The 115,343-nt window shown below is 49.9% G+C and carries 103 protein-coding genes (2 of these 103 cut by a window edge); 53 read left to right on the forward strand and 50 right to left on the reverse strand.

What is annotated here, in order from left to right; genetic code table 11:
• Nucleotides 1-401, reverse strand: the 5' portion of a protein-coding gene (locus U9S71_RS03750; protein ID WP_326325367.1) for an AraC family transcriptional regulator. It extends 466 nt beyond the left edge of the window; 401 of the gene's 867 nt are visible here — the first part of the coding sequence; its start codon is at nt 399-401; its stop codon lies off the left edge, out of view.
• Between the two features lie 104 nt (nt 402-505).
• On the opposite strand from U9S71_RS03750, the gene U9S71_RS03755 reads away from it, so the two are divergent.
• The 4 genes from U9S71_RS03755 (at nt 506) to U9S71_RS03770 (ending at nt 4,284) form a co-directional block, all read left to right on the forward strand.
• Nucleotides 506-847: an L-rhamnose mutarotase gene (locus tag U9S71_RS03755; RefSeq protein ID WP_326325369.1), complete on the forward strand. Its 342-nt coding sequence runs from the start codon at nt 506-508 to the stop codon at nt 845-847.
• A 2-nt stretch (nt 848-849) separates the two neighbouring features.
• Complete coding sequence (locus U9S71_RS03760; RefSeq protein ID WP_326325371.1) at nt 850-2,511, forward strand: UxaA family hydrolase; 1,662 nt, start codon at nt 850-852, stop codon at nt 2,509-2,511.
• A 64-nt stretch (nt 2,512-2,575) separates the two neighbouring features.
• Nucleotides 2,576-3,343 carry an SDR family NAD(P)-dependent oxidoreductase gene (locus tag U9S71_RS03765; protein ID WP_326325372.1) on the forward strand — a complete coding sequence of 256 codons (768 nt, stop codon included), beginning with the start codon at nt 2,576-2,578 and terminating at the stop codon, nt 3,341-3,343.
• Between the two features lie 86 nt (nt 3,344-3,429).
• Nucleotides 3,430-4,284 carry a fumarylacetoacetate hydrolase family protein gene (locus U9S71_RS03770; protein WP_326325373.1) on the forward strand — a complete coding sequence of 285 codons (855 nt, stop codon included), beginning with the start codon at nt 3,430-3,432 and terminating at the stop codon, nt 4,282-4,284.
• 43 nt (nt 4,285-4,327) lie between these two features.
• On the opposite strand, the gene U9S71_RS03775 is transcribed toward U9S71_RS03770, so the two are convergent.
• Complete coding sequence (locus tag U9S71_RS03775; RefSeq protein ID WP_326325375.1) at nt 4,328-5,281, reverse strand: acetyl-CoA carboxylase carboxyltransferase subunit alpha; 954 nt, start codon at nt 5,279-5,281, stop codon at nt 4,328-4,330.
• A gap of 136 nt (nt 5,282-5,417) precedes the next feature.
• Here U9S71_RS03775 and U9S71_RS03780 point away from each other — a divergent pair, with 136 nt between their 5' ends.
• Entirely contained in the window at nt 5,418-7,625 is a 2,208-nt protein-coding gene (locus tag U9S71_RS03780) for a glucoamylase family protein (RefSeq protein ID WP_326325377.1), read from the forward strand.
• Nucleotides 7,626-7,650: 25 nt separating this feature from the next.
• Complete coding sequence (locus U9S71_RS03785) at nt 7,651-8,175, forward strand: OmpA family protein (RefSeq protein WP_326325378.1); 525 nt, start codon at nt 7,651-7,653, stop codon at nt 8,173-8,175.
• Between the two features lie 21 nt (nt 8,176-8,196).
• On the opposite strand, the gene murI is transcribed toward U9S71_RS03785, so the two are convergent.
• Both murI and U9S71_RS03795 read right to left on the reverse strand, forming a co-directional pair.
• A complete protein-coding gene (murI, locus tag U9S71_RS03790) occupies nt 8,197-9,012 on the reverse strand; it encodes a glutamate racemase (protein ID WP_326325380.1) in 816 nt (271 codons plus the stop codon).
• A gap of 91 nt (nt 9,013-9,103) precedes the next feature.
• Entirely contained in the window at nt 9,104-10,522 is a 1,419-nt protein-coding gene (locus U9S71_RS03795; protein ID WP_326325381.1) for a glycoside hydrolase family 125 protein, read from the reverse strand.
• A gap of 157 nt (nt 10,523-10,679) precedes the next feature.
• On the opposite strand from U9S71_RS03795, the gene U9S71_RS03800 reads away from it, so the two are divergent.
• Both U9S71_RS03800 and aroQ read left to right on the forward strand, forming a co-directional pair.
• On the forward strand, nt 10,680-12,323 hold the full coding sequence (locus U9S71_RS03800) for a gliding motility protein RemB (RefSeq protein ID WP_326325383.1): 1,644 nt from the start codon (nt 10,680-10,682) through the stop codon (nt 12,321-12,323).
• Nucleotides 12,324-12,369: 46 nt separating this feature from the next.
• A complete protein-coding gene (gene aroQ, locus U9S71_RS03805; protein ID WP_326325385.1) occupies nt 12,370-12,792 on the forward strand; it encodes a type II 3-dehydroquinate dehydratase in 423 nt (140 codons plus the stop codon).
• On the opposite strand, the gene U9S71_RS03810 is transcribed toward aroQ, so the two are convergent.
• The 10 genes from U9S71_RS03810 to U9S71_RS03855 form a co-directional block, all read right to left on the reverse strand.
• Nucleotides 12,731-13,948, reverse strand: a complete 1,218-nt coding sequence (locus U9S71_RS03810; protein WP_326325387.1) for a multidrug effflux MFS transporter — start codon at nt 13,946-13,948, stop codon at nt 12,731-12,733. The genes aroQ and U9S71_RS03810 overlap by 62 nt on opposite strands.
• Before the next feature lie 53 nt (nt 13,949-14,001).
• Nucleotides 14,002-14,841: a prolipoprotein diacylglyceryl transferase gene (lgt, locus tag U9S71_RS03815; protein WP_326325388.1), complete on the reverse strand. Its 840-nt coding sequence runs from the start codon at nt 14,839-14,841 to the stop codon at nt 14,002-14,004.
• Between the two features lie 88 nt (nt 14,842-14,929).
• The gene (gene rimK / locus U9S71_RS03820; RefSeq protein WP_326325389.1) at nt 14,930-15,856 is read right to left on the reverse strand and encodes a 30S ribosomal protein S6--L-glutamate ligase; all 927 of its coding nucleotides are present in this window, start codon (nt 15,854-15,856) and stop codon (nt 14,930-14,932) included.
• Nucleotides 15,857-15,918: 62 nt separating this feature from the next.
• Nucleotides 15,919-16,362 (reverse strand): ATP-dependent zinc protease family protein, encoded by a 444-nt coding sequence (locus tag U9S71_RS03825; protein ID WP_326325390.1) that lies wholly within the window; start codon nt 16,360-16,362, stop codon nt 15,919-15,921.
• Nucleotides 16,362-17,540, reverse strand: coding sequence for an AIR synthase related protein (locus U9S71_RS03830; protein WP_326325391.1), 1,179 nt, complete (start codon nt 17,538-17,540; stop codon nt 16,362-16,364). The genes U9S71_RS03825 and U9S71_RS03830 overlap by 1 nt, the downstream gene beginning before the upstream one ends.
• Nucleotides 17,541-17,544: 4 nt before the next feature.
• A complete protein-coding gene (locus U9S71_RS03835; RefSeq protein ID WP_326325393.1) occupies nt 17,545-18,090 on the reverse strand; it encodes an OmpA family protein in 546 nt (181 codons plus the stop codon).
• A gap of 123 nt (nt 18,091-18,213) precedes the next feature.
• The gene (locus U9S71_RS03840) at nt 18,214-18,753 is read right to left on the reverse strand and encodes a hypothetical protein (protein ID WP_326325395.1); all 540 of its coding nucleotides are present in this window, start codon (nt 18,751-18,753) and stop codon (nt 18,214-18,216) included.
• A 17-nt stretch (nt 18,754-18,770) separates the two neighbouring features.
• The gene (locus U9S71_RS03845) at nt 18,771-19,751 is read right to left on the reverse strand and encodes a GlxA family transcriptional regulator (protein ID WP_326325396.1); all 981 of its coding nucleotides are present in this window, start codon (nt 19,749-19,751) and stop codon (nt 18,771-18,773) included.
• A 150-nt stretch (nt 19,752-19,901) separates the two neighbouring features.
• Nucleotides 19,902-20,318, reverse strand: a complete 417-nt coding sequence (locus U9S71_RS03850) for a putative toxin-antitoxin system toxin component, PIN family (RefSeq protein ID WP_326325397.1) — start codon at nt 20,316-20,318, stop codon at nt 19,902-19,904.
• Nucleotides 20,315-20,533 carry a DUF8507 family protein gene (locus tag U9S71_RS03855; protein ID WP_326325398.1) on the reverse strand — a complete coding sequence of 73 codons (219 nt, stop codon included), beginning with the start codon at nt 20,531-20,533 and terminating at the stop codon, nt 20,315-20,317. The genes U9S71_RS03850 and U9S71_RS03855 overlap by 4 nt, the downstream gene beginning before the upstream one ends.
• Before the next feature lie 381 nt (nt 20,534-20,914).
• Between U9S71_RS03855 and U9S71_RS03860 the strand changes: the two genes are divergently transcribed.
• From U9S71_RS03860 to U9S71_RS20975, 4 genes are all read left to right on the forward strand, one after another.
• Entirely contained in the window at nt 20,915-21,442 is a 528-nt protein-coding gene (locus tag U9S71_RS03860; protein WP_326325400.1) for a hypothetical protein, read from the forward strand.
• 70 nt (nt 21,443-21,512) lie between these two features.
• A complete protein-coding gene (locus tag U9S71_RS03865; protein ID WP_326325401.1) occupies nt 21,513-21,977 on the forward strand; it encodes a T9SS type A sorting domain-containing protein in 465 nt (154 codons plus the stop codon).
• Between the two features lie 138 nt (nt 21,978-22,115).
• Nucleotides 22,116-22,370 (forward strand): ribbon-helix-helix domain-containing protein, encoded by a 255-nt coding sequence (locus U9S71_RS03870; protein ID WP_326325402.1) that lies wholly within the window; start codon nt 22,116-22,118, stop codon nt 22,368-22,370.
• A 48-nt stretch (nt 22,371-22,418) separates the two neighbouring features.
• Nucleotides 22,419-22,577, forward strand: coding sequence for a type II toxin-antitoxin system YafQ family toxin (locus U9S71_RS20975; RefSeq protein ID WP_436410303.1), 159 nt, complete (start codon nt 22,419-22,421; stop codon nt 22,575-22,577).
• A 138-nt stretch (nt 22,578-22,715) separates the two neighbouring features.
• On the opposite strand, the gene porV is transcribed toward U9S71_RS20975, so the two are convergent.
• Nucleotides 22,716-23,843: a type IX secretion system outer membrane channel protein PorV gene (gene porV, locus U9S71_RS03875; protein ID WP_326325403.1), complete on the reverse strand. Its 1,128-nt coding sequence runs from the start codon at nt 23,841-23,843 to the stop codon at nt 22,716-22,718.
• A 216-nt stretch (nt 23,844-24,059) separates the two neighbouring features.
• On the opposite strand from porV, the gene U9S71_RS03880 reads away from it, so the two are divergent.
• Genes U9S71_RS03880 through U9S71_RS03890 form a run of 3 tightly spaced genes read left to right on the forward strand, consistent with a single transcriptional unit; the run spans nt 24,060 to nt 27,581 of the window.
• Nucleotides 24,060-25,073, forward strand: coding sequence for a WD40/YVTN/BNR-like repeat-containing protein (locus U9S71_RS03880; protein ID WP_326325405.1), 1,014 nt, complete (start codon nt 24,060-24,062; stop codon nt 25,071-25,073).
• Nucleotides 25,073-26,743, forward strand: coding sequence for a M4 family metallopeptidase (locus U9S71_RS03885; RefSeq protein ID WP_326325406.1), 1,671 nt, complete (start codon nt 25,073-25,075; stop codon nt 26,741-26,743). The genes U9S71_RS03880 and U9S71_RS03885 overlap by 1 nt, the downstream gene beginning before the upstream one ends.
• Nucleotides 26,730-27,581, forward strand: a complete 852-nt coding sequence (locus tag U9S71_RS03890) for a T9SS type A sorting domain-containing protein (RefSeq protein WP_326325408.1) — start codon at nt 26,730-26,732, stop codon at nt 27,579-27,581. Before U9S71_RS03885 ends, U9S71_RS03890 begins: the two co-directional genes overlap by 14 nt.
• 9 nt (nt 27,582-27,590) lie before the next feature.
• On the opposite strand, the gene U9S71_RS03895 is transcribed toward U9S71_RS03890, so the two are convergent.
• Entirely contained in the window at nt 27,591-27,791 is a 201-nt protein-coding gene (locus U9S71_RS03895; RefSeq protein ID WP_326325409.1) for a hypothetical protein, read from the reverse strand.
• 46 nt (nt 27,792-27,837) lie between these two features.
• Between U9S71_RS03895 and lepA the strand changes: the two genes are divergently transcribed.
• The 5 genes from lepA to U9S71_RS03920 all read left to right on the forward strand — a co-directional run bounded on the left by lepA (nt 27,838) and on the right by U9S71_RS03920 (nt 33,084).
• Nucleotides 27,838-29,628, forward strand: a complete 1,791-nt coding sequence (gene lepA / locus U9S71_RS03900; protein ID WP_326325770.1) for a translation elongation factor 4 — start codon at nt 27,838-27,840, stop codon at nt 29,626-29,628.
• 133 nt (nt 29,629-29,761) lie between these two features.
• The gene (locus U9S71_RS03905) at nt 29,762-30,640 is read left to right on the forward strand and encodes a bifunctional 5,10-methylenetetrahydrofolate dehydrogenase/5,10-methenyltetrahydrofolate cyclohydrolase (protein ID WP_326325410.1); all 879 of its coding nucleotides are present in this window, start codon (nt 29,762-29,764) and stop codon (nt 30,638-30,640) included.
• A gap of 47 nt (nt 30,641-30,687) precedes the next feature.
• The gene (locus U9S71_RS03910; RefSeq protein WP_326325412.1) at nt 30,688-31,062 is read left to right on the forward strand and encodes a hypothetical protein; all 375 of its coding nucleotides are present in this window, start codon (nt 30,688-30,690) and stop codon (nt 31,060-31,062) included.
• 78 nt (nt 31,063-31,140) lie between these two features.
• A complete protein-coding gene (locus U9S71_RS03915; RefSeq protein WP_326325414.1) occupies nt 31,141-31,815 on the forward strand; it encodes a response regulator transcription factor in 675 nt (224 codons plus the stop codon).
• Nucleotides 31,816-33,084 (forward strand): sensor histidine kinase, encoded by a 1,269-nt coding sequence (locus U9S71_RS03920; protein WP_326325416.1) that lies wholly within the window; start codon nt 31,816-31,818, stop codon nt 33,082-33,084.
• On the opposite strand, the gene U9S71_RS03925 is transcribed toward U9S71_RS03920, so the two are convergent.
• Nucleotides 33,077-33,346, reverse strand: a complete 270-nt coding sequence (locus U9S71_RS03925; RefSeq protein ID WP_326325418.1) for a hypothetical protein — start codon at nt 33,344-33,346, stop codon at nt 33,077-33,079. The two genes, U9S71_RS03920 and U9S71_RS03925, sit on opposite strands and share 8 nt — an antisense overlap.
• Nucleotides 33,347-33,808: 462 nt before the next feature.
• Between U9S71_RS03925 and U9S71_RS03930 the strand changes: the two genes are divergently transcribed.
• Together U9S71_RS03930 and U9S71_RS03935 are read left to right on the forward strand one after the other, a co-directional pair.
• Nucleotides 33,809-37,021: a SusC/RagA family TonB-linked outer membrane protein gene (locus U9S71_RS03930; protein ID WP_326325419.1), complete on the forward strand. Its 3,213-nt coding sequence runs from the start codon at nt 33,809-33,811 to the stop codon at nt 37,019-37,021.
• A gap of 11 nt (nt 37,022-37,032) precedes the next feature.
• Nucleotides 37,033-38,508 (forward strand): SusD/RagB family nutrient-binding outer membrane lipoprotein, encoded by a 1,476-nt coding sequence (locus U9S71_RS03935; protein WP_326325420.1) that lies wholly within the window; start codon nt 37,033-37,035, stop codon nt 38,506-38,508.
• Between the two features lie 61 nt (nt 38,509-38,569).
• Here U9S71_RS03935 and U9S71_RS03940 read toward each other — a convergent pair whose 3' ends face one another.
• From U9S71_RS03940 to U9S71_RS04015, 16 genes are all read right to left on the reverse strand, one after another.
• Entirely contained in the window at nt 38,570-39,184 is a 615-nt protein-coding gene (locus U9S71_RS03940; protein ID WP_326325421.1) for a hypothetical protein, read from the reverse strand.
• Nucleotides 39,150-40,193 carry a hypothetical protein gene (locus U9S71_RS03945; RefSeq protein ID WP_326325423.1) on the reverse strand — a complete coding sequence of 348 codons (1,044 nt, stop codon included), beginning with the start codon at nt 40,191-40,193 and terminating at the stop codon, nt 39,150-39,152. Before U9S71_RS03945 ends, U9S71_RS03940 begins: the two co-directional genes overlap by 35 nt.
• A 54-nt stretch (nt 40,194-40,247) precedes the next feature.
• Nucleotides 40,248-40,403, reverse strand: a complete 156-nt coding sequence (locus tag U9S71_RS03950) for a hypothetical protein (RefSeq protein ID WP_326325424.1) — start codon at nt 40,401-40,403, stop codon at nt 40,248-40,250.
• Between the two features lie 200 nt (nt 40,404-40,603).
• Nucleotides 40,604-41,572, reverse strand: a complete 969-nt coding sequence (locus U9S71_RS03955; protein WP_326325425.1) for a hypothetical protein — start codon at nt 41,570-41,572, stop codon at nt 40,604-40,606.
• A gap of 12 nt (nt 41,573-41,584) precedes the next feature.
• Nucleotides 41,585-42,175 (reverse strand): hypothetical protein, encoded by a 591-nt coding sequence (locus U9S71_RS03960; protein ID WP_326325426.1) that lies wholly within the window; start codon nt 42,173-42,175, stop codon nt 41,585-41,587.
• Nucleotides 42,176-42,327: 152 nt separating this feature from the next.
• A complete protein-coding gene (locus tag U9S71_RS03965; RefSeq protein WP_326325427.1) occupies nt 42,328-42,528 on the reverse strand; it encodes a hypothetical protein in 201 nt (66 codons plus the stop codon).
• A 199-nt stretch (nt 42,529-42,727) separates the two neighbouring features.
• On the reverse strand, nt 42,728-43,603 hold the full coding sequence (locus tag U9S71_RS03970; RefSeq protein WP_326325428.1) for a hypothetical protein: 876 nt from the start codon (nt 43,601-43,603) through the stop codon (nt 42,728-42,730).
• Nucleotide 43,604: 1 nt separating this feature from the next.
• Nucleotides 43,605-44,936 (reverse strand): hypothetical protein, encoded by a 1,332-nt coding sequence (locus tag U9S71_RS03975; RefSeq protein WP_326325429.1) that lies wholly within the window; start codon nt 44,934-44,936, stop codon nt 43,605-43,607.
• 197 nt (nt 44,937-45,133) lie between these two features.
• A complete protein-coding gene (locus U9S71_RS03980) occupies nt 45,134-46,246 on the reverse strand; it encodes a hypothetical protein (protein WP_326325431.1) in 1,113 nt (370 codons plus the stop codon).
• A 177-nt stretch (nt 46,247-46,423) separates the two neighbouring features.
• Nucleotides 46,424-47,038: a hypothetical protein gene (locus U9S71_RS03985; protein ID WP_326325432.1), complete on the reverse strand. Its 615-nt coding sequence runs from the start codon at nt 47,036-47,038 to the stop codon at nt 46,424-46,426.
• A gap of 245 nt (nt 47,039-47,283) precedes the next feature.
• Nucleotides 47,284-47,883, reverse strand: coding sequence for a hypothetical protein (locus U9S71_RS03990; RefSeq protein ID WP_326325434.1), 600 nt, complete (start codon nt 47,881-47,883; stop codon nt 47,284-47,286).
• A 678-nt stretch (nt 47,884-48,561) separates the two neighbouring features.
• Nucleotides 48,562-49,056 (reverse strand): hypothetical protein, encoded by a 495-nt coding sequence (locus U9S71_RS03995; RefSeq protein ID WP_326325435.1) that lies wholly within the window; start codon nt 49,054-49,056, stop codon nt 48,562-48,564.
• Between the two features lie 322 nt (nt 49,057-49,378).
• Nucleotides 49,379-50,269, reverse strand: coding sequence for a hypothetical protein (locus U9S71_RS04000; protein ID WP_326325436.1), 891 nt, complete (start codon nt 50,267-50,269; stop codon nt 49,379-49,381).
• Nucleotides 50,270-50,345: 76 nt separating this feature from the next.
• Nucleotides 50,346-50,477: a hypothetical protein gene (locus U9S71_RS04005; RefSeq protein WP_326325438.1), complete on the reverse strand. Its 132-nt coding sequence runs from the start codon at nt 50,475-50,477 to the stop codon at nt 50,346-50,348.
• 101 nt (nt 50,478-50,578) lie between these two features.
• Nucleotides 50,579-51,484: a hypothetical protein gene (locus U9S71_RS04010; protein WP_326325439.1), complete on the reverse strand. Its 906-nt coding sequence runs from the start codon at nt 51,482-51,484 to the stop codon at nt 50,579-50,581.
• A gap of 11 nt (nt 51,485-51,495) precedes the next feature.
• Nucleotides 51,496-52,800, reverse strand: a complete 1,305-nt coding sequence (locus U9S71_RS04015) for a hypothetical protein (RefSeq protein ID WP_326325440.1) — start codon at nt 52,798-52,800, stop codon at nt 51,496-51,498.
• Nucleotides 52,801-53,270: 470 nt separating this feature from the next.
• Between U9S71_RS04015 and U9S71_RS04020 the strand changes: the two genes are divergently transcribed.
• A complete protein-coding gene (locus U9S71_RS04020; RefSeq protein ID WP_326325441.1) occupies nt 53,271-53,858 on the forward strand; it encodes an outer membrane beta-barrel protein in 588 nt (195 codons plus the stop codon).
• Between the two features lie 39 nt (nt 53,859-53,897).
• Here U9S71_RS04020 and U9S71_RS04025 read toward each other — a convergent pair whose 3' ends face one another.
• Nucleotides 53,898-54,410, reverse strand: a complete 513-nt coding sequence (locus U9S71_RS04025) for a hypothetical protein (protein ID WP_326325442.1) — start codon at nt 54,408-54,410, stop codon at nt 53,898-53,900.
• Between the two features lie 262 nt (nt 54,411-54,672).
• On the opposite strand from U9S71_RS04025, the gene U9S71_RS04030 reads away from it, so the two are divergent.
• Nucleotides 54,673-55,419: a hypothetical protein gene (locus U9S71_RS04030; protein WP_326325443.1), complete on the forward strand. Its 747-nt coding sequence runs from the start codon at nt 54,673-54,675 to the stop codon at nt 55,417-55,419.
• 63 nt (nt 55,420-55,482) lie between these two features.
• On the opposite strand, the gene U9S71_RS04035 is transcribed toward U9S71_RS04030, so the two are convergent.
• Nucleotides 55,483-55,824 (reverse strand): type II toxin-antitoxin system VapC family toxin, encoded by a 342-nt coding sequence (locus U9S71_RS04035; RefSeq protein WP_326325445.1) that lies wholly within the window; start codon nt 55,822-55,824, stop codon nt 55,483-55,485.
• A 26-nt stretch (nt 55,825-55,850) separates the two neighbouring features.
• Nucleotides 55,851-56,366: a hypothetical protein gene (locus tag U9S71_RS04040; RefSeq protein ID WP_326325446.1), complete on the reverse strand. Its 516-nt coding sequence runs from the start codon at nt 56,364-56,366 to the stop codon at nt 55,851-55,853.
• 118 nt (nt 56,367-56,484) lie between these two features.
• Between U9S71_RS04040 and U9S71_RS04045 the strand changes: the two genes are divergently transcribed.
• The 4 genes from U9S71_RS04045 to U9S71_RS04060 are packed head-to-tail and all read left to right on the forward strand — an operon-like array spanning nt 56,485 to nt 61,588.
• A complete protein-coding gene (locus U9S71_RS04045) occupies nt 56,485-58,827 on the forward strand; it encodes a TonB-dependent receptor (RefSeq protein WP_326325447.1) in 2,343 nt (780 codons plus the stop codon).
• Nucleotides 58,828-58,845: 18 nt separating this feature from the next.
• The gene (locus tag U9S71_RS04050; protein WP_326325448.1) at nt 58,846-59,847 is read left to right on the forward strand and encodes a histidine kinase; all 1,002 of its coding nucleotides are present in this window, start codon (nt 58,846-58,848) and stop codon (nt 59,845-59,847) included.
• On the forward strand, nt 59,844-60,884 hold the full coding sequence (locus U9S71_RS04055; protein WP_326325449.1) for a sensor histidine kinase: 1,041 nt from the start codon (nt 59,844-59,846) through the stop codon (nt 60,882-60,884). Before U9S71_RS04050 ends, U9S71_RS04055 begins: the two co-directional genes overlap by 4 nt.
• A complete protein-coding gene (locus tag U9S71_RS04060) occupies nt 60,881-61,588 on the forward strand; it encodes a LytR/AlgR family response regulator transcription factor (protein WP_326325451.1) in 708 nt (235 codons plus the stop codon). Before U9S71_RS04055 ends, U9S71_RS04060 begins: the two co-directional genes overlap by 4 nt.
• Nucleotides 61,589-61,668: 80 nt before the next feature.
• On the opposite strand, the gene rplI is transcribed toward U9S71_RS04060, so the two are convergent.
• The 3 genes from rplI to rpsF are packed head-to-tail and all read right to left on the reverse strand — an operon-like array spanning nt 61,669 to nt 62,757.
• Nucleotides 61,669-62,112, reverse strand: a complete 444-nt coding sequence (gene rplI, locus U9S71_RS04065) for a 50S ribosomal protein L9 (protein WP_326325453.1) — start codon at nt 62,110-62,112, stop codon at nt 61,669-61,671.
• 13 nt (nt 62,113-62,125) lie between these two features.
• Complete coding sequence (gene rpsR / locus U9S71_RS04070) at nt 62,126-62,389, reverse strand: 30S ribosomal protein S18 (RefSeq protein WP_262246340.1); 264 nt, start codon at nt 62,387-62,389, stop codon at nt 62,126-62,128.
• Nucleotides 62,389-62,757: a 30S ribosomal protein S6 gene (rpsF, locus tag U9S71_RS04075; RefSeq protein WP_326325454.1), complete on the reverse strand. Its 369-nt coding sequence runs from the start codon at nt 62,755-62,757 to the stop codon at nt 62,389-62,391. The genes rpsR and rpsF overlap by 1 nt, the downstream gene beginning before the upstream one ends.
• Nucleotides 62,758-62,908: 151 nt before the next feature.
• Between rpsF and rplU the strand changes: the two genes are divergently transcribed.
• Nucleotides 62,909-63,220 carry a 50S ribosomal protein L21 gene (gene rplU / locus U9S71_RS04080; protein WP_325635060.1) on the forward strand — a complete coding sequence of 104 codons (312 nt, stop codon included), beginning with the start codon at nt 62,909-62,911 and terminating at the stop codon, nt 63,218-63,220.
• A gap of 48 nt (nt 63,221-63,268) precedes the next feature.
• Complete coding sequence (rpmA, locus tag U9S71_RS04085; protein WP_326325458.1) at nt 63,269-63,949, forward strand: 50S ribosomal protein L27; 681 nt, start codon at nt 63,269-63,271, stop codon at nt 63,947-63,949.
• 55 nt (nt 63,950-64,004) lie between these two features.
• Here rpmA and U9S71_RS04090 read toward each other — a convergent pair whose 3' ends face one another.
• Complete coding sequence (locus tag U9S71_RS04090; RefSeq protein ID WP_326325459.1) at nt 64,005-65,786, reverse strand: ABC transporter ATP-binding protein; 1,782 nt, start codon at nt 65,784-65,786, stop codon at nt 64,005-64,007.
• 111 nt (nt 65,787-65,897) lie between these two features.
• Here U9S71_RS04090 and U9S71_RS04095 point away from each other — a divergent pair, with 111 nt between their 5' ends.
• The 14 genes from U9S71_RS04095 (at nt 65,898) to U9S71_RS04160 (ending at nt 91,874) form a co-directional block, all read left to right on the forward strand.
• Entirely contained in the window at nt 65,898-66,977 is a 1,080-nt protein-coding gene (locus U9S71_RS04095) for a Glu/Leu/Phe/Val family dehydrogenase (RefSeq protein ID WP_326325461.1), read from the forward strand.
• Between the two features lie 48 nt (nt 66,978-67,025).
• Nucleotides 67,026-67,973, forward strand: a complete 948-nt coding sequence (gene nusB, locus U9S71_RS04100; RefSeq protein WP_326325463.1) for a transcription antitermination factor NusB — start codon at nt 67,026-67,028, stop codon at nt 67,971-67,973.
• A gap of 70 nt (nt 67,974-68,043) precedes the next feature.
• Nucleotides 68,044-68,514: a DUF1573 domain-containing protein gene (locus U9S71_RS04105; protein WP_326325465.1), complete on the forward strand. Its 471-nt coding sequence runs from the start codon at nt 68,044-68,046 to the stop codon at nt 68,512-68,514.
• A gap of 59 nt (nt 68,515-68,573) precedes the next feature.
• Entirely contained in the window at nt 68,574-68,903 is a 330-nt protein-coding gene (yajC, locus tag U9S71_RS04110) for a preprotein translocase subunit YajC (RefSeq protein WP_326325466.1), read from the forward strand.
• A gap of 408 nt (nt 68,904-69,311) precedes the next feature.
• Nucleotides 69,312-72,443, forward strand: a complete 3,132-nt coding sequence (locus tag U9S71_RS04115) for a SusC/RagA family TonB-linked outer membrane protein (protein ID WP_326325468.1) — start codon at nt 69,312-69,314, stop codon at nt 72,441-72,443.
• Between the two features lie 20 nt (nt 72,444-72,463).
• A complete protein-coding gene (locus U9S71_RS04120) occupies nt 72,464-74,284 on the forward strand; it encodes a RagB/SusD family nutrient uptake outer membrane protein (RefSeq protein WP_326325470.1) in 1,821 nt (606 codons plus the stop codon).
• 20 nt (nt 74,285-74,304) lie between these two features.
• Nucleotides 74,305-77,376: a SusC/RagA family TonB-linked outer membrane protein gene (locus tag U9S71_RS04125; RefSeq protein ID WP_326325471.1), complete on the forward strand. Its 3,072-nt coding sequence runs from the start codon at nt 74,305-74,307 to the stop codon at nt 77,374-77,376.
• 12 nt (nt 77,377-77,388) lie between these two features.
• A complete protein-coding gene (locus U9S71_RS04130) occupies nt 77,389-79,662 on the forward strand; it encodes a RagB/SusD family nutrient uptake outer membrane protein (RefSeq protein WP_326325473.1) in 2,274 nt (757 codons plus the stop codon).
• A gap of 112 nt (nt 79,663-79,774) precedes the next feature.
• Nucleotides 79,775-81,247 (forward strand): hypothetical protein, encoded by a 1,473-nt coding sequence (locus tag U9S71_RS04135; RefSeq protein ID WP_326325474.1) that lies wholly within the window; start codon nt 79,775-79,777, stop codon nt 81,245-81,247.
• Between the two features lie 34 nt (nt 81,248-81,281).
• The gene (locus U9S71_RS04140) at nt 81,282-84,131 is read left to right on the forward strand and encodes an alpha-L-rhamnosidase (protein WP_326325475.1); all 2,850 of its coding nucleotides are present in this window, start codon (nt 81,282-81,284) and stop codon (nt 84,129-84,131) included.
• A 23-nt stretch (nt 84,132-84,154) separates the two neighbouring features.
• Complete coding sequence (locus U9S71_RS04145; RefSeq protein WP_326325476.1) at nt 84,155-87,022, forward strand: hypothetical protein; 2,868 nt, start codon at nt 84,155-84,157, stop codon at nt 87,020-87,022.
• A gap of 150 nt (nt 87,023-87,172) precedes the next feature.
• Nucleotides 87,173-87,835, forward strand: coding sequence for a 3-keto-disaccharide hydrolase (locus U9S71_RS04150; protein ID WP_326325477.1), 663 nt, complete (start codon nt 87,173-87,175; stop codon nt 87,833-87,835).
• 84 nt (nt 87,836-87,919) lie between these two features.
• Complete coding sequence (locus U9S71_RS04155; protein ID WP_326325478.1) at nt 87,920-90,670, forward strand: PVC-type heme-binding CxxCH protein; 2,751 nt, start codon at nt 87,920-87,922, stop codon at nt 90,668-90,670.
• Between the two features lie 7 nt (nt 90,671-90,677).
• Complete coding sequence (locus tag U9S71_RS04160) at nt 90,678-91,874, forward strand: FG-GAP repeat domain-containing protein (RefSeq protein WP_326325479.1); 1,197 nt, start codon at nt 90,678-90,680, stop codon at nt 91,872-91,874.
• Here U9S71_RS04160 and U9S71_RS04165 read toward each other — a convergent pair.
• The 5 genes from U9S71_RS04165 to U9S71_RS04185 form a co-directional block, all read right to left on the reverse strand.
• Nucleotides 91,850-92,305 carry an aspartyl protease family protein gene (locus U9S71_RS04165; protein ID WP_326325481.1) on the reverse strand — a complete coding sequence of 152 codons (456 nt, stop codon included), beginning with the start codon at nt 92,303-92,305 and terminating at the stop codon, nt 91,850-91,852. The two genes, U9S71_RS04160 and U9S71_RS04165, sit on opposite strands and share 25 nt — an antisense overlap.
• A 3-nt stretch (nt 92,306-92,308) precedes the next feature.
• A complete protein-coding gene (locus U9S71_RS04170; protein WP_326325483.1) occupies nt 92,309-93,247 on the reverse strand; it encodes a malate dehydrogenase in 939 nt (312 codons plus the stop codon).
• A gap of 63 nt (nt 93,248-93,310) precedes the next feature.
• The gene (locus U9S71_RS04175; protein ID WP_326325485.1) at nt 93,311-94,009 is read right to left on the reverse strand and encodes an SMUG2 DNA glycosylase family protein; all 699 of its coding nucleotides are present in this window, start codon (nt 94,007-94,009) and stop codon (nt 93,311-93,313) included.
• Nucleotide 94,010: 1 nt separating this feature from the next.
• The gene (gene tamL / locus U9S71_RS04180; protein WP_326325487.1) at nt 94,011-96,359 is read right to left on the reverse strand and encodes a translocation and assembly module lipoprotein TamL; all 2,349 of its coding nucleotides are present in this window, start codon (nt 96,357-96,359) and stop codon (nt 94,011-94,013) included.
• Entirely contained in the window at nt 96,307-101,574 is a 5,268-nt protein-coding gene (locus tag U9S71_RS04185; protein WP_326325489.1) for a translocation/assembly module TamB domain-containing protein, read from the reverse strand. Before U9S71_RS04185 ends, tamL begins: the two co-directional genes overlap by 53 nt.
• A gap of 158 nt (nt 101,575-101,732) precedes the next feature.
• Between U9S71_RS04185 and porD the strand changes: the two genes are divergently transcribed.
• Genes porD through U9S71_RS04200 form a run of 3 tightly spaced genes read left to right on the forward strand, consistent with a single transcriptional unit; the run spans nt 101,733 to nt 105,187 of the window.
• Nucleotides 101,733-102,644, forward strand: coding sequence for a type IX secretion system protein PorD (gene porD / locus U9S71_RS04190; RefSeq protein WP_495532337.1), 912 nt, complete (start codon nt 101,733-101,735; stop codon nt 102,642-102,644).
• 9 nt (nt 102,645-102,653) lie between these two features.
• The gene (gene recN, locus U9S71_RS04195; RefSeq protein WP_326325493.1) at nt 102,654-104,315 is read left to right on the forward strand and encodes a DNA repair protein RecN; all 1,662 of its coding nucleotides are present in this window, start codon (nt 102,654-102,656) and stop codon (nt 104,313-104,315) included.
• 53 nt (nt 104,316-104,368) lie between these two features.
• Nucleotides 104,369-105,187, forward strand: a complete 819-nt coding sequence (locus tag U9S71_RS04200; protein WP_326325495.1) for an enoyl-ACP reductase FabI — start codon at nt 104,369-104,371, stop codon at nt 105,185-105,187.
• Nucleotides 105,188-105,263: 76 nt separating this feature from the next.
• Here U9S71_RS04200 and U9S71_RS04205 read toward each other — a convergent pair whose 3' ends face one another.
• Nucleotides 105,264-105,686 carry a hypothetical protein gene (locus U9S71_RS04205; protein ID WP_326325497.1) on the reverse strand — a complete coding sequence of 141 codons (423 nt, stop codon included), beginning with the start codon at nt 105,684-105,686 and terminating at the stop codon, nt 105,264-105,266.
• Between the two features lie 312 nt (nt 105,687-105,998).
• Here U9S71_RS04205 and U9S71_RS04210 point away from each other — a divergent pair, with 312 nt between their 5' ends.
• The 5 genes from U9S71_RS04210 to U9S71_RS04230 all read left to right on the forward strand — a co-directional run bounded on the left by U9S71_RS04210 (nt 105,999) and on the right by U9S71_RS04230 (nt 110,799).
• On the forward strand, nt 105,999-106,817 hold the full coding sequence (locus tag U9S71_RS04210) for a hypothetical protein (RefSeq protein WP_326325498.1): 819 nt from the start codon (nt 105,999-106,001) through the stop codon (nt 106,815-106,817).
• A 138-nt stretch (nt 106,818-106,955) separates the two neighbouring features.
• Entirely contained in the window at nt 106,956-108,185 is a 1,230-nt protein-coding gene (locus tag U9S71_RS04215; protein WP_326325500.1) for an MFS transporter, read from the forward strand.
• Nucleotides 108,186-108,267: 82 nt separating this feature from the next.
• Complete coding sequence (gene bamJ, locus U9S71_RS04220) at nt 108,268-109,005, forward strand: BamJ family beta-barrel-assembly machinery protein (RefSeq protein WP_326325502.1); 738 nt, start codon at nt 108,268-108,270, stop codon at nt 109,003-109,005.
• A complete protein-coding gene (locus tag U9S71_RS04225; RefSeq protein WP_326325503.1) occupies nt 109,002-109,898 on the forward strand; it encodes an aldo/keto reductase in 897 nt (298 codons plus the stop codon). The genes bamJ and U9S71_RS04225 overlap by 4 nt, the downstream gene beginning before the upstream one ends.
• A gap of 49 nt (nt 109,899-109,947) precedes the next feature.
• The gene (locus U9S71_RS04230) at nt 109,948-110,799 is read left to right on the forward strand and encodes a sugar phosphate isomerase/epimerase family protein (protein WP_326325504.1); all 852 of its coding nucleotides are present in this window, start codon (nt 109,948-109,950) and stop codon (nt 110,797-110,799) included.
• A gap of 79 nt (nt 110,800-110,878) precedes the next feature.
• Here the strand turns inward: U9S71_RS04230 and U9S71_RS04235 are convergent, their stop codons facing one another.
• Both U9S71_RS04235 and trpS read right to left on the reverse strand, forming a co-directional pair.
• Nucleotides 110,879-111,493 (reverse strand): deoxynucleoside kinase, encoded by a 615-nt coding sequence (locus U9S71_RS04235; protein ID WP_326325506.1) that lies wholly within the window; start codon nt 111,491-111,493, stop codon nt 110,879-110,881.
• Nucleotides 111,494-111,495: 2 nt separating this feature from the next.
• The gene (gene trpS, locus U9S71_RS04240) at nt 111,496-112,491 is read right to left on the reverse strand and encodes a tryptophan--tRNA ligase (RefSeq protein WP_326325507.1); all 996 of its coding nucleotides are present in this window, start codon (nt 112,489-112,491) and stop codon (nt 111,496-111,498) included.
• Between the two features lie 173 nt (nt 112,492-112,664).
• On the opposite strand from trpS, the gene U9S71_RS04245 reads away from it, so the two are divergent.
• On the forward strand, nt 112,665-113,753 hold the full coding sequence (locus U9S71_RS04245; protein WP_326325509.1) for a fatty acid desaturase family protein: 1,089 nt from the start codon (nt 112,665-112,667) through the stop codon (nt 113,751-113,753).
• Here the strand turns inward: U9S71_RS04245 and mazG are convergent.
• Nucleotides 113,748-114,551 (reverse strand): nucleoside triphosphate pyrophosphohydrolase, encoded by an 804-nt coding sequence (mazG, locus tag U9S71_RS04250; protein WP_326325510.1) that lies wholly within the window; start codon nt 114,549-114,551, stop codon nt 113,748-113,750. The two genes, U9S71_RS04245 and mazG, sit on opposite strands and share 6 nt — an antisense overlap.
• A 236-nt stretch (nt 114,552-114,787) precedes the next feature.
• Nucleotides 114,788-115,343, reverse strand: partial view of an ATP-binding protein gene (locus tag U9S71_RS04255; RefSeq protein ID WP_326325511.1) — the end only. The gene runs 1,961 nt beyond the window's last position; the window shows 556 of its 2,517 coding nt (coding positions 1,962-2,517); its start codon lies beyond the right edge, outside the window — the gene reads right to left on this strand; its stop codon occupies nt 114,788-114,790.

Raw genomic sequence — 115,343 nt, forward strand, 5'->3', positions numbered from 1 at the left:
ACGTGGGCACCGGCGGCGCCATATACCGAAATGCCTCGCTTGGCCTCCTGAAGCAATTGTTTGACCGGCGTGTTCTCTGGAAGGTCCAAAAAAGCCATACCCCAAAAATCGACATTGAAATGGGCCACGCGGACGTCCGCCGGCGTGCCGGTGGCGGCATCTAAATAGCTGCTGTCGAAACTCCAGTAATGCGGAAGGTTGGAACCGATCAATATCACGTCGCCCGACGAGAAGTGATGAATGCTATCGCCGATAAACTGCGTTCCGCTGCCCTTCTCGAAATGGATGAGCTCCACCTCGCTGTGATAGTGCCACTGGTTGTTGGCATAGGGCACCTTATCCCGCCGGACACTGAAAGAATGTGCAGGGTTGGTGCTTACTTTTAGCAATTGAGGTTTCATGGTGCTAATATAGCTTAATATATCGCTAAAATGGTGGTAGCCTTTCTATACAAGGTTTGTTATGTTTGTGTTTTCTAACAGTTGATGGCCGATTAAGAACAGGAATGAAGAAATATGCACTGGCGCTGGATCTAAAGAACGACGCACAGCTCATCGCCGAATATGAAAGGCTGCACCGGCATATTGCGCCGGAAATCAGGCAATCGATTACCGACTCGGGTATTACCCGAATGGAGATATACCGATTTGCCGACCGGATGTTTATGGTTATTGAAGCAACCGATGATTTCTCGTTCGCCGAAAAGGCAGCCGCCGATGCGGCAAACCCGCATGTGAAAGCATGGGAGCAACTGACCTGGCAATTCCAACGGGCCATACCCGGATCGAATCCCGATGAAAAATGGGTCGTAATGGATAAAATTTTCGAACTTAGCACCGCTGAATAAAGATGGATACGAACAGGTCTTTTTTACAGATACACCCCAATGATAACGTGCTGGTTGCATTGCGCGACCTGCCTCGGGGTATGGAGATCGACTTCCAGGGCGAACGGTTCGCTTTGATCGGCGGGGTTAAGGCGAAGCATAAGTTTACCATTGAACCGCTTGCCGCAGGGGGCGATGTGTACATGTACGGTGTATTGGTGGGTAGAACCAATGCCGCATTGGGCAAGGGCGAAACACTGACTACCCGGAACATCCACCATGCCGCGGAGGCATTTGAGTTGGGCGAGCGCCGGCTGGAGTGGCGGCGGCCGGATGTATCGGCTTTTGAAGAAGAAGTATTTCTGGGATACCACCGTGCCAACGGTACCGTGGGTACCGCCAACTATTGGCTGGTTATCCCGCTGGTATTTTGCGAGAACCGCAATGTGCTGGTGATGAAAAGCGCATTGGAAGAGCAGTTGGGCTATGGTAAACGGTCGCGCGATTACGAACCCGAAGTGGAGCAGCTTATCCGGCTGTACGAAGCCGGTGGTACCGTCACCGACATCCTGAATGCCGATATCGCGGCGGAACCGGAACAGGACGATGGCAGACCGTTATTCGAACACGTTGATGGCATCAAATTCCTTAACCACCAGATGGGCTGCGGGGGCACACGCATCGACTCGGATGCACTCTGTGGTCTCCTTGCCGGATACATCACGCACCCCAACGTGGCCGGGGCCACGGTGTTGAGCTTGGGGTGTCAGCATGCGCAGGCATCGATACTCCGTGACGAAATTGCCAAGCGCGACCCGCAGTTCGATAAACCGCTGTATGTTTTTGAACAGCAGCTCGTGGGTACGGAGACCGAGCTGCTTCAGCAGGCGCTTAAGCACACATTTGCTGGTTTGGTGCAAGCCAATGCCTTACGCCGGCAGCCCGCACCGCTCAGTAAGCTCTGCATCGGCCTGGAGTGTGGAGGGTCTGATGGCTTCTCGGGGATATCCGCTAATCCGGCATTGGGCTATGTATCTGACATGTTGGTGGCATTGGGCGGATCGGTTATCTTATCCGAGTTTCCCGAACTGTGCGGCGTGGAGCAGGAGCTGAGCGATCGTTGTGTGGACGAGGAGATGGCCTTGCGGTTTATGGCTTTGATGAAGACCTACAACGAGCGGGCGGAAGCAGATGGCTCCGGGTTTTATGCCAACCCATCCCCGGGCAATATCCGCGATGGGTTAATTACCGATGCCATCAAATCGGCCGGTGCGGCCAAGAAGGGCGGAACCTCACCGGTAACGGCCGTAGTCGATTATCCCGGCGTGGCCAATAAGCCGGGCTTGAATTTGCTGTGTACGCCCGGCAATGACGTGGAAAGCACCACAGCCGAAGTCGGTGCAGGGGCCAATGTGGTGTTGTTTACCACCGGACTGGGCACACCCACCGGCAATCCGATTGCTCCCGTCATCAAGTTGGCAACCAATACCAAACTGTTTGGGCGGATGCCCGACATTATCGATATCAATTGCGGTACCATTATCGAAGGTGAGGAAACCATCGAACAGGTAGCCCATCGCATCCTCCGTTACGTCATTGATGTGGCGAGTGGTAATGCCCAGCCCAAGGCCGTGCAATTGGGGCAGGATGATTTTATTCCCTGGCGAAGGGGGGTGTCTTTGTGAGATGTGACATTAGACAACTGACACTAGACAACAGATAGGTAGTAAAGAACAAACAGCAAAAATAATGACGAAAAGACTAGCTGGAAAAACAGCAATCATTACAGGTGGCGGTAGCGGCATCGGTCGAGCCATCAGCTGGCGGTTTGCCGAAGAAGGGGCTACGGTACATATCCTTGAACTGAACACTGCGGCAGCGGAGGAATTGGCGGCAGCCATCGGCGGCTTTGGGGGCCAGGCAATCGCCCATCGATGTGATGTGAGCGTGCAACGCGACGTCCAAGATGTGGTGGCCGCTATTGGCCCTGTCGATATCCTCGTCAACAACGCGGGTATTGCACATGTAGGTAAGCTGGAAAACACGTCGGAAGACGACTTCGATCGGGTTATCCGCGTGAATGTCAAAGGGGCCTATAACGTGTTGCATACCGTAGTGCCGTTGATGAAAAAACAAGGTGGCGGTGCCATCCTCAACCTCGCTTCCATAGCCACCCTCGTTGGTATTGCCGACCGTTTCGCTTATTCCGCAAGCAAAGGGGCCGTACTCGCCATGACGTTGTCGGTGGCCCGTGACTACCTGCACGATGGCATCCGGTGCAACAGCATTTCACCGGCCCGTGTGCATACACCGTTCGTGGACGGATTCATCGCCAAGAACTACCCCGGCAAGGAAAAGGAAATGTTCGAAACACTTTCCAAAAGCCAGCCGATCGGCCGCATGGCCCAGCCCGAGGAAATCGCTTCCCTGGCGCTGTACCTGTGCTCCGATGAAGCGGCATTCATCACGGGCAATGATTACCCCATTGATGGTGGGTTCGTCACGTTGAATAATTGATTAAGTGCATAGCTATCAGTACGTAGTCGTTAGATTTGACAGCCGACGAGCTAAGTACTAACTACTAAAGACTAATTACTAAAAAAATGAAGTTAATCCGATACGGCGACTCCGGCCGTGAAAAAATAGGAGTGCAGCGAGATGGTGTGAACTACGATGTATCCGCTTTCGGCGGCGACTACAACGAGGCTTTTTTTGAAAACAACGGCATTGCCCGGTTGGAAGAATTCATCAAAGCCAACGAAGGTAAACTGATTGCCGTACCCGAAGGCACACGCATCGGCAGTCCGATCGCACGCCCCTCGAAAATACTTTGCATCGGACTCAATTACCGCGACCATGCGAAAGAAACCGGCGCTAAAATCCCCGAAGAACCCATTATCTTCATGAAATCCACCACGTCTTTGTGTGGGCCGTACGATGATGTCGTCATCCCGAAAAACTCCACCAAGACCGACTGGGAAGTAGAGTTCGGCATCGTCATCGGCAAACGGGCATCCTACGTTTCCGAAGCCGACGCATTCGACCACGTGGCCGGCTACGTGTTGCATAATGATGTTTCCGAACGCGAATTTCAATTGGAGCGTGGCGGCACGTGGGACAAAGGGAAAGGATGCGACACCTTTGCGCCAATCGGTCCCTTTTTGGCCACCAAAGATGAAATCAAAGACATCAACAATGTACGCCTTTGGCTCACGGTAAACGGAACAACCTACCAAGATGGCACAACGGCCGATCTCATTTTCAACGTGCCCTTTATCATCAGCTACGTAAGCCAGTTCATGACATTGCTACCCGGCGACGTGATTTCCACCGGCACACCGGCTGGCGTGGGGCTCGGGTTCAATCCACCCATCTACCTCAAACCCGGCGACGTAGTCGAGCTGGGCGCTGAAGGATTAGGTACTTCGCGGCAGGTGGTTAAGGCTTATCAGCAGTAATTGGGATAAGCATTTCGGTATAGGGGCGTTGTGGATGGGTCGGTTACTCAACCACGACGCCCATGTTGCTGAATTTGTCGATACGGTCGCTCACCAATTGGTCGACCGTTTTCTTTTGGAGGATGGCCAAATCACTCAGGAGTTGCTGTTTTACCGATTCGGCGATTCCTTGTGGATGGTGATGGGCGCCGCCAAGGGGCTCTTTAATGATGCCATCGATGAGCCCGTTTTTCGACATGTCGTCGGCGGTTAGTTTTAGGGCCTCAGCCGCCCGTTCTTTATAGTCCCAGCTGCGCCAGAGGATGGAAGAACAAGACTCGGGCGATATCACCGAGTACCACGTATGTTCGAGCATGTATACCTTATCGCCAATACCGATACCCAGTGCGCCACCCGAGGCCCCTTCACCGATAACGATACAGATGATGGGTACTTTCAGTACGGCCATTTCCATAAGGTTGCGCGCAATCGCCTCCCCCTGGCCACGCTCTTCGGCCTCTATCCCGGGGTAGGCCCCCATGGTGTCGATGAGTGTAACCACCGGTTTCCCGAATTTCTCGGCGAGTTTCATCAGCCGCAATGCCTTTCGGTAGCCTTCGGGGTTAGCCATGCCGAAGTTACGGAATTGGCGTTCTTTGGTGTTTTTGCCTTTCTGGTGACCGATAACCATCACCGATTGGCCGCCAATGGTGGCAAAGCCGCCTACCATGGCTTTGTCGTCGCGCACGTTGCGGTCGCCATGAAGCTCAATGAAGTCATCGCAGATCATATTGACATAGTCGAGGGTTTGTGGCCGGTCGGGATGACGCGACATCTGTACCTTTTGCCAACCCGTCATATTATTATATATCTCGTGCTTGGTCTTCTCCAGCTTGTCCTGCAATTCCGCCAAGGTAGCGCTCATGTCTACCTTCGTCTTGTCGGCTACCTGGTTTACCTTATCAATCTGCATCAGCAAATCGGCAATGGGCTTTTCAAAATCAAACGTTGTTTCCATATATGCGGTATCGCGAAAATCGGCTGCTAAGGTAGGGATTTGTCGCGACTAATAAAAAAGTAGGTCCGCAGGCACTGGCTTGGTTTTTGCGTTAATTTGTGCTGTTCAGTTAAATCATACATTTTCGATGACGCTTATGGTCAGATCCATTACCTTGTCTCTTCTGGTTTCGTGTATGTTTGCCGTTACTACCCAAGCGGTTACCTATCCCGGTGTTTTGTTCGAAAACAGTGTGCTGGGCGGGAATTACATGCACAGCAATGTCTACCACGACGAATACAGCTGGGTGGAAAACGCGGCTGGAAGATTGCCTGTGTCGGATTCCATTTTCTTTACACCGGGCAATTCCCTTTCGTTGAAATACATCTCTGCCGGAAACGGCGATTGGCGTACGCAGATTACTTTTCCCGAAGGAGCAAACAGCTACCTTCCCGATGCCGGTGACGTGTTGACGTTCAAATTGTACGTGGTATCCCATACAGAGAGCCGCGTGTTGCCCAGAATGGCAGTGAACCAGCGCGATACCGTGAGCAACGCGTTTGAGCTGGCGGACTATATCGATGGCTTCCGTACCAATATGTGGCTCGATGTACGTGTGCCGGTAACAGCCATCGGCGGACTCCAGATGGGGCAGCTTGTTGACGGGGTACAGTTATCGCAGGGGCAGGCAGACACCGCCACCCATTGGTTATACATCGATCAAATTGAGTTCGTTTCGGCAAATCCACCACGGGCGAAACTCTCGTCGCCGGCGGTGCTGGCATCCGCTACGGCTTACGACCGGCATGTCGACCTCACCTGGCAATTGCCGCTTACGCCCAGTATCCGGTATATTAAGGTTTATCGGGCCGAGGATAATGAACATTTCGAACCCATAGCCATTCGGCCGGTGTTTGTACAGAAGTACACCGATTTCGTTCCGTATCCGAAGAAAACGTATTACTATAAAATTGCGTGGGTCGATTACGATTACTTGGAGTCGCCGTTTTCGGACGTGGTGGAAGCCACCACCCATATCGCCAACGATAGCACCTTGCTGAACGTGATGCAAGCTGCCCATTTCAATTATTTTATGGAGCGTGCTGAGATAAACAGCGGCATGCATGCCACCCACTTCGGGGTGGATGACGCTACGGTGTCGGTTATGGAAACCGGATTGAGTATACTGGCGCATGTGGTTGCGGTGGATCGTGGTTTTATATCGCGAAAAGTGGCCGTTGGCCGCCTGCGGCGGATGGTCGACTTCCTGGCAAAGGTGGAGCGTTATCACGGGGCATTCCCTGCGAAGATCGACGGGCGTACCGGAAAGGGCGTTTTCAACGTGGACACCATACCGGAGGCCGATCTGGCAGCAACGGCTTTCCTCATGCAAGGCTTACTCGTTGCCGAGCAATATTTCGGAACGGATAGTACGGTTGCCGATCTTACGGGCAAAATCAATGGTCTATGGGACTGCGTTGAATGGAACCAGTTCGTGGTGGCCGGCCAACAGCATATCCTCTTAGATCGGTGGTCGCCGGTTACGGGGTTCAAAGACGCACGCCCCATGGGTGGGTTCGGTAGCGATTTTATCAGCTATATCCTTGCGCTGGCCTCGCCGCGGTATTCGGTACACCCCGATGCCTATACCCAAGGATTCGGCATCCCCCGGGAACTCGCCGATTCGGCGTATGTGTTGGAGCTGGCCGAAAATGACGTTTTTTCCGTTGATTTAGGAAGCAACAGCGAGCCTAGCACAAGTACATTGCCCCGTTATCGCGAATTTCCCTACACGGCCGATACCACACTGTATGGTCTGCCCATAACCGTTGGCTCGGTAGACACCACATTGCTACATGCCTATACGCCTTTCTTTGCTTTTGACCCGCGCGCAAAACGCGATACATTTGCGAATTATTTCATCAATAATGTGAATTTGACCAAAGCCATGCGTCGGCGCGATAATGAGCAGGGCTACGGCGGCTTTTCAACCAACATATGGGGTGGTACCGTCATAAAAGTCGACTCCTTACTAGGAACGGACTCGCTAAAAACGGACTCGCTAAATAGGTTGCATGTGATCAATCCGGCAATTGCGAGCGCAAGTTATGCTTACTTGCCCCAAACGGCCCTGCGTTCCATCCGTGAACTGTATGAGGGGTATGGCCGGGCGCTCTTCACCGAATACGGTTTCCGTAAATGGATTGCCCCCGAAAGGAATGCCGTGGCCGACGGTTTTGATGCCCTGCAACAAGCAGCCGTTGTGGTAATGATTGAAAACGGGCGCAGCGGTCTGATATGGGACCTTTTCTCCAGCCATCCCGATATCAAAAAGGTTATTGGAAATCACTTCAACATTGAATAATTTATCTTAAATCACCCGTTTTAACATGAAGAAATACATTGTCTTTCCGCTTTTAGTTGCTTTTTCAACGGTACTCTTCTCATGCAAAAATAAGAAGATGGCAGTCAACCCCGGTGCGCAGGTAACCATTGACGGCACCCAGGACGGGCTGCAGCATGTGCAGCGCGATTTTGAAGATGCTGCCATGACCGATCGCGGCATCATGGTTACGTTTGATTCGGATGTATTGTTCCCGCTTAACTCGTCCTATCTGACCGACCAAGCCAAAAGCGAAATAGATAAACTGATTGGCTTATTAGCCGATTATCCGAATGCTTCGTTGATTGTAGATGGCCATACCGACGCTACCGGCACCGAAGAGTACAACCAGTGGTTGTCTGAAAAAAGGGCCGAGTCGGTGAAAAAATACATTGCCGACCATGGCATCAACGGCAGTCGGATCACCACCAATGGTTATGGCCAGGCCAAGCCGATTGCGGCGAACAATACCAAAGAAGGCCGGCAGCAGAACCGCCGTGTGGAGGTGACCATCGCAACGCCGAAAAAATAAGCTACAACGTTGGCAACGGTTTCATATTTTCATCTGGGTTGCCGTTACGCGTTCACCATAGAAGGTTTCTGCCTTTTCCTCAAAATCCATCGCATGGTCTGTGGTAAAGAAGCGGATGTTGCCCCCTTCGGCACATAGGCGCTCCACGTCGGGGTGCCGTACGAGGTAGTCGGCCAGGCTATCGGCCACCAGCTCGCCTTGGGCCAGTAGCCGGATATGGTCGGGAAGGAAACGCCGTATAAGCGGGTATAGCAACGGATAATGCGTGCATGCTAGCACCACGGTATCGATACGTGGCGACTGCCGGAGGAGGCGATTGATTTCCCGTTCCACGAAATAGGCGGTGCCGGGTGAATCGAGCTCGGCATTTTCCACCAACGGCACCCACAAGGGGCAGGCCTGTTGATGTACGGAAATATCGGGGTAGAACTTCTGAATCTCCAAGGGGTATGACATCGACTTCACGGTGCCCGGTGTAGCTAATATCCCAACGTGCCGCGTTTCGGTATGGTGGCCGATGACCTCGGTAGTGGGCCGGATAACGCCCAGCACCTTGCGCAAGTCCCCGTGCTTCGGCAAATCCTGCTGCTGGATGGTGCGAAGCGCCTTCGCCGAGGCGGTATTGCAGGCCAGTACCACCAAGTGGCAGTCCAATGCGAAAAGCTTTTCCACGCATTCTTTGGTATAAGCATATACCGTCTCGAACGACCGTGTACCGTAAGGCACGCGGGCATTGTCGCCCAGATATACGTAGTCGTATTGCGGCAACCTGCGCACAATGTCGCGGAATACCGTCAACCCGCCATAACCCGAATCGAAAATGCCTATTGGACCCATTTTTTAGACACTAGATAACAGACATTAGACAATAGATAATTAGACACTAGACAGGTCTGTTGTCTAATGTCTAGTGTCTCATGTCTACATTTCATTTCAGCAAATATGGCTTTTCTTTATAGGTTTTCCATAAAAATTCGCCAAATAAGGTGTTGGCCCAGGCAAACCACTTGCGTGTGAAATTCGTGGGGTCGTCTTTATGGAAAGATTCATGCATAAAGCCGGTGTCGCCGTGTGTACGTTTCAGTAAGTCGATGCATTTTTTTACTTCATTATCATCAGTGGCCGTTAGCCCCCGCATGGTGATGCCCATTGGCCAGATCATATCCCTGCCGATGTGCGGACCGCCGATCCCTTCGGCGGCCGATCCTTTAAAGAAGAAGGGGTTGCTTGCAGATAGCACATATGCCCGGGTACGCTGGTAGATCGGGTCGTTCGTTTCCACCGCGCCGAGGTAGGGCAGTGCGAGCAGGCTCGGGATATTGGCGTCGTCCATCATCATGTAGCTGCCGAAGCCATCGACCTCATACGCATATACACGGCCGTGCATGGGGTGGTCTACAATACCATACGCATCCACGGCTTGTTCCACCTCGTTGGCCAGCTCAAGCATTTCCAGCGCCAGTGGCTGCTCATCGGCGATATTGGCGAGCATTTCGGCCGACTGGCGTAGGCTCACCACGGCAAATAAATTGGATGGGATGAGGAACGAGAAGACCGTTGCATCGTCGCTCGGCCTGAAGCTCGAACAAATCAATCCTACCGGATTGACCGGATAGCCGTACCCGTCTACTTGCAGGGTGTCGGATCCGCGGGCGGTGGTACGCTCAAACCGGTAAGGGCCGAGGTTCTCTTTCCGCTGCTGCTCCTTAAATGTTTTCAGGATGTTTCGTTGTGCTGCCACCCACTCGCTACCAAAAGGCGCGGTGTCGGCGGTGGCTTTCCAATACGCATAACCCAAGCGGACGGTGTAACAAAGCGAATCGATTTCCCATTTGCGTTCGTGGATGCCCGGTTTCATGTCGGTATGGTCGCTGCCCCATTCGCCCACTTTGGTGGGGTCGTTGTAGAACGCATTGGCGTAGGGGTCTATATTAATGCATTCGCTCTGCTTATTTACCAAGCCGGCGATGAGCCGTTGCAATTGGCTGTCGTCCGCCATAAAGGGCAGATATGGCCATACCTGTGCGCAGCTGTCGCGCAGCCACATGGCGTCGATATCGCCGGTGATGACATAGGTGTAGGGTTTTCCACCCTTATCTTCAGGATATACGGTGGTATCCAGCGTATTTGGAAAACAATTACCAAAAAGCCAGCCCAGTTCTTTGTCGGTGGTGAATTGCTGGAACTCCCGGATCGCCTGTTCAATGGCATCGCTCGAAAAATGCCGTTCGCCCTGGGCAACACGTACGGTTGGGAATTGCTGCGATGCGGAAGCCAGCGAAAATTTGCCGGCCAGCAGACCTGCGCCGAGCAGGGAGGAGTTTTGGATGAATGTTCTTCGTTTCATGCCTAATCGTATTAGTTGGTTTGTCAATGTTATAATAGCGCGCCTTTTGTTTTATGCTGCGCGTTGCAATATGCAAAAAAAGTAGCAAATAGGAAGAGGGGTTGTATTATGGCTCAATTCTTGGTGGGCAAATGTTATCTTTACTGACTGATACACGATGAGTAGACGTTTATATTTTCCCGGCTTCCGGTTGTTGTTGGTTATGGCATTCGGTTGCGGCTTTGTGCACCGGGGCGTAGCCCAGGCCACATACCAGCCCTATTCTTATCATTTTTACCAAAAGCTGAACAGCACACTATACCATACCGATACGCGCCTGCATACGGCCGTCAAACCCATGATTATGGCGGGCGAGCTGATGCCACGGTACGATTCGCTAATGCAATTGGGGGTGCGGCAGCGGCAATCGTGGGGCGGGCGCAAACTATATAACGAGCACCTCATAGAAGCGGGCGACGAGGATTATACGTTTTATGCCGATTTTCTGCCCGATTTCCAGATCGGCCGTGATTTTGCCGGAGGCGGACGTACCACCTGGCTCAACACCCGTGGCGCGCAGGCCGGTCTAACCATCCAGGACAAGTTTTCGCTGTATGTGAATTTCTTCGAGAATCAGGGGGTATTCCCCGATTACCTCGATAAATACATCCTTACGCATACCGTTACCCCCGGCCAGGGGTACGGCAAATCCATGCCCGATAACCCCCGTAAAAAGGACTGGATGTATGGGTCGGCCGTGCTATCCTACACGGTAAATGATTACCTGAACGTTACTTTGGCCTATGATAAAAATTTCATTGGCGACGGCTATCGGTCGGTGTTGCTGTCGGATGTGTCGTCCAATTACACGGCGCTGAAATTGACGGGCGAGATCGGTAATGTGCAATACATGAGCATGTGGGCCTATATGCTCGACCCGATGCACCCCCGTTCGCTCGATTCGGTAAGCCGCGCAGGCGATAACTGGAAGTGGGGTGCCTTCCAATACCTCGATTGGAATGTCACCAACCGGTTCTCCGTAGGGCTTTTCCAGTCGGTGGTATGGGGCGCCCGGAATGCTGCGGGGCGGCGGGGTTTTGACTTCAATTACCTCAATCCGATTATTTTCATGCGACCGGTGGAGCTGACCAACACCTCTTCGCCCGATAAGATGCACCTCGGACTGAATACCAAATATAAGGCGCTGCGCAACCTCACCGTGTATGGACAATTCCTGCTGGGGGAATTTACGGCGAAAGAATTTTTCTCCGGCAACGGCCATGTGAATAATAAATGGGCGGCGCAGCTCGGTTTCCGCGGTTTTGACGCATTTGGTATCAAAGATTTGAACTTCCTCGCCGAGTACAACACGGCGCGTCCCTATACCTATACGCACTTTGACCCGGTAAGCAACTACAGCAACTACGGGCAGCCGCTGGCCCACCCCTGGGGGGCCAATTTCAGGGAGTTGGTGGGCATCTTGAATTACTCGTATCAGCGGTTCGACTTCTCTTTCAAAGGCACTTGGGGGCAGTATGGCACCGATCCCGATTCGACCACCAACTGGGGCGGTGATATCTTTAAATCGTACGCCACCCATCAGCAGGTGTATGACAACCGCATCGCCCAGGGGGTACGCAACAACTCACTTTATGCCGACGGACGTATATCGTATCTGTTCAACCCCAAGTATAACCTGCGGGTAGAAGCGGGAGCGGTGTACCGGCGGCATGGGGTGCCCGAACAAGGCAAGCACCACCAAACGGGCATGCTGACGCTCGGTTTACGTGCATCTTTCCGCAATTTGTATTACGATTTTTAAACAGGTACCCGGTTTATCTCCAATTTTTTTTGGATATTGTGCCCTTATGAGCAGGATCATCATCATCAATGGCCCCAATTTGAACCTGTTGGGCGTGCGTGAGCAAGGTATTTATGGCGAGCAGCGATTCGAGGATTATTTCGAGACGTTGAAATCGCAATACCCCGGGGTGGAGCTATCCTATTTCCAGAGCAACCACGAAGGCGCGCTTATCGATAAAATCCACGAAGAAGGCTATTCGGCCGATGGGATTGTCTTCAATGCCGGAGCGTATACGCACACGTCGCTGGCCCTTGGCGATGCGATAGCCGCTGTTACCACACCGGTGGTGGAGGTACACATTTCCAACGTGTACGCCCGGGAGACGTATCGCCACCATTCGTACCTCGCTAAAAACTGTAAAGGGGTTATCTGTGGCTTTGGCCTTGATGGTTACCGCTTGGCCGTAGCGAGTTTATTGCCAAAATAAGCATCGCCAGACTGGCACAGCCGGCCATCACTGCCGCCATGGGCACGGTGGTGCCGTTATGGAAATAACTCACCAGCGCCGAAGACAGCGCCCCGCAAGCCATCTGCAAGCTACCCAGTAGGGCAGAAGCGCTACCGGCCAATTTACTGAATGGGCCAAGGGCCAATGCGGAAGTGTTGGGGAAAACGAAACCCTGCGAGCCGAGAAACAGGAAAATCAACGCCACCATCACGATGAGATTGATGTAGCCCGTAAGGCAGAGGCCAACGAGCAGCAGCCCGATGGAAGATTGCACGATGAGCGCTATTTTAGCGATTTGCTCACTGCTATATTTGGTAAGCAGGTACCTGTTCAGTTGGCTTGCCGCAATCAGTGCTGATGCAATCAACGCGAACACCAGGCCGTACTGGCTTTCATCCAGTCCATAGAGGTTAATCATCACATAGGGCGACCCAGCCAGGTAGGCGTACAGGCCCGATGAGGCCAGTCCACCGGCAAAGGCATACGTGATGAATTGCCGGTTCCGGAATACCTGCCAATACGATCGGGTAATGGGCCGGGGCATCAACGACATGGCCGGATTGGGCCCTTGGCTTTCGGGTAGGAAGAAGATGACCGCAGCCAAGATGCCTGTGGTGATGAGTGCCAATACCACAAATATACCGTGCCAGTCCCAATGCGCCATCACAAAGCTGCCCACCGTAGGGGCCAATATGGGCGATATGCCGATGACCAGCATCAGCATGGAAAAAACCTTTGCACTTTCGGTGGGTCCGAAGAAGTCGCGCACCATGGCACGCGAGGCGACCATGCCGCCACAGCTACCCAATGCCTGTATAAAGCGGTAAGCGATGAGGTGGTCGGCCGAATTGGTCAGGGCGCAGCTAATGGATGCCGCGATGTAGATAACCAACCCAACGATAAGCGGTACCTTGCGGCCAAAGCGGTCGAGCAGGGGCCCATAAACAATCTGGCCGGAAGCAATACCGATGAAAAAGGAGGTCAGTGATAGCTGGATATGGGCTACCGTGGTATCGAGGCTTGCCGCAATGGCATCGAAGCCCGGCAGGTACATGTCGATGGAAAACGGCCCGATGGCCGAGAGCAGCCCGAGGATAATGAAGATGAGGAACCGGTGCCGTTGTGTAACTGTCATTCTTTTGTTCCCCCATTGTCAAAAACGAAGCCGGGAAGCGCAATGCCGGCGCCTCAGTTTTTCGCCGTGGTGGCCGCTTTATGCGGCCTGAATAGTAAGTATACGCCTATGGCAATAAAAGGGAGGCTGAGCAGCTGGCCCATATTGAACCGCATGCCTTCTTCAAACGCCTCTTGGTTTTCCTTGAGGAACTCCATCCCAAAGCGGGCTCCAAAGAGAAGAATCAGGAACAAACCGAAAAGGAAGCCGGGCTTGAGGTTCGGTTTGCGGTGGAAAACATTCCATAGAATGATGAATATGAGGATGTAACAGATCGCCTCATACAGCTGGGCCGGGTGGCGCGGTACGTTATCGAAGCGTTCAAATACGACGGCCCAGGGGAGGTCCGACGGCAGCCCGATGATTTCGGAATTGAAGAAATTGCCGATGCGTACGAATGCTCCGGCCAGCGGAACGACAACGACAAGCCTATCCGCCAACCAGAGGAAGTCGGTTTTGGTTTTGCGGCAGAAGAGGAAGAGACCGGTTAATATACCCACTGCGCCACCATGGCTGGCCAGCCCGTGAAACCCGGTAAGCATGAAATTACCGTTGGCGTCAAAAGTGTACGGCAATATCATTTCCAACGGGTGGGCCATGTAGTAATCAAACTCGTAAAACAGGCAGTGGCCCAGCCGTGCACCGAGTAACGTACCCACGAAAATATAGATGCTCAGTTGGTCCAGCAGCTCCTGCGACTTGTTTTCGCGTTTGAAAAAGCGTAGCATCAGCACATAACTGCTAATGAAAGCTAGGAGGAAACATAATGTGTAATACCGCACCTCGAAACTGCCGATACTAAAAATCTCCGGACTTGTACCCCAATGGATTGCGCTTAATATACCGTCTATCATGGTTATGATATGTTTAGGTCGGTAAATATAGCGTTATCCCCCGACAATCGGCAAATCAACCTCAAAATTGTCAAACGCGATAGGGGGGCTAAAGCTTCTGCCCGCCTTTCACTTTTCGCTCTTTCTTCGCCTGCTGTTTGATGATGTATTGTTTTTCGAGGAAAGCGATGATCGTGCCGGCGATATCCTTATTGGTTGCTTTTTCAATCCCCTCCAATCCGGGGGATGAATTGACTTCGAGCACCAGTGGTCCGCGGTCTGAGGGCAGCATATCCACGCCGCAAACCGTGAGTCCCAGTTCTTTCGCTGCGCGTACGGCTGTTTCGCGTTCGGTTTTGTTCAACTTGATCAGTTCGGCCGTGCCGCCACGGTGGAGGTTGGAGCGGAATTCACCCTCTTTGGCGGTACGCCGCATGGCGCCCACCACCTTGCCATCTACCACAAATGCGCGGATGTCCGTACCACGGGATTCCTTGATGTATTCCTGTATCAGGATGTTGTTGCCCAAGCCATAGAACGCTTCAATGACCGATGATGCTGCTTTTTTTGTTTCGGCCAGTACCACACCGATACCTTGCGTTCCTTCGAGCAACTTGATGACCAGCGGCGGGCCGCCCACCATTTTGATGAGGTCGTCCACGTCGTGTGTGCGGCGGGCGAAACCGGTAATGGGCATGCCGAGGCCTGCGCCAGATAGGATCTGCATGCATCGCAGCTTGTCGCGCGAGCGGGTGATGGCCTGGCTGGGGTTGGCGGATATCACGCCCATCACCTCAAATTGCCGTACGATGGCCGACCCGTAGAAGGTAACGGAGGCACCGATACGCGGAATGATGGCGTCGATATCCGTGAGGTGCTGCCCTTTGTAGTGGATGCTGGGCTGCCCTTGCCGGATACCTACATAACATTGGCCATGGTCGATCACTACGCATTCATGGCCGCGCAACTGGGCGGCATCCACCAGCCTGCGGGTGGAATACAGGCTTTTGATTGTTGATAATACTGCTATCTTCACGTGTGCTGTAATAAACTACTGATGGGTAGGAACAATAACGGTGCCCGATTGTTTGGTGTTATTTACTTATGGTTAGTCGATTTGGTAGCTAGGTTTGTCCGCGATACATCGACGATGAACTTCTTCCGGAGGAAACTGCGGCCGAGCAACATCGGAAACTCCATGCCCGACCGGTCGCGCAGTGAGATTTCAATGGGGTGCGGCTCACCGAACAGGGAAACCGTGGTGTTGATGACGTACCGGTTTTCTTCCTGCCCGAACGAGTTCTTTATCCTCCGTTCGCTGTGGAACGGAAGGGTGTATGTCACGGTGGGCGGCTGGCGGAAATCGTCCAATGGCCGGAATTCGACAAACTGCTTACGTCCCTTTTTTATCAACTGGATATGGCTGCAATGCAACACAGAAGTCCGTGCTCCGGTGTCAACTTTCGCCGGTACGCCGTAGATATCCAGATCTGGCAGGTCTACGACCTCTTTCCAGCCGATGGTTTTGAGCTTGTTCGCCATTAATGATAATGAAATTCGCCGACTTGCGATTTAACGGTCACCTGCTTGGTGGCGGCAGCTTCAACGCGGCCGATCACCTGCGCGGCAATACCGAATCCTTCCGCGATGCGAATGATGTCGCCAGCGATAGTTTCCGGCACATACAGTTCCATGCGGTGCCCCATGTTGAACACCTTATACATTTCCTGCCAACTGGTGCCTGATTCTTCCTGGATGAGCTTGAAGAGGGGCGGCATGTCGAACAGGTTGTCTTTGATCACATGGAGGTTATCGATGAAGTGCAGCACCTTGGTCTGCGCACCGCCGCTGCAATGCACCATGCCGTGTATCTGCGGTCGGTGGTTGTCGAGCACCTGTTTAATCACGGGGGCGTATGTCCGCGTAGGGGAGAGCACCAGCTTCCCCACAGTGGTCGGCCCATGGCCGGGGATTTCGATGGCGTCGGCAAGACCCTTACTGCCGGCAAATACCAACCCGTAAGGCACCGCGGGGTCGTAACTTTCGGGGAACCGCTCTGCGATGGTTTTGTTGAATACGTCGTGCCGTGCGGAGGTTAGTCCGTTGGAACCCATGCCGCCATTATACGATTGTTCGTAGCTGGCCTGGCCATACGATGCCAATCCGACGATGACGTCGCCCGCCTGTATACGGTGGTTCGAAATAACGGCATCGCGCTTCATCCGGCAGGTCACGGTGCTATCTACAATGACGGTCCGCACCAAATCACCTACGTCGGCGGTTTCCCCGCCGGTAGCGTGGATGCCGATACCCAGTTCGCGGAGTTCGGCCAGAATCTCCTCTGTACCGTTGATGATGGCTGCGATGACTTCGCCCGGGATGAGGTTTTTGTTGCGGCCGATGGTGGATGATAATAAGATGTTGTCTGTGGCGCCCACGCACAGTAAGTCGTCGAGGTTCATCACAATCGCATCCTGAGCGATACCCCGCCACACGGAAGCATCGCCCGTTTCCTTCCAGTATACATAGGCGAGCGACGATTTGGTTCCGGCACCGTCGGCGTGCATGATGTTACACCACGCCTCATCCCCGCCCAATATATCGGGGATGATTTTACAGAAAGCTTGTGGAAATAATCCCTTATCGATGCCTTTTATGGCATTATGGACATCCTCCTTTCCAGCGGATACGCCCCGCTGGTTGTATTTAAGCTCCGTCATTCCCTCAATCCACATGCTTGATTTCCACGCGCCGGTTCTGTGCACGTCCGGCCTCCGTATCGTTCGATGCAGCCGGCCGGGTGGCGCCATAGCCTTTCACCGTAAGGTTGTCTGCGGGAATGCCCGAGTTAACGAGGTAAAGTTTCACGGCGTTCGCACGATCAATGGAAAGCTCCATGTTATATTCGGCAGTTCCCTCGATCGAGGCATGCCCATCGATGATGAACTCCGCATTGGTGTTTTTACGCATTTCTCTCGAAACATGATCGAGAATGGCATAAGAATTCGTTTTCAGTACGTGCGAATCGTATTCAAACAAGATGTTCTTGAAATCGTAGTTCGGCGGTGTTGTGGCTACAGGTTTTACGGTCGTAGGCGCTTCTTTCGGAGCCTCTTTAGGGGTTTCCGAGACCACACGCTCGGCAGGTGCTTCCCGTTCTACTACTTCGGCCGCAGGCTGCACAACCACCTGTTTCGGCTTGCAGCTATGGGTTGAGATGGCGATTGCACTTGCGCATACTGCTATTAAACAGCTGTTTATGGTTTTCATATTGAATAATTTTGCTGGTGTAAACATAGGAAATATCTATCAATTATAACGTATGGTGTCCATGCATCACACGGGGTTTTTACGCAATGATGGTGCCAATGCGATTCGCATGGTGCCTTGGTACTATTCAATATGGCTTTGCAAGAGGGCGTCGCACCACTTTCTGTATGTTTCGGGCGTAAACTGCGCTTCGGGAATGGTCAGTTCGACGGTGTGCAATGCTGTAGGGCCTTCCACCACATAGGTAATCAGGTTGGCCGATCCGCATGCTGCATCGGGCATCTTCGTGGATTTAATCGCGTACAGGATGGCGGTGCGGCCATCCACAACCTTTTTGTCGACTACTTCCAATGTGGCTTCCGGACAGCCGGACTTCTCGTATATCCACTTTTCTTCGGGCGAGCCTTCGGCTTTCATGGGGTAGTATCTTCGATCTATCGTGGTAACCGTAACCTGCTTCACGGCGGCGTCATCGGCAGCGCTACCTCGTATGGTGTAGGCTGTGCCACGTATGCCTTTGGTGTCTTTCGGTATTTTATTGCTTTTCCACCGGTAGTCAGTTGGGAGGTTTACCACGATTTTCTCCTTGCCCGGCTTAATCTGGGCCTCGGCCCATAGTGTAAAGAAGCTTCCCACGATGAAGCATGCCACTATCCGTATCATCTCTTGTTCGTTGTGCGTTAAATAATCGGGTCGAACCGCATGGCAAATTTGTTCCGGTAGGCCTTCGGGGTCATTCCGGTAGTATCTTTAAACAGTTGCCTGAAGTTCTTCATGTCGTTGTACCCGGCCGATAACATGATTTCAAGTAGCCCTTTTTCGGTGTTTTCAAGTAATTTCTTGGCTGCCTCGATCTTTGTGCGCTGCAAATACCGTATCGGGGTCATCCCGGTGGCCTGCTTAAAGCGTCTCACCAGATTGCGCCTGCTGGCCGGGATATCCACGATGGCTTCCTCTACACTTCTGATTGCATTGAACTCGGCCTTTATTTTTTTCTGCAACCGCATCACCAGTTCGTCGTCGTGCGCCTCGGTCGGGGCGAAATGCCCGAAATATGATTGGTTTTCGCGGTCCAAATCAATAGAAAACATTTTGGCCATGCGAACGGCCATTTCGCGCCCGCAATGCTTCTGTATCAGCGCCAGCATGAGGTGGAAGCCGCTTGTGGCGCCACCGCTGGTATAGATGTTGGCGTCGTGTGTTACCACGGCATCCCGCATGAGCTTGATTTTGGGAAAACACGTGGCCAGCTTATCGGCTGCGTCTACATGGGTGGTAGCTTGCCGGTCATCGAGCAATCCTGATGCTCCCAATAGAAAGGCACCGGTACAGTTGCTGGCCAGTGTGGCTCCCCGGGCATATTGCTCGTGCAGCCAGGGGAAAAAACGGCTGTTTTCCGCCACCGTTTGGGCCAGGTCTACCGATCCGAAAGCAGGTACGAAGATCATGTCGTAGCGCTGCGAGCCCGTAATGGGCATATAGGGGATGTGGCTGACGCTTTCGGGAATAGCCTTGGTATCCGTGGTGCCGGCAAAATAAATCTCGTAGCCGTGGGGTTTTCCGTCTTCCCGCAGGAGCCGGTTGGCCGTTTCAAAGACATCGACGATGGCTGCGAGGCTCAGCAATCGGTACTTGCTTGTTAAAATAATAGCCAGTTGCATGGTGCTTGTGTTGTTCCTATCTCAAAGGTAATAGATTTTTGTTGTACGCTTTTCCTTTTTTACCAAACAAATTTTTTCTTTCCTAACGGTGTGGAATATTTCACGTAAAGAGCGCGGAGTTTTTCACGCAAAGAGCGCCAAGGGTACTCCTTACCAATTTGTATTAGCACACTTTCCGAGAAATGTATCTATGGAAATAGTTTGGACTTTTGGAAAAGCAATCTGTTTTAGTACATGGAAATGCTTGTCCTGGGTAACGATGTACTCCGCCTGGGCGGCTATCGCGCAGTCGACATACTTATTATCATCTGTATCCCCTTCGATAAGTTTCCAATTAAAATATACTGTAGTATGCAGTACGTTGGGTAGTTCTCTCAGCAGCGATACAAATGCCCGGGCTGTCCGGATATTGTATTTCCGTTCAATGACTTCTTCATATTCCAGCATAATCTCACTGGAAACGGCTATTTTGAAATCACCATTAACTAAGGCCCGATATATTCGGTGATAGGCGGACCGAGAGGTCAGACTCATTACGATGATATTGCAGTCAAGAACGACGGTCATCTATTGCGGGAGCTGCGAAAATGTTCGGCCTTCCAGCTTGAGAAAATCTCCTTTGCATAGCCTTTTTCATCGAATGCTTGGTCCGCTTCACGGGTCACCCTGTCAGCTAGATAGGCAATCAAGAGGGACTTGATTTCGCTCAATTCCTGCTCGGATTGTTCTTCACTAAACAGTTTTAGAATTTCAAGTTGGGTATTATTCAATGCCGTAGCCATGGCTTTCTTTGCAAATATCAAGCAATATTGCTTGATGCGAAATTAATCAAAATTACTATTATATGCAATGATTGCCGATTCCTTGCATGGGCGATGTGGATAGGTGGTCGCACTAGGCAAAGCATGGAACGGCACAAAACGAAATACGATCGCATGGTTAGCAGCTGTTATGGATACACCGTAAAGGTAGCTTTATCGGAACCGATTTCCAAATGTTGGCCGGGGTGTAGCGTTCTGGGGCTGAGATACGTTCATCCAATAAACCCAACGACTCGTTGGAAAATTGAATACAAAAGGCTAACTTAGCTGATACTAACAATTACGAGCCGATACCTGTCGTTTTTAGCCAATAACTGAAAATTAATTTCATTTGTTAAAACTATGAGACTTTCTATTATCCTTTACACGCTATTGCTTTGTATACAAATGGCGTGCGAAAAGAAAGAAGCAAACCAACCCATCGAAATGGCGTTCAATTTGCTTAAAGAGGACGGGGAGCCATCAACAACTTTCAAGGAAGGTGAGAATTTTCGGTTTCTTTTCGTAATCCGAAATAATTCGTCATCGCCTATAAATTTTGACCCTACTTTCGTAGGTGAAATTTTTTTTAAGGTGTTTAGAATCGATTCTCAAGAAGGGCTTATTTCCGTCGGCAAACCTTATCAGAATGTTTTCTGTTCATTTGACGGTATGCAATTTGTCATCTCACCAAACAGCGAGTATCGTTTCGAAATCCCCTGGACTCCTCCGCAAGACAATTGCTGCCTCCCATTCTGCCTTATTAGTAAAAATGACCCACTTTCTCCAGGCAGTTATCGAACAACCATAGAAGGACCTTTCAATTTTACCTATGACAATGAATCTTTCACTATAGATGAAAAATATTCGATTAATTTTGAAATCGACTAAACGCGAAACCTGATTGCAGTTATGAAAAGAATTATCCTAATTTTTTGTATCATGCCGGCAGGAGCCGTCGTTGCGGGGCATACTGGAATGGGAATGGTCGACAACGTCCACCAACATCAACATCATCGGAACCTACGAACATACCGCCCAAATCGTCGGGACCTCTCCCGGTTTCGCAAACATAAAGGTCCGCACACGGAATGCATGCGGCTGGAGTCAATCCGCCTATTTAATGGTGCAGGTCGAAAATTGCAACTTTTTAAATTCGGACATTCGGGTATTCCCCAACCCGGCAAACGAAACGCTTACCATATCGGTGGGAGATGACGGCGCTTCCGGGCAGGCACAGCAGAAGAACCAACCGACCGTATTCACCGCCATCGTCTATGACGGTTCCGGGCGGCAGCACCGGCAGGGCGAAAGCAAGGACGGCGCCATACAATTCGACACGGGTAACCTACCCGAGGGCACCTATTTCGTCCATATCCACAAAGGCGGTGAGGTCGAAAAACGGCAGGTTGTCAGCCGGCATTGAGGCACGACGAAAGCCCTTACCACCCGTAATGCAGGCCGAAACGCAGCGTATTCCGTAGCGGGTTGTAACTTGCGTAGAGGCGAGGTACTTGCACACGAGAGAAAATTTATCTTACTTTGTATTTAAAACAATGTCATTATGAATACAACAAGTTTAAAAAAGTCAACTTCTTTAAGGCTGGATAGAGCGTTGTACGATTACATTGAAAAGCTAGCAAAAAGAGAAAACAGGAGCGTAAACAATTTCATCGAAACGGTACTGGCCGACGCTACCCGTTTCCACGAGCCGAACGAAGAAACAAAGCGGGCCATTGAGGAAGCAAGACAGGAAAGACCCTCGTTGAAAAGGTACAGCAATTCAAAAGATCTGTTGGACGATTTGATGGCTGATTGATGGCAGTGTACAACCTAACCTTTTCCGGTAGGTTCAAGAGCAGAGGCCATCCCAAAAAAAATGAAGCCACATACCTTGGTCGGTAATTACAAAGGGGCATGGGAATGCCATATTTTCCCAGACCTATTGCTGATATGGGAACAGGAAGATAATCCGGTTAATGAAATACACCTAATTAGGGTAGGAAGCCATTCGGAACTGTTTTAATATTGGAAACTTAAACAAGATATACAGCAAGGGCAAGTTCAGAAATGATGAATGGGCAGCATCTTAGCTAATACTCCTTTTCAATCGGGTCAAAAAGCAACAGTTGATCGCCCGGCATGGAGCTAACGACCAAAGCCTTTACCATCCGTAATGCAGTCCGAAACGTAGCGTTTCGCGTAACGGGTTGTGGCGTTGCGCGGAGACGAGGTAGGCCAGGTCTATTCCCAGCCCGTCGAACGCCAGCCCCAGCCCCGCAGTGAAATACCTCAGGTTGTCCTTCCGGGCGCTGGTGTGGTAGTAGCCGCCACGCAGGGCGAAAAGGTCGCTGGGCGCCCATTCGATACCCGTTGATACCCGTACCTCGCTGAGTTCTTCCGCCAACCCGCCCGGCGCATCGGCAAACGAACCCACCACCGCACCGAATACCGAACGGCTGGGTTCCTTCCCCCGGATAATACGGCCATCGGCGTCGCGCTCCGGCTCGGTGGGCACCAGCAGCTTGTTGAGGTCGAGGGCGACGGTAAGGCGGCCGACACCTGAATACTGGGTATACGCCGACCCCACGCGCAGGTTCATGGGCAGGAAATGCTCGCTCGCGCCGTATTGCATCCGCGTGCCGAGATTGGATAGCTGTACGCCGAAGGCCAGGTCGGCATCCATGGCATGCGGGGCGACGGGCTTGCGGCCGTACCAGCCGATATCGAACGCGATGGCCCTGCCTGGGAACGCCTCGCCGGTGAGGTAATCGCCCGCCCCGATGCCCGAATGGATGTAGCGGAACGTAGTGGCCAGGGCCGATTGGTCCGATAGTTTCAGGATGTACGCTGCATCTAGGGCGGCCTCGAACGCCCGGTATTGGAGGTATTCGTTTCCCTGCGCATCGGCGAAGCGGACCTCGCCGAGGGAGAAGTATCTGAAGGAGGCCGCCACGGCCTGCCTGCCGCCCAGCTTGGCATAGCCCGAAAGGTGCGACAGGCTGATGTCATCGGCCAGCTGTTTGAGCCAGGGGGTGAAGGAAAGGCCGACACCCGCCTGGCGGGGCGCGAAAGCATACTTGGCGGCGTTCCAGTGCATGGCATGGGAGCCGGGTAACGTGGCCACGCCCGCATCGCCCATTCCGGCAGCCCGTGCATCGGGTGCGATAAGCAGGAAAGGTGCGGCGATGCGCACGTTGCTGTGCCGGCCGCCATCGGTACGGATGGGCTGGGGGTAACCCAGTATTGGGCAGAGCACAGAACAGGCAAATAAAAAGAGACGCGACCGCATGGTTAGTAGCTGTTACGGGTACACCGTAAAGGTAACTTTATCGGAACCGAAATCCAAATGTTGGCCGAGTGTAGCGTTCTGGCAATGAGATACGTCCAATCAATAAATCTAACGAATCGTTGGATAATTTGATCCAAAAGGCTAATTTAGCTGATACTAACATTTACGAGCCGATACCTGTCGTTTTTAGCCGTTCAACAATTAAACTTATATGTTATGAGAATTATCAGTGTTATTTTGGTTTTTTTAGCTGTGGCGTGTCAAAAAGAACAAGACACGCGTCCTTTTTCAACAGATGAGATCAATCTTCTACTGGATACCAAACCAACTGCCATAAGCTTTGCTGACGAACATACGGGGTTTATCACCACCGCGTTTTCACCCAAATACGCCAGTTCACTCATACTGAAAACCACGGATGGCGGTATTAATTGGCATGGGGTTCCTATTTCAATAGATGGTTCGGTAGCTATCAATTTAAGAAGTGTATATGCCCATACCAGGGATACTGTTTTTGCCACCTTCAATACGCGAGACCGTTGTGGGGTCTGCATAAGTACCGATGGGGGAAGCACTTGGAATAGCCTGCTTAGCGCTGATCAGACCTTGCCCTACACCGATGTGCTTTACCACAATGACCGAATTTTTGTCACGTTGTCCGGTGGGATTATTAGTAGCAGTGACCTGGGTAAAACATGGGCATCGGTCTACCAACCTGAAAAACCGGGAGGAAATATTGGTGTGAAGATGTTTGCTAATAAAACGATTGGATATGCTTACGGAATGGATATGGTTTATTGCGGTTCCGATTGCCCACCGTATAGTGTTGGAACGCTTATAAAGACCATCGATGGGGGCGAAACATGGGTGCGCCTCCCGGATATGCCCAGCGGGCCCACGGACCTTAAATTCATGGATGAGCAAAATGGTTATGCGTTTACCTATGGTGGTAATCTTTACCGCACTATCGACGGAGGGCTGAACTGGCAATTAGCTGGCGAAGTATCGTCCGAAGGCTCATATTTTGTGTCCGTACGCCAAGGGCCAGACATTTACTATAGCACGGGTGCATCTCGCATCTATCGAAGCCCATTAGATTTAAAGACTAAAACCATCGTATTTCAAGATGACGGAGGCGAAAGCTATAATTTCAAGGGTCTTGCGATATCAAACCAGAAAATATTGTTCCTCTCACGAGATGGGCGCATTTTGATTATAAACCTGAAATAATGAAAAGAATTATTGTTACTTTATTAGCGTTATTGTTCGCTTGCTGGGTTTTTGCCCAGGAGTCCATGGTTGTCATTGATTCCACTTCAAATGGTATTGTTAAGTTTGTTGTAATCCCCGAAAACAGCAAACTTAGCGAGGTACAGGATTCGAAGATATTCCTTAAACAACTATTAAAGGCCAGCAAAGAGACGGATTTCATTTTATACAAATCGACTGTGGATAGAATGGGGAGGACCCATGAAAAATATCAACAATATTATAAGGGAATTGTCGTGGAGTTTCAGGAATATATCATTCATCGCGATAAAGACAAAAGACTGTATGCTGCAAATGGAGATTTTAGTCCTGTTCCGGCTTCATTTGACATTGTTCCAAGGTTAACTTTTGAAAATGCCATCGAAACCTTTATTAAGTCTGAAGATATTAACAAATATGAAATCGGTGAAATTAAACCAGGGCTCTTGGCATTTAACCAAAAAGAACTTAGGCCGTACGAAATCGTTATTATAGAAAGGGGTGATGATGTTTTTCACCTTTGTTATAAGGTGAATATGGCGTCAGATAACACAAGAGGTGACTATCTTGCTTATATTGACTGTCACAGTGGGCAAAAAGTTTATACCCATCCGCTTATAATGGATGCGAATTCGCCCGGAACGGCAAATACGCGGTATTCGGGGACTAGGAATATCATTGGGGATTCCTTTACTGGGGGATTCAGATTGAGAGAAGGCTCCCGGAACGGTACAACCTCAATCAACACACTCAATTACCAACAAGCACCAGCCTACTATGTTTCCGATTTCACGACAAACTTACCTAATGCGGTAGATTTCGTAGATAACAACAATAATTGGACAGACGGTGAGCATAATAATGCAAATATGGACGACGCCGCGCTGGATGTTCATTGGGGAGCAGAGATGACTATTGATTACTTTAATAGTATACACAATAGAAATAGCTATGATGACAATGGAGGGACGATTACTAACTATGTACACGTTAGAACAAGGAATCCGAATAACCCGTCTGTGATTGTCGATATGGATAACGCATTTTGGAGTAGCACATATTCCGCAATGTTTTATGGTGATGGATTATTTTTTGGACCCACGGTAAGTTTGGATGTCATTGCCCATGAAATAGGTCATGGTGTGTGCAATACCTCGATAGGGAGTACGGGAACGGGCTTGGTTTACGAAAAGGAACCCGGAGCGCTGAATGAGAGCTTATCGGATATTTGGGCGGCCTGTGTAGAGCAGCATAGTACAACGGGAAAACAGACTTGGTTGCTCGGTGAAGATATTGTTGGAGCTGGAGGTGCTTTTAGATCGATGATTGACCCGAATGATTCTAATCAACCGGACACCTATACGGGAACTTTTTGGTTTAATACTACGGGCTGCATTCCCGACGAGAATAATGATAATTGCGGAGTCCACGTTAACAGTGGCGTTGGTAATTTCTGGTTTTATTTATTAGTCAATGGAGGGTCAGGTACAAATGATATCACCAGTTCATATAGCGTCACAGGCATTAATGTTACGGACGCTTCAAGAATTGTCTATAGAGCCGAAACAAACTATCTCACGCCTACTTCTAATTATTCCGACATGCGGGTAGCTACTATTCAAGCTACAGTAGATTTATTTGGAGATAAATAGCTGTGAACTGAAGTCGGTCATTGATGCGTGGTATGCTGTCGGTGTAGGAAGCGCATATTCAGATAGGCTCGGAATATCGATCACCGGCCCTGACCAGTTCTGCAACACGACAACGTACACAGTTACCAACCTGCCGCCTGGGGCCGCCGTAACTGGGTGGAGTGTTGTTCCGTCATCCGTTACGATTACCGGCAGCGGTAATTCAGCTACAGTTTCCACTGCCCTGGATGCCATGATAGAGATCATCGCGGAGGTTTCTACGGCTTGCGGGGAAATGAACGTCGTAAAAAAAGTAGCGGCTAACTATCCGGAAAGTTATGCTTATATCGGCAATAATCCGGTGCTGACTCCAGGCATGATGTGGATTCTAAAATTAATCACGGAGCCCGGATCCCCTCCCATTTCAAATATCCAATGGACACTGCCATCCGGATGGTCCGTTTTTGATGGTCAGGGCACCAAGAGTTTACAGGTTCAAGTTGGCACGTGGTCTGGATGGGTCGAAGTAGAATTTGAGGTTTGCGGTGTGACCAAAACCAGATCTATCTTTTGCCAGGTACAATCCCCCCAACCGTTTACTGTTTTCCCAAATCCCGCCAACGAGACCCTTACTATATCGGTGGGAGATGACGGCGCTTCCGGACAAGCACAGCGGAGGAACCAATCGACCGTATTCACCGCCATCCTCTATGATGGTTCCGGCCGTCAGCACCGGCATGGTGAAAGCAAAGATGGTAAAATACAGTTTGAAACGGCGGGTCTACCCGAGGGCACGTATTTCGTCCATATCCACAAAGACGGTGAGGTCGAGAAACGGCAGGTTGTCATCCGGCATTGAGGTAATCCCTCACCTTCCATAGTGCAGGCCGAACACGGCGTATTGCAGCGTATTGCGTAACGGGTTGTGGCCCAAGTTATCGTTCTGCGTGCAGGTGTGATAATAGTCGCCGCGCCCGGAGAGATGCGACGGGCTGACGTCATCGGCCAGATGCTCAGCCAAGGGATGAACTGAAATCCAATTGCCTTGCAAAATATCATTGCTATCCAAAATATCCTGCCAAAAAACCTATCTTTGCCGCTTGAAGTCGATTTGTATGCAGCACATCCGCAATTTTTGTATCATTGCGCACATAGACCACGGAAAGAGTACCCTGGCCGACCGCTTATTGGAGTACACCAACACCATCACCCAGCGGCAGGCCCAGGCCCAACTGTTGGATAACATGGATTTGGAGCGCGAGCGGGGCATTACCATAAAGAGCCACGCCATCCAGATGAATTACATCAAGGATGGCCAGGAATATGTGTTGAATCTCATCGACACGCCCGGGCACGTCGATTTCTCGTATGAGGTATCGCGTTCCATCGCCGCCTGCGAAGGGGCGTTGCTCATTGTCGATGCCTCCCAGGGTATCCAGGCGCAGACCATCTCCAATTTATATTTGGCGATCGAGCACGACCTCGAGATCATCCCGGTGTTGAATAAGATGGACCTGCCGGGGGCTATGCCCGAAGAGGTGAAAGACCAGATCGTCGAGTTGATCGGCGGCAAGCGGGAAGACATCATTCCCGCATCGGGTAAAACCGGGCTCGGGGTGCTGGACATCCTCAATGCCATTGTTGAACGTGTGCCGGCACCCGTGGGCGACCCGGAAGCACCCTTGCAGGCGCTGATATTCGATTCCGTGTTCAACTCGTTCCGCGGCATCATGGCATATTTTAAGGTGGAGAATGGTGAAATCCGCAAAGGGGAGAAGGTGAAGTTCATTGCTACCGGCAAAGAATACATCGCCGACGAGATCGGCACGCTTAAGCTCACCCAGCTACCCAAAGAGGTTATCCGAACGGGCGATGTGGGCTATATCATTTCCGGCATCAAGGAAGCGCGCGAAGTGAAAGTGGGTGATACCATTACCCACACTGCCCGTCCGAGTAAGGAAGCCATCAGGGGCTTTGAAGAAGTGAAACCCATGGTATTTGCGGGCATCTACCCGGTAGATACCGAAGACTACGAAGAGCTCCGCGAGAGCATGCACCGCCTGCAGCTCAACGATGCATCGTTGGTTTTCGAGCCGGAGTCGTCGGCGGCGCTCGGGTTCGGTTTCCGTTGTGGTTTTCTGGGCATGCTGCACATGGAAATCATTCAGGAACGGTTGGAGCGGGAGTTTGATATGACCGTGATTACCACGGTGCCTAACGTATCCTATAAAGCCTACCTGACCAAGAACAACGAAGAAGTAATTGTGCACAATCCGTCTGACCTGCCCGATTCGAGCAAGCTGGAGTTTGTTGAAGAGCCTTATATCAAGGCAAATATCATCACGAAGGCCGAATTTGTTGGGCCAGTGATGTCGCTGTGTATCCAGAAGCGCGGGGTCATCGTCGACCAGTCGTACCTTACGTCCGACCGGGTGGAGCTGGTGTTTGAGATGCCCATGGGTGAAATCGTGTTTGACTTCTATGACAAGCTGAAAACAATATCCAAAGGGTATGCCTCGTTTGATTACCATCAGATCGGCTACCGCCAGTCGGATTTGGTTAAGCTGGACATTCGCCTGAACGGCGAGCCGGTCGATGCACTGTCGTCGCTCATCCACCGCAGCAATTCGTATGACTTCGGAAAGAAAATCTGCGAGAAACTCAAAGAGCTATTGCCCCGGCAGCAGTTTGAAATAGCGATCCAGGCATCGATCGGCGCCAAGGTCATTGCCCGCGAGAATATCCGCGCACTACGTAAGGACGTTACATCGAAATGCTATGGTGGCGACATCTCCCGTAAGCGTAAGCTGCTGGAAAAACAGAAGAAAGGAAAAAAGCGCATGCGCCAGGTAGGCAACGTGGAAATACCACAGTCGGCATTCATGGCGGTATTGAAATTGGATTGACGTGAGTACTGAGTATTTAGTACTGAGTATTTAGATTCCTTTGCATGCTTTACTAATGCTGAAAATTGAATAGTAAGTTTATAGGACGCTAGCGAAAGCTAACTACTAACTACTATCTACTAACTACTTAAATATGCAACTACTTGACGGAAAGCTGGTATCAGCGAAGATTAAGGAAGATATCAAACAGGAAGCGGCGGCATTTCTGGCGTCAGCGGGGCGAAGGCCACATTTGGTGGCCATTTTAGTTGGCAGCGACGGCGCGAGTGAAACGTACGTGGCCAGCAAGATGCGCAATTGCGAGCTGGTGGGCTTCGAGTCGACCAATATCCACTACGATGAGAGCATTACGGAGGCGGAGCTTATCGCGAAGATCACGGAACTCAATGCCGACCCCGGTGTAGATGGGCTTATTGTACAGCTGCCACTCCCCAAGCATATCGATCCTGATCGCGTTACCGAGGCGATCGACTACCGGAAAGACGTGGATGGTTTCCACCCGATCAACCTGGGCCGCATGCAGCGCAACCTGCCCTGCTTTATCCCTGCTACCCCTTACGGCATTATGCTGATGCTGGAGCACTATGGCATCGATACCACGGGCAAGCATGCCGTGGTAGTGGGCCGTAGCAACATCGTGGGAAGCCCCATGAGTATCCTGTTAGCACGCAATACCACACCGGGCAATTGTACGGTAACGCTGACCCATAGCAGAACGAAGAACATCCGGGAAGAGGTGCTGCGGGCGGATATCGTGGTGGCGGCCATCGGGAAAAAGCATTTCATTACCGCCGATATGGTGAGGGAGGGTGCCATCGTCATCGATGTCGGCATCAACCGCGAAGCGAGTAGCTTAACCAAATCCGGTTACAAACTATATGGCGATGTGGATTTCGAACACGTGGCCCCCAAATCGTCGTGGATCACACCGGTTCCGGGTGGCGTGGGCCTGATGACCATCGTTGGCCTCTTGAAGAATACGCTGGAAGCCGCCAGGGGCAGCGTATATTGATTTTGGTACAACTATTGCATTCGATCGCTCATTTAAAATTTATACAGATGAACAAATTAGCACAAATAGCGCTGTTTGCCGGGGCATTGACTTTTGCAGCCTGCAACAACCAAACGGGTGGGGATGCTGCCTACAGCCATGACCACGCGGAACACGACCACAGCCACGAAGGGCATGACCACAGCATCGGTGAACAGGTTGATGCGGTGTTGGATAGCGCGGAACAAGCCGGCGATAGTGTCAAATCTACTTTCCAAGAGGCCAAAGACGGCGTGAAGGCCGGTGTGAAGCGCGCGAAAGAAGAAGTGACGGAAGCGTCGAAAGCAGCAGCAAAGGATGTAAAGAACGCGGCAAAAAAAGTAGGTAAGGAAGTGAGTGAGGCCGCGAAAGACGTGAAGGACGAGTTGAAAAAGAAGGATTAGCGGTAGCTTCTCTTTTTTCGTGGTTCAGCTTTTTTACAGATTTTCGCGGTATCTTTGTTGCTCACAAATTACCCGGAGATGAAGTTGCTTATTGTTGAAGACGAAAAAGGATTGCGCGATAACATTGCCCAATTCCTGAGCAAGGAACAGTATATCGTAGAGCTTGCCCCCGATTTCCAAACGGCTACCGAGAAAATATCGCTTTATGATTACGACTGCATCCTGCTTGATGTCGGCCTGCCCGATGGTAATGGCCTCAATCTCCTGAGGACCCTGAAATCGAAGCAGAAGCGCGATAATGTGATCATCATTTCGGCCAAAGATTCGTTGGACGATAAACTCGAGGGTCTTGAGCTCGGGGCCGACGATTACCTGACGAAACCGTTCCACCTGGCCGAGCTCAACGCACGCATCAAGGCCGTGATACGCCGCAAGGCATTGGGCGGCGCCAATGTGGTTCGGCTGAACAACATGGAACTCGACTTCGACGCCCGCACATTGGGTGTAGACGGTACAGACGTGCACCTCAACCGAAAGGAATTTGATATCCTGGCCTTTTTCGTGGTCAATAAAAACCGGCTCATTTACAAATCGGCGTTGGCCGAACACGTATGGGGCGACCACATGGACAATGCCGATAATTTCGATTTCATTTACTCCCAGATCAAGAACCTCCGCAAGAAGCTCAAAAGCCATGGTGCCAACCTCGAAATACAAGCCATATACGGGGTGGGGTATAAGCTTACCGTGTAGATGAAGCTGCTCAACCATACGTTGCTGTATTTATCTGCCTCGCTGGTGTTCATTTTGAGTATCTGGGCGGTGGTTTTCTATTTCAGCATGATGGATGAGGTCTATGACAGCATCGACGATGGGCTCGAAAACTACAAGATGCTCATCATCAAAAAGGCAACCCGCGATTCTACCCTCCTTCAAAAGAACCGTTTTGATGAGAGCAATTACGCCATACGGCCCATTTCGCGCGAGCTGGCCCTGCAGGCCACGGAAGAGTTCCGCGATACAGCCATGTACATGGAATATGAGGAAGACGATGAGGTGGTACGCATGCTCACCACCTATTTTTCAACTTCGGATAACCATTACTACGAATTGAAGATCATTACGTCGATGGTGGAAGGCGAGGATTTGGTGGGCGATCTGCTCCACGCACTGCTATGGCTGTATGTGGCGGTGATTGCCAGTGCATTTATTATCAACAACCGCGTGCTCCGCAAAATTTGGCGCCCGTTTTATCAGTTGCAACACGAGTTGCGGGCGTTTAAATTGGGTGAGGACAAGACATTCAACCCACCACAGACCAAGGTCACGGAGTTTCAAGACATGAACCAAACCGTTGCCGAACTGCTGAAGGCCAATATTGCCGTTTTCCAACAGCAGAAGCAGTTCATTGAGAACGCATCGCACGAGTTGCAGACGCCTTTGGCCATCGCCATCAACAAGCTTGAATTACTACTTGAACAATCGCGCGGCGACGATGCGCAGCAGCTTGCCAACGCTATCCACTACCTGGAGCGTATGACGCGGCTCAACAAATCGCTGCTTTTGCTTTCGAAAATTGAAAACCGGCAATTCGCCGCGGCGGAGCAGCTCGATTTCAATGCCCGGTTGCGGCAGCAGGCCGATGACTTTTCCGAATTGCTCCAGTACCGCGATATCGATGTGGAAATCATCGAGGAAGCCGCTTTGAAACGGTTTTTCAACACCGATTTGGCGGATATACTGATTACGAACCTATTGAAAAACGCCGTCGTCCATAACCATGAGGGTGGCCATATCCGGATCGCTATTACCACCGATGGGTTCGAGATAGCGAATACCGGACCGGCGCAGCCGTTGGATGCCGACAAGATGTTCGCCCGGTTTTATCGGGCATCAGAGAGTTCCTCGTCTACCGGCCTCGGCTTAGCTGTAGCGAAGGCCATTACCCAGCTGCATCGTGCCGATTTGTCCTATCGGTACGAAGGGGGGATGCATCGGTTTACCTTCCGGTTGCCTAGTTGATGTAATCGTTGTCGTCTTGGTTTAGGGGTTTATTTGCCTCTTCCTCCTCCACATCATATTCCTCGTCGACCTCAACTTTCTTTTTGGGCCGGCCAATCAAAAAACCCACAACCGCACCGATAAAGAACATGGTGCCCAGCACGGCGAGTTTGGGGACAGACCGCGTGCCGAATATCCAGAAGTTGACTTCGTCCATGTTTTTCATAAGAATAACCGTAACCAGTACGGTCAATACGATGATGGAGATGGTTTTTGCACGCATGGCCTTTTAAAATTTCACCACCAAAGTAACAAAATCTTTATGGAATATACCCCGGCAACATTAACATTTTTTAACATTTTCAGAGATAATAATTTGATTATATAGCGAAACATCGTATTTTTGGCGCAGCGATAGAATTAGTCACACATAAAAGCACTACTTTAAGCACGCACTGATTGGTATTCTTTCCCTGATTTATTTTGTATAAATCATCTGCTTAATAAATCATATTGATTTAATGGGGATATTAACGAACAACGGTACCATCGTTGCGGTTTGAAATGGTTGCGAATCATCTGAGGTTAACGTGAAAACGATGTTCAGAGAGAAACAAGCTGCCCCCCGTTCCATAGCGACAGTAGTAACGGCACTGTTTCAATTAAGATTTTATTCACTTATTATCAAGCCCGGCGAATAGCTGCCGTGGTTTTTTAATGGTGTCAAGCCCAATAGCAATGAGGCTTGGCACAATTACTATTTTTCAAATTTTTATTTTTTAACCAAATTCACAAACGCATGAAACAAAAATTACTATGTTTCTTTATGTTGGGGATACTGCTGATCGGATCGGCGTATGCCCAAGACAGGAGAATCAGCGGTACGGTGACATCGTCAGACAGCGATGAGCCGCTTGCTGGGGTCTCTGTTGTAGTAACAGGCTCTACATTGGGGACAACGACCGACGCGGACGGTATGTATTCCATTAGTGTGCCAGATGGCACGGGTTCTCTTACGTTCAGATACATCGGATATCTGAATCAAGATGTCGCCATTTCATCGTCAAATGTTCTTGACGTGGTATTGCAAGTGGATGCCACCAATTTAAGTGAAGTCGTGGTCACAGCATTAGGTATTCAACGGGAGAAACGTTCATTGGGTTACTCGGTACAAGATGTTAAATCGCAAGATATCGTTAATTCCAGGGAGCCGAATGTCGTAAATGCCTTAGCAGGAAAGATCGCCGGTGTCCAAATTAACAACTCTGGTGGTCAGGCCGGTTCCTCTTCCCGTATTGTTATTCGTGGCAATTCATCTTTAACCGGAGAGAATCAACCTTTATTCGTTATTGATGGGATTCCTATCGACAACTCGGTGAATAGAGGCGAAACATCCGAAAGCATCTTGTTCAATGGAGCTGGTGCGAATCGTGCAGTCGATATCGATCCAAACATTATCGAGAACATATCGGTACTTAAAGGTGCGGCAGCTAGTGCCCTTTATGGGTCCCGCGGCGCATTCGGCGTTGTTTTGATTACCACGAAGAAAGGTGTAAGAGACGCAAACCGGAAGTATCCTCGGATTTCGTTTTCATCCAACTTAGCATATGACAATGCGATAACTGAAGGGTATCAAACATCCTATCATTTAGGTTTGACACCTGCGGGAGGAACAACACCATTGTTCCGCAATGGGTTGCCTGCTAGTCTTGGTGGCTACAATGAGGATCCGGATGGAAGTCCGCAAGGTACTACGAGCTGGGGTCCGCATAAAGACTCAGTAAGCCAAGCTGTTATAGATGCGTTAGGCGGTGTGCCGCGTACTATTGATCCACGCAAGGATTTTTATCAAACCGCGGGCGTTTGGACAAATTCCCTCTCCATCAGTGGCGGTGGCGAGAAGTCCAGTTATATTTTAACGTATACAAACTTAGACCAGACAGGCGTTGTTCCCAATAACTATTTCAAGAAGAATAGCCTTTCTGGGAATATGACGACACAGTTGAGTGAAAAATTCAGTTCAAGCACGTCGGTGAGTTATACGAATTCGCGAAATAATAGGTTTGCAGAAGGTAATAACGCTAGATCATTCCTTTATGGTCTGAATTTCGCCCCCATAACATTTGATAGTAAGGAAATGTACGATGAGCATGGCAATCTCTCTTGGCAATCTCCTGCTACATCTGCCACGGGCTTTAATAATCCGTATTGGTTGGTTGAGAATAATGCGATGCCAAGTATCGTAGATCGGATAATTGCTTCTAACGAATTGAACTTCGATATTCTTCCTTGGCTGAAATTAACTAACAGAATAGGGTTGGATACCTATACCGATGAGTCGTCCGAACACGTGGACATCGGAACTAAGGGTACAACAAATGGTCGGATGTTTTCAACGTTAATTAAGAGTAGCCAGATAAACAACGATTTAATCTTATCAGCTGCCAGCGATATTAACGATGATCTCTCATTCTCGGCATTGGTTGGTACGAACTATAACGATAGGAAGTTCACCCGTAGGGGTGTGCGGGGGCTGAATCTAAATATTCCCGGCTTCTTTGATATCTCAAATGCCGCAACACAACAAGCATTTCAAGGAGATTCTCGTAGGCGGATAGTAGGCTTATATGCTTCGGGAACGTTAGATTATAAAAACTACCTGTTTTTAAACTTAACAGCTAGAAATGACTGGTCGTCTACACTGCCAAAAGGTAATAACTCCTTTTTCTATCCGTCTGCCTCATTGAGCTGGGTGTTTACCGAATTGCTTGATTTGCAAGACAATCCATATTTCTCTTATGGTAAATTACGGCTCTCTTATGCCCAAGCAGGAAACGATGCTAGTCCTTATCTAACGACTCAAACATTCGCTCAGGCAAACCCAGGAGACGGTACCAGAGGGGATATTATATTTCCATTCCAAGGGGTAAATGCATTCCAACTTTCGTCATTGATGGCTAGTAATATGTTGACGCCTGAAATGGTAACTGAAATGGAAGTAGGTGCTGATTTGCGGTTCTTTAAAAATCGGTTAGGTGTCGAATTTTCTTATTACGACAAGGTGAGCGATAAGCAAATCCTCCAACAGGAAATTGCTGGTTCCAGCGGCTTCGGCTCACGCGTTATCAACGCTGGTGAGATTTCAAACAAAGGTATTGAGTTGATCGTCAGTGGTTCTCCCGTGCGCACGGATAATTTTTCGTGGGATGTGTTGGTGAACTTTTCGAGAAACCGCTATACATTGAAGTCGATTGCTGAAGGTGTTGACAATATTTTCTTAGGCGGATTCACCGATCCCCAAATCCGTGCTGATAAAGATCACGGTTATGGCGTAATTTGGTCTTTAGGTTGGAAGCGTAATGACAACGGGGACCTACTTATCGATGATGACGGTTATCCGATGCCAGCCGATGAGTTAGGACCAATAGGTAACGTAACACCAGACTGGGTAGGAGGTATTAGAAACACGTTCAGGTACAAAGGACTTTCTTTGTCTGCATTGGTTGATACTCGTCAGGGAGGTGATATTTTCAATTTTGATGCCTACTATACCACCTTCTATGGTACGGCGGAAGTTACAGAACAAAGGAACACCTATAAGACCTGGAAGGGTGTTCGGGCTTCAGATGGCCAGCCTAATACAACGCCCGTCTTACAAGATCAGGATTACTTCCAATCGTTTTATACCACATCGATGGAAGAGCTGGTAGAGGATGGCAGCTTTATTAAGTTGCGTGAAGTGACACTAAGCTATCAACTCCCCGAGAAGGTAATCGCAAAAACACCGTTTGAGGACGTTGGTATTTCGGTTACTGGCAGAAACCTATGGATAAAATCGGACTTTAGCTACCTCGACCCGGAAGGCAGTCTTTTCGGTTCTGGAAATGCTCAAGGATTTTACCATGCGGTTACCCCTGGTACAAGAGGCGTAACTTTCGGTCTGAATGTTAGATTTTAATATTGCTTATCATGAAATTTAAATATATAATCATTGGAATATTGATATCGGCGGTCTCCCTTCAGGGATGTAACGATAAGCTGGATATCAATATTGATCCGAACGCTCCTTCAGAAGTGGGCGAGGACTTAATATTGCCAGCTGTTCTGTCGAACTTCTCTTATGAGGTGATCGGTGGCTGGCCAGTTCGCACAAGTAGTCTCTGGACAAAGCATTTAGCGAGAGCGGTACCTGGCCCCCACGAAGGGCACTACCGCCTTACGGCAAATGATGCGAATAACTTTTGGACGTCGTTTTCCTATATAGACGTTATGCAAAATTGCAAGGTTTTGATTGCTCAGGCCACTACTAACGAGAATTACAATTATAGTGCAATAGCGAAAATCTTGTTAGCGTGGAATATGTCGATGGTTACCGATTTCTACGGCGATGCACCCTTTTCTGATGCTTTTAATGGTGTCGAAGGTGTCATCAAACCAACGTATGATACGCAAGAGGAGATATACAATCAGATCCAGGTACTATTGGACGAGGCCATTGACGAGGCTGGTAGAGGAGTTGGCCTTGTACCGGGAGCGGATGATTTCGTTTACGGGGGTGCTATGGATAGCTGGCAGCATTTGGCCCGTACGTTAAAGGCCCGGTTCTATCTGAGGCTTTCAAATGCCCCTGGGTATGACGCCGCAACACAAGCAGATTTGGCGTTGCAAGCCCTGAATGCAGGAGCGATAACGGCGGAAGAAATACCGACTTATGCATATGTGAATTCTCCAGGTGCTGAAAACCCATGGTATCAATTTGCGATTGATGGTAAATGGGATGATAGAGACCGCCCTTCGTTATACTACGTGAATATGTTGTTGGATACGGACGACCCCCGTATTGAATACCAGGTGAGCAAAGTACCCGAGGGTGACAACGCCGGTATGTATCTTGGTGTAACCAATAATTCAGCACCTACGGCGGTAGCTAACTATTCGGCTATCCATAGCTTTTATAGTGCTGCTGATGCATCATTGTATTGGCTCGTGTATGCAGAGGTGCCTTTTATCCGTGCTGAGGCCGAGTTCCTAAAGGCAGGCAAGACAGTTACCGGTGCGGTGACGGAAGCTTATGAAGCTGGTGTTGCCGCTTCGATGGACTTCTATGGTATATCGGATTACGCGGACTATTTAGCTGCAAACGGATTAAGTGCTAATGCTGACGAGGCGTATGAGCAGATCATGACGCAAAAGTATATCGCTAACTACTTGCAATTCGAGTCGTACAACGATTTCAGAAGAACAGGCTATCCGGAATTACCTATCAATGAGGAATTGTATCCGGGATCGACTACGTTGGAAATTGCACCGGAATTGGACATCATTCCGCTCCGGTTACCTTATCCTTCTTCCGAAAGGCAGTACAACCCCGCGAATATTCCATCGGATATCCCCGCAGGTTACCAACAAGCAATGGTTATCCCCGTATGGTGGGATAATGAATAATTAATTGGTTGGTTAATCTTAATGAGGCCGTTTCAATTGAGACGGCCTTTTTTTAATTCGCTCAATTGTTGCTCCTGGGGAGACTTTTATGCAATTTATTCGGCGTATTATCTAATTCACTTTCGTCAATTTTTAGGGTAACATGCGCTTTTGAGGAAGCTCCGTGTATTGGTGGCAAAATCACAGCATTTACAGGCAATTCGTTTATATTGTCATAACTCCATATTTCCTTAATTCTGAAAAGTGATTTCCGATAATCTGGTTTACTCGTTACGAAGATAAATACCGGAATAATGACAGACTTCTCCCCAATCCCCGAACCAACAAACAAATTTCTCCTTGTGAGGGCACGTAGGGAGTCAATACTTTTTTCAAACACAGCATCCATATTCTTACTGGGCATAATATTGACAATTTCCTCGGTGGCACCCAATTCGAATTTAATGCTGAACAGGAAGTGTTGAGGGGGGTTGACGTTAAGATAGCCGCCCGTCGAAACCCAGAACAAGCTATCTATTTCACGATGGATCCGGTCCACTTTCTGATTGTCTAAACCGCTTTCAGCTATTTCCAGACTGGAAACGGTTTGGCCTACCACGCCATTAGACAATATAAGGAATACTAAAAAAGGAATTATCCATTTATGGATTGCATAATGCTGTGCCTTGGGTTCCATTTTGATGATCATTTATTGTGTTCATAATTCTATTTTTTTTGTTTTGTGGAATTGTTGTCATGTACCAATCCCACCAGTCATAATTTTCATGTCGAACAGTTAACCCAGCAAAGGCTAAATCATCAGCTAATTGTTGGTTTGTTCCGTACATTTGTACTAAAGCATCTGATATCGTAGTTCTATATTTTAAGAACATCTCTTGGTGCTGAAAGTTGATATCAATATTGTTTTTTGCCAAGTAAGCGTGAATAGTTTCATGGAAGACGACGACAGTCGCATATTCTTTCGAAGAATTTGGCAATTGATTTTTATTCAAATCGATTTGGAACCTTCCATCTGTACTAGCTAAGTCGTTATATTGTCCCATCCTATCACTGGGAAGTGGATTTGTATCCGTAAAATCGAGGCTTACAATTTCAGAAATATCGAACTCTTCCAAGATGGCACCGATGCGGTTGATAAATTGTTTGTCCAGTATTTCGTTCAGTAAATCTTTCAAGCATGGGTTGGTCAAGTCATTATGTATTTCCGCAGTTCTGTAATTCATGTCTCCACTTCCATCATCCTCATTGCCTATTCTGGGGTCCGGTTCGGGCAGCGGCCCCCACCCATCGTCGGGGCCGGGGCCACCCGACCCGATGCACGTGGTGGATGTATAGGTGGTGTTTAGCATACCGTTTACATAGGCTGATACCGTTGTGGTGTAGCAGGTTGTCCCCATCAGCTTGGTGATACGGCCATGGGGTCCGTGGCCATTGGCCAGTAGCCTACCGTCGTAGAAGTGGGCCATCCGGTTGCGGCCACCAAACCACGGTTCGGCGGTGGCTGTTCCGGTGAATCCCCCGGATGCTTCCCAGCCATTGCCCTCGGGGATGTAAAGCACCAGGTCGAACGCCCATTTCCCGCCGGTGCTGGAAGCCCGGAGCCGGGCAGTTATCGGGTGTTGCCGCCCGCCGGGTTCCCCGGCGTAGTAGGTTTCTTCGGTCCGGATGGGGACGAACACGTACATGGTCTGCTTTCCGTGGGTGGTTAAGGCTTCCTCCCAAGCGAGGTTACCCCGTTTTTACGGGGAACCGGTGGTATTGCCATCCGCACGGCCTCCGCGTTTGTTTTCAAAGGCAAACCGTGCGGCTGCGATAGGCTCCCGTTCATCGGGCTGCGCGTCAACGACGGCTTCATCCTTGGCACAGGATCCGACCAACAATGCAACGACAGACATCGTGATTAGGGTTTTAACTAAGCGGTGAGCGCTTCCGTTTTTCTGCGGGGGGGGGTAAAGTTTATTCATATGATGCAATCAATTGGTGCTAGTGATGCAATTATACAGAATTGTGCCGGGAATTGCAAGAGGATGTCGCCGCTCGCTCTTGTTAGAAGCATACTTCTGAATTCAAACGGATATCGGTTTTCATCCGTTTTTCATTTCAGTTCCTCGGCGAGCATCACTTTTTCTTCCAGTACATTCTGCCACAACTCTTCCTTGGTCTTATTGTTCCGTTTTCTTTCTATAGGAGGGTTATTCCATGAGTCAAAAAACAAAAACCAGAAATCATACGACCCCGCAACGATTCCCTTGTTGGGTATATAGATAAAACGGTCCACACCCCGGTGGAGCTTCAGGTTGTCTGACCCGCGCCAGTCCGTAAACGACCAGAACTGGTAGGCTTTTTCGCCGTTTATCTCAAATTCATTGGAGAGATATTGCCGCTCCACTATCCACCAATTTTCCAAATAAGTATCGGGAGGATTATCTAGGGAGGTGTTGTCAGCCGCTCCTCTTACATCAAGGGGGAAAGGCAGTGTCCTCGGGGCCGGGAACTCCTTCCCTTCTTCAAATACCCGTTTCATCTCTTTGATGGTCATCAGTTCCTGGCCGGTATTGAGCGTGCCATAAGGCGCATTGAACCGTGAGGAATAATGCACCACGTAGAAAAACTCCGTCAGGCAAAAATTGCTTTTGAAATACTTTCCGCCTTCCCGCCTCACCAACCTAAATAGAGCTGTTTTTGTTTCCTTAGCCTGGTTTGAACCGGTCATGTATGCTTTCATGGCCTCATAGAGTCCTTCTTTGTCGTTTATAGCGACATCGCGGATATCCTCTAACGCTACGGCACTCCAGTTCTCATCACTAGTGAAATCTGGTAGCACGGAAAACAGGATAAGGGTACCCCCAAGATAGAAATTATACATTTCAATGGTTTCGTCCACACCATACAGCTCACCGGTTTTCAGCGTATATTGGTTTAAACTGTTCCACTTACTCTGTTTGTCCAGACTATCGAGCATGTCCAGCATAACGTATTGTATCTGTTGCTTTTGCGCGAAGGAGTCCAGCATACTCCCGAAACAGCAACAGGTGAATGTTAGCTTAATAATGAATGTTCGCATAATTCTATTTTTTTAATTGTCACAAAGCTCCTTGCCGTCCAAAAGATTACCGTCAGCACCCCGTCCCTTGTACTTCGCAGCGGCGTATATGATATCATCTTTAGGATAAGTATTGCCGTCAATATCGAAAGAAGATACATTGGCGTAAGCTCCTGTGTAGGTTAATCCGCTCCAAGCCAACGAAAACGCATCGAATTCCGAGATACCGAACAAGCCCTGTAAATAGTCTGCCATTGGGCCAACATACTCTGTAGCCATGGTCTGATGGTCATCGACTTTCACGCCAGTGATAAGTTCAGTTTTCCCGATATATGCGTGTAACACCTCATGTATGAAGATGGCTACCGCCCCCTCCTGTGAAACATCCGGCATATAGTCTTCATGGAGTACGATGGTTCCAGTGAATGTCTTGGGAATGCCATTTACTTTAATCAATTCCATATCCTGAGCTTCTCCGGGAAAGCCCTGTCTGGTTATCCCGTCTTTTACGGTAATGTCAAGTACTTTCAATCCTGCATTTCCGTCCAATTCCTGTATGATATCGGAGATCAAATCCATTGCCGATGCTGAATAGGTTAACGCCTTATCTATTGTCTGTTTCAAGCATACTGATTAATCCGGTATGTAGAGTCAAGCATATCGAACATGACGAATTTTCTGCTTTGGGCCGAGGTATAAGAAATGCTTGACAATATTAGCCCGGATAGTAATATGACTTGTTTCATATCATTGACATTTTGTGTCTTTCGAATTGTCTAAAGCACCAAGTCGAGTGCCCATTCCCCATCGGTGTCGGAGGTATGGAGCCGGGCGGTTAGGGATCCATCCGCATGGTCTCCGCGTTTGTTTTCAAAGGCAAACCGTGCGGCTGCGATAGGGTCCCGTTCATCGGGCTGCGCGTTAACGACGGCTTCATCCTTGGCACAGGATCCGACCAACAAGGCAACGACAGACATTGTGATTAGGGTTTTAACTAAGCGGTGAGCGCTTCCGTTTTTCTGCGGGGGGGTAAAGTTTATTCATATGGTGCAATCAATTGGTGCTAGTGATACAATGATACGCAATCGTGCCGGGGTTTGCAAGAGGATACTTCAATTCAACACTATCCAAAACACACTTGTCAAGATAAGCGGATATCGGTTTTCATCCTTTTTTTCATTTCAGTTCCTCGGCCAGCATCACTTTTTCTTCCATGATGTTATCTTGCCATTGGTTCATGGAAATGATGTAACGATCTTTGTCCGGTGTAAAATCTAGCTTCGCTTTGAAGAAAAAATAAAAGTCATAGGAACCGCCTACAATGCCCTTGCTCGGCATATAGATAAATCGGTCGATACCACGTTGTGTGTTTCTCCCATCTGACATGTTCCAGTCAATAAAAGTCCAGAATTGATAGGCCTTTTCACCGTTCAGCTCAAATTGTTTGGATAGATACTCTCTCCTGAGCAGCAGCTGGTCACCCATGGCAGGTTGTTGGAGGATATCCAACGGAAAGGGACTATCGGGAAAGTGCCGTTGGTAGAGGATCGCCATCTCTTTTATAGTCAGTTTTGATTGACCGGTATTGATGGTCCCGTAAGGTGTGTGTAATTCAGGTGGATAATTGCGGATATTAAAATATTCAAGCAAGCAGTTCTTGCTGACGTAAAAATCACCGTCCATACGCTTTATAAGGGCATAATGCATTGATTTCTTTTCGCTCCCCTCCACCAGATACTTTTCTTGCATATCACGGCGAAAATCTGTTTTCGACAGGATTCGGCCTTCCAGTTTGGCGGTATCTACTTTCTCCCAAGCTCCACTCCGGCTGAAATCGGGTAACACCGAAAAGAGTACCAACTCATTGCTGAGCCATACATTGTACAGTTCGATATGGTGGTCGGTTCCGTATAGCGCTTTTGTATCCAAGGTGTACTTGGCCACTCGATAAACGGAATCGAGCATATCGAGCATGACGAATTTCCTGCTTTGGGCCTGTGCATAAAAAATGTTGGACAACATCAGCCCTGATAATAATAGTATTTGCTTCATATTATGGACATTTGGTACCTTTCGCATTGCCTGTTGAGACATCTCTTTCATTCCCATTCAATATTTTTTCTGTATTACTCAAACTTGAATCCTCCACGATCCCCATCTTGGCCATCGCCCTAGCGGATGCGAGTGGCATATCGGGGTTGAATGATTGAATCGCATCGGTAAGAGCATCTACATAAATAGCAAACCTGGCATGGGTTTGGGCTATTTTGTATTTTTTCGTCCTTTTGCCATTTCCGTAAGTATACTCATATTCTGTGAATCCCGGATATTTGGTCGAGAATGCTGTACTTCCCAACCGATTTCGTTCAGCCCTTAAGAAAGAATGTAATGCTTCATGATACATCGTTATTAAAATGTATTCTTTAGTGGCATTTTCTAAAATGAAGGTGTTCAATTTAATAGTCGAAGTGTATGTAGGATTGTCCCAGTTATCTAGGGATAGTCCTTGTCCGGTTTCGGTGCCATCCTCGTCGTCGGCTAACAAATCAGAACTCTCGAAGTTAACGTTGAAATTTTCGCTATTTCCAAAAATTTCATCAAGCAATTTAGCCAACCCATTGTCGAGGGTCGTCAATTGCGCCACTAATGCCTGGGCACAAGGGTAATCATTTAATTTATCGGTAATATCCAAGGTGAGGTTTCTGTTTTCTGGGGTATCATCCCCACTTCCGTCATCCTCATTACCTATTCTGGGGTCCGGTTCGGGGAGTGGGCCCCATCCATCGTCTTGTCCGGGGCCTCCAGAACCAATGCACGTTGTGGATGTATAGGTGGTGTTTAGCATGCCGTTTACATAGGCCGATACGGTGGTGGTGTAGCAGGTTGTTCCCATCAGTTTGGTGATGCGGCCATCGGGTCCGCGGCCGTTGGCCATTAGCCTGCCGTCGTAGAAGTGCGCCATCCGGCTGCGGCCACCAAACCATGCCTCGGCGATGGCTGTTCCGGTAAATCTGCCGGACGCTTCCCAACCATTGCCCTCAGGGATGTAAAGCACCAGGTCGAATGCCCATTTCCCATCGGTGGCGGAAGCCCGAAGCCGGGCGGTTACCGGATGCTGTTTCCCCTCGGTTTCCCCGGCATAATAGGTTTCGCCAGTCCGGATGGGGACGAATACATACGTGGTCTTCCCGCCGTGTGTGGTAAAGGCCTCTTCCCAGAGTAGGTAGCCCTTTTTTTGCGGCGAGCCGGCCTCTGCAGAGCCGGCGCTATGCTGATTTTCAAAAGCGATCCTTGCCGCAATAGCGGGTTCCTGTGCATCCGGGCGTGCATCGACGACGGCTTCGTCCTTGGCACAGGATCCGACCAACAAGGCAACAAGAGACATCGTGATTAGGGTGTTAACTACGCGGTAGACACTTCCGTTTTTCTTCGGGGGGGGAGAGTTTATTCATATGGTGCAATCAATTGGTGCTAATGATGCAATGATACAGAATTGTTCAGGTAATTGCAAGGGATGCCGCCGCTCAATCTTGTTCAAAGCATACTTCTTAATTCAAACGGATATCGGTTTTTACCCGTTTTTTATTTTAGTTCCTCGGCCAGCATCACTTTTTCTTCCAGCACATTCTGCCACAATTCTTCTTTGGTTTTATTGTTTCGTTTTCTTCTTTCTATTGGAGGATTATTCCACGTATCAAAGAATAAAAACCAAAAATCGTATGAACCCGCAACGATTCCCTTGTCTGGCATGAAGATAAATCGATCAATACCCCGGTGGAGTTTCAAGTTGTCTGACCCGCGCCAATCCGTAAACGACCAAAATTGGTAAGCCTTTTCACCATTGATTTCACGCTCTCGGGAAAGATACTGCCGTTCCACGACCCACCAGTGATCTAGATAGGTGTCGGGGGGATTATCGAGCGATCTGTTGTCTACCTCCCCTCTCAGATCAAGCGGGAAGGGTAGCGTCTTAGGTGCATGGAACTCCTTGCCGTCTTCAAATACCCGCTTCATCTCCTTGATGGTTATTGGTTCCTGGCCAGTATTAAGGGTGCCATAGGGCGCATTGAACCTCGAGGAATAATGCACCACATAGAAAAACTCCGTCAGACAAAAGTTGCTCTTAAAATACTTCCCGCCTTCCCGCTTCACCAGCCTAAACAAATGAGTTTTAGTTTCCTTAATGCGGTTCGGCCCGGTCATGTAGGCTTTCATGGCTTTGTAGAGTTCTTTTTCGTCGTTTATAACGACGTCACGGATATCCGCTAGCGCTACCTCACTCCAGTTTTTATCGCTGGTGAAGTCTGGTAGCACGGAAAACAAAAAAAGCGTGCTTCCAAAATAGAAGTTATACATTTCAATGGTCTCGTCAACACCATACAGTTCTTCGGTTTTCAGTGTATATCGGTGCAGCTTGTCCCACTTACTGTGTTTGTCCAGACTGTCCAGCATGTCGAGCATCACGTATTGTATCTTTTCCTTCTGTGCCATAGATTCGAGTATAATCCCAGAATAGCAACCGGTGAGTATGAGTTTTAAAATGAATGCTCGCATGGTCATTATATAATTAATCATTACAAAGCTCGCTTTCAAAGGCAGGCCGTGCGGCTGCAACGGGGTCCCGTTCATCGGGTGCGCGTCAACGACGGCTTCATCTTTGGCACAGGACCCGACCAACAATGCAATGACAGACATTGTGATTAGGGTTTTAACTTAGCGGTGAACGCTTCCGTTTTTTCTGCGTGGGGCGGTAAAGTTTATTCATGTGGTGCAATCAATTGGTACTAGTGATACAATGATACATAATCATGCCCGGAATTGCAAAAGGATGCAATCTTTTACTCTCGAATATGCGTTTCGCTTTTGAGTAGCTTACTTATTCTTATTATCAGATGGGAGGTCCTTCTTCAATTTGTCCTCTATACGATGACCATTCATCTCCACATCACCGAAGAGAACAGTCGATTTAGAGGTAATCCGATAAATCGGAGGGAAGATGATGGCATTGGGTGCGGCCACGTCGTCAACCCCATACCTCCAGATACCCTTTATACCCAAAAACGTTTGGCCGTAATTGATTGGCGTTTGGAGCTGATGAATAAACACAAATACGGGGAAAATGATTTGTGTATTGTTATACCCCGCTTTTGCAAAGATATCTATAGCGATGTTTTCACGAATAGCCGCTAAGGTTTCGTCAAATACTTGATGCATATTCGTGCTGTTCTTGATGTTGGTTATCATACCGTTTGAATCCAATTCAAATCGAATGCTGAAAAGAAAATGTTGGGGCGATTTGTCAGCTTCATCCAAGAATGCCCGTCCGGAATTTGTCCAAAACATCCGGTCAACTACCTTGTGTAGGCTGTCAATCTGTGCATTGGTTTGAGCCCGCCCGCTATTACATAATATCATCGCGGCAAATAGAAGTATCATTATATAAGTAGGTTTATGGTGCATTGCAATACGACGTGCCTTGTATTCCATCTCTATGATTGTTTAACGTGTTTTCTGCGGGGGGCGGTAAAGTTTATTCACATGTCACTTGATATTTCGAATTTAAAACTATTTATTCGTTTTATCCAGTGACACAGTTGGTGTTACACTCTCAGCCCACCTCGAGGTCACGCCGAGGTGCTTTATCTCTTTTATTTCGGTCTGTTCCTTGTATGACGCTCGTCAGCCACCACATTATCTGTTACGAAAATAAATGTCAGAACAATAATAGCTATTCAATTCTTACTCTTGTTCTCTGGCAAATCTTTTGTTAGCCTATTCGCTTCGTAAGAATTTAAGTCCTCTTTTCTTACGGTAAAATCAACCATAAATTTAGCCGTAGCGCGATATATCGGAGGGAAAAAAATCGTTGGTTTAATGTCATTATTGGTGCAATCATAGCTCCACATATTTTCTAATCCTGCTAATGTGGCGTTATAATCAATGGGAGTCGATCCCTGCACGATAAAAATCATAATCGGCACAACGACGCGTGTATTTCGGTACTTCGTTCTTACAAATAATTCTTTGTCAATTTCTTCATACAGGCTATCAGCGATTCCATCGAATGCCTCGCGCATGCTTACACTGTTTTCAACGGCGGTTATCGAACCTTTTGAATCAATATCAAATCGGATACTGAAAATAAAATGTTGCGGGGTTTCATCAGATATATCATAGAATCGCCGGTCCAGATTTGTCCAGAGAAGCCGTGCTATTTCTTCATGTACACTGATATCAGCCTCCTTGTTTTGTGCGTCAAGCCGTTTCTCCTGCGCTTGATCTTCTAAAGTCAACGTGAGAAGGAAAAATAATGCAATCATCAACTTGTTCATTTCGTTTTCTTTTATGGATTACAGAACCTTGTATGATAGTAGCTGTTGCGGATTCGTTCGAAGCATTGGCAATCAATCTTTGTTTAGGTCGATTTGTCCCCCCGTCTGTATTAGCTCTGTAATTCGTTGAGACAGCTGAAGTGATTTATCACGAGTTAGGTGGGGGGAGTCTAGATAGGATAAAAACTTTCCATTTTCCGTATACATACTTCAATTTATAATGAACAGTTGCAAGTGTTTCACTATTGATGAACCCGACCATGGACGCGTTATCGAAAATCTTTAAACTCGATAAAAAAATAGATGTGTTTTTGGGACTCTTTACAATCTCCTTCATGTTTTTGATAGAAAATACATAGTGCCTACCACCCAATTTAATAAAGTCTAATGAGGAAGGTAATGCCAGGGGGGAGACCCAAATATTCACCGTATCATCCGGAATATTTGTGAAAGGGCTCCAATTGTCTGCCTGAGTTGATGTGTCATGATACGAAAAGATTGCACGCAATATGTTTATTGTGTCTTTTAATGTATAGGTTCGCTCGGTAATGCCGATACTGTCAAAAGAAGGTCTTTGAGTAGTGTCGGTTGGAACGTTTTGGCACGACGTCATTATCATAAGGCCAAGAATTGGCCAAACTATATATCTCACTTTCTCCATATCTACTTGCATTGCTTTTATTCTTGCATTTGTTCTACTTTCGTTATAACCCAAACAGATTTATTCTTTTCCATTTCGCAATCCAATATCGTTCCGAACACGGCCGAATAGATAGCACAGTGCGCCGAATCCTTTGTAATGGAAAGGGCATAAACATGAATATCGATATCAATTGGTATGTATCCACTCTTGGGGTAACCCTTCGGTTCATCAACAAATCGGATGATTTTACCAGGAATCGTTATTGGTAATTCATGCGGAATGTAGTCATTTTGTATAAAAAGTACGGTGTCTAAAGGATAAGTATCAATCAATTGTCCTAGGCCAACCGTATGAGTTCTTCCGGCGTGCAAAAATGTGCTTTTGGAACCCAAAGCTGCTTGGAGTATGTTGACTGTATCAGCGGTCGTCAATTTGTACTGGTTCGCCTCGACTGACTTTTGGGAAGGATTGTCGCAGGCGGTAATTATTGTGAAGAGTAATAGTAATCGAATTAATAGTGTGTTATACATAGCTTATTCATTCTGGAGGTCCCACTCATAATAGAGACGAGATTGGATTAGTTGATTAATTTGATACTGTACATTAAAACCAAATCCCAATTCTTCGAAGTATGTGCCGAAATTTTCCATCATCCTCATTACCTATCCGGGGTCCCGTTCATCGGGCTGCGCGTCAACGACGGCTTCATCCATGGCACAGGACCCGACCAACAATGCAACGACAGACATCGTTATGAGGGTTTTAACTTAACGGTGAGCGCTTCCGCACCTCAATTCACCGATATCCAAAGCACGTTTGTCAACTTATACGAATACCGGTGTTCCCCACTTTTCATTTCAGTTCCTCGGCCAGCATGACTTTTTCTTGCAATACATTTTGCCAAAGCTCTTCATTGGTTTTATTATGTCTGTCCCGACCATTTTCGATGAACGACCAGCTATTTACGAATAGAAACCAAAAATCGTAGGAGCCTGCAACAATCCCTCTTTCGGGCATGTAGACAAACCGGTCAATGCCCCGGTGGAGTTTCAGGTTGTCCTGCCCCCGCCAGTCCGTAAACGACCAGAACTGGTAGGCTTTTTCGTCGTTTATATCAAACATCCGCGAAAGATACTCGTGTTGAACCAGCCACCAGTGTTCTAAGTTGGTGTTCGGTGTATAAAACGAATCACTAGATGTTCGAATATCAAGTGGAAAGTGTCGTGAGCCCGGGAACTCCTTTCCTTCCTCAAACACCCGTTTCATCTCTTTGATGGTTATCAGTTCCTGACCGGTATTGAGTGTGCCATAGGGTACATTGAACCGCGAGGAATGATGCACCACATAGAAAAACTCCGTCAGGCAAAAATTGCTCGTGAAATACTTCCCGCCTTCGCGCTTCACCAACCTAAACAAATGAGTTTTAGTTTTCTTGGCCCGGCTAGGGCCAGTCATGTATGGCTCCATGGCCTCATTGAGCCCTTTTTCGTTGTTTATTACGACATCGCGGATATCATCCATCGATACCTCACTCCAATTCTCCTCGCTGGTGAAGTCCGGCAGCACGGAAAACAGGATAAGGGTACTCCCAAAATAGAAATTATACATCTCAATGGTCTCGTCCACCCCGTATAATTCTTCGGTTTTCAACGTATATCGGTACAGCTTGTCCCACTTACTGTGCTTGTCCAAGCTGTCCAGCATGTCGAGCATCACGTATTGTATCTTTCCCTTCTGTGCCATAGATTCGAGTATAACCCCAGAACAGCAACCGGTGATTATTAGTTTTAAAATGAATGCTCGCATGGTCATTATATAATTAATCATCACAAAGATCGCTTTCAAAGGCGGGCCGTGCGGCTGCGATAGGGTCCCGTTCATCGGGCTGCGCGTCAACGACGGCTTCATCCTTGGCACAGGACCCGACCAATAATGCAACGACCGACATCATGATTAGGGTTTTAACTTAGCGGTGAACGCTTCCGTACCTTAATTCACCGATATCCAAAGCACGCTTGTCAACATATACGGATACCGGTGTTCCCCCATTTTTCATTTCAGTTCCTCAGCCAGCATCACTTTTTCTTCCAGCACGTTCTGCCAAAGCTCTTCCTTGGTTTTATTATGCCTAACCCGTCCTTTCTCGATGAACGACCAGTTTTGTTCAAATAGAAAGTAGAAATCATATGACCCCGCAACGATACCTTTATCCGGTATGTAGATGAAACGGTCCACGCCACGATGGAGGTTGTAACCATCATGGGTATTCCAATCCGTAAATGTCCAAAACTGGTAGGCTCTTTCATCGTTTATTTTTAGCTCTCGTGACATATATTCTCGCTGAAGTATACGCCTGTTCGGTAGTAGCAACGTGCCGCCTAATTTCCGAACATCCAATGGGAAAGGCAGACGTTCAGGAATGTTTAGTGCTTTCCAATAAACATTCATCATTTGTTGGATACTTAGGATATCTTGTCCGATATTAATCGTCCCATATGGTGTGTTGAATGGAGAGGGGTAGGTATCGACGAAGAAAAACTCGGTCAAGCAATAATTACTCTTGAAATATTTATCTCCCTGAGTTTTTACTAAGGCGTATTGTAACGTTTTCTTGCTGTTGTCATCTCCAGATGGAATGCGGCTGCCCATTTCATGCCGAAAAGATTTTTCATCAAAAATTTGATTTTCGATTTCTGCTAAATTCACCTCACTCCAATTTTTATCGCTGGTGAAGTCTGGTAAGACAGAAAACAAAACTAAACCAACGTAATGAATATTATACAACTCTATAGTCTCGTCTACTCCATACAACTCCTGTGTATTAAGTGAATAATGGTTGACATCGTATAGACTATCGAGCATATCCAACATAATATATTTTTTCTCTTGAGCTAATGATCCAATAGTGATATGCAGGCTCCAACTAATAAGTATAAATTTCAATATGCAAACCTTCATTACAGTAATTTTTAATTTTCGCATAGCTCTGTTCCATCTAATAGGTTTCCATCCGCACCTCTACCCATATACTTTGCAGCAGCTTGTACAATATCATCTTTCAAGTAGGAGTTTCCGTCGATATCGAATGACGATACGTTAGCGTAAGCACCCGTGTAAGTCAGTCCGCTCCAAGCCAATGAAAATGCGTCGAGCTTTGAGATGCCAAACAAACCCTGCAGATAGCTAGCCATTGGACCTACGTATTTTGTAGCCATAGTTTGGTGCTGATCGGTTTTTCCCGTGCTGTTGAGAAGTTCTGCTTTTGATAGATAGGCATGCAACACCTCATGTATAAAAATTGAAACTGCTCCTTCTTGGGATGCATCCGGCATATATCCTTCGTGCAGTATAATCGTTGCTTTAAATATTGTTGGAATACCTCCAACCGAAGTTAAGTCTTGCCCCGCTGCTTCCCCGGGTTTGCCTTTTGGCGTAATACCATCGACCACATTAATGTCAATTTGAAGACCGACATTTCCATCCAGTTCTTTGATAATATCGGATATTAGGTCCATTGCCGATGCTGAATAGGTTAACGCCTTGTCTATCGTCTGTTTCAAGCAGAGGTCGTCTATCTGATTGATAATGTCCCTTGTGTAGTAGGTTGGCGATGTGTCGTCCTCATTACCTATCCTTGGGTCCGGTTCGGGGAGTGGCCCCCATCCATCGTCGGGGCCGGGGCCTCCCGATCCGATGCACGTGGTGGATGTATGGGTGGTGTTCAGTACCCCGTTGACATAGGCCGATACCGTTGTGGTGTAACAGGTTGTTCCCATCAATTTGGTGATGCGGCCATCGGGTCCGTGGCCGTTGGCGAGTAGCCTACCGTCGTAGAAGTGGGCCATCCGGCTACGGCCGCCGAACCATGCCTCGGCGATGGCTGTTCCGGTGAATTCTCCGGATGCTTCCCAGCCATTTCCCTCGGGGATGTAAAGCACCAGGTCGAATGCCCATTTCCCATCGGTGTTGGAAGCCCGGAGCCGTGCGGTTACGGGGTGTTGCCTTCCGCCGGGTTCCCCGGCATAGTAGGTTTCTTCGGCCCGGATGGGGACAAACACGTACATGGTCTGCCGCCCGTGTGTGGTAAAGGCTTCTTCCCAGTCGAGGTTACCCTGTTTTTGCGGGGAACCGGTGGTATTGCCATCCGCATGGCCTCCGTGTTTGTTTTCAAAGGCGGACCGTGCCGCTGTGATGGGGTCCCGTTCATCGGGCTGCGCGTCGACGACGGCTTCATCCTTGGCACAGGCCCCGACCAACAATGCAACGACAGACATCGTGATGAGGGTTTTAACTAAGCGGTGAACGCTTCCGTTTTTTCTGCGGGGGGGGGTAAAGTTTATTCATATGGTGCTATCAATTGGTGCTAGTGATACAATGATACGCAATCGCGCCGGGGTTTGCAAGTGGAAAAACTCATCTTGAAGCCATGTAGGGAGCTTTTTGTCTTTTATTTTCGGTTTATTCCCCATATATTTGATTTATGGGAATAGATAGCTCTTTGGTTTTAAGTGTCTTAGTGATGCTACATGTTTACCTCTGCGTCCGATTCGCTGTACAAGCGTCTTTCCGTTATGCACGGCGGTATCAGTTTTGGATGCTGCTTATCGTTTTGATACCTGTTGCGGGTTATGTGTATAGTATACGGAAATTGAAAGGGAAAAGGCTGGAAGAACCTGGGTAGTTGCAGAATTTTGGATTCGTTGCAAAACATACGTCAAACACGACATCAACAACTTACAATCGTATGAAGACATTTACCACTATTTTTAGTTTATTTAATTTGATGATTCTGGCCAGCTGCGCGTATGCACAGGAGCGGCATGAGATAACAGGTCACCTTGGTATAGGTAGCAATGGCCTATATCGGTTTGAATCGCTTGACGGGAGTGGGGGTAGTGAGGGAGGGCTGTCATTTTCTGGCGGCATACGGTATGGGTATACCATAGGTAACCGACTTCAGTTGATTTCGGGGTTAGACTATAGCGACCATCACTTAACATTGGTGGGCGCTCCAATGCCCGAGCAGGTTAGACAAGATATACGTATTTCGATTTTGTCGGTTCCGCTGCATGTTCAATGGAATATCGGCGAATGGTTTTTCATCCATGGAGGGCCCGACATCGATTTCCAAGTGAACGGAGATGCTAATATGGACAATCAAAGCGGTGTAGGCTTCACGATCGCAGTAGGTGCTCGGCATGCGTTCGGCCCATGGGGGTTGTCCGTCGCTCCGCAGGTTAAAAATTATGCGTTGTTGGCTTTTAAAGGAGACCGTTACCAACAACGGCTCATAACAGGAGGGGCGTCGGTTGGTATCTCGTATCGTTTCTGATTTGGTGATTATGGGGAGTTATTAAATATTTGTACTGTATTACCCCAGAGGGTGGCCGCTAACCGGTATCGCTGGCGGATAAAACACCACACACAGCCGTAAGCAGGAATCAGCTTCGTCCAGTAATAGCTGAACGGCAAATTTTGGGTTCATGATATGCCGCAACGGGTCCATGATACGCCGTAAGGAGTCGATGATACGCCGCCCCGAACCCTTGTGGGCCTCGCCTGAACCCGTTCCGGCGTGACCAGAACCCATGTTGGCTTCACATGAGTCCGTTCCAGCGTGACCCCAACCCATGCTGGCTTCACATGAGCCCGTTCCCGCGTGACCCGAACCGATGTCGGCTTCACACGAGTCCGTTTTGGCGTGACCCGAACCGATGTCGGCTTCACACGAGTCCGTTCCGGCGTGACTTGAACCCATGTCGGCTTCACATGGGTCCGTTCCGGCGTGACTTGAACCCATGTCGGCTTCACAGGAGTCCGTTTCGGCGTAACCCGAACCCATGTCGGCTTCACAGGAGTCCGTTGTGGCGTGACCGGAACCCATGTCGGCTTCACATGAGTCCGTTTTGGCGTGACCTCAACCCATGTTGACTTCATATGAGTCCGTTTCGGCGTGACCGGAACCTATGTCGGCATAACCGGAACCTATGTCGGCATAACCGGAACCCATGTCGGCATAACCGGAACCCGTTGCGGCATAACCGGAACCCGTCGTGACGTCATTTTCTCAGGGGAGAGTCTTTAAAGACTCCTTTTTTTTGGTTATTTTGAGCCCCATAGCAATAGCCACTGCAATGCAGACGGTCATGAACACTTCACCCCTCAATACCAATAGCTACACCATCTGGCAGACGTCGCCATGGCGATATGCGGCTGTGGCTTTTGGGGTAATTTTTGGTGGCATAGGGCTTATGTTATATCTAAAGGAGATGGGTGTATTGCCATCCAATGGCCCCTGGGTCGTACTGTTGATGCTAGGTTTATTTGGATTGGTGTTTCTTTTAACTCAATATTTCGCAACGGCCAAAATGGTGATTACCATGGACGACGAGGGCATCCGGAGAGTTTGGGAAACGCAGTTTCCGGGAAATTGGCGGCCCGATGAGGACATCAAATGGACGGAGGTAACCGAGTACTTGTATCAACCGGAAAAAAATTATCAGGTATTTAAAATCAAATTAACGGCCGGCCGGGTTATCAAGTTGTATCGCGGGTGGTATGCCGGTAAAGATGATTTTACACGTTTTCGGAAGGACTTTGTTCAAAGGGTGGCAGAGCGCAATTGTTTCGGTGGGAGGGAAGGGACTAAGATCAGGATGAGTAGATCGTTCTATGAATCAAAAACGGCGTATGTAATAGCAGTTATAGGAGTTGTGCTTTTGGTCGCGGCCTCGCTGGTGGTGCTTGCCCTGTCGTTTTACAGGGGGCCGCATTTCGGGAATTTCGTCAGTCTTGGGGCGGGATACACGATGGTACTGTATTTTGTGGGTATGGTTTGCCGTTATAGCCAAACGCGGAAGGAGCTTGCTGCATCGGAGTCGGCAGTCGAATAGTACAGGCCTGTTTTAACACCCTACCATGTTCGTCCTCCTTTATCGGAATTTCACTAGGCGCGGCTACATATCATGTGGGCTAATCACTTCCAAATCAGGGATTTTTTTGAAGTCGGATAGGTTTCGGCTAATCAGTGCCAACCCATGGAAAAGCGCGGTTGCGGCTATTACTGCGTCTGGCAATTTTATTTTTTGGCTTTTGCGGAGTTCTATGGTTTTATCGGCAATAGCATCAGTCAAACCGATCACGTTAGCAGCATCAACAAAATCCCGCATTAATCGCGCATCTTGATTGCTCATTTTGAATCCCAATACCTCTATCTTGGTGACGATGGAAATATTGGGGATGTCATTAATCACATTATCCATAAATGACATCCCTGTTGCAGGGAGACTGCCTTCCAAATAATAGATTACACTATTACTATCTATTAAATATCGCGCTCCCATTCATTTCGGCTTTTGATAATATGCTCTTGTAATTGCTTAGCCGTCTTGGAAGATAGCTTGCCTGCAAATCGCTCAGATAATTTGGTTGTTTTTGGGGAAATGGGTGCTTTCTTTAACAATGCTTCAACTTCTTTTAAGATGGTGTCATTGTTTAGCTTAAGTAGCTCTTCGATTACATGTAGTTTCCTTGCTTCGGTTACCATAGCCTGCTCCTTTTCTAATTTCTCTTTTATCTTCCTCACATTCCTATCCGGTGCTCCTAATTTACATCGGGACGAAAACCGAGGGTCACCTACAAAACTACGAAAAGTATTGGATGTTTCTATGCCTCGTTGCCTTCGAGACGTGCTATCTTGGCTTCCAACTTGCCAATGTATTTGCGCTGAGGGAACAGGATTTCCTCGTTCGATATTATCCGTCCACTCGGCTACTTCTTTGTCGTAGAAGGATTTTAAAGGCTCCCCTTCATAAGAGAGGGCAAAGAAGTCATGATTCATGTATATGCATCCCCCACGTTTAGTATACGAATTGCACCCGCTTGTCTATTAATCTAAATCTGCCTTCCAAAGCTGATTACTTTGTGACGTTAATGGATGAAACATAAACGTTGGAGAGATGCAGAAGTTAAGGTTGACAGTGGTACTGGCATTATTGCTGCCACTGATGGGGTTTTCACAAAGCAATGAACAGTTAACACAAACCATTCGCGGCACGGTTACCGATAGGGCATCGGGCGAGCCGCTGTATTCGGCCAAGGTAGAACTAGCCGGTAGGCAAAAGGTCGCGGCGACCGATGAAAAGGGGAGGTTCATTTTGGACGAGGTGCCCATCGGCCGGTATACGGTTACGGTTAGCCGAATGGGCTACGAGACTGCCGTTGTTAAAGAGGTACTGGTGGGGTCGGCTAGAGCCGTTCAGCTAAACATCGGCTTGGTTCAAAGCCCGATTGCACTTGATGAGGTAACCGTCGGTCCGAACGTAGACAAAGCGGGCTCGCTGAACGACATGGCACTGCTCGGTGCGCAAATGTTTAGTGTGGAAGAAGCCCGCCGCTTTGCCGGTGGGATGGACGACCCCGCCCGATTGGTGAGCGCTTATGCCGGCGTTGCCACACCCAGCATTTCAAATAACGGCATTTCAGTACGGGGCAATGCGCCCGCCCTGCTACAATGGCGCCTGGAGGGCGTGGAAATACCGAACCCAAACCATTTCGCCGACCTCGATGTGCTTGGCGGCGGTTTTTTGTCGGCACTAAGTGCAAACGTGCTGGGGAATTCCGACTTTTTCAGCGGCGCATTTCCCGCAGCCTACAACAATGCGGTCTCCGGCGTATTCGACATGAAACTGCGCAATGGCAACAGCCAAAACTACGAACACATATTCCAGCTGGGGATACTGGGCATCGACTTTGCCTCCGAAGGACCCATAAGCCGGGAAAAACGATCGTCATACCTCATCAACTACCGCTATTCAACGACCAAGTTGCTGGAACAACTGCGTGGGAAGGAAGGGATGGGGGGCACACTGGGGTACCAGGATTTGAATTTCAAATTCAATTTCCCCACGGAGAAGGCGGGGACGCTGTCCGTGTGGGGAACGGGATTCATTGATGAGGTAGCCCCCATCCTGGAGGATAGGGCCGATTGGAAATATATTGAAGATGGGTTCCTCGCCGGTGCGAACCAACGGTCCGGTGCAGGCGGACTATCACACAGCTTCTTGTTCGGAAATAGGAAAACGTCGTTGGAAACAACGCTGGCGGCCACTTACCTGGGAAACCGGGTGGATGAGGCATTCCACGGCCTGGACGGAAGCAGCAGCCCCCGGACAGACCTGACCGCCAGCACCACAAACCTGGTGCTCACCACAGCCGTGACCCATAAAGCCAATGCGCGCCATACCCATAAAGCGGGGATAACGTTAACGAATGTCGGCTATGATATGCACCTCGATTTCGCTCCGGTACGGGGTGAAGCCCTCCAGAATTTCGCGGCAGCCAATAGCCATACCAATTTGGTGTCGGCTTACGCGAGTTCGAAAATCAAGCTGGGAAAGCAAGTGGTACTTTCGGCTGGCTTAAATGCGCAGCACCTCACGTTAAATAGCCATACCACCGTGGAGCCCCGCACCAGCATCAAGTGGCAAGTCGCTCCGCGCAGTTCTTTCGCCTTGGGGTATGGGCTGCATAGCCGCATGGAAAAGCCCGATGTGTATTTTGTGCGCGATGTGGAGGGTAACCTACCCAATAACCAGCTGGCCTTTACGAAAAGCCATCACCTGATGCTGGCGTATGTATACCGCATCTCGCCGGATATGAACCTCAAAATCGAACCGTATTACCAATCCCTGTTCGATGTGCCGGTGACGGCCGGCGGATCCTATTCCTTGCTGAACCGGACGGACTATTACCTTACCGAGACGTTGGTTGATGACGGCAAAGGCCGGAACTATGGCATCGATGTGACGTTTGAGAAATACATGAACAAAGGGCTCTATTACATGGTTACGGGCTCGCTCTTCGACTCGAAATACCGGGGCGGTGATGGAGCGTGGTATAACACCCGTTATAATAGGCGGTTTGTGCTGAATGGCCTCATCGGCAAGGAATGGGTGATGGGGCGGAATATGCTGGGGGTAAACCTGAAGGCTACGGTGATGGGAGGGAAACGGTATACACCGGTAGACGTAGAAGCCACGCTCGCCCATCCCGACAACACCGTGCAGTATGATGAAACCCGCATGTTCGCCCATCAATTCGACCCCATGCTCATCGGTGATTTTTCCGTAAGCTATAAGCTGAACAGGCGGCGGATGGCGCACGAATTTGCCCTGAAAAGTGTCAACGCAACCGGTCAGCAGGAATATATCGAACACCGCTATAATATCAAAACCGGCTCGATAGAACCGTACCGCCCGGCGACATCGCTGTTTAATGTGAGCTATCGGATTGAATTTTAGTTTATACATTTGTTGGACATGCCGACAGTTGAATATAGCAACATGTTGTTCGATTTTATGTCACACGCCCGTTTCCGGGTGTGGCGCCATGTGCTGTATGCCATGGCCTTGGCGCCGATTGCCCTGTCGCAGGCCTTTTTTGCCCTCGGCGATAAGGACGGCATGTCGGAACGGACAATCTATCTGTTTGGGATAGGCTTTTCGATTACTATCATTGCTTTCGCCTATTTCAACCGCTACTACCTTACGCCGCGGTTTTCCCTATCACACAGCTATGTTGCCCACGTAAGCATCGCTTTCCTGTTGCTCTTCGGTATCATTGCCGCCAAGTATTTCATCGAGTCGCTGCTGATCGGGGAAGCCCGGCGGGTTAACGGTGTAACGGTGCTCGATTGGTTATCGAACACCACGTTATATGCCGTGTGCATTGCCAGTAGTTCGATCTCGGTGTTGTTCAGGGAATGGGTGAGCGATCATCACCAGATTGAGAACCTGGAAACCAGGCGCCTGAAAAACGATATCGACGAATTTAAAAATCAGCTGAATCCGCAACTTCTCCAAGACAGCTTAGCCTATGCCGCGGCGAAGACAACAACAGATTCCGGGAACACGTCCGAGTTCCTTTCCAGGCTAAGTGAATTGTTGCGATACCAACTCTACGATTTCAAACGCCAGCGGGCGGTGCTGGGCGCGGAAATCCTATTTATGCGCAACTACCTGGCCCTGCGGCAGGAAATCGCTCCGTTTGATTTTTCCTATACGGTATCCCACGTGGGCAATACCAACCTGTTTGTGGTGCCCGGGCTGTTCATTCCCTTGATTGATGCTGCCCTGGACCGCCGGCCCGCGGTGCTGGCGATCCACCTCAAAACGGATGGCCAACGAATTGCTTTCGAATGTGCTGCTCCTGGAACCGATCTGTCGGGATGCGACCTGAAACAAGCCGAACAGCGGCTAACCGCGCTCGGGGCTGATTACGAGCTGAATGTAACAACGAGTTCCCTGGTGCTGACGTTATGATGAGTAGATTCGATCCGATCATACCCGACTTGCTGCTGGAGCGCCCATACCGGATTTGGAGGCACCTGTTGATACAGGTGATGGTGATGCTGATCACGATCAACGTTTTTTGGGATGAGCCTACGCAGCTATTGCCCCATCGCCTGGGTGCCTGGGTGCCTTACTTCCTGCTGATCGACACGATCATCTACGTCAACATGTACCTACTGGTTCCCCGTTTGCTGATAAAAGGACGGGCGACACGCTATATCGTGCTCACGGCGCTATTCATCTTTTTGGTTGTGCTGACCCTGGGCATGCTCCAGGATGGCGCGGAGGGGGGCGGAGGGGCGCCTGCCGGGATCGCCACCCCGCCGCTCATCGGCATATCTTCGGGCTTTTTCGCTTTTGCACTGTTTATAATGGGCTTGACCACCCTGCAGCTATTGAAGTACCGGATGGAGAACGCCAGGCGGATCAATGAATTGGAACAGGTAACCATGGAAATCGAACTGGCCAACCTGCAGAACCAAATCAATCCGCATTTCCTGTTCAACACCCTCAACAACGCCAACATGATGGCTGAAGAAGACGGGGAGAAGTCGGCCTATATGCTGTCCAAATTAAATGATCTGTTGTCGTATCAGGTGGAAGGTGGGGCGAAAGATACTGTTAGGCTCGACGACGAAATTGCCTTCCTCGACGACTATCTTGAGTTGGAAAAAACACGCAGGGACCGTTTTCTATACACGATTCGCATGGATGGGGACAGCGCTGTGGAGATACCCCCGCTGTTGTTCATCCCGTTTGTGGAAAATGCCGTGAAACACCATCCGGGAAATGATTCACGCGTGGATATCCACTTCCGTGTGGCTGATGGTCAACTCCATTTTGAGTGCAGGAATCCGAAACCACGGCGCGCACTGGAGAAAGAAGTGGGTGGAATCGGGCTACAGAATAGTAAAAGGCGGTTGGAATTATTGTTTGGCCGCCACTTCCGTCTTGACCTCGATGATGGGCAAGATACGTATACGGTAAAACTGACATTTGGCTTATGAGGTGTATAATTGTAGATGATGAGCCCATTGCGCGGCGAGGGATGGAACGATTGGTGGCACAAGCCTCTTCGCTCACTCATGTGGGGAGCTTTGATAGCGCCGAATCGGCTTCTGCCTACCTGGAAAATAACCCGGTCGATCTGGTTTTTCTCGATATACAGATGCCGGGCGTGAACGGACTGGAATTCGCGAAAGATGTACCCAAGGCGACGTTGATCATTTTCACCACGGCGTTTGCCGAGTTTGCTCTCGACAGTTATACCGTCGATGCGGTTGACTATCTGGTAAAGCCGATCACCAGCGGTCGATTCCAACGTGCGGTATCGAAAGCCACGGCATACCATGGGATGCTGCTCTCCGAAGAGCGGAACACCCGTATTGAGCAGGTAGAAAGCCAATCCATGTTTATCCGGTCGGAGCGGCGGTTTTTCAAGGTCAATTTCGCCGACATCTTATTTATTGAGGGGCTTAAAGATTACGTGGTCATCCAGAATGGCGACAAGCGGCTGATTACGCACATGAACTTGAAAGGTATTCACGGAATGCTGCCTCAAAGCCAGTTCTTGCGGGTAAACCGTTCTTATATCGTCAATAAGCAACAGATCGATTCATTCAGCAACAACGATGTGTTCATCGGCCCATACGAAATCGCCATCGGCAGTTTTTACCAGGAGGCATTTTTGGCGGCTTTGATGGGGGGGTAGTGCCGGTGGTAAATGGAGCACACAAAAAAGAGGATGCCGGTTAAGGCATCCTCGTTATCTTACCTGTACGGTAGCCGGAATTATTCCGCTACAACCTCAAAAGGTACCTGTACTTTCACTTCTTTGTGCAGGTTGAGGTTTGCTACGTATTCGCCCAGGACTTTCGGTTCTTCTTCGAACGTGATGCGGCGGCGGTCTACCTCAAAGCCTTGCTTCTTCAGGGCATCTGCTACCTGGATGCTGTTTACCGACCCGAAGATCTTTCCGCTTTCGCCGGCCTTAGCGCCGATCGTCAGTTTCAAGCCTTCGAGCTTCGCAGCCAATTCGGTTGCATCTTTCTTGATTTTATCTTGCTTGAATTGGGCTTGGCGGATATTCTCTGCCAATACCTTCTTTGCAGAAGGGGTAGCCAATTCGGCAAACCCTTGGGGGATGAGGTAGTTGCGCCCGTATCCGGGTTTTACCGTTACGACGTCGTCTTTTTCACCAAGTTTCTTGATGTCTTGCTTTAAAATTATCTCCATGACGTTTACCTCCCTATTTTAATGAATCAGCAACATAAGGTAGCAGGCCGATGTGGCGTGCACGCTTGACCGCTTGGGCTACTTTGCGCTGGAATTTCAACGACGTGCCCGTAAGCCGGCGCGGAAGCACCTTACCTTGATCATTGACAAACTTCAACAGGAAGTTCGCGTCTTTATAATCGATGTATTTGATACCGTTTTTCTTGAAACGGCAATATTTCTTGCGTGTATCCTCCACCTTGGGAGCGGTCACGTATTGGATCTGTTCCTTTGCCATTAGTTTGCTACCTCCTCAGTTTTGGGCGCTGCTTTTTTGTTGAAAGCACCACTGCGTTTTTTCTCGTTGTAAGCAAGGGCGTGTTTATCCAACTTGATCGTTAGGAAACGCATTACCCGCTCATCGCGCTTGTATTCAATTTCCAGTTTGCTGATTAATTCACCGGGAGCCTTGAATTCGATGAGGTGATAGAATCCGGTTGTTTTTTTCTCAATCGGATACGCTAATTTTTTCAAACCCCAATTGTCTTCATGGACAATTTCGGCTCCGCCTTCGGTGAGGATGCTCTTGAATTTGGCCAGGGCCTCCTTCACTACGTCCTCAGAAAGCAACGGGGTAAGAACGATAACGGTTTCGTACTGTTGCATACTTTCCTTTAAAAATCTAAAATTATTTAATAACACTATTCCGTTTCAAAACGGGATGCAAATTTATGTATAAAGTTTTTGATATCAAAACAAAACTCCTATCTTTGCGCTTCGAATTTTAGAGATCGTTTAATTTATTAATTCATTAACAATGTACGCAATAGTAAATATAGCCGGACAGCAATTCAAGGTTGCAAAAGACCAGCAGCTCTTTGTACATCGTCTGCAAGGAGATGAGGGCGCTAGTATTGAATTTGACAATGTATTGTTAGCAGAAGATGGTGGAAAGTTTTCGGTGGGTACGCCCACAGTGAAAGGTGCCAAGGTTTCGGCTAAGATTTTGTCGCATTTGAAAGGTGATAAGGTAATCGTTTTCAAGAAAAAACGCCGCAAGGGGTACAAGAAGAAAAATGGACACCGCCAACAATTCACCAAGATCGAAATCACTGGCATCGCATTATAACCGGATTGTTTAACTGGGCGATTGCCCACCATAAATAAGAGATAAGACATGGCACATAAAAAAGGTGCGGGTAGTTCGAAGAACGGCCGTGAGTCACATAGCAAACGTTTAGGTGTAAAAATATTCGGCGGCCAGCGGGCCATCGCCGGTAATATCATCGTTCGCCAACGGGGTACACAACACCACCCCGACGTGAATGTGGGTATGGGCAAAGACCATACGCTGTTTGCGCTCATCGATGGTAACGTCGTATTCCGCAAGAAGGCCAATAACAAATCTTTCGTTTCGGTAATGCCGTTTGAGGAAGAGGTTGTGGCTGTAGCCGAGCCGAAAGCTAAAAAAGCGGCTGCCAAGAAAGAAGAGAAGCCCGTAGCCAAGAAGGCAAAGGCTGTAAAGGCTGAAGAAGCACCTGCGGCAGAAGCTAAGGAAGAGAAGAAGGAAAAGGCAGCGCCTAAGAAAGCGGCGAAAGCTAAAGGGGATGACCTGACGCTTATCGAAGGTGTCGGCCCTAAAATTGCCGAGGTACTGACCGCGGCTGGCCTGGCTGATTTTGCTGGCATAGCAGGTAAATCGGCCGAGGAATTGAAAGCCACATTGGTAGAAGCCGGTGACCAATTCAATACGGCTGTAACCGATACGTGGCCCGAGCAGGCGAAGCTTGCTGCCGAAGGTAAGTTCGACGAGCTGAAAAAATGGCAAGACGAGCTTGACGGCGGTAAAGAAGCCTAAGCGCTAGTCCATAAAAGTTAAGAGACCACCAGTCGATCATCGGCTGGTGGTTTTTTTATACCGCTTCTTCCAGTAGCTGCTTCTCGTACAGTTCGTGGTAGCTACCGCCGATGGCCAGCAGTTCCTCGTGACTGCCCTGTTCGATTACCCGACCTTGGTCCAGTACCAGAATATGGTCGGCATTTTTGATGGTCGACACGCGGTGGGCAATGAAGATCGAACTTTTGCCGGCCATGGCCACGCTGAGGTTACGGAGGATTTCCTCTTCGGTCTTGGTATCCACTGCCGATAAGCAGTCGTCAAAAATCAGTATCTGCGGCTTTTTGATCAATGCCCGCGCAATGGAGACCCGTTGCTTCTGTCCACCCGAAAGCGTAATGCCCCGTTCGCCGATGGTGGTTTCGAAACCTTTTTCGAACGCAGCGATATTTTGGTATACCGCGGCTTGCCGTGCGGCATTTTCTACTTCGCCGCTATCGCCGGTATCAAGTCCGAACGCAATATTATTGGCGATGGTTTCGGAAAACAGGAACACATCTTGCGGCACGAATCCGATTTCGCTCCGGTAGGCCTGCAGGGGCAGCTGCCGGATATCATGGCCGTCTACGCGGATCGTTCCGGCCCCAACGTCGTACATCCGCATAAGGAGATTGGCCAAAGTAGACTTGCCCGATCCGGTTTTGCCGATGATGGCCAGCACTTCGCCCGGTTTTACGTCGAACGATACGTTGTTGAGCGCTTGAATACCAGTGTCGGGGTACGTAAAACTGACGTTTTCAAATTGGATATGGCCACGGGCATCGAACGTACCCGTTGAGGCCGATTGGATTTCGGGCTGCGTACGGAGGAATTCGTTGATGCGTTTCTGCGATGCCGCTGCCCGCTGGATGAGCGAAGTTACCCACGCCAGGGCCATGGCCGGAAAGGTGAGTTGGTTTACGTAGATAATAAATTCGGCAATATTGCCCGAAGTGATGGTGCCCTTGGCTACTTCCAGACCACCCACATATACCGTAATCACCGTGCTTAGGCCAATCAATAACAGGATAAGCGGAAAAAAGATGGCTTCTGTCTTCACGAGGGCCAATGCAGTATCCCGGTAGGTGTTGCTCTCGTCGGCAAAGCGGTCCATTTTATCCGCCTCCCGGTTGTAGGTTTTGATGACCCGTACACCCGAGAACGTTTCTTGCACGAACGACGACAGCGTGGATAGCTGCCGCTGGATGCGTTCACTGCGGCGGTTGATGATTTTGTTGACCACCAGCAAGATGGCCGATAGCACGGGGATGGGCAGCAACGCATATAGTGCCAGCGTTGGGTTTACGCTGATCATCGCCGCGATGACCATCACAGACAACACCACCGTATTGATGGAATACATAACGGCGGGCCCCAGGTAGGAACGCACCCGGTTTACGTCTTCCGTTACCCGGTTCATCAGGTCGCCCGTATTGTTACGACGATAGAACGCCATGTCGAGCTGCTGGTAATGGTTATATATCTCGTTCTTGAGATCATACTCGATATGCCTGGATGTGAGGATGATGGTTTGGCGCATTAAGAAAAGGAAAATACCACGGATGATGGCCAATACCAGCACCACCGCCCCGAACAGCAATAGGCAGTAGCCGAAAATCTCATACACCAGCTGCTGCCGCTCAAACCCATCGAAAAGACGGTATATGCTGATGTTTTCCTTCACGAGGTCGAAGGCAATGCGGATGACCTGTGCGGGCAACACGCCGAAATAGTTGGATACGATAACGAAGATGACACCGGGGATCATCTGCCAGCGGTATTTGTAAAAGTACTTGTTGAGGTGTGCGAGATCTTTCATATCGAATATGGGCAAAAATACGAAATGTTTCGCGGGGTTGATTATATGCATAATTTTTTTGCTAAGTTTGCCCCGATAATGCAGATTACGTAATGGCTTATCGTTGTTTTTATGTCCGTACCTACCAAAGATAATTCATCCTTTAAGTTGATGGCCCAATTTGGCCACCAGAAGCTCGTTTTCTGTAATGATGAAGCTGTGGGGCTGCAGGCGGTTATTGCTATCCACGATACGACACTCGGCCCTGCAATTGGGGGCGTAAGGATGTTGCCCTACCAGCATACTGACGACGCCATCGACGACGTGCTACGGCTGTCGCGGGGGATGACCTACAAGGCAGCGGTTGCTGGGGTGAATCTGGGTGGCGGTAATGCGGCAATTATTGGCGATCACCGCACCCAGAAAGGCGAAGCGTTACTCCGGCGGTTCGGGCAGTTCGTGGAAGAACTGGGTGGAACGTTCATCGCATCCCTCGATATCGGTACCACACCGCGTGATATGGAGTTTATCCACATGGAAACCGATTACGTAGCCGGCCTGCCGAAGTCACTTGGTGGCAGCGGCGATTCGGCGCCATTTACGGCAAAGGGCGTATATTGTGGTATTAAAGCATCGCTCAAGGAGCGTTTTGGCAACGATAGTTTGGCTGGCCGGACGGTCGCCGTGCAGGGCGCAGGGAATGTGGGTGAGCAATTGATTGCATTGCTGCGTGAGGAAAATGCCAAGGTATATGTAAGCGACATCGCGGAAGACCGGATGGTGGAAGTGGCAAACAAGTATAAGGCGGTGCCCGTGGCCAACAATAACATCTACGAGCTCGATGTAGACGTGTACGCTCCGTGCGCGTTGGGAGGAACGGTCAATAAGGAAACGATTGCCAAAATGAGGTGTGGTATTATTGCGGGCTCCGCAAATAATCAATTGCGCAATGAGACCGACGACGCGCGGTTGCTGATGGAGAAAGGTATTCTCTATGCGCCCGATTACCTGATTAATGCCGGCGGACTGATTAGCTGCTATTCGGAAATTGCCGGCTATGGTGTGTCGCGTACGGCCGCACTCACCGAAACCATCTACGAAGCCACGCGCTCCGTATTACGTAAATCGATCAATGAAAACGTAGCGCCGCACGAGGCCGCCAATCAGCTGGCCGAAGCACGGATAGCCGATATGCGTAAAATTAAGCGATAAAATAGATTAGGATGTCGATATTTTTATCGGATCGTTCTTTACATCAATATGTTAAACAGAAGGCACCTGCGGGTTAAAGTATTACAGACGCTGTATGCGTACCAACTATCGGAGGATAAGCGGGTCACTACGTTTGAAAAAGCGCTGCTCAAGAGTGTGGATCAGGTATATGAAATGTATATCTGGGCGTTGAATCTCTTGGATGAAGTGTCTGACTACGTTCGGATCGATGCGGACGAACGGGCGAATAAACACCTCCCGTCGGCAGCCGATCTTTCGCCCAATACACGATTGTATACCAATACGTTCATTGAACTCCTGCGGCACAACGAACCGTATAAAGATGCTGTGAAACGCTATAAAGTGTCTTGGAACTTCGATCCGGAGATTGTGCGTTCGGTGTTTCTCCAGTTGAAAGGTTCAGAGGCGTATGCTAATTACCTGAACCAGGAAGACCGATCACTCGTGGCCGAAAAGGACATTATCAAACACATCTTCCGGAAGATTATCCTCAAAGCGCCATCGATCGAACAAGCCTTTGAAGAAAAATTCATCAACTGGCAGGTGGATAAGGAGGTGCTGCAGGCCATGGTTGCGAAAACGCTCAAGAACTTTGTAAGTGAAGTGCCGGGCCAAAACCAATTGGCAGATTTAACACCCAATTGGGAAGACGACCGGCCATTCGTCATCGATCTGCTTACGCATTCCATCCGTTACGCCGAGGAGTACCAGCAGTTGATTGCTACGAAAACCAAAAATTGGGAGTCAGACCGGATCGCCCTGTTGGATAACCTGCTAATGCGGATGGCCATCTGTGAGTTGCTTAACTTCCCGACCATTCCAGTGAAAGTGACCATCAACGAATACATCGAAATATCAAAAGTCTTCAGTACGGCCAAGAGCAATACGTTTATCAATGGGGTGCTGGACAAGATACTGAACGAACTGCAGGTGTCGGGACGGATTCGGAAGTCGGGAAGGGGCCTGATGCAATAGGAAACAAGTTGCACCGTTCACTGTTAAAAAGAATAAATATATACATTCATCAACAATTAAATAGAGCACCATGAAATGGATACCTTTATTTCTTATGAGCATGACGCTCCTCGTGTCATGCAATAGCGGTAACAACCAAGAGGGAGACACAGAAGCGGCGGATATTCCCATGGATCAGGTGGGCAAACAGCCTGTTGGGCAAACGATTATTCCTGGTGCCGATTCGAGCGGTGCCGTGATGGAAGTGGCAGAAGATGCCTACGATTTCGGTACGGTGAACGAGGGAGAAAAAGTAAACCATGAATTCAAATTTACCAATACCGGTAGCGCTCCGTTGATCATCTCGAATGTGCAGGCATCGTGCGGTTGTACTACGCCCGAATATTCGAAGAACCCGATTGCGCCCGGAGATGAGGGGTTGGTAAAGGTGGTATTTAACAGTGCTGGGCAATTGGGTAAGCAGCATAAAGTGATAACCATTACCTCAAACGCCGCCAGTGAGCATACCTTGCTTCACCTTAGGGGTGAGGTGGTGAAATGATGTCTACAGCAATATGTAGGAATCAACAATTAGTAATAAACAATTAACAATTAATAAGCATGTTTACATCGACAATTTTATTGCAAGCTAGCGGTTCGGGCGGCGCGGGCGGAATCATGGGGTTCTTGCCAATGATCCTGATTATCGTGGTTTTTTACTTTTTTATGATCAGGCCACAAATGAAAAAGGCTAAAGACCATAAAAAGTATATTGAAGAACTGAAAGAGAATGATCGTGTAGTAACTTCAGCGGGTATCCATGGGCGTATCGTTGAAGTTACTGAGACAACCTTTTTGGTCGACGTTGGCGGCGGGGTGAAGATTCGTTTCGATAAGTCTGCGATTGCACTCGATGCTTCCAAAGCGCAGAACGCTGCTCCCAAAGCGTAACTAAAAAACAGAAAAAACACGGGTGCTCTGCTTGGCTGCTAACACGGTTGAGGCAGGACACCCGTATTCATTTATACCCACCTAACCGTGTCCGTTGCTGGAAATGGATGCTTTTTTTGCTTGTTTTATTTATTGCTTAATCGTATAAATAGCTGTGCTCACTCGTGGTTAACGGTGCAGGATGGTACAGGTCGCGTCAGCATGGTGCGGGTTGCCGTCTAGCTGGCGGGTGCTATCTTTGTAGTCCTAAACGGAGAGTTGTGATGCCCTTGATGATATTGACTATTGCAACAACCGAAACCGATTTGATGAAATTAAACAGGGTAACTGCCTACTTGGGTCAGTAGGGAGCCGCCGCAAACAAATGTCCAAATATGCACTAAATTATTTATCCAATCCAAGTAAACTATGTTGAAACGCTTTCGAAATTTTAAAGATTCGTGGCTATTATCTATTCTCGTTTTCGTTCTGATTTCGGTACCCGCAGCGCTATCGGCGCAGCAGGGTCAGGATATAAGCGGAAAGGTGAGCGATGAGCAGGGGCCACTCGCTGGCGTAACCGTCAGTGTTAAGCACAAATCCGCCGCGGTGTCTACCAATACAGACGGTGAGTTTGTATTGGCAGGTGTGAGTATTGGGGATACCTTGCTCTTCCGTTTGGTTGGTTATGTCGATAAAGCATTGCCGGTTCGCAGTGCGTCGCCCGTCAATGTGCAGTTGATGCCGGATAATGTCGGGCTGGAGGAAGTCGTGGTCGTGGGTTACGGCACCCAGAAAAAGGTGTCGGTAACGGCAGCTATTTCGACTATTGATACCAAAGAGTTGAAGCAAAGTCCGACGGCCAACTTAGCGGCTTCCCTGGCGGGCCGTATGCCTGGTTTAACAGCACTGCAATCCTCCGGCCAACCCGGGGCCGATGTCGTGAACCTGTACCTGCGTGGGGTGGGTACCTTGAATGATGCATCGCCACTGATCCTGATCGATGGGGTGCCACGCTCGGGTATCAGTAAACTCGATCCGAATGAGGTGGCAACGGTCAGCATCCTGAAAGATGCATCGGCTACCGCTGTTTTCGGTGTTCGGGGTGCGAACGGGGTGATTTTGATCACGACCCGCCGCGGTCAACCGGGTAAATCGGAGCTGAGTGTCTCATTCGACCAGAGTATCCAGAAATTTCTGGTTAAGGCCGACCGTCTTCATTCGTGGGAATTTGCCGAACTGCGTAATCAGGCCTTCCTGAACAGTAACCCCGATGCGACCGAAGACCAGATGCCGTTTACGCAATACATGATCGATATGTATCGGAGTGGCGAAGACCCTGTCTTTTATCCGGATCGCGACGTGTTTCACGATTATTTCCGCGACTGGGCGCCCCAAACCCGGGCAAATGCCAATTTCAACGGTGGGGGCGAGCGGTTTACCTACTTCCTGAATGCTGGTTACATCGGTCAGGGAGGTAACTTCAAAACCGAGCCCGAAAGTTTCCTCGGTTACGATCCGAGCTACAAGATGGATCGCTATAATTTCCGCGGTAACATCGATTACAGCATTGCCAAAAACCTGAAGGCTTCGTTGAATATCGCCACGTATCTGGAAAAGATGAATACCCCGCAAACCGAGGATCTATTTGGCGGGAGTGTAGCAAGTATGGTAACGAACATGATTGCCTACAGCTGGGCTACGCCACCTACCGACCCGGGGCCAGTAACGGTGCCCGGGTATGGCGTGCCGGCAAATGAGGTGGTTGCCCAATCGGGCCAAGACCGGAATACGTTCGGTGAGATCAACCGCCGCGGTTACCGCCAAGAAACCACCAATATGCTGAACTCATCGCTGACATTGGATTGGGGGTTGGACTTCATAACCAAAGGGCTGTCTGCCAAAGGGATGATTGCCTTCGATAGCCAAGCGCGTACCATCCTCCAAGGGATACGGGCGATGGACACCTATGCATTTAATGTAGCGCGTAGCGCGGATGAAACCAGCGGGTATAACGCCATCATTTCGAATGCTGATCGGGCCATCCGGCTAACGAAGGGAATGAATACCCGTTATTATGTGAACTATCAGGCCTCCTTGAATTACACCCGCTCGTTCGGCCGTCATCATGTGGGCGGGATGCTCTTGGGGCAACGCGACAACTGGGATGAATATGCCCCTCAATTGCCTTATAATATCGTCGGTTTAGTGGCACGTGCCACTTACGATTACGATAACCGCTATTTGGCCGAGTTCAATTTCGGCTATAACGGGTCGGAACAATTTGCGCCTAACAATCGCTTTGGGTCTTTCCCGGCGTTTTCGGTGGGCTGGGTGGCCAGCAACGAGGCGTTCCTGGCTGGCAATCCAATTGTTACCAATTTGAAGATTAGGGCTTCGCACGGTATTACCGGGAACGATAAACTGGGTAATGACCGGTTCCTTTACCAAAGCTTTATCAACGTGGGCGGTGGCATATTCCCCACCTTGGGCCGCGGGCAGAGCATCGTGCAGGGGCGGATGGGTAACGAGTTTATCCAATGGGAAAAATCGAAGAAGACTAACCTCGGTCTCGATTTGGAGTTGATCAACAGCCTTTCCCTAACGGTTGATCTGTTTAAGGAACACCGCGACAAGATCCTCATCAGCCGGAAAACCATCCCAGCCCTGCAGGGGGTTCCATTGGGGAATATCCCCAGGGTAAATATCGGCGTGGTGGATAACAAAGGTTTAGAGACGGAATTGACGTATCGGAAAAGTCTGAGCCCGGATTTGTCGTTCCTGGTAAAAGGTAACTTCTCGTACAACAGAAACACCATAGCGTATTCCGACGAGGTGCAGCTCGGCGAAGACTATGCATACCGCTATCGGAATACAGGGTTTAGCATCGGCCAGCAATTCGGTTACAAAATCGATTATAGCAATGGGAACGGTTACATCAACACCCCCGAAGAGTTGGCTAATTTGCCCGAATATGAGATGGGCGGTACGCCGCGTCTGGGCGATTTCATGTACGTGGATGTCACGGGTGACGGTGTCGTGAACGATCGCGATATGGTCCCCGTTGGCTACCCGAATATACCTCGGGTTGGCTACGGCCTGGCAGGTTCGGTGACCTACAAAAACTTTGACGTTTCATTTTTATTCACCGGTGTGGGCCAGAGCCATAACTACCGGAATGACTGGGGCGTCACGGAAGTGGGGCTCGTGGGGTTCTTTAGCGGATGGCATCACCAGGCATGGACACCCGAACGGTACGCCAATGGCGAAACCATTCTTTATCCCGCCCTGGCAATGAGCAAAGGGGTAAGCCAAATCCCGAACAATGTATTTATCATGGATCGTTCGTTCTTCCGCTTGAAAAATGCAGAGATCGGTTACACCCTGCCAGCAAAATGGCTAGACCCCGTTCGTATGGAACAGGTTAGGGTGTATGCAAACGGTAATAATCTGTTGACATTCAAAAAAATGCCTGTAGATACGGTCGATCCGGAGCAGACGAATAGCCTGCAATATCCGTTGACCATGATGATCAATTTTGGTGTTAATGTGACTTTTTAATCACTAAACTCTAGCAAGAAATGAAATTACAACGTTTAATAGCCATCATTTTGCCGTTAACCTTGTTTGCGTCGAGCTGTAACGACGTGTTAGACATGGCACCCGATGGCAATATGCAGATGGATGAGGTATTGGCCGACCCCGATAAGGTGGAAGGCCTGTTGAACCAGTGTTACAATAATATTCCCAAGAAAGGGTACAGTTATATGTTCTTCGAATCGGCGGTGGTAGCTACCAGCGACGACGGCTGGACGTCTGACGACGGCCAAACGGGCTTGATAGCAAGTGATTATTACAACGATAACAACTCGGCGGGTAACCACGCGATGCTGAACAGGGTCGATCAGCACGGTGGTTTCAATAACGAATACTGGGACCGTTCCTGGCAACAAATCCGGCTATGCTCGCAGTTTATTGAAGTGATTGACGGCGCAGCCGTAAACAACGAGACCGACCGCGGCCGGTTTAAGGCAGAGGCACGGATTCTCCGGGCATTTTTCTACATGGAGTTGGTCAAATGGTTTGGTAAGGTTCCTATCTTGGACGCCACGGTTCCGTTTGATGCGGATTTCTCTACATTGAGCCGCGCATCGGTATACGATGTGGCCAAGTTCATCGTTGCCGACTGCGATGCCGCGCTAGCCGAAGCTAATCTGCCTTGGCGGATTACCGACCCCAACGACGCGGGGCGTGTAAGCAAGGCCCTCGCACTGGCGCTCAAAACCAAAGCTATGCTTTTTGCTGCCAGCCCGCTTCACAATGAAGGTCAAAATCACTGGGAAGAAGCATACCAAGTGGCCAAGGACGCCGTGTCTAAATTGAAAGCAAACGGCTATGAACTGTTTACCCAAACGACACAACCGGCGGTATTCGGTACAGGCCCTGCTGCCGCATTGCGCCAGCTTGTTGACCAGAATGCGGACTATTCGGCCACCCCACGCGATCGGGAAACGATTTACCAGGTTCGGGATGGCAGTGTGTTTGTATGGCATATCGGTTACATTGGCAGTAACATGCCCAACACATATAAAGCCGGGGTAGCACCAACCCAGGAATTGGTGGATGCGTTTGAAACCATTGATGGCGAGCCCATATTGGACTTAAGCAAACCTTATTTGGACGAACGCCATTTGCAACCGAACTACAATCCGAATTCCATATATGATCCGAACGATCCTTATGCTAACCGGGATCCTCGACTGGACCAAACGGTGCTTCATAATGGCAGTACGATTCTGTTCGACAACCAGACGGTTGAAATAGAAACTTACACGGGGGGGGATCATGCACCGAGTTTTGATGTCACTAATCGTTCGGCATCACGTACGGGCTACTACCACGCTAAGATGGTTACGCCCGGTGCAAGCCAGACCAATGGGATTAACAACTCGAACTGGAAGTACTACCGGCTTGGTGAAACTTTACTGGATTTGGCCGAAGCGGCAGCTAAGGCGGGACACCTGGATGAAGCCCGCGCAGCGGCCAATGAAGTGCGCGCCCGCTCGGGCATGCCTGGGTTTACGGCGGACTTGTCGCAGGAAGAACTCATTCTCCGTATACACAATGAACGGCGCGTAGAGTTGGCTTGGGAGGAACAACGGTATTTCGATGTTCGCCGGTGGGAGAACCCCGATGGCGACCTGAGTGAAACCGCCAAATGGCTCACCGCGATGGTCATCACGAAAAACGGCGACGGAAGCTTTACGTATAATCGTCGTAATATCTCGACGAACCCACGGGGCGGTCACTCCAATCGCGACCTCTTACTGCCGATTCCGCTAAGTGAGGCATCTACGCTCGAATCGGTTACAGGGCAGAAATGGCAGAATCCAGGATGGTAATTTCATGATTTATGATTAAGATGGAGAAATATATAAAATCTATTGCGCTGTGCATCTTTAGTTTGGTGACGTTCGTGTCACTGTACGCTCAGGAGGCAAGCGAAGCGCAAAGCCGGGTGGTTAACGAATTCAATCAACCGGTGCAGGGAGCAACACTGGTGACCAATGACGATAGTCACCAGTCGATTACAGGCCAGGATGGGACTTTTACTTTGGCGTTCGATGAGCATACCAACCATGTGGTCGTCTCGGCTGCAGGCTATTTAAATTTGCGTATTCCTATTGGAGAAATCGCCGACGGGAAGGAGATTGTACTGGCTTTTGACCCCCACAACATGGGTGGGTCGGTCAATTTCGGCTACCAATCGTACACCAAGGAATCGCTTACCGGCGCGGTATCATCCGTATCGGGTAGTGTATTGGATAAAGCGCCAACGAATGTCCTTTCTGAGACGTATGCTGGCCGCTTGCCCGGTTTGACCACGATTTCCAATATCGCTGAACTGACCTTCTTCGGCTACGGAAACCTGTCTAAATCGATCAGGGGTTCTTCTTCGGTAAATGGCAACGACCCCCTCATCATCATCGATGGCGTGATTGCACCTACCCAATACCTGGAATTCATTTCGCCGAAGGAGATTGAAAGTGTGTCCGTACTGAAAGACGCGTCAGCTACTGCGGCTTATGGTATCCAGGGTGCAGCCGGTGTAATCGTTATTACCACGAGGCGTGGCTTTACGGGCAAGCTGAATGTGGAAGGGTATGCCGACTATTCTTTTCAGCAAATGACTCGGCGGCCTTTATTTGTCAATTCGGCCCAATACGCAGAATTGCGGAATGAGGCTGGCGAACGGGATGGGTTGGGTACATACTCTCAATTTTCGCAAGATGAGATCGACCTGTTTCGCTCGGGGAGCGACATCGCGTACCCCAACAATAATTGGTTTGACGATTATGTGAAAGATTTCGTGATGCGGCAGCGCGTGGGCGTGAACGTGTCGGGTGGTACCGACAGGTTCAGGTATTACTCTAACTTGAGTTTCATGAACCAAGAGGAGCCCTTCATCATCACCGATGAGCCCAGCCGGAAATACGATCCCACGCCACGAGTTAGTATTGGTAACTTCCGTACGAATATGGATGTCAAATTCAATAACTATTTCTCGGGCTATATGCGGCTCACCGGTAATGTGAAACAGGAAAAGTTGGCGGGTGCCACGATGGGCTGGAACGTGTATAGCCAGATTTTCAATCAGCCACCAACCATGTTCGGTCCGTTGTCGCCCATTTTCGAAGACGATCCGGAAATGAGCAATCAGGTGGTTACCGTAGACGGGCTGGATAGCCCGGTATACGGCACCTTAAACCGCTCCGGCTATAACAACGTGGTGGAAACCAACGTGATTGCCCAAGCGGGATTGAAATTGGACATGAGTTTCCTAACCGAGGGGCTTTCGGCAAGTGGCGGTATGGCGTACCAGACATACGTGCGTAACGAAACCTTAACGACACAGAACTACAAGCGGGTATTGCGTGGAGACGACTTTTCAACACTTGATAATTTCACGACGTACAAGACGTTTGAAAACACGCCCCTTGCATACAGTAAAGGATCCGTGTTTTTCTATTACCTGAACTTGCTCGGGCGGATAGACTACAATCGCCGCTTCGGCGACCATAGCATCGATGCTTCCGTCCACACTTATTACCTCAAACAAGAGAAGGAGTCTGGGGGAACGAGCAATGCGGTGCTGCCTTACATGCGTCAAAATTTCGGCTTCTCCGCGTTGTACGGGTATAAAGACCGTTATTTCTTGAAAGCGGACCTCGGATACTCGGGCTCGGAGCAATTCCATCCCGACAACCGTTATGCCCTCACCCCTGCCATTTCGGGTGCGTGGATTGCATCGAAGGAAGATTTTCTCCAGTCGGACGTGCTGACCCTGCTTAAACTCCGGGCGTCTTACGGCGTTACGGCAAACGACCAATTGGGCAGTGCGCGATTCTTGTATCTGGATAACATCCGCTCCAATGGATCCGAGTTGGAACGGGGTAACCCTGAACTAGAGCCCGAGCGGATCGAAAAGATGAACGTGGGTATCAATATTGGACTGTTGAACATGTTTACCTTGGAAGCAGACTACTTTACACACAGGGTGGATAACATGCTGATTAATAGTAGCGCCCGGTTACCCGAGTACCAAGGAATACCATTGAACTATTATCCGAAATTGAATGATGGTGCCATGGAAAACAAAGGCTTTGAACTTGCTTTGGGCTTTGACAAACATATCAGCCCGGACTTTTCGGTATTTGCCCAGGCCAACTTCATGCAGGCAAAAAATAAGGTAATCAACATCAATGAGGCATCGGCCGGTGAGGATTTCGCTTATCCCTACCGTACCCAAGGGTATGCTCTTGGTCAACTTTGGGGCTACCGGATTGATTACAGCAACGGCAACGGGATGTTCAACACAGCGGACGAACTGGCCAACGCTGGACTTACTTATGCGTTTGGAGCACCTCGCTTAGGAGATTTCATCTATCAAGACCTGAACGGCGACAATATCATCAATGAAGAAGATTTGGCTCCGATGGGATACGCGAGGTTGCCGCAACAGGAGTACAGTTTAGTTGGTGGGTTCAACTATAAGAATTGGGACATGTCTTTCCTCTTGCACGGCGTAAATAAAGCGTCGCAATTCATCAGTGGCACGGGCGCTTACGAAAACGGGAGCAAAGGTATCTTCAATGATATCCATTTGCATGCGTGGACGCCTGAACGGTATGCGGCGGGAGAGACCATCAGCTACCCGGCATTATCCCTTTCGCCATCGGTAAACCATCGCGACAATGACTACTTCCTGAGCGACCGTTCTTACCTGCGCCTACGTAACGTGCAAGTGGGCTATACGCTTCCGCAACAGATTTCACAGAAAATCCGCTCGGAAGCGGTGCGGGTATCGTTAACGGTACAGAACCTGTTTACCATCGATAACATGAAATCGAAATACATCGATCCGGAAATCGGAAGCATGAGCACATTCCAGCCGTACCGTGTATTTAATATTGGTTTAACTGCAAACTTCTAAAAATCGTATAGAATGAAGAATAGAATTTTAAGAATAGTTGCCCTAGTCATCGGTATTTCCGGTTTGGGGTCTTGTGCAGACCTCGATTTACCATCGGATGGGAGGATGACCCTGAAAGATATGTTCAGCGACTATTTTCGTACAAGAAATTACTTCAACGCTGTCAAAGGCTTTATGCCGCAGGTCGGTTTCACGTACGGGCAAACACCGCTGGCATCGTTCAGCGACGAGGCGCACGATGCCAGCGATGGCGTGAGTAGCAATGTGAACAACTGGTACAACAACCGGACTTCGCCCGCCAGCAACCCGGTTGCAGGTGATTATTCTTGGGGGCATTATTTCCAGGCCATCCGGAAAGCGAATACGTTCCTGACGAGTATTAACGACCCGAATATCGCTGTCGCTGTTATCGACGAAGACGAGAAGAACGGATGGATTGGTGAGGTGTTGGTGATGCGTGCATTTTATTACCTGCAGCTGGTGAAACGGTTCGGTGGCGTTCCGCTCATCAGCACGCCGTATGAGGTAACCCATGATTTCTCACAGGACCGGCGTGCCACGTTCGAGGAGTGTGTTGATTTCATCTTAGCCGATTGTGATGCCGCGCTGGCGATTCCGGAAAGCGGTAAGTCGACCGTTGGCTTCCGATGGGATATCAGCGACAATGAACGGGGCACCATTACCCGCGCGTTTGCGCACGCCGTAAGGTCGCAGGCAGCCCTGTATGCCGCCAGCCCGCTGTTTTATACTGCCGGCAGCAAATACACATGGGAGAAGGCCACGGAAATTACCAAAGAAGCGTTAGATGCGTGTTTGGGGCATGGTTTCGAACTATTTGATATCACGCCACCGGCAGACGTTGCGCAGAATGCCTATGCGTACTACTTTATCAACCGCTCAGATCCCAGTCGCTCGGTGGATAAAGAAACCATCTATGAGACCACGGCTTTACGAGCGAACGTGTGGAAGTGGGCCGGGACTCCGATTACCCAGGGCGCGGAAAAAGCGGGTGCAGGTCCATCACAGGAGCTGGTGGATGCCTACGGGATGCAGGCTACCGGACAAATGCCGGTGCTGGGTTATTCCGATGCACAGCATCTTCAGCCGATGATCAACACGGCATCGGGCTACAACCCTGCAAATCCTTATGAAGGCCGCGACCCCCGCTTTTATGCATCGATATACTATAACAATTCACCGCGTTCCCTCTCTACGGGAAATATAGAGAAGGCGTTGATCCCACTTGGCTTTACCGAAACGGTAAACAATGTGACAACAGCTTCGGCCGACGATGCGATTACCCTGTCGACCACCGGTGGTGATCCGTGGATACACACCACAACACTCAACGCGGCATTTCCTGGGGCAGCGAAACATATGGTTACTTTTGAGTATAAAAGTAATAAGACCGTTTCCGATGCCGAATTTTTTTACTGTGTGGCGGGCGGTCCGCAAGGGGGAGTATCCTCCGGCCAAAACATCGTCATTGAGGAGGCTGCTGAATGGAAGCGATTTGAATATGACCTCTCTTCGGCCATTGCCGATTTCGGTTTCGGCGTCAATGCCGATGGTGGCCAGGAGCCGGCCAACCATTTCTTGCGGTTCGACCTAACTGGCGGTCCCGACTACGAGCTGACCATCCGGAATTTCAATATTGAAAGCTTCACACCACCGTCGGCAGCTACGCCGGTACAGACTTTCGTAGGGGGCAATAGCGGGATTTCGAGCGACGTTACGCAAACACGGTTCACACGTACGGGCTACTACCTGCGTAAGTTCAATAACTACAAGTCTGGCATCAATACCGATCAGGACGGTTTGATGAAAATCTTCCGCCTGGGTGAGTTGTACCTCAACTTTGCCGAAGCTGCGTACCAATCGGTTGGGCCCGACGCACAGGTCGAGTCTAAGGCGAGTGGTGCGGGTGCGCTGTCGGCCAGGGAAGCAGTGAATATCATCCGTGCACGGGCGGATATGCCTGCCCTGCCCCCTGGGTTGAATGCCGAAGAATTCGAAGTGCGTTACCGCAACGAACGCCGTGTTGAACTGGCTTTCGAGGAGCACCGGTTCTTCGATGTGCGCCGCTGGAAGATACTAAACGAAACCGATAAATTCGTTACCGGTATGCGTATCGTGAAAGACGGTGATGATTATGAGTACAACCGGATTAAGCTGCAGGACCGCAACACCCATACGGATAAATACCTGTTGCAGCCCATCAATCAATCGGAAGTATCGAAAATGGCTTCCTATACGGGCGAAGATTGGCAAAACCCGGGTTGGTGATATAGGTAATATAATACAATCGTTGATTAACTCGCGGAGCTCCGATATTCTTTTGGCAACATGCCATGGGAATGGCTGGGCCCCGCGGGTTATTTATAATCTGTTAGTTGGTATGATAAGGAAAAAACTGAAAACGAACAGCATGTTGATGACGGCGGTTTGCCTGTCGTTAGGAATTGTCATGGGATGCTCGTCGAAAGCCAAAAAGGAAACGCCCGTGGTGGAGTCTTCCATGCGGTACCTGGAAAACGACCGCTTGAAACTGGGCATCGACTTAGGTTTGGGTGGGGCGGTCACGTTTCTTTCTGACCAAGAGAACGGTGGGAAGAACATGGTGAACAGTTTCGACTGGGGACGGCAGATACAGCTTTCCTTTTACAGCGGCCCCTGGCCTTACATTGGTCCGAATGGGGAAACGCCTACCCCTGAGTGGGCCGGTTTAGGGTGGAACCCCATCCAATCGGGCGACGCAGGGGGGCATCGTTCGAAGATACTATCGTTTGAACAACGCGGCGACAATGCATTCTTTGTTCGCAGTATACCGATGCAGTGGCCCCACAAGACCGGAGTGGCCGGCGATTGCGAATTCGAATGCCTGTATACCTTGGAAGGCAATGTGATTACCATGGAGGCCGCCATCGTCAATAAACGGACAGACCATACGCAATACCGGGCATCCGGCCAGGAAATGCCCGCCGTTTATACCAATGGCCCCTGGTACCAACTGGTTACTTACCTGGGTGATAAACCGTTTACGGGCGAGCCCACAACCACCGTGGTAGATAAGGGTGACCATAAAGGTTGGCCCTGGGTGCATTTCTATACACCCGAAAACTGGGTGGCGTTGCTCGACGAGAACGGGTATGGCATTGGTGTTTTCCAGCCGGAAGCGATGACATTCAACGGTGGGTTCCATCCCAACGATGAATCTAAGGGAGTAGGCGGGGAGAAGGACGCAGCAACGGGGCATATCGCGCCTACAGGCCGGCAGATCCTCGATCACAATATCCGATGGTCCTATAAAACATCTTTGGTGCTCGGCACTTTGGACGACATCCGTGGCTACGCGGAGGCTAACTGGGAAGTGGTGCCGCAGCCCCAGTGGAGCTTTAATGACTCGCGAGACAACTGGTATTACGAAGGTGAAATAAAAGATGCTGGATTCCCCATTGAAGGCAAACTGGATGTCCAATTCCAGTCCGATGCGACACTGGTAGGCCCCGCTACCTTCTGGGAAGCGTCCAAAACGCCATTTCTTGAAATCGAAGGGGCGTTTGAAACGGCAAGCGGCGAGTTGGTACTTTCGGTAGACGTACAACCCGTAAGTCCGGCCGATTTTACGGATTGGTTGAACTGGAGCGAAGGAGCACACGATGTGGACGCTGAACGGAAACAGAAAGCGTCGGAATTTCCGGAAAAGCCGGTTGTACACACCGAAAAGACCATCGTAGCAGATGGACAACAGCGCACGTATCGGATTCACTTGGCCGAAACGGCAGGGTATACCGGCGCGATGAAAAGTATGCGCATTTCCCTCTCGGAGAGAGGTTCGGCAAAAGTCACCAGGATCGGTCTCGGTGAATAGCTTTTTTTATGAATAAGTACATTGGTTAAAACTTATGAGATACGTTGTTTTTATTTGTTTGTTGCACGTGAGTGTTGTTTCGATAGCAGCTGGTATAAAACCGGTAAACCTACGTGCGGAGTATAAACACAACCCGTTCATCGATGACCCGTCGCCCCGTCTAAGTTGGGAATTGGAGTCGAAGAAATACAATCAATACCAGTCCGCATATCAGGTTATTGTAGCGTCATCGCCGGAGAAACTGCGTAGCGGTGAAGGGGATATATGGGATACAGGAAAAGTTCAATCGTCAGCAACCAATCAGATCGCTTTCGAAGGAAGCGATTTGCGTTCGCGCCAGCAGGTATGGTGGAAGGTACGCGTGTGGGATGCGGGCGACAACGTCGGTAAATGGAGCGCAGCCAACTTCTGGGAGATGGGGCTGCTGGAGCGTGCTGATTGGGATGCAAAATGGGTAGGCTACGACCTCAATGACCTGGCGGAGCCAGGGAAATACCATTTGCCACCTTCGCCCTATCTCCGTAAGGAGGCCGCCGTAGCCAAGAAAATCCAGTCGGCCAGGTTGTACATCAGTTCGCTTGGCTTGCATGAATTCTATATCAACGGCAGCAAAATCGGCGACGATTATTTTGCATCCGGATGGACGGATTACGATAAACGGGTCTACTATAATGTGTATGACGTTACGGAGCACATTAACGCGGGTACCAATGTATTCGGCGCCATACTAGCCGACGGTTGGTACGCCGGATACCTGGGGTATGCCGTGCTGGTGGGCACCGAGCAAGTGCGGGGATTTTATGGGGAGGTGCCCCTATTGAAGGCACAGGTAGAACTTACCTTCGCCGATGGAAGCCACCAGACGATTTCGACGGGTGCAGACTGGAAAGCATCCACAGGTGCAATCCGCGAGGCGGATTTCCTGCAGGGAGAAACGCACGATGCCACCAAAGAAAGACGCGGATGGAATCGTATGGGTTTCGACGATCGCAACTGGGATCCCGTGCAGGTATTTGCAGAAAAGCCGGGCCGTGCCCTTCAACTGTATCCGAGCCAGCCGGTGCGGGTGGTCGAGGAACTGCCGATAAAGACAATTAACCAATTGGACAACGGTAAATACATTATCGATTTCGGCCAGAACTTCGCCGGTATCATCCGGCTGAAGCTAAAGGGGCAGCCTAACGATACATTGGTTTTCCGGTACGGCGAAATGTTGCACCCCGATGGTACCCTCGTAACCGAGAATTTGCGAAGTGCGCGGGCAACAGATACGTATGTGATGCGAGGGGATGGAAAAGAAGAGGTGTGGAGCCCGGGTTTCACCTTCCATGGGTTTCAGTTTGTAGAGGTATCGGGCCTAAAGGAAGAACCGGGCCGTGATTTCCTGGTGGGGCTGGCCATGAGCTCCGATTTGGAAACGGCCGGTCACCTCGAAACGGACAATGAGTTGCTGAACCAGATTTATAGTAACATCGTATGGACACAACGGGCTAATTACCTCGATGTGCCGACCGACTGTCCCCAACGCGACGAGCGGCTGGGCTGGACTGCCGATGCACAGGTCTATATCCGATCGGCAACGTACAACAACGATATTGCAGCATTCCATACCAAATGGATCCAAGATTTGAACGATGCCCAGTGGCCCAACGGTGCTTTCCCGGTGTATGCACCGATGCCGGTAAACGCAGCTACCGGCAAGGCGGCAATCCGGGCATCCGATACGTTTTCGCCGGGCTGGTCGGAAGCGGGGATTATCTGCACATACGAAATTTTCAATGCCTACAACGATACCCGCATTGTGGAGTCGTCTTTGCCTTATATGGTCAGGTTTATGGATTTCCTGAAAACCCGGGCCGACGATAATGGCCTCATCCGTGAGCGAAGCTTTGAGGATGTCAGTCCCAAGGGAGGTTTTGGCGACTGGCTGTCGGTAGGCAGTAAAACCAGTCCCGATCTGCTGGCAGCGATGTACTATTTCCACTGTGCGCGCTTGATGGAAACGATGTGCACGGCAATTCAGGAATCCGAACTCGCTTCGACTTATGGAGAGCTGGCCGCATCCATTAAAGCGGCCATTAAAGACCATTATATGGAAAACGACCGGTTTAAAGTCGACGCGGCGGTTTATGGCGACGGTGCAGGGTATGTGGACGGGCAGAACGGTTTCGCAGGGCATACCCAAACTGCTTATGCGAATGCGGTATATATGCAGTTACTGGATGAGCAGGACCTGCAGCGGGCGGGCGACTTCTTGCGCGCACTGGTAGAGCAGAATGACGATAAGCTGACAACGGGCTTCTTGGGCTTTAAGCCCTTGCTGCCTGCATTGTCGACGACCGGTTCTTCAGATAAGGCGTATAAACTGATTACCAGTACGGAGTACCCGTCGTTGGGCTACGAAGTGGTGAATGGCGCCACGTCGATCTGGGAACGGTGGGATAGCTACATCAAGGATGTCGGTTTCGTGCATAATGCGGAGATGAATTCATTCAGCCATTATGCGTTTGGTGCGGTGAATGAATGGATGTTCGAAAACATGGTCGGCATAAAGCCCATCGAAAGCGGGTTCCGTACCCTTCGGATCAAACCTGAAATCCCTACCGCCGACATTGAGCTGAGTAAGGTAAGTGGAACGTATCATTCCATTGCCGGAACGATTAAGTCGGCATGGGATTATTCAGGGGCGACGAAGCGTCATACGTTAGAGATTCCGGTCAATACGACCGCGTATTTCCATTTAGAATCGCCATCGCCGGATGCGGTTTATATCAACGGCAAACCCGTTACCACGAGCAAACTGGTTCAAAACGTCGAACAAGTCAGTTCAGGTATCCAAATCAAATTGGGATCTGGAAAATATAAAATCATAATTAGGGAATAAAACGGCATCTAAAATAGAAGAAAATGAACAACATACTATGCAAAGCCATCACGCTCAGTTTGGTGTTTTTTGGCTCATTTCAACTGGCTAAGCCGGAAGTGATTATCCTGACCAGTGACCAACAGCTCCGCGATTTGATGGACCCCGACAAGAAAATCGACATGTCATTGGGCCACAATCGGTCGATGCGCAGTTTGCGTGATGTGTGCGAATCTGGGCAACGGCACGGCCATAAAGAACTGACCATCGCCTTCGATGAGTTTTTCAGGCAATACCGTCCCCAGGCGGGAACCGAGCGACGGCTGACGCCGGATATGGACGAGTATGTAGAAAAGATAAAGTTCATTAGTGATTTTGCGAAACAGTATGGCATGGGCATCTGTCTGAGTTTGCTTAGTCCGCTCGAACTGGGGCCGGCCTATAAGAACCAAACTGACGAATCGGGGCGGTGGCTCGGGTATAAAGTAGGCTTACGCAATCCTTCTGACGGTTCGTTCAGCCTCTCGGTGTGGCAACAGCTTTTCTGGACCAACAACAAAGGGAAGTTTCGGATTGGACTGAAAAGCGTGAAGGCTTATGCGTTCAAAGAAAAGCCGGTGAAGTCTTCCGGCCACATCGCCGTTGACCCCGATGATATCATCGAAATAAAAGGCATTACGTATGAAGCCGGAGATACGGTTGACGTTGGCGGGGGGGAATACGGGATACAGAACGACCCCGACGAGATGATCTATCCGGTACGGAACTTAAGGGTGTATTATGATGGGCCACAGCAACTGGCGGGGTATGACCGGGTGATGGTGCTGCTGGAGTACGAGACGCCAGAAATGGATTATTTCAGCAAGGATGCACCGGGCTTTCTACAAAGCCTCATCAAAAAGTACAAGGACAGCGGGGTGAATTTGACATCCTTCTATTCGGATGAGATGCACATACAACAAGACTGGGTGTACTTCTCGCATCATGAAGGGGGGCAATTCAATACACGTTTCCTAACCGAAGGGTTTTCCGAACAATACCAGCAGAAATATGGTCAGGCGCTGGACGATAAGTACATGCTTTATTTTGTGTACGGGGCGCCGTATTACCAAGCCAATGCACTGGCGGTAAAGAATGTCCAATATGTAATGGGGGAGACCCCGGAAGACATACACCGTACGTACCTCTTGCGCGATCGGTATTATAAAATGCTGAACCATGGCGTGGTAGACCTTTTTAAAGATGCGAAAGACTATGCCGAGGAGTTGTTTGGCCATGAGATGCCGACCAGTGCGCATGCCTCATGGGCAGAGAGCCCTACGATTGATCTGTGGGACACCGAGAAGCTCCATCAGAATGCATATAGGTACGAATATACGTCAAACTTTGTATGGGGCAATACGGTACACCAGGCTTCCGCAGCATGCTACGACTATTTTAAATGGGGCGAGTACCTGCAACCCACCGGAAACGACTTTGCCGAGTGTGGGTGGGGCGACCGGAACTATTATGGTGCCGCTATGGGTACGTCCATAGGTGTGGTCAACAAATACCCGAATGCCTACGCGGCCGCTTGGGGGTTCCCGAAGGAGGCACTGCACTGGAAGAATACCATCAACGATGCTTTCGGCGCGCGACCCGGGCAACCGATGAAATTGATGACGGACAACGTACACCGAGACATTGAGGTGTTGATTCTCTACCCGATGAACCTGGTTGCCGTGGAAGAACGTTTCGGCAGTTGGATGACGCAGTACGGATACGCGAATTACCTCACGGCGGACAAGCTGCTGGAAATGGGGGAAATGCTTCCCGATGGTCGCATCCAGGTGGCCGAGAAAACCTATTCGACCGTCGTAGCCGTGTTTGAGCCACTTCCTGAAGCCGGACTGCTGGATATGATGGGCAAGCTGGTGGAGAACGGCGGAAACGTGATTTGGAGCGGTATGCCGCCGCTCATCGATAGCAAAGGGGAGAGGTGCGTGGAACAGTGGCAATCGTTGTTTGGCGTAACGTATGAAACCGACGAGTATCCTGGTGAAATAGCGAGTGGCAAACAAGTGGCGTTTGAACATAGCTTCTCTACCGTGCCAACACAGCTTATCCTCACCGATTTTCTGGTCGACCGGATTTATCCGGTGGCTACGAGCTCCCCAGACATCGAGGTGGTGGCCAAGGTAGAAGATAGGGTGGTGGGGACAAAACTGAAAAAGGGAAAGGGCCATGCGTATTACTTAGGGTTCCGCCCGCGCGATGATCAATCGGCAAGTCTTGGCTATGAGGCCCGTACGTTGTTCGAAATCCTCAATGCGGCGAACGCCTATCCCGCTACCGGCGCGTTTACGGAAAATGACAATCCGACCTACGTGTCGCGCACAACGGATTTCTTCGCTACCAAGTTCCCTAATGGTACTACGGCGATCGTGAAACATTATCGTACGCACCGCGAGAACTGGGAAGGTGGTTTTTCCAGGGACGCCGAGGCCGATGCGAAGGCGTTGGCGGTGAATCCGTTGCCGTCGGATGAGTTAGCGATCCGCGACCTGAAAATAAATGGGCACACCATTAGCTATAATGGGAAAATGAATGTGGCCTTCCGCACCGACGAAGGCGGTAGGTTGATCGCATTCAACGGTGAGGAGTGTACCCGTATCGTAGTCGACGGAACCACATATTCATTTAGTGAAAACCCGATGGACATTACGTATGCACCGGTTGCTGCCGATTTGAAGACGTACCGTCTCCGGGCAACGGGGCAGGGCGAAATGGTATTGCCCATGCCTGCGGGCTTTGCCAAAGCGACCGTGAAAAACGGTAAATCCGAGGTGAAGCATAAACTGGGTAAGGGCAATATGGTGCTGAACATTGACGAGGACCTTGCCGGGAAATGGCTCGACATCGAATACCGGTAAACGAAATTGAATCACATTGTATCGTGTCCGACCGACAGCTGATTATGGATAAAAAACAGGTAGGATAAGATAGCAGATGCGTAGTTAACGCTCCTTGAAGGGGGTACCTTTGTTCTAATTGGTTTTATTATATCCTAAAGTATACCAAGTATGAGCTATATAGGTGCTTGTAAGGCAACGATCGTTACGTTGCTTGGTCTTTCGGCTGCATGTGCGCAATCTGGTGAGATGAATGTGGAACCCCACCCGACCGTGGTATTGTTTGACGGAACTACATTAACGGGTTGGCAGCCGATAGACCCCGCCGACGCCCATTTCTGGTCGGTGGCCGATAGCTGCATTACCGGCGGCGACGGTTACAGCAATATTCCGAAAAATACCTATTTGCGGACTGAACGCGAATACGGCGATTTTGAATTCAGGTGTTTATTCCGCCTTTCGGGCGACCCTGCCACAGGTTTCATCAACAGTGGGATACAATACCGCTCACACGTGGTAAACGGCGACATTGTAGGCTACCAGGCGGATATCGGGAATGGGCATTGGGGCGATATCTATGATGAGCACCGCCGGGAACTACTGGTCGCTGGAGATTTGAGCGCGTTGCGCCGTATCCTCGACGAAGATGGGTGGAACAGTTACATCGTCCGAGTGCGCGGAAACCATCACGAACTTTACATCAACGGGGTGAAGACATGCGATTACATGGAAGCCGACCCCGATATACCTGCAAAGGGCGTTATCGCGGTGCAGCTCCACGGTGGCGGCGCGGCAAAAATCCAGCTTCGCGATGTGACGATTACCGAATTTTGATAACCGGATTATTAACGTAAATTAGACTACAAAACCGATTTAACCATGCGATTTCGCTTATCTACTCTTTTTTTGTGCTGCAGCGTGATAGGGGCTCTTATTACGGGTTCATGTACCGGCGATTCCGATTCGGACACCGGCCAAATTGACCGCGAATATGTCTTGAATGCCAAGATGATCGGCTATACAGGCGTTGGTGGCGATATCGACGGCCAGCGAAACCCCGTGCTCCGTGCGAAGAAGGGCGAGCGGGTAAAGATATCGCTGGTGAACGGCGAGCTGATGGCGCACGATATCCTGTTGGAAAAATATGAGAAGCAGAGCGAGACGATGTTGGAGGAGGGCGATACGACGAGCATCGTCTTCATTGCGGAATTTGACGACGAGTATTACTGCACACTTCCGGGCCACGAACAGGTGATGCGCGGCCACTTTAAAATCGTCGAGCATTTCGAAACGCCAGTTAGCGACAACTGGGGCGTATCGCCCCGCAAAGACGGGCGCCCGCTTAACTTTGGCTTCGAACGCGGTAGCTTGGCCGACTGGACGAGCAGCGGTGATGCATTCGGTCCGCGGGCGGTAACGTTTGACCCGGCACCGTGGTACCCGGATAGCGTGGTGTTGAAGCAATCGGGCGACTATTATGTGAGTAGTGGTGGCACGTTGAATTACCAAGCTACAGGTACCCTTACTTCCACACCGTTTGAAGTTACCCACCCCTGGGCCTCGTTTAAAGTAACGGGGGGTGCGCTTGCCGGCCTCCGCGTGGAGCTGGTGGATGCTACTACCGATTCGGCCTTTTTCACCATATCAGGTCATATCAATGAAGATAAAGCGAGCGACCCCGCGCATGTGGCCTTCCGCCCGGTAGTGGTTGACCTCGGGGCGCAGCAAGGCCGTGAAATCTATATCCGTCTGGTCGATGAGGAGACCGGGACGGTGCCCGAAATCGCCTATATCGGCGATAACCATTGGGCACACCTTTCGTTTGATGATTTCCGGTTCCATGAAGAACGGCCCACCTACGTGAATGAGTTGCGACCAAATGATGTGGTTATCCTCCCGCCGCGTGATTTCGTTCCCAACGCGGGCCTTTCGGGCGAAGAGGCAGCGAAGGTGATGGAGGCACCCGATGGATTCACGGTAACATTGGCGGCGGCCGAACCCGATATTGTACGTCCGATAGCCTTTACGCAAGATGACCGTGGGCGATTATGGGTGGTAGAAGCACATACGTATCCCGTCCGTGCACCCGAAGGGGAAGGGCGAGACCGTATCCTGATTTTTGAAGATACCGACGGTGATGGGACACTTGATAGCCGTAAGGTATTCATCGAAGGGCTCAACATGGTCAGTGGCATCGAAATCGGGTTTGGCGGTGTGTGGGTAGGTGCCGCACCGTACCTGCTATATATCCCGATAGATGCAGCGACAGACACGCCGGCCGGTGAACCCCAGGTTTTACTCGATGGGTGGGGCTACGAGGACACACACGAAACGCTCAATACCTTCAAATGGGGGCCCGACGGCTGGCTTTATGGTAATCATGGTGTGTTTACACATTCCAACGTAGGGAAGCCTGGCGTTTCCGACGATGAGCGGACGCCCATTAATGCGGGGGTATGGCGTTACCACCCTACGCGCCATGAGTTTGAGGTGTTCGCACACGGAACGAGCAACCCCTGGGGGCTCGATTTCAACGACTACGGCCATGCGTTTGCCACAGTATGTGTTATTCCCCATCTGTTCCATATGATCCAAGGGGCACGGTACCACCGGCAAGGTGGCGAGCATTTCAATCCCTATACGTACGATGATATAAAGACCATCGCCGATCACGTACACTGGTTGGGCGATCAAGGACCACATGCCGGGAACTTCCGGTCGGCGGCCGCCGGTGGCGGGCACGCCCATGCTGGTGCAATGTTCTATCTGGGCAACAAGCACTGGGGTCTCGACAGGAACGCAATCTTCATGAACAACATCAACGGCTTCCGGATGAACATGGATATTACCAAGCGTGCCGGATCGGGATATATAGCCAGCCACGGCAAAGATTTCATTAATACCAATGATTTTTGGTCGCAGTGGATTAATTTCCGGATTACGCCCAGCGGGTCGGTATTTGTACACGATTGGTACGACAAAAATCAGTGCCATAGCCCGAACCCGGATGTGCACGACAAAACCCTCGGTCGAATATTCAAGATCACCCACGAAAAGGATAAGTGGGTGACGGTGGATTTATCGAAGCAGACGGATATGGAGTTGGTGGCAAACCAGCTGAACGAGAATGAATTTTACGTGGTACATAGCCGTCGCCTGCTGCAGGAACGAGGCGGTAACAGTGAAGTGCACGAAGGTTTGTGGAAGATTTTCAACGAAAATCCCGATGTAACCCGTAAGCTGCGCGCATTGTGGGCGCTGCACGCAACCAATGGAATTACCGACCAGCAGGCACTGGAATTACTCGACCATGCCGATGAGTATGTACGAAGCTGGGCGATCCAACTGATTGCAGAAGGTAAGAACGTATCTGACGATGCGCGCCGCCGCTTTGAGACGCTCGCCAAGCGCGACACATCCGCTTTGGTACGGCTTTACCTCGCTTCGGCGCTCCAGCGCATGGCACCCGAACAGCGGTGGGATATCGTCAAGAGCCTCACGATGCACGAAGAAGATGTTGCCGATCAAAACATGCCGTTGATGGTATGGTACGCATTGGAACCCTTGGTGGCCATCGATGCTGGCCGGGCGACCGAATTGGCAAAAAATGCTAAATTGCCCGGGTTGGCGGACTTCGTTTCCCGGCGTATAGCGGATGGTAAAAAATAATTGGAAGATGATGAACCGAATTGGATTTTCTTTCCTGGCGTTTGGTCTTACATTGACGGGAGTGGGGGCTTGTGCTGATGGGACGGATGAAAAGGGACAAGGAACGCCCGTTAACTTCAACAAGCACACACTCACCACTGCGTTCATTTCTGAAGGGGTGGCAGTGGCCGATGTCAATAAGGATGGCCACACCGATGTCATTGCTGGTGCGCAGTGGTTTGAAGGCCCCGACTGGAAAAATACGCACGACATTTACGTGGAAGAAAAGGTTTTTGACGGGACGACGGGGTACAGCAACTCGATGCTGAATTTCACCATCGATGTGGACCAGGATGGCTGGACGGATTACATCCGGGTAGATTTCCCGGGCACGGAAGTGTGGTGGTATCGGAACCCCGGTACACAGGGCGGCTATTGGGAGCAACACGTGATTACTGCGACCGCTAGTAACGAATCCCCGGCATTTGTCGATATCGATGGCGATGGCCGCGAGGATATCCTATGTGGTGATCCCACGACAGGAGAAATGGTATGGTTCCGTTGCCCCAGCGAGAAAGGCGATACCACATGGACACGCCATGCCATTAGTGGAAAAGAGATGCCGGGTACGGCCCAATTTTCGCATGGGCTGGGTTTCGGCGATATCAATGGTGATGGCAGGGGCGATGTGGTCATCAAACAGGGCTGGTGGGAAGCGCCGGCAGATCCTACGCAGCCTGACTGGGTATTCCATCCGGCTGCACTTGGGTTGGATTGTGCACAGATGTATGTGATGGATGTGAACGGCGACGGCTATGCCGATGTGGTTAGTTCGTCTGCCCATCGGTATGGCATGTGGTGGTACGAACAGGGGCGCGACCCGGCAGGAAAGACGACCTGGAAACTTCGTGAAATCAATAGCGACTATTCGCAAACCCACGCCTTGTCATTGGTAGACCTCGATGGGGATGGCGATTTGGACTTGGTGAGCGGCATGCGTTATTTCGCCCATCAAGGCCATGACCCCGGCGAATCCTTTCCGCCAACCATTTTCTGGCTGGAGTTTGTGCCCGGTGACCAGCCGGCATGGGTGATGCATATCATCGATGAAGATTCGGGTGTGGGGTTGAACAACGTTGTTGAAGATGTCAACGGCGATGGCCTGCTGGATATCGTGATTGCCAATAAAAAAGGGGTGTTTTACTTCGAACGGGTGGCACGGTAAACCGCCCGTTGCCTCAGCTTCAATGTGTTTTTACGGTAATCGATAACGCCTCCATAACGGGTAAGGATATCGCCGCCGATAACACCTATCACGGGGTCGACGGCTAATTGCTCGTACGCAAAGTTGATCGTGGAGAGGTCTAGCACGGCCACTTCATGATGCTTCAGGTGGAAGTCGCCGATCTGGAGGTCGGGAACGTTGAGAATAAAACTCTGCATGGATGTCGTTCCCAATCCGGTAGAAACCATATCCGTGTGTTTCAACACCATGTCTTTATGAAGATGGCCTTCTACAGTCGTTTTGTCAAACACGGTTTTCGACGCTCCGGTATCTAAGACTGCTTTGAAAGGGTGTCCAAAAACAATGACTTCCAATAAAAGATGGAAGCCATCGTCCTGTAGATTCAGTAAAGTTAATGGGATGGTTACCATCGGCTAAAGCGCCCCGATTTCTTTTAATACATTATTCATGTTGCGTACCGCTTCGGCACTTTTGGCAAAGGCCGCCTTTTCTGTATCGTCCAATGGAAGGTCGAGGATGCGTTCCCAGCCACCTTTTCCAAGTATCACCGGCACACCCATGTTGATGTCGCTCTGTCCGTACTCGCCTTCGAGGTGAACGGAAGCGGTAAAAAGTTTCTTCTGATCGCGGACAATACTCTCCACAACTGCTGCGGTTGCTGCCCCGGGTGCATACCAAGCCGACGTACCGATGAGCTTGGTCAACGTAGCGCCGCCCACCATCGTGCTGGAGACGATCTGATCCTGCTCCTCTTTCGATAAAAATTGGGTTACCGGCAAGCTGTTCCATGTCGCGTGGTTAATCAATGGGATCATCGTGGTGTCGCCGTGACCACCGATAACAATCGCGTTGAGGTCGGCCGGCGAAGCACCTAAGCGCAGGCTCAATTGATAACGGAACCGTGCGGAATCCAGCGTGCCGCCCATGCCGATGATACGGTGTTTGGGGAGGCCGGTGGCTTTGAGTGCCAAGTAGGTCATCGTATCCATGGGATTGGAAACCACCACCAAGATGATATCAGGGGAGTATTTCAGTAGGTTTTCCGCCACTTCGCGTACAATGTTGGCATTGGTGCCGATCAGCTCTTCGCGGGTCATGCCCGGCTTGCGCGGGAGACCGGAAGTGATGACGGCTACGGCAGATCCGGCAGTTTTGCTGTAGTCATTGGTCACACCGGTAATCGTCGTGTCAAACCCCAACAGCGCGGCTGTCTGAGCCATATCCTGGGTTTTCCCTTCCGATAGTCCTTCTTTGATATCTAATAATACCACTTCTTCTGCAAGTTCCCTGCGGACAATATTGTCTGCGGTGGTGGCGCCCACTGCTCCGGCACCGACAACAGTTATCTTCATAAAATTTTATATTAACGGGTTTCTATTCGTTTTCATCGAACGGTAGCGAATATAGGGAATATTTTATAAATCGGTTAATAGGTTGAGGTACTTGAGGAGGTAATCTGCTTTCTCGCGCGATTTGTATTGCTGGATGAATCGGGGGTGCTCCAGCACGACCAACTCACCGAAGAGATGCTCTTCCGCGTTGATTTTCGCCAGGAAAGTTGCATTCTTCTTCCCCAAGACATATACCTTTGATGTATCGATGGGTAGTGCCAGGTGGTTTTTCAGTGTGGTTACCATGAATGGTTTCAGTGCTTCGAACAGCGATCTGTCATCGTAGTAATTCGCGTTGATCCACCGGTTGTGCTCATTGTGTCGGGTAATGGCCAAGGGGAAGGGCGAATTGATGTAGAAGTCATTGTAAAAAGCACGTGCCCCGCCGTATTGCTCAATGACGTCATACACATACACGGACGAGGGCTCATGGGAATAGGCGGTTTTCATTTCGATGCCGCAAACAGCCTTGAGCCGCTTGGTATCGGTGAAAGGAACGCCGGTTATCCCCGCACCGTGGCGACTTGGATTGATGCCAATGATGAATTTCCGCTGTTTATTGTCGTTGTAGAATTTTTGGTAAAAACGTTCCATCGTGGGAATCGTCTCGGGATTTTCAATAAATGGGTTTATCACCGCGAAACCATTGGGCAGTTGCCCCGTATATTCGAGCTGTTTGTTGAATGCGATGACTTGGTCGCCAAACGAAGGGTTGTTGTTCATATTAAAACGGATAACCGATAGCGAGGTTAAACACCAGGTTCCGCCGTCGCCAATCGGGGCTACGGAAATTAATTTCATCCATCACCCACCGTTCTCCTTTGGGGCGGTAGGGGATACGCAAGGGAATGGCGAGATCGGTACGGAGAATGAGGAACGTGAAGTCGAACCGTAAGCCCAGCCCGGCACCCACCGCCATTTCATTGACGAAATTCTTACCGAATGCTGCGCCCGGCTTTTCGGGGTCGGTATGTTGGAGCCAGATGTTCCCCGCATCAATAAATGCTGCCCAATGTACGATACTGGCCAGCTTGGCCCGGTACTCGGTGTTGAGCTCTATTTTTATATCGCCTGTCTGGTCGGCAAAAAAATTGTTTTCTCCATAAAACTCGGGCGTATACGAACCCGGCCCTACGGTCCGTGCCCGGAATGCCCGTAGCCCGTTGGGGCCGCCGGAAAAGAACTGCTTTACATACGGTAGCATGCGGGTGTTGCCGTAAGAGTACCCGAAGCCCGCCATGGCACGCGATGCGAGCTTGGCGTCGGGGCCCAGTCGCAAATAATGCCTTACATCGGCTTCGATTCTGATGTACTGCGAGAAGTTGGCGTTAAAGATCTGATATTGGCGGCCTTTATCTACGTTGGCACCCCTGATGATGCCGTACAGGTTGGCCGATAGATCCAACCCACCCCTGAAGTATACCCCATGTTTGGGGTCGGTTTTCATGGAGTTGGTATATGTAAAATAATAAATCGGGCCGAATGTAAATTGCGGTTCGATAGCGTGGCGAAGCGGGGGGATGGTATCCAACATGGCTTGGTACGATTCGGTGACATTGCGCGGCTGCACGTAACCCACTTCAAGCACCTTGAAGTCGTGCTCTTTCTCAATGTTCTCCTTCCACAAGTACCCAAAGGAAAACCGCATGGAGTTTAAGCTGTACGCAGTCCGCCTGTTCAGGTATTCATAGCCTGTGCGGAAAACGGTATGCGGCACGAACCGTCGCGTAGGCTGCCAGTTGAATGGCGCAATCATCCGCGGGAAGGAGAGGCTGGCCTCTATTCCGTATCGGTAGAAGCTCGAATTGAGGTTGACGTTGCCACCGGTCTGCGTTTCGAAGCCGCCATATACCGTGAACGTAAGTAGCTCAGCACTTCTGAATGCGTTGCGGTGCTGCCAGTTGACGTTGACTTCCGAACCGTCATATACGGCCGCAGTTTTACCAAGCAGCTCCAACCGCAGTCCCTTTTTGGGCATCGGGGTCAGGTAGTAATACACATCCAGCTTGTCGGGCTCGCCCTCCACATCAACAAATTCGTTGCGTACAAAACGGAACGCCCCCATACCCACAAGCTGGCTGATGGTGCTGTTGTGGTCGCGGCGGGTATACTGGTCGCCGGGCTTGAAAAACATGGCGCGGGCTATCGAGAATTTCCGAAACGTCGCTTCCGGATCGATAAAATAATAGCTGTTTTTATACAGCTCCGCATTTCGTTTGTTTGCGCGTCGGTAACCACGTTCGTTGAGGGTGTAGTTGGGGTAAATGTAAATATCGTTGATGTAGTAATCGCGTTTCGCTTTTTCGGGGGTTTCGTCTTTAAGCATCACGTACAGATCAACGTGGTGGTCGCCCCCCATGCTATCCACTTCGATAATTAAATGATCTGGATTGAAGTAATAATATCCCTTGTTTTTCAGTTCGTTGTCGATACGCTCCCGTTCGGAAATGATGTTGTCCAGGTTGTAAGGCCTGCCCGCTTGCAGGAGGGATTCGGATTTCGTAGCCATAATCGCCTTCCCTACCTCGCTGCTATCTACATCAAAGGTTACCGAATCGATCCGATAGATGATGTGCGGGCTGGCGGTATAGGTAACCGTGGCTTTTCGGTTTTTGATGGTCGTATCCGAAGCTACTTCTGCTTGGAAAAAGCCCAGGTTCTCCAGCCGGTTCCGCAGCAGGTTTTCGTTATACTCGCGATTCACGTCGCTGAGGAGCACCGGCGGTTGCCCCACTTTGTTTTTCAGCCAGTTGCGAAACCCACGGTCCGTTTTCGGTTCGCCAGCGATGTTGTATAGGTACAACTGGGGGCGCATACCCAGAATCGTAGTGTTGGGTTTTGGCCGTAATAACTCCTCCAGGTTATCGCTCAACGGCTCGATGTACCGCTCGGGTATCGTGTCGGTTTCGATTTCCACCTCGCCCTTTACATAGAGGTGTTCATCTTCGGGGAGGTATTTGAGGTTGCTGCAGCTCGTCATGCATCCGATCAGGGCCGATATACAGATCATCCATGTGCGTCTATTGTCCATCCGGCCCCCTTTCATTTGCTGCATAGTTTTCTTCCTGTTCATTGATCCGTATCGCGGTTTGCTTCGGCGTGGTGCTGTCCGGCTCGGTGGGTGGCGTGTCTTCCCGTTCCCGCCGCCGTTCCCGCATCCGTTCTAAAAACTCCGGGTCCTCGCGCTGCAGGCTATCAACGATTGCTTTCCGTACGCTATCGCGGTAGACCGTGTCCGTTTCCATCCGTTCCACATCCCACCGCCGGCGGAACCGCCTGCTATCCGTATTGAATTCGTTTGCCCGTTGGTTTTGGCGGTTGAAGATTTCCTTGAACTCGTTGTAGTTGAGGTTGACGATGAAGCCGAGTCCCGTTTCGACAAACTGGCCCTGTAGTGTTATCTGGTACTGGTTTTTGCGGTATGCCCTAACCAAGTAGCGGCCATCTTCGGTGAGTTGGTAGTCTACCGCGATGTCGCCGGCAATGTTGGTGGTCTGTTCGCCCGGCCGGGCGTTGCCTTCCAGCTCGAAGTTAGAGCCCACAGTCACCTTTAACCGGTCGTTGAATAGCATTTTCGAAACACCCACATTCAGGTCCGTACGGTTTTGTCCCGTTCCCATGCTATAATCCTCCTGCGATTGCAGGTCGAAGTCAAATTCGAGCCCCTGGATGAGGTTGCCAGCCAAGCGGTTGAGCTGCCCGCTGAGGAACGAACTGACGGTATTTCGGGCGATGGCTTCCGCGCCGCCACCGCCGGAAAGGCTTTCAAACGGATTGGCTGCCATAAAGCGGCCCAATACGATCAGCGAGAACACCTGCTTGTTCATCTCCGATTCGTTTTCCCGTAGCTGGGCCAGGCCGGTGTTGACCTTACCGGCAACGTCTTGCGAAACCATGGCGTTGTCTTCGTCGAGGTCGATGTCGAAACTCAGCTGCGGCTGGAAGAGCTGCTCGGTGATGTGCAGGTTTACATTAAAGGGGACCCGTTGTTTATAGAGGTTTGGCTGTTCGGACCCGATTTGGGTTTGTACCAACTCCAACGTGGGTGCCTTGATATTATATACGGCAGTAATATCCATGCGAGCATCCAGGGGATCGCCCGCCCAGGTAATCGTACTGCCTTGCTTGAACTCGAATAGCCGTTTCACCGGGCCGAACGAGAACGAGTAATTGCCTGTTTCTACGGTATAGTTGCCATTCAGCGTGATCTCGCCACTGGGGTCGATTCCCGCGTTTAGCTCGGCCTCGCCTTGTATGGCCAGTGCATCCTGGCTCCCCGGGTCGATAACGACGGTGAATTTGGCGTCTTTGTCGGTAACGATATTCACCGACAAGTTCAGTCCGCTCAATTCGGTTTGGGTAAGGGAGTCGACGCGGGCAAATACGTTGGCGCTTGACGTGTCGCTGCGGTCGACAAACCGAACGATCCCTTGGCGATCGACCATGCCGGGGTCGTCGTTTGGCATGACGAAGGTAACATCTGTATTGTCGTTTACCTGCAATGTGCCGTTGACGGTTGGGTTGTCCATATCGCCCTGGATGCGGATGTTGCTTGATACGTAAAGTTGCCCGAAGTACATGTCATTATCCTGTTGGGATGAATTCAGTACCTGGAAATCATCGGCGGTGAGGGTTAAGCCGAATGCATAGTCTGTGTAGGTTTGCGTGTTTACGGTACCATTCAATATGGCGGTGTTCCCCTTGCTGTCTTTCAGTTGGAAGCGGTTGAAGCGCAAACCATTGTCGTTGAAGGCAATTCGCTGGCCATCGATATTGAAGGTCGCGTTGAGCATGGCCACATTCAAGCTCGCTTCATCGAAGTCGAGTGCGCCATTGATGCGCGGCTGGTCGGGCGTGCCCGTGATGCGAAGGTCGCCGTTGATGTTGCCGGAGGTATTGCGAAGGTATCCCAAACTGAACGCTTCGAGGGTATTCATGGTGAGTGGTGTAACGTTGAGTTGGAAATCCAATTGAGCGGTCTGTCCCGGTGGACTGATGAAGTCGCCTGTGAGTTTGACGTCGTTGCCGTTGCCGGTAATGCTGACATCGGCAGCAAATATGTTCTCACGTTCATTGTTGACTTTGATGTTGATGTCGCCCACGGTGTCATTGCCGAAGTAAAAACGGTCGACGGTGATATCTGAAACGAATACTGGCGATGATTCGAGTCGGGAAACCGTAGCTGTGCCGTTAATGCCACCACCCATATCAAACAATTCACTTTCCAGTATCTCGCTGAAGGTTTCTATCCGGAAATTTTTAAAAACCAGATCGATGGGGGCATTTAGGGCCGAGTCTTGTGAGGTAATGGCCATCTCCTGCCCGTCATTGCTCAGCACAAACTGGTGGGTGCGCAACCCGTCTTTGCCAAAGGAAATGGAATTCTCGGGGTGAACTTCCCACTGGTCGTAATTGAGCATCAGGCCATCGTCTAACAGGCTGAACAGGAAGTTGCCAGCATCCACCTGAAGACCCATGCCGAGGTGATAACGTTCTTTATCATCCTGGTCTTTAACCCATAGTCCGAAGTCCAATTTGTTCTGTTGTACCGTGCCACTGAGCAGCGTGTTGACCAGTTCGATATTACCCATGCCGATACGGTTGATGAGCACCGAATAGTACATTGTGCTATCGAATGTATTGAGGTCAAAGCCGACGTTTTCGACGATGGTGCCGGCGTAGACCACGTGCGGGGCAACGGCTTTGGCAAGTAATAGCTTATCTTCGCTGTTGAACGACCCATCGAGTGTAATATCTTCCATTTCGGTAAGATCGGGAACCAGACCTTGGATGAAGCGAGACCTGGTGAATTGTGCACTGAAGTCGAACTGCTGCGGTGAATAGTCGAACACCGGTGCTATGGAATCCGGTTGGTAATACATGGCCATGATGTCTTGCATGGAGGCGCTGAGTTCACTGAGCTTGTAATTGCCGATCATGTGGGCATTCAGAAATTCCGATTGCAGTTGCATCATGGTGGAGCTATCTTGCGCCACGGCACGCAGCCTCACCGTATCCAACATGTAGCGCTCTTCGTTGTAGGCGATGGAAGAGTTGACAATATCTACGGTGCCGTTCAGGTGGTCTATATCGGCTGTTTCCAGATCAGCCACCAACCGGCCGTGGTAACGGAATTCGTCGGCCAGTAGCCCAAGGTTTTTCAGGTTTACGCTATCTACCATCAGGTCTACATTGACCTTGGGGTATTGGCCCCGCATATCGGCACGGGCATCGAGGTCGAAGTCGATGTTGGGGTCATCGCTTGCTGCTACTGCCGTAATATCACCGTTGTTTGCGGCGATATCGATTCCGATGGCGGCATATTCATAGCCCATAGCTTCAAGGCTGATTAACTCGCCCTGGATGTCGGCCACAGCGGTGGCGGGGTCGAGGCCGGTCCCTTTGGCATGTGCGGCGAACGACACCTTACCTAACACGGAGTCCATCTTCAGTAACTGTCCGATATCGATATCACTGATGCTTACCTGGGCGTCGTATACGGTATCGCGGCCGTTCACTTGGTAGTCGGCCGCTAATGCGGCGCTTCCCATGCTGGTCTGTAATTGCATATCCGTCAGAAACCCGTTAAGCCCGCCATTGAATGTACCTGCCAGTCTGATGTCTGCTGGGAAGTTGATGCTGTCGGGCAGCAGGCTCGCGGCAACCAACCGGTCGAGATCCGCCTTTCCGGTAACCAGCTCTTGCAGGTTGAGGTCGACATCCAGCTTGTCCATGTCTGGCAGTCCGCGGATATGCGCATCGGCTACCACACGGGTTTTGTCAAGCGCCTGTAGCTCGAGGCGGGGGATTCGCAGATCACTTAATCGGCCATTGATTTCGCTGTTGATGAAAAACGTATGGCCCCAAAGGGGCTGCATGACCTCCATGGTGTCCAAGTCGGGCACAAAATACCGTACATCTTCCATACCGAGATGGCTTTCTTTGATGTCGGCCGCCAACTGGATGGTGCCCAATTGCTCCATCGCGGTTTCCAAATCGGGGTAAGATACCTTGATGTAGTCGCGGATGAGTGTATGCGGTGTCTCCGCATATAGGTCGCTCAATTCGGCCCCTTGGCCCGTATAGCTGAATTCCGCCTGTAAGCGGTTCAAAGCAAAACCACTATGGTCATTCGCCTCCAGGTCGTCCAAACGGCCGCTGATGGTATCCGGCGAATAATAGAGGTCGGTCAACTCACCTGCCAGGCCCGTGATGCCGATGTTACCGTAATCGAACCCTTTTTCGATGCGCGGCTGATTCGCATCGCGGAAAGCGAAGTCCGTATGGGCAATGCGTACGGTTGCTGCCCGCACCCGCCAGTTGACCGGTTCGGCTGCCACGGTATCTGCCGTGGTGCTTGCAGGTGCTTCCGTTTGTCCGAAAAAGACGTGGGATTCCGACCCATCGAGGTCGATCTCGCGGATGTCTACCCACTCGTTGTTGAGATCCAGTGTGTTCAACCGGGCAAGTAACTTGTTTATCTTGAACCGGGTGTCCATGGCGCCAGCCTCATCGGCATAGGCGAAGTCGATTGCTGTGAGGTTGATGGTTCCAAATTCCAGGTCGGGCAGCAGTGACGTTTCGGCCGTATCCACCACGCCGAAGTCCCCGGCATCGGGTGTTTCGCCAGCCTCGGCAACCGCCCATTGGCGTACGGAACCCTGTAGGCCGTCGATGGTAATCTGGGGAATGCCAAAACGCATGTTGCCTTCGAGATCAAACGTCCCGATCCGTGTATTGAGCTCCCCCAAGTTGATTGCTGCGGCCATACCGATGACATCGTCGCGGTAGCGGAAACGGATGCGCTCGAGGTTTACCTTGTCGATGTTGAACGTCATCGGCGCACTGCTGTCGGGCGGTGTTGTTTCCTCCTGTTCGCCCACGAATGCGCGGATGATGTAATCGAAGTTGAACGCGCTGTCGGGCAGTGTCCGGTTTATGTTGGCCGTAATGCCCTGGAGGTCAATCCGGCTTATTTCGACGGTATTGTTTAGCAATTTCAGCATGCTGATGTCTACCCGGAGTTTTTCGCCCGCAAGGAGGGTGTCGCGCGATTGGTCTTCGAAATAAATCCCCTCAAGTACCAGCATCTTCGGCAAGTCAAGACTTACCCGGCCAATGCGAACGGGGGTATTGATTTTGTTTTCAATGTATGATGTGACTTTCTGAACCACATATTGCTGCACAGCGGGGATACGTATCAATACGAACACGAGCAAAACCAATCCGACGATGCTCCCGATAATCCACAAGAGTGTCTTTACTGCTATTCTGCCAAACCTATTCAAAGTGTATATGTAAATTTTAGCTGTCCCTTGTACGGTAAACATCCATACCTGCCAAAGGTTTAGCGAAGATGCTCAAAACTTTTGAAATGAGAAGAAGCAAAAACCAAACCGTTTGCATATCAAAGCAACTTTATCTAGTTTTGGGCATGATTGAAGCGATGCGTTTGCTGGTAAAGCCGTTGGTTGTTATTCTCTTTTTCCTGTGCTCCGTCAACATCGCGCTAGCGCAAGACTTAAGCGCGCGTGTACAAATCTTATCGCCCCAAGTGCAGAATACTAACAAGCGGGCGTTGGAAGTGCTGGAGAAGGCAATTTCCGATTTTCTAAACAACCGTACATGGAGTGCCAACCGGGTGCAGGCGCAAGAGCGTATCGACTGCAGCTTTGTCATTACCATCACCTCGTGGGATGGATCTTCGAATTTCACGGCGCAGGCCCAAATCATTTCAACCCGTCCGGTTTTTAATACATCGTACAATAGTCCGGTGCTCAGTATTTCCGACGATAACTTCAACTTTAGCTATACCGAGGGGCAATTGATGGACTATTCCGATCAGCAGTATATGAACAACCTGACATCATTGCTGGCCTACTATGCCTATATCATCGTGGGGCTGGATGCCGATACATTTGAGCAGCAAGGTGGCACACCCTTTTATACCGCTGCCCAAAACATTGTGAATAACGCACAGAATACGGGTTTCACGGGTTGGCGCTCCATGGACGGGATGAATAATCGTTTTTGGTTGGTCAATAATTTGCTTGACCGCAGGTATCAGCCGCTACGTGATTTCTTATACAGTTTTCACCTCAATGGGCTTGATACGATGTCGGACAATGTACAGCAAGCTCGCAAAACCATTCTGGACCTACTGCCGCTATTAAAAGATGTCGATCGGCTAGCCCAGGGGGCGGTGTTCAATCAGGTGTTTTTTACGGCAAAGTCAGATGAACTGGTTGGTGTACTCAGTGGGATGGGGCCGCAGGAACGCGTGCAGGCATACAACATCTTGGCCGAAGTGGACCCGGCCAATGTCAATAAATATGAAACGTTACGTAACAGTCGTTAATGAGCTTATATGCTGAGTCGCCTATCCATCCGAAACTACGCGCTAATTGATTCGCTCGATATCCATTTCGATAAGGGCTTGAACATCCTGACCGGTGAAACCGGGGCCGGCAAATCCATCATCATGGGAGGGCTGTCGTTAATCCTGGGGCAACGTGTGGAAAGCCGTTATTTTTTTAGCCAGCAGAAAAAATGCATCATCGAAGGGTATTTCGATATCTCCGGTTATCAATTGACTGATTTTTTTACCGAGCAGGATTTGGATTATGAGCAGGAAACGATTATACGCAGGGAAGTTAGCGTAGACGGCAAATCGCGGGCGTTTGTGAATGATACGCCGGTGACCTTACAGGTATTGAAGGCACTGACCGAGAAGCTCATCGATATCCACTCCCAGCACGCCACATTGCAGCTCAACGCGGAATCATTTCAGTTGATCATTTTGGATAGTGTAGCCCAAAACCAGCCATTACGCGAGCAGTATGCCACGGTATACCGGGCACACCGGTCGGCAGCAGCCCGACTCACCGGCTTGAAAGACGAAGCGGCTAGGGCAAATGCAGAGGCCGACTACCATCAGTTTCTGTATGACGAGCTGGATGAAGCCAAACTGGTGGCCGGTGAGGCCGTTCAGTTGGAAACGGAACAACAGCAGCTGGAGCACGCCGAAGAAATTAAACGGGGCCTCCTCGGTGTGGCCGATGCTTTGCAGGAAGGGGAGGTCAATGTCGTAGCGCTTCTTAAAACAGCCCTCCAGCAACTGCAACAAGCCGAGCAGCACATGCCTGTGCTTTCGCCGCAGACCGCGCGACTGCACAGTAGTTTCATTGAGCTCAAAGACCTGGCCGATGAGGTGGGCCATATCGAGCAGGGTGTCTCGTTGGACGAAGAACGGTTGGTGATGGTAAATGAGCGGCTTAGCCAACTTTATGCGCTGCAGCAGAAACATCGGGTGGAAGCCCCGGATGCCCTGATTGCCCTGCACGGGGAGTTGGCGGAGAAATTGGCTGGCGTATCGGCCGGTGAAGCTGCTATTGAGCGATTGGAAGCTGAGGTGAAGCAGTTGCAGGCCGAACTACTGGAACTGGCAAAGGCATTGAGCCAAAGTCGGCGATCCGTTGTTTCGTTGGTGGAAGAAGAAATAGGTCGGGTTTTGAATGAGGTGGGTATGCCACATAGCCGATTGCATATCGAAATCTCCCAGTCGAAGGAAGGAGAAATCAGGGACTCGGGGCAAGACCGGGTGGATTTTCGGTTTACAGCCAATCGCGGCCAGGAGCCGCAACCTATCGGTAAGGTTGCTTCGGGTGGTGAGTTATCGCGGTTGATGCTCGCCATCAAATCGCTGGTTGCCAAAACGTCGTCGTTGCCCACCATCATCTTTGACGAAATCGATACGGGTATATCCGGCGAAGTGGCGCTGAAGGTAGCCGATATTATGGAGCGTTTGGCTACACGTATGCAAGTGATTGCCATTACACACTTGCCGCAGATCGCAGCGAAAGGGAATGCCCATTTCAAAGTCTACAAGGCCGAGTCGGCCGAAAAGACAGCGACACAAATCGTACAGTTACAGCCAGAGGAGCGGATATTGGAGCTGGCGCAGATGCTAAGTGGTGCCAACCCGGGTGAGGCCGCTATGCAACATGCTGCCGAGCTGTTGGGAAGATAAAAAAAAGCATTACTTTTACCCCCTGTATTTTATTGACAAAAAAACAACGAACTATGTCGCATAACCTATTGAAAGGAAAGAAAGGAATTATTTTCGGTGCTTTGGATGATAAGTCGATCGCTTGGAAAACGGCACAACGGTGCGTGCAGGAAGGTGCCGACATTGTGCTTACCAATGCGCCGGTGGCGTTACGTATGGGTACCATCAAGCAATTGGCGGAGGAGTGCAATAATGCACCTGTTATTCCTGCCGACGTAACCAGTACCGAGGATATCGAGAACCTGTTTGACCAAGCCGTAGCCCATTTCGGTGGTAAGGTAGACTTCATCCTACATTCAGTTGGTATGAGTATCAACGTGCGCAAGGGAATCCCTTATGCCGAAAACAATTACGATTTCATGCATAAGGCATTTGATATTTCGGCCATCAGCCTGCACCGTGTGCTGGCTACTGCCATGAAGAAAGATGCCATCAATGATTGGGGCTCTGTGGTTGCGCTGACGTATATCGCCGCGCAGCGCGTATTCCCCGATTATAACGACATGGCTGATGCCAAGGCGCTGTTGGAAAGCATTACCCGTAATTTCGGGTATCAATACGGTGTGAAGAAGCATGTGCGGGTGAATACCATCAGCCAGTCGCCCACGCAGACCACGGCGGGCTCGGGCGTAAAGGGCTTTGGTGATTTCATTTCGTATGCCGATAAGATGTCGCCGTTGGGCAATGCAACAGCCGACCAATGTGCAGACTATACCGTTACCTTATTCTCCGACCTCACCAAGATGGTGACCATGCAGAACCTGTTTCACGATGGCGGATTTTCGTTTACGGGTGTAAGCCAGGCCGTAATCGAAGGAATGGGAGCAGAGTAGATGATACGGATTCACTCATAAAAAAAGCGGCTAAATGCCGCTTTTTTTATGAGTGAATGTTAATATATGACCAAGCCTAAAACTCTCTTATAAAATCGGATTCGGAAAGTATCACCTTCACGACGGCTGGGTCTGGTAGCGGAATTTCTATGCCTGCCTCTGCCAACGGATCTTCAGCGAAGATGGTGATGGCGCCGACGGTATAGTTTACGGAATAAGCAATACCATTGAAGGTAGTGGGGAGGATGTCGTAGGAACTTTCACCGTCGAAGCTAATGGCAACACTCACACCGCCCTCCAGCAGGTAGTAATCGTTCAATTCGGGGAGTGTTTTGGTGTGAAACACCTGATGGCTCACGCCATCTTCCCATGTCCAGCCGTTTTGACCGATTTCATAAATGAAGGTTTGACTGGGAACCGTATCGTAATATTCTTTCGTGCAAGACGACATGCCGCCAATGATGATTAGTCCGACGACTAAGGTTAAATACTTTTTCATATTAGTTCGTTCTTTAGATGAATTACTTTGTTTACTCGTCCTTTTATCTATATGACATCGACTGATGCCAAAAAGTTTAATGCAATAACTGCTCCAAGAATACGATGGTCAAAATGGGCAGCTAAAATACCCACTACTGGGTATTTTTTGAAGGGTTTCCATTGGCTACGTTTGTAATGATTTTTATCACTTAAAGCTTTAGCAAGGAGAATAGATAGCATATCGAGACCCAAATAAAAAAGGAACATCTACCACACCCATACCATTCCAGTTTACTGAATCAAATAACGTTTAAACCCTTATCATTTAATCATGAAAAAACAACTACTAGTATTGACCGTTTTATTGGCTACCGCTACTTGGTCCTACGGACAGATTACGCGGAATGAATCCAAACTTAGCAGAGGTTATCTGCGGCTCGGGTTCAGTAACTTCGGACAGGAGCTGAACGACGATCTGTCCAATTTTTCCGTTGACGATGGCGGATTGGCTAGCGACGCCACCATGCTTGAGAACCTCTTGGACGGGCGTTACGGCGCAAAGCGCGGCTATGTGTTTGAGTTTGGCCGTAACTATTATTTTAACAAGAACAGCCTGTTGCCGATATTCGATACGAAGATCGGGCTGGATTGGACACAGCTTTCGCTTACCTACAACGAACTGGACTGGAGTAGCATCATTGAAAGAGACAGGGCCGCTGGGTATGAGGTAGACGAAATGGGTTTTTTCGCCGCCTCAGCATCCTCTAAAATCGGACCCGTGATTTCGATCAATTTTATCGATAAATTGGTTCTAGATGTCCGTGCCCAGCTCGCTGCAACCTATTTTGTGAACGGCTTGGATTATTACGCCTATAGCGAGGACGACGAACGCTATTTTACGTTCATGCCCGAAGAAGAAGATAGTGAGGAAGTAGATGGTATCGCTGCATTCGGGAAACTGGGGAAATTCGGCTTTAAACAAAATTATGGGGCCACCGTGCGCTATAGTGTAATCGGCCTGTCGATAGACTACTTCCCGGGATCCTTTAAGTATGCATATGAAACAAGCGAAGGCGGCGGTGATGTGCAGGCCGGAGAAGAGAAATTCAAGAATAACGTATTTCAAATCAAATTGAGTTTGACATTATAAGGGGGGAGGCGTAGCTGCCTAAATATCGATCTGATGCACCAACCGGGGCGCGGGAATCCGTGCCCCGGTTTTTTGCAAAACGATGATTCGCTGCATCGATAATATGTTTAGCTTTGCAGAAAAAATCATTTCGCGTACATGGGCAACGAGGTATCCACCGTCAATAAACACGTATCTGCCACTATTTATCCGGTTCTGTTCGCATTGAGTTTTTCCCACCTGCTCAATGATACCATACAGTCGCTTATTCCGGCGATTTATCCGATCGTGAAGGATTCTTTTCAGTTGAGTTTTTCGCAAATCGGTGTGATCACGCTGGTGTTTCAGCTGTCTTCCTCGCTTTTGCAACCTTTGGTTGGTATTATAACGGACACAAAGCCGTATCCGTATGCCTTACCCGTGGGCATGGGCTTTAGTCTCACCGGATTGGTGATGATGGCACTGGCCCCCAGTTACCAATGGATGTTGGTTTCCGTAGCTTTTGTAGGGGCGGGGTCATCCGTATTCCATCCGGAAGCATCCCGGATGGCGTACGCGGCGTCTGGCGGTCGGCGGGGCTTCGCCCAATCGCTCTTCCAGGTGGGCGGCAATGCGGGTAGCGCTATCGGTCCACTGTTGGCTGCCATGCTTATCGCCCCTTTTGGGCAATTCCATGTTATTTGGTTTTCCATCGCGGCACTTACAGCGATCATTATCCTTTACCGCATCGGTAAATGGTACAAGCCCAAATCCATCCGCAATTACATCCTCCGGAAAAATAAAGTCAAGGAGCTTGTGCGGCGCACGCTGCCCCGTAAAACCGTGATCAGTTCCATAGCAGTATTGCTGATTTTAATTTTTTCCAAGTATTTTTATTTTGCCAGCCTCACCAGCTATTACACATTCTACTTGATGCACAAATTCGATGTGTCGGTACAGCAATCGCAAATTTACTTGTTTATATTCCTGTTTGCCGTCGCGGCAGGGACCATGATCGGTGGCCCCGTGGGCGACCGTATAGGCCGTAAATACGTGATTTGGCTGTCCATTTTGGGCGCATCGCCGTTTACGCTGGCATTACCATATGCAAATCTTTTTTGGACGATTCTCCTTTCTTTTGTCATCGGCGTCATCATCGCTTCGGCATTTGCGGCCATTTTGGTGTATGCGCAGGAGCTGTTGCCGGGCAATGTCGGCATGGTATCTGGTTTGTTTTTCGGTTTCGCATTCGGAATGGGGGGCATCGGTTCGGCTGTGCTGGGTAAGTTGGCCGATAACCAGGGTATCGACTATGTGTATCACGTTTGCTCGTTCTTGCCGCTTATTGGTGTCGTAGCGGCGTTTCTGCCGAACCTAAGGAACGTGGCTGCCACAGCCAGCAAGGCATAAAGTAACGAAAACGACACTTGCATATGTGTGTGAGTTTATATAAGTTTGGTGCGCTATTCTGATAGTAATTAGCAATTCCAATATGAAGTTTTTAAATGTAGGCATACTAAGTAGTGCACTGTTGGTAACCTGCGGATTTGTAAGTGCTCAACAGGAGACAAATGGAAGCGTACCCGTGCTGACCAACCAGTCCGATTCCATTGCATACGCCTTTGGGGCTTCCGTGGCGCGCGACCTGAAGCGCACCGGTATCGAAACCGTAAACGCCGAAGTCCTTGCCCAGGCTATTAGCGATGTGTTCGCCGGAAAGGAAAGTCCGCTGAATGAGGTACAAGAGCGCGAATTGATTATGCAGGCAATTACGGCTGCCCGGGAGAAAATAGACATCCGGAAGCGTAATGAGGCCCAGGTGTTTATGGAGAAAAACAAAACACGCGCTGGCGTCATAACCACACCCTCGGGGCTCCAATATGAGGTTATTCGAGAAGGGACCGGTGCGCGGCCAACGCTGCGCGATACAGTAACAGTACATTATAAAGGGCAGCTCACCAATGGAAATGTGTTCGATAGCTCTTATGATCGCGGCCAGCTGACTACATTCCCTTTGGAACGTGTCATTGTAGGGTGGCAGGAGGGGCTGCAGCTGATGCCTGCGGGTGCGCATTACCGGATGTATGTGCCCTATGAGCTTGGCTATGGCGAGCGCGGTGCCGGGCAGGATATCCCGCCTTATAGTCCGTTGATTTTTGACGTGGAACTGGTGTCGGTACAGCCGGCTGTCGTTACACCTGCGGTGGTCGAAATGGACCAAGCGAAATGAAACGGCTGGGCAAATCGGATTTGCGGGTAAGCCCAGTAAGTTTCGGCTGTATGTCGTTGGGCGAGAAAGTAACGGTCTACGCGGACCTGCTGCGCAAAGCGGCTGACGCCGGTGTCAATTATTTCGACACGGCAGACCTCTATCTCAAAGGCCTTAATGAATTGTACGTGGGTGAGGCCCTCAAACCTATCCGGAAGGATGTCATTATTGCCACGAAAGTAGGTAACCAGTGGCGTCCTGACGGTAGTGGGTGGGATTGGAACCCGAGTAAGGCCTATATTCTAAAGCATGTCGACCAAAGTTTGAAACGGTTAAAAACCGATTATATCGACTTGTATCAATTGCACGGTGGAACCATTGATGACCCCATAGATGAGATCATCGAGGCGTTTGAACGAATTAAAGAGCAGGGGAAAATCCGGTGGTACGGCATCTCATCCATCCGGCCGAATGTAATCCGCGAATATATCGAGCGCTCCAATATCGTTAGCGTGATGACGCAGTATAGTCTGTTGGACCATCGGCCGGAAGAAGCTACGCTCGACCTACTCCACGAGCATGATATCAGTGTCATTTGCCGGGGAGCTGTTGCCCAGGGGTTGCTGATCGGTAAAGAGGCGAGCAGCTACCTGCAATATACCGATGGTGAGGTAGGCCGTGCGGCGAAAGCCGTTGCCAAGGTGGCGGCTGAATTGGGGTTGTCGCCGCTGGAAGTGGCGCTGGGTTATGTGAGGGGGCACCCGGCTGTTGCCACTGCAGCATTGGGGATACGCACAACCGCTCAACTGGATGAGGCAATCGATACATTACAGCATGTGGAACCTTTATCAGCAGACCAACGCACATTCCTTCGGCAGTCGGTCCGGTCGTTCCATTATGAGGCGCATCGGTGAGGAGATTTTCGTATTTAGATTTTACCATTAAATAATTTAACTAAACAACATGAGTAAGCAGTTAAGACGAGTAGTTCTCTTGGCCTTGGTAGGCCTGAGCTTGGGTATAACCATGGTGAGCGCACAGCAACAACCGGAAAAGAAGTTGGGATGGTACCTCTCGGCCCAGACCTATACCTTCAATCGGTTTACATTTTTTGAGGCCGTAGATAAGACGCTCAGCGCCGGACTCAAGTCGGTGGAGGCCTACCCCGGACAGCAACTCGGCGGTGGTATGGGAGGGGTGATGGACTACAAAATGGATGCTGCTAAACGTAAGGCTATCTTGAAGGCACTCAAGAAAGAAGGGGTGAAACTCTGCGCATTTGGCGTGGTCAATGGCAGCAATGAAGCGGAGTGGACACAGATTTTCGAATTTGCTAAGGCAATGGGTATTAAAGTAATCAATACGGAGCCCAGCGCCGACGCCATGCAGATGATCGGCCGACTGGCAAACCGGTATAAGATTAAGGTAGGTATCCATAACCACCCCAAGCCCTCGCATTACTGGAGCCCGCAGGCGGTGCTTGATGCCGTTGCCGCGGCGGATAGCAAATACGTGGGCGCCTGTGCCGATATCGGCCATTGGGTACGGTCTGGATTGGATCCCGTGGAGAGCCTTAAAAAGTATGACGGCCATTTGGTTAGTTTGCACTTCAAAGACCTTTCGGAGAAATCTGCTAGCGCACACGACGTGCACTGGGGTACGGGTGTATGCAACGTGGAAGCTGTAATTGCGGAGTTAAAGCGCCAGGGGTTCAAAGGGAATATCTCTGCCGAATATGAGCACAACTGGGAAGACAATGCTGGAGATGTGAAACAAAGCGTTGTTAATTTCAGGAATATCCTAACGAGCCATTAATGGCTTGATCACTTATACGAATAACTTGCGAGCTGGTGGCATCGTGCCCCGGCCGCAGGTTTTCATCAACATGTTTTCATCAAAATAAACCGAATAATTCCGTTTCGATTTTTTGGAGTACGAACCCCAGGTCTTCCGGGTTGTTCGCAAAATCGAGCTTATCCTTGTCGAGGATAAGTAGCTTCCCTTCCTTATAGGCTTTGATCCACTTCTCGTATTTTGCATTGAGCTTGGATAGGTAATCCAACCGGATGTTCGCTTCGTATTCGCGGCCCCGCGTTTGGATGTTTTCTACCAACGTAGGCACGGAAGCCCTGAGGTAAATGAGGAGGTCGGGTGGTTTGATATACGATACGATACTTTCGAAGATGTTGCTGTAATTTTCAAAATCGCGCGCACTCATCAATCCCATATCATATAGGTTCTCCGCAAAGATGTAGGCATCTTCATAAATGGTACGATCCTGGATGATGTTCATTTCTTGCTGCTGCAGTTTTACGATATGGCGGAAGCGACTGTTAAGGAAAAAAATCTGCAGGTTAAATGCCCAACGCTTCATGTCGCTGTAAAAGTCCTCGAGGTAAGGATTGTCATCCACTGCTTCAAATTGGGGTGCCCAATTGAGGTGGTTGGCGAGTAGCTTAGTGAGTGTGGTCTTACCCGCGCCGATATTTCCTACGATGGCTATGTGCATGTCTAAAACTTCTTGAAACCGATAATCTCACGTATTTCCGTCAGGGTTTTCCGTGCACTTTCGCGTGCTTTTTCATTCCCCTGCCGAATCGTTTTGCTAATATAGTCGTTATCATCGGAAATTTCGGCAATACGTGAGCGAACGGACGCTGTGGCGGCAATCACATCTTCGGCCAGCTGCTTCTTGAGGTCGCCGTAGCGAATTTGGCAGGTGTTGTACAAGTCGTCGAAATGTTTCACTGTATCGGGCGTGGAGACTGCGTCGAGCAGCGTAAACAGATTCTGGATCACGTCGGGCTTCTGTTGATTAGGCTCGGTAGGTCCCCCATCGGTTACGGCACGCATCACTTTTTTACGGATCATTTCCGGTGTATCCGACAAGTAAACCGCGTTTGCCTCACCTTCGGATTTGCCCATTTTACCTTTGCCGTCCAACCCCGGTATTTTTACCAGCTGCTTGCCGAAGGAAAACGCGTGCGGCTCGGTGAAATAATCGGTTTTATACAGCCTGTTAAATCGATTAGCGAAGGTACGTGTCATTTCCAGGTGCTGCTCTTGGTCTTTCCCCACAGGCACCTTCGTGGCGCGATGCAGCAGGATGTCGGCCGCCATCAGCACGGGGTAGGTGAGGAGGCCGGCATTCACATTGTCTGGATTCGCCCTTACCTTATCTTTGAATGACGTAGCCCGTTCCAGCTCACCCAAATAGCTGTTCATATTGAGGTAGAGGTATAGCTCCGTTACTTCGGGCACGTCCGATTGGACGTATATGGTTGCCACATCCGGGTCAATGCCTGCGGCGAGGTATTCCACCGCCACTTGGCGCACGTTGGTATGTAAGTCGGCGGGGGTGGGGTGGGTGGTCAGCGAGTGGAGATCGGCAATAAAAAAATAGCAATGATGTTCATGTTGCATCTGCACGAAATTGGTCACTGCCCCATAATAATTTCCTAAGTGTAATTTTCCGGTACTGCGGATGCCGCTCACTACTGTTTCCATAATGCGTGCGAAAGTACGGATTTATTGGTAAATTTGGATGCGAAGCTCGTCGCTATCGGTCATTGCAATGTCAATGTGGTAAATCATTTCCATGGTTTTGATGGCGGTTTAAGGCGATTATCGCTACATTTGCGAGGTCTAACGATTAATAGGAGTTAAGCATGGAGACATTGGTGAAACCAACATATAGAAAACCCGGGCCCGATGATTTCTTCAAGAAACTGCAGCGAGAGGTACAGCAAAACGTGCTTGGTGACAAGCGCATCCAACGGCGTAATGTGGTGAAAACTTATTTTCTGCTTTTCCTATACGTGGGTCTCTATACCTGCATTCTGCTGTTTGGCAATTCCACGCCGATACTATTCCTTTGTTATATATTTTTGGGCTTCTCGATGATTATGCTGTTCATCAATGCCTTCCACGACGCGGCACACGGGTCGGTATTCAAGAAGCGGAAACACAACCAGCGGTTTATGTACGTGCTGGAACTTTTTGGTAGCAACAGCTGGTTATGGGCCAAGCGGCACAACGCGTTGCACCATCCTTATCCGAATATACAACACTGGGACACCGATATTAAGCAAAGCGATCTGGTACGGATTTTCCCCGATAGCGAGTACCTGAACCAGCACCGGTACCAGCATATTTATATGTTTTTGCTCTATCCGTTATATACGCTCAATTGGTTGTTTATCCGCGACTTCAAGGACTTCTTCGGCACGAAAGACAATTATGTGAAACGTATCCTGAAAATCCCGCGCATAGAGTATTACCGGTTATTCGCGGCTAAAGCGTTTAACATTTTCTACCTCATCGGTATCCCCCTTATGGTGCTCGGCCAGCCGTGGTACATCGTGGTGTTGGGGTGGTTGTGCATGCATGTCTTCGGGAGTTTGCTGGGTGTTATCGCATTAATCTCCACCCATGTGGATGAGACAGCTATCTTTCCACTGCCGCCTGCCGATGGCAAGATGAATGTGACGTGGGCGGAGCATCAGATGATGGTAACCAAAGACTTCAGTGCGGATAGCCCGCTAGCCAATTTCCTCTTTGGCGGCTTTACCCATCATGTGGCTCACCATTTGTTCCCTCACGTGGCCCATACGTATTATCCATATATTACGCCCATTATCAAACGGTATGCGGAGGAGTATAGCTTACCTTATACCTGCTACCCAGCTATCAAGGCCGTGCGGTCGCATTTTGTATTATTGAAAAAACAAGGTGCGGGCGAGAATATATTCCAGCACGGCGAATTATAGTGATTTGGCTTCTTCCCAGAAGATGTCCATTTCGGCAAGTGTCATTTCTTTCAGCTGCTTGCCCGTTTCCTTTGCCCGCGCCTCCAAATGATTGAACCGTTTGATGAACTTCTTGTTGGTTCGTTCGAGTGCATTTTCGGGGTTGATGCCGATGAATCGCGCATAATTGACCAGTGAAAACAGGAGGTCACCAAATTCGGCTTCCGCTTTTTCGGTATCGAAAGCTTCATTCGTGGTCACGTCAAATTCTTGCTTGAACTCCTCCAGTTCTTCCTCCACTTTTTGCCACACCTGGTGTTTTTCTTCCCAGTCGAACCCCACGCCCCGCACTTTATCCTGTATGCGGTAGGCTTTCACCAGGGCGGGCAATGAGCGCGGCACACCGGCCAGTACCGATTTGTTGCCTTCTTTGAGTTTAAGCTGCTCCCAGTTCCGTTTGACGTCGTCTTCATCAGCGACCTCAATATCGCCATAGATATGCGGGTGGCGTGAAATCAGTTTTTCGCATACACTGTTAAGTACATCCACGACATCAAAAGCACCCTGTTCCTCCGCAATCCGCGCGTAGAACACCAAGTGCATCATCAGGTCGCCAAGTTCTTTCTTCACCTCGCCGATATCATTGTCCAATATCGCATCGCCCAGTTCATACATTTCTTCAATGCTGAGGTGACGGAGCGTCTCCATGGTCTGTTTCCGATCCCACGGACATTCCGTACGAAGGGTGTTCAATACCGTTAACAGGCGCTCGAATGCTTTCGGCGGTGTCGTTTGGGGTGGAGGAGGGGTATGGGGCATTGTTTTTTCAGCAAACTTAGATAAACTATTGATATTTTTGTTAATTTTTTTGGCATCAATGAGATCGCTACGCTAAGTATGCTTTTATATGCAAGTTTACAAAAGCGGCATATAAAACAAGTTTATTCGCAGCAATCTGCTTTCATCGGTGCTCATGATTGCTTCGCAGTTATCGATCTCTCATCTGTCGCTGAAGAACAAGTTATGATAGATGAAACTTAGATAAAAAATAACGTTCACACAACCGTGGCCGGAGCGTGTATCTGCAATTGCTGTGCGAATACTTCCACTGCATCTATGGCTTTTTCCAGTTCGGTTCCATCGGGTAGTTCGCCGCTCCGCGCATCGATTTCCATTTTCCGGAGGCGGAAAGCAATTTCATCACCGCCGATCTGCGCCGTTCGCCCCGCTATGCGATGCAACAGCAGTTCCACATCCGCTAAATCGCCCTTGTCGAAATGTGTTTTCAGGGCGAGAATGTCCGCCGCAGTATCGCTGAGGTAGTGGTTTATGATGTTCCGGACTTGCTCGTCGTCACCCAGCGCCATATGGCGGATCGCCGATACCTGGGCGTGGCTGGTCCCGTTCGGGTTGGAAAGGGGAGCAATACCGAGCAAATGGAGTAAATCGGCCTCTCTGAATGGCTTGAGCAACAATCCGTCGAATCCTTCGGACAGGATTTGCTCCTGTTCTTCGGGCAATACCTGGGCGGTACAGGCATAGATTTTTACGTCCTTCGAATGGATTTTCTGACGGAGCGCGCGATTGAGTTGTATGCCGTCCATCTCGGGC

It is taken from the genome of Parapedobacter flavus, from assembly GCF_035818675.1.
GTDB classification, from domain to species: domain Bacteria; phylum Bacteroidota; class Bacteroidia; order Sphingobacteriales; family Sphingobacteriaceae; genus Parapedobacter; species Parapedobacter flavus.

Coding starts and splice junctions, on each gene's coding strand:
- U9S71_RS03945 (WP_326325423.1), bottom strand. CDS start 40,193: ATGTACGTGTTCGTCCCCATCCGGACCGAAGAAACCTACTACGCCGGG.
- U9S71_RS03925 (WP_326325418.1), bottom strand. CDS start 33,346: ATGCGTGCAAAAACCATCTCCATCATCGTATTGACCGTACTGGTTACG.
- U9S71_RS03800 (WP_326325383.1), top strand. CDS start 10,680: ATGAGTAGACGTTTATATTTTCCCGGCTTCCGGTTGTTGTTGGTTATG.
- U9S71_RS03870 (WP_326325402.1), top strand. CDS start 22,116: ATGAATACAACAAGTTTAAAAAAGTCAACTTCTTTAAGGCTGGATAGA.
- U9S71_RS03810 (WP_326325387.1), bottom strand. CDS start 13,948: ATGACAGTTACACAACGGCACCGGTTCCTCATCTTCATTATCCTCGGG.
- U9S71_RS03935 (WP_326325420.1), top strand. CDS start 37,033: ATGAAATTTAAATATATAATCATTGGAATATTGATATCGGCGGTCTCC.
- lepA (WP_326325770.1), top strand. CDS start 27,838: ATGCAGCACATCCGCAATTTTTGTATCATTGCGCACATAGACCACGGA.
- U9S71_RS04015 (WP_326325440.1), bottom strand. CDS start 52,800: ATGTCTGTCGTTGCATTGTTGGTCGGGGCCTGTGCCAAGGATGAAGCC.
- murI (WP_326325380.1), bottom strand. CDS start 9,012: ATGGGTCCAATAGGCATTTTCGATTCGGGTTATGGCGGGTTGACGGTA.
- U9S71_RS03880 (WP_326325405.1), top strand. CDS start 24,060: ATGAGAATTATCAGTGTTATTTTGGTTTTTTTAGCTGTGGCGTGTCAA.
- rplU (WP_325635060.1), top strand. CDS start 62,909: ATGTACGCAATAGTAAATATAGCCGGACAGCAATTCAAGGTTGCAAAA.
- U9S71_RS04095 (WP_326325461.1), top strand. CDS start 65,898: ATGTCCGTACCTACCAAAGATAATTCATCCTTTAAGTTGATGGCCCAA.
- U9S71_RS03950 (WP_326325424.1), bottom strand. CDS start 40,403: ATGTCTGTCGTTGCATTGTTGGTCGGATCCTGTGCCAAGGATGAAGCC.
- U9S71_RS04115 (WP_326325468.1), top strand. CDS start 69,312: ATGTTGAAACGCTTTCGAAATTTTAAAGATTCGTGGCTATTATCTATT.
- rpsR (WP_262246340.1), bottom strand. CDS start 62,389: ATGGCAAAGGAACAGATCCAATACGTGACCGCTCCCAAGGTGGAGGAT.
- U9S71_RS03970 (WP_326325428.1), bottom strand. CDS start 43,603: ATGAAGCAAATACTATTATTATCAGGGCTGATGTTGTCCAACATTTTT.
- bamJ (WP_326325502.1), top strand. CDS start 108,268: ATGAAGTTTTTAAATGTAGGCATACTAAGTAGTGCACTGTTGGTAACC.
- U9S71_RS03995 (WP_326325435.1), bottom strand. CDS start 49,056: ATGTATAACACACTATTAATTCGATTACTATTACTCTTCACAATAATT.
- U9S71_RS03825 (WP_326325390.1), bottom strand. CDS start 16,362: ATGGCGAACAAGCTCAAAACCATCGGCTGGAAAGAGGTCGTAGACCTG.
- U9S71_RS04165 (WP_326325481.1), bottom strand. CDS start 92,305: ATGGTAACCATCCCATTAACTTTACTGAATCTACAGGACGATGGCTTC.
- U9S71_RS04030 (WP_326325443.1), top strand. CDS start 54,673: ATGAACACTTCACCCCTCAATACCAATAGCTACACCATCTGGCAGACG.
- U9S71_RS04145 (WP_326325476.1), top strand. CDS start 84,155: ATGAACAACATACTATGCAAAGCCATCACGCTCAGTTTGGTGTTTTTT.
- U9S71_RS03965 (WP_326325427.1), bottom strand. CDS start 42,528: ATGTCTGTCGTTGCCTTGTTGGTCGGATCCTGTGCCAAGGATGAAGCC.
- rplI (WP_326325453.1), bottom strand. CDS start 62,112: ATGGAGATAATTTTAAAGCAAGACATCAAGAAACTTGGTGAAAAAGAC.
- U9S71_RS04175 (WP_326325485.1), bottom strand. CDS start 94,009: ATGAACAACAACCCTTCGTTTGGCGACCAAGTCATCGCATTCAACAAA.
- U9S71_RS03755 (WP_326325369.1), top strand. CDS start 506: ATGAAGAAATATGCACTGGCGCTGGATCTAAAGAACGACGCACAGCTC.
- U9S71_RS04020 (WP_326325441.1), top strand. CDS start 53,271: ATGAAGACATTTACCACTATTTTTAGTTTATTTAATTTGATGATTCTG.
- U9S71_RS04010 (WP_326325439.1), bottom strand. CDS start 51,484: ATGAAGGTTTGCATATTGAAATTTATACTTATTAGTTGGAGCCTGCAT.
- tamL (WP_326325487.1), bottom strand. CDS start 96,359: ATGAACAGGAAGAAAACTATGCAGCAAATGAAAGGGGGCCGGATGGAC.
- nusB (WP_326325463.1), top strand. CDS start 67,026: ATGTTAAACAGAAGGCACCTGCGGGTTAAAGTATTACAGACGCTGTAT.
- U9S71_RS03940 (WP_326325421.1), bottom strand. CDS start 39,184: ATGGAACCCAAGGCACAGCATTATGCAATCCATAAATGGATAATTCCT.
- U9S71_RS03830 (WP_326325391.1), bottom strand. CDS start 17,540: ATGACGGAGCTTAAATACAACCAGCGGGGCGTATCCGCTGGAAAGGAG.
- U9S71_RS04170 (WP_326325483.1), bottom strand. CDS start 93,247: ATGAAGATAACTGTTGTCGGTGCCGGAGCAGTGGGCGCCACCACCGCA.
- U9S71_RS03845 (WP_326325396.1), bottom strand. CDS start 19,751: ATGCAACTGGCTATTATTTTAACAAGCAAGTACCGATTGCTGAGCCTC.
- porV (WP_326325403.1), bottom strand. CDS start 23,843: ATGCGGTCGCGTCTCTTTTTATTTGCCTGTTCTGTGCTCTGCCCAATA.
- U9S71_RS04000 (WP_326325436.1), bottom strand. CDS start 50,269: ATGGCACAGAAGGGAAAGATACAATACGTGATGCTCGACATGCTGGAC.
- U9S71_RS04200 (WP_326325495.1), top strand. CDS start 104,369: ATGTCGCATAACCTATTGAAAGGAAAGAAAGGAATTATTTTCGGTGCT.
- U9S71_RS04040 (WP_326325446.1), bottom strand. CDS start 56,366: ATGAATCATGACTTCTTTGCCCTCTCTTATGAAGGGGAGCCTTTAAAA.
- porD (WP_495532337.1), top strand. CDS start 101,733: ATGCGTTTGCTGGTAAAGCCGTTGGTTGTTATTCTCTTTTTCCTGTGC.
- U9S71_RS04045 (WP_326325447.1), top strand. CDS start 56,485: ATGCAGAAGTTAAGGTTGACAGTGGTACTGGCATTATTGCTGCCACTG.
- rpsF (WP_326325454.1), bottom strand. CDS start 62,757: ATGCAACAGTACGAAACCGTTATCGTTCTTACCCCGTTGCTTTCTGAG.
- U9S71_RS03785 (WP_326325378.1), top strand. CDS start 7,651: ATGAAGAAATACATTGTCTTTCCGCTTTTAGTTGCTTTTTCAACGGTA.
- U9S71_RS03885 (WP_326325406.1), top strand. CDS start 25,073: ATGAAAAGAATTATTGTTACTTTATTAGCGTTATTGTTCGCTTGCTGG.
- U9S71_RS04235 (WP_326325506.1), bottom strand. CDS start 111,493: ATGCACATAGCCATCGTAGGAAATATCGGCGCGGGTAAGACCACACTC.
- U9S71_RS04005 (WP_326325438.1), bottom strand. CDS start 50,477: ATGATGTCGGTCGTTGCATTATTGGTCGGGTCCTGTGCCAAGGATGAA.
- recN (WP_326325493.1), top strand. CDS start 102,654: ATGCTGAGTCGCCTATCCATCCGAAACTACGCGCTAATTGATTCGCTC.
- U9S71_RS03860 (WP_326325400.1), top strand. CDS start 20,915: ATGAGACTTTCTATTATCCTTTACACGCTATTGCTTTGTATACAAATG.
- trpS (WP_326325507.1), bottom strand. CDS start 112,491: ATGGAAACAGTAGTGAGCGGCATCCGCAGTACCGGAAAATTACACTTA.
- U9S71_RS04125 (WP_326325471.1), top strand. CDS start 74,305: ATGGAGAAATATATAAAATCTATTGCGCTGTGCATCTTTAGTTTGGTG.
- U9S71_RS03920 (WP_326325416.1), top strand. CDS start 31,816: ATGAAGCTGCTCAACCATACGTTGCTGTATTTATCTGCCTCGCTGGTG.
- U9S71_RS03760 (WP_326325371.1), top strand. CDS start 850: ATGGATACGAACAGGTCTTTTTTACAGATACACCCCAATGATAACGTG.
- U9S71_RS04140 (WP_326325475.1), top strand. CDS start 81,282: ATGAGATACGTTGTTTTTATTTGTTTGTTGCACGTGAGTGTTGTTTCG.
- U9S71_RS04225 (WP_326325503.1), top strand. CDS start 109,002: ATGAAACGGCTGGGCAAATCGGATTTGCGGGTAAGCCCAGTAAGTTTC.
- U9S71_RS03850 (WP_326325397.1), bottom strand. CDS start 20,318: ATGACCGTCGTTCTTGACTGCAATATCATCGTAATGAGTCTGACCTCT.
- U9S71_RS04090 (WP_326325459.1), bottom strand. CDS start 65,786: ATGAAAGATCTCGCACACCTCAACAAGTACTTTTACAAATACCGCTGG.
- U9S71_RS03905 (WP_326325410.1), top strand. CDS start 29,762: ATGCAACTACTTGACGGAAAGCTGGTATCAGCGAAGATTAAGGAAGAT.
- U9S71_RS03770 (WP_326325373.1), top strand. CDS start 3,430: ATGAAGTTAATCCGATACGGCGACTCCGGCCGTGAAAAAATAGGAGTG.
- U9S71_RS04230 (WP_326325504.1), top strand. CDS start 109,948: ATGAGTAAGCAGTTAAGACGAGTAGTTCTCTTGGCCTTGGTAGGCCTG.
- U9S71_RS04210 (WP_326325498.1), top strand. CDS start 105,999: ATGAAAAAACAACTACTAGTATTGACCGTTTTATTGGCTACCGCTACT.
- U9S71_RS03975 (WP_326325429.1), bottom strand. CDS start 44,936: ATGTCTCTTGTTGCCTTGTTGGTCGGATCCTGTGCCAAGGACGAAGCC.
- U9S71_RS04130 (WP_326325473.1), top strand. CDS start 77,389: ATGAAGAATAGAATTTTAAGAATAGTTGCCCTAGTCATCGGTATTTCC.
- U9S71_RS03840 (WP_326325395.1), bottom strand. CDS start 18,753: ATGATACGGATAGTGGCATGCTTCATCGTGGGAAGCTTCTTTACACTA.
- U9S71_RS03765 (WP_326325372.1), top strand. CDS start 2,576: ATGACGAAAAGACTAGCTGGAAAAACAGCAATCATTACAGGTGGCGGT.
- U9S71_RS04025 (WP_326325442.1), bottom strand. CDS start 54,410: ATGGGTTCCGGTCACGCCACAACGGACTCCTGTGAAGCCGACATGGGT.
- rpmA (WP_326325458.1), top strand. CDS start 63,269: ATGGCACATAAAAAAGGTGCGGGTAGTTCGAAGAACGGCCGTGAGTCA.
- mazG (WP_326325510.1), bottom strand. CDS start 114,551: ATGCCCCATACCCCTCCTCCACCCCAAACGACACCGCCGAAAGCATTC.
- U9S71_RS03915 (WP_326325414.1), top strand. CDS start 31,141: ATGAAGTTGCTTATTGTTGAAGACGAAAAAGGATTGCGCGATAACATT.
- U9S71_RS03980 (WP_326325431.1), bottom strand. CDS start 46,246: ATGTCTGTCATTGCATTGTTGGTCGGGTCCTGTGCCAAAGATGAAGCC.
- U9S71_RS03795 (WP_326325381.1), bottom strand. CDS start 10,522: ATGAAACGAAGAACATTCATCCAAAACTCCTCCCTGCTCGGCGCAGGT.
- U9S71_RS04120 (WP_326325470.1), top strand. CDS start 72,464: ATGAAATTACAACGTTTAATAGCCATCATTTTGCCGTTAACCTTGTTT.
- U9S71_RS04105 (WP_326325465.1), top strand. CDS start 68,044: ATGAAATGGATACCTTTATTTCTTATGAGCATGACGCTCCTCGTGTCA.
- U9S71_RS04135 (WP_326325474.1), top strand. CDS start 79,775: ATGATAAGGAAAAAACTGAAAACGAACAGCATGTTGATGACGGCGGTT.
- yajC (WP_326325466.1), top strand. CDS start 68,574: ATGTTTACATCGACAATTTTATTGCAAGCTAGCGGTTCGGGCGGCGCG.
- U9S71_RS03955 (WP_326325425.1), bottom strand. CDS start 41,572: ATGCGAACATTCATTATTAAGCTAACATTCACCTGTTGCTGTTTCGGG.
- U9S71_RS04055 (WP_326325449.1), top strand. CDS start 59,844: ATGATGAGTAGATTCGATCCGATCATACCCGACTTGCTGCTGGAGCGC.
- U9S71_RS03910 (WP_326325412.1), top strand. CDS start 30,688: ATGAACAAATTAGCACAAATAGCGCTGTTTGCCGGGGCATTGACTTTT.
- U9S71_RS03775 (WP_326325375.1), bottom strand. CDS start 5,281: ATGGAAACAACGTTTGATTTTGAAAAGCCCATTGCCGATTTGCTGATG.
- U9S71_RS04160 (WP_326325479.1), top strand. CDS start 90,678: ATGATGAACCGAATTGGATTTTCTTTCCTGGCGTTTGGTCTTACATTG.
- lgt (WP_326325388.1), bottom strand. CDS start 14,841: ATGATAGACGGTATATTAAGCGCAATCCATTGGGGTACAAGTCCGGAG.
- U9S71_RS03835 (WP_326325393.1), bottom strand. CDS start 18,090: ATGAAAACCATAAACAGCTGTTTAATAGCAGTATGCGCAAGTGCAATC.
- U9S71_RS04205 (WP_326325497.1), bottom strand. CDS start 105,686: ATGAAAAAGTATTTAACCTTAGTCGTCGGACTAATCATCATTGGCGGC.
- U9S71_RS04060 (WP_326325451.1), top strand. CDS start 60,881: ATGAGGTGTATAATTGTAGATGATGAGCCCATTGCGCGGCGAGGGATG.
- U9S71_RS03780 (WP_326325377.1), top strand. CDS start 5,418: ATGGTCAGATCCATTACCTTGTCTCTTCTGGTTTCGTGTATGTTTGCC.
- U9S71_RS04215 (WP_326325500.1), top strand. CDS start 106,956: ATGGGCAACGAGGTATCCACCGTCAATAAACACGTATCTGCCACTATT.
- U9S71_RS03990 (WP_326325434.1), bottom strand. CDS start 47,883: ATGAACAAGTTGATGATTGCATTATTTTTCCTTCTCACGTTGACTTTA.
- U9S71_RS04050 (WP_326325448.1), top strand. CDS start 58,846: ATGCCGACAGTTGAATATAGCAACATGTTGTTCGATTTTATGTCACAC.
- U9S71_RS04150 (WP_326325477.1), top strand. CDS start 87,173: ATGAGCTATATAGGTGCTTGTAAGGCAACGATCGTTACGTTGCTTGGT.
- U9S71_RS03985 (WP_326325432.1), bottom strand. CDS start 47,038: ATGGAATACAAGGCACGTCGTATTGCAATGCACCATAAACCTACTTAT.
- U9S71_RS03855 (WP_326325398.1), bottom strand. CDS start 20,533: ATGGCTACGGCATTGAATAATACCCAACTTGAAATTCTAAAACTGTTT.
- aroQ (WP_326325385.1), top strand. CDS start 12,370: ATGAGCAGGATCATCATCATCAATGGCCCCAATTTGAACCTGTTGGGC.